Annotated in this window: 90 protein-coding genes and 1 tRNA gene; 31 read left to right on the forward strand and 60 right to left on the reverse strand. The window is 46.0% G+C overall.

Translation table 11 applies throughout. The features are described from left to right. Positions 1–207 precede the first annotated feature (207 nt). The 4 genes from Q7V32_RS05380 to Q7V32_RS05395 all read right to left on the reverse strand — a co-directional run bounded on the left by Q7V32_RS05380 (position 208) and on the right by Q7V32_RS05395 (position 4718). Complete coding sequence (locus Q7V32_RS05380; RefSeq protein WP_304895953.1) at positions 208–1395, reverse strand: primosomal protein N' (replication factor Y) - superfamily II helicase; 1188 nt, start codon at positions 1393–1395, stop codon at positions 208–210. Between the two features lie 9 nt (positions 1396–1404). Beyond that, positions 1405–2502: an SPFH domain-containing protein gene (locus Q7V32_RS05385; RefSeq protein WP_304895954.1), complete on the reverse strand. Its 1098-nt coding sequence runs from the start codon at positions 2500–2502 to the stop codon at positions 1405–1407. Between the two features lie 157 nt (positions 2503–2659). Then, positions 2660–3826: a toxic anion resistance protein gene (locus tag Q7V32_RS05390; RefSeq protein WP_304895955.1), complete on the reverse strand. Its 1167-nt coding sequence runs from the start codon at positions 3824–3826 to the stop codon at positions 2660–2662. A gap of 34 nt (positions 3827–3860) precedes the next feature. After that, complete coding sequence (locus Q7V32_RS05395; RefSeq protein ID WP_304895956.1) at positions 3861–4718, reverse strand: 5-bromo-4-chloroindolyl phosphate hydrolysis family protein; 858 nt, start codon at positions 4716–4718, stop codon at positions 3861–3863. Positions 4719–5450: 732 nt separating this feature from the next. On the opposite strand from Q7V32_RS05395, the gene Q7V32_RS05400 reads away from it, so the two are divergent. The 6 genes from Q7V32_RS05400 to fliW all read left to right on the forward strand — a co-directional run bounded on the left by Q7V32_RS05400 (position 5451) and on the right by fliW (position 10104). Further along, positions 5451–6593 carry an HD-GYP domain-containing protein gene (locus tag Q7V32_RS05400; protein WP_304895957.1) on the forward strand — a complete coding sequence of 381 codons (1143 nt, stop codon included), beginning with the start codon at positions 5451–5453 and terminating at the stop codon, positions 6591–6593. Positions 6594–6807: 214 nt separating this feature from the next. After that, the gene (locus tag Q7V32_RS05405; RefSeq protein ID WP_304895958.1) at positions 6808–7392 is read left to right on the forward strand and encodes an MxaK protein; all 585 of its coding nucleotides are present in this window, start codon (positions 6808–6810) and stop codon (positions 7390–7392) included. Continuing rightward, a complete protein-coding gene (locus Q7V32_RS05410) occupies positions 7389–8264 on the forward strand; it encodes a VWA domain-containing protein (RefSeq protein ID WP_304895959.1) in 876 nt (291 codons plus the stop codon). Before Q7V32_RS05405 ends, Q7V32_RS05410 begins: the two co-directional genes overlap by 4 nt. After that, a complete protein-coding gene (locus Q7V32_RS05415; RefSeq protein WP_304895960.1) occupies positions 8261–9169 on the forward strand; it encodes a bile acid:sodium symporter family protein in 909 nt (302 codons plus the stop codon). The genes Q7V32_RS05410 and Q7V32_RS05415 overlap by 4 nt, the downstream gene beginning before the upstream one ends. Positions 9170–9280: 111 nt before the next feature. Next, the gene (locus Q7V32_RS05420; RefSeq protein ID WP_304895961.1) at positions 9281–9547 is read left to right on the forward strand and encodes a hypothetical protein; all 267 of its coding nucleotides are present in this window, start codon (positions 9281–9283) and stop codon (positions 9545–9547) included. 95 nt (positions 9548–9642) lie between these two features. Next, positions 9643–10104 carry a flagellar assembly protein FliW gene (fliW, locus tag Q7V32_RS05425; RefSeq protein ID WP_304895962.1) on the forward strand — a complete coding sequence of 154 codons (462 nt, stop codon included), beginning with the start codon at positions 9643–9645 and terminating at the stop codon, positions 10102–10104. Between the two features lie 207 nt (positions 10105–10311). On the opposite strand, the gene panD is transcribed toward fliW, so the two are convergent. From panD to pcnB, 5 genes are all read right to left on the reverse strand, one after another. After that, positions 10312–10692, reverse strand: a complete 381-nt coding sequence (gene panD, locus Q7V32_RS05430) for an aspartate 1-decarboxylase (RefSeq protein WP_159653578.1) — start codon at positions 10690–10692, stop codon at positions 10312–10314. A 119-nt stretch (positions 10693–10811) separates the two neighbouring features. Continuing rightward, complete coding sequence (gene panC / locus Q7V32_RS05435; protein ID WP_304895963.1) at positions 10812–11666, reverse strand: pantoate--beta-alanine ligase; 855 nt, start codon at positions 11664–11666, stop codon at positions 10812–10814. Positions 11667–11672: 6 nt separating this feature from the next. After that, complete coding sequence (gene panB / locus Q7V32_RS05440; RefSeq protein ID WP_304895964.1) at positions 11673–12491, reverse strand: 3-methyl-2-oxobutanoate hydroxymethyltransferase; 819 nt, start codon at positions 12489–12491, stop codon at positions 11673–11675. Then, entirely contained in the window at positions 12488–12985 is a 498-nt protein-coding gene (folK, locus tag Q7V32_RS05445; RefSeq protein WP_304895965.1) for a 2-amino-4-hydroxy-6-hydroxymethyldihydropteridine diphosphokinase, read from the reverse strand. Before folK ends, panB begins: the two co-directional genes overlap by 4 nt. Before the next feature lie 13 nt (positions 12986–12998). Further along, on the reverse strand, positions 12999–14357 hold the full coding sequence (gene pcnB, locus Q7V32_RS05450) for a polynucleotide adenylyltransferase PcnB (protein WP_304895966.1): 1359 nt from the start codon (positions 14355–14357) through the stop codon (positions 12999–13001). Between the two features lie 448 nt (positions 14358–14805). Between pcnB and Q7V32_RS05460 the strand changes: the two genes are divergently transcribed. Next, positions 14806–15249 (forward strand): RDD family protein, encoded by a 444-nt coding sequence (locus tag Q7V32_RS05460; RefSeq protein ID WP_304895968.1) that lies wholly within the window; start codon positions 14806–14808, stop codon positions 15247–15249. 3 nt (positions 15250–15252) lie between these two features. Here Q7V32_RS05460 and lptG read toward each other — a convergent pair whose 3' ends face one another. Together lptG and lptF are read right to left on the reverse strand one after the other, a co-directional pair. Next, positions 15253–16320: an LPS export ABC transporter permease LptG gene (lptG, locus tag Q7V32_RS05465; protein WP_304895969.1), complete on the reverse strand. Its 1068-nt coding sequence runs from the start codon at positions 16318–16320 to the stop codon at positions 15253–15255. Then, entirely contained in the window at positions 16317–17453 is a 1137-nt protein-coding gene (lptF, locus tag Q7V32_RS05470; protein WP_370691421.1) for an LPS export ABC transporter permease LptF, read from the reverse strand. Before lptF ends, lptG begins: the two co-directional genes overlap by 4 nt. A gap of 229 nt (positions 17454–17682) precedes the next feature. On the opposite strand from lptF, the gene Q7V32_RS05475 reads away from it, so the two are divergent. Beyond that, positions 17683–19182 carry a leucyl aminopeptidase gene (locus tag Q7V32_RS05475; protein ID WP_304895970.1) on the forward strand — a complete coding sequence of 500 codons (1500 nt, stop codon included), beginning with the start codon at positions 17683–17685 and terminating at the stop codon, positions 19180–19182. Then, complete coding sequence (locus Q7V32_RS05480; protein ID WP_304895971.1) at positions 19183–19611, forward strand: DNA polymerase III subunit chi; 429 nt, start codon at positions 19183–19185, stop codon at positions 19609–19611. A gap of 89 nt (positions 19612–19700) precedes the next feature. Here Q7V32_RS05480 and Q7V32_RS05485 read toward each other — a convergent pair whose 3' ends face one another. The 4 genes from Q7V32_RS05485 to glyQ all read right to left on the reverse strand — a co-directional run bounded on the left by Q7V32_RS05485 (position 19701) and on the right by glyQ (position 24187). Continuing rightward, positions 19701–20195, reverse strand: coding sequence for a membrane lipoprotein lipid attachment site-containing protein (locus Q7V32_RS05485; protein WP_304895972.1), 495 nt, complete (start codon positions 20193–20195; stop codon positions 19701–19703). 187 nt (positions 20196–20382) lie between these two features. Further along, positions 20383–21156 (reverse strand): lysophospholipid acyltransferase family protein, encoded by a 774-nt coding sequence (locus tag Q7V32_RS05490; protein WP_370691422.1) that lies wholly within the window; start codon positions 21154–21156, stop codon positions 20383–20385. 38 nt (positions 21157–21194) lie between these two features. Then, on the reverse strand, positions 21195–23264 hold the full coding sequence (glyS, locus tag Q7V32_RS05495) for a glycine--tRNA ligase subunit beta (RefSeq protein ID WP_304895973.1): 2070 nt from the start codon (positions 23262–23264) through the stop codon (positions 21195–21197). After that, on the reverse strand, positions 23261–24187 hold the full coding sequence (gene glyQ, locus Q7V32_RS05500) for a glycine--tRNA ligase subunit alpha (RefSeq protein ID WP_304895974.1): 927 nt from the start codon (positions 24185–24187) through the stop codon (positions 23261–23263). The genes glyS and glyQ overlap by 4 nt, the downstream gene beginning before the upstream one ends. Before the next feature lie 496 nt (positions 24188–24683). Between glyQ and Q7V32_RS05505 the strand changes: the two genes are divergently transcribed. Then, positions 24684–25730 (forward strand): glyceraldehyde 3-phosphate dehydrogenase NAD-binding domain-containing protein, encoded by a 1047-nt coding sequence (locus tag Q7V32_RS05505; protein ID WP_304895975.1) that lies wholly within the window; start codon positions 24684–24686, stop codon positions 25728–25730. A 576-nt stretch (positions 25731–26306) separates the two neighbouring features. Here Q7V32_RS05505 and ald read toward each other — a convergent pair. From ald to Q7V32_RS05565, 12 genes are all read right to left on the reverse strand, one after another. Continuing rightward, a complete protein-coding gene (gene ald / locus Q7V32_RS05510) occupies positions 26307–27419 on the reverse strand; it encodes an alanine dehydrogenase (RefSeq protein ID WP_304895976.1) in 1113 nt (370 codons plus the stop codon). 175 nt (positions 27420–27594) lie between these two features. Beyond that, positions 27595–28044 (reverse strand): DUF411 domain-containing protein, encoded by a 450-nt coding sequence (locus Q7V32_RS05515; protein WP_370690804.1) that lies wholly within the window; start codon positions 28042–28044, stop codon positions 27595–27597. Positions 28045–28186: 142 nt separating this feature from the next. Then, entirely contained in the window at positions 28187–28609 is a 423-nt protein-coding gene (locus Q7V32_RS05520) for a secondary thiamine-phosphate synthase enzyme YjbQ (protein WP_304895978.1), read from the reverse strand. A gap of 30 nt (positions 28610–28639) precedes the next feature. Next, positions 28640–29713 (reverse strand): uroporphyrinogen decarboxylase, encoded by a 1074-nt coding sequence (hemE, locus tag Q7V32_RS05525; RefSeq protein WP_304895979.1) that lies wholly within the window; start codon positions 29711–29713, stop codon positions 28640–28642. A gap of 93 nt (positions 29714–29806) precedes the next feature. Further along, positions 29807–31276 (reverse strand): AAA family ATPase, encoded by a 1470-nt coding sequence (locus tag Q7V32_RS05530; protein ID WP_304895980.1) that lies wholly within the window; start codon positions 31274–31276, stop codon positions 29807–29809. Then, on the reverse strand, positions 31263–32345 hold the full coding sequence (gene aroB / locus Q7V32_RS05535) for a 3-dehydroquinate synthase (protein ID WP_304895981.1): 1083 nt from the start codon (positions 32343–32345) through the stop codon (positions 31263–31265). The genes Q7V32_RS05530 and aroB overlap by 14 nt, the downstream gene beginning before the upstream one ends. Then, complete coding sequence (gene aroK, locus Q7V32_RS05540; protein ID WP_304896038.1) at positions 32342–32863, reverse strand: shikimate kinase AroK; 522 nt, start codon at positions 32861–32863, stop codon at positions 32342–32344. The genes aroB and aroK overlap by 4 nt, the downstream gene beginning before the upstream one ends. 70 nt (positions 32864–32933) lie before the next feature. After that, complete coding sequence (gene pilQ / locus Q7V32_RS05545) at positions 32934–35222, reverse strand: type IV pilus secretin PilQ (RefSeq protein WP_304895982.1); 2289 nt, start codon at positions 35220–35222, stop codon at positions 32934–32936. 26 nt (positions 35223–35248) lie between these two features. Next, positions 35249–35797: a pilus assembly protein PilP gene (locus Q7V32_RS05550; protein WP_370691423.1), complete on the reverse strand. Its 549-nt coding sequence runs from the start codon at positions 35795–35797 to the stop codon at positions 35249–35251. Beyond that, complete coding sequence (locus Q7V32_RS05555) at positions 35794–36426, reverse strand: type 4a pilus biogenesis protein PilO (protein WP_304895983.1); 633 nt, start codon at positions 36424–36426, stop codon at positions 35794–35796. The genes Q7V32_RS05550 and Q7V32_RS05555 overlap by 4 nt, the downstream gene beginning before the upstream one ends. Then, positions 36426–36995: a PilN domain-containing protein gene (locus Q7V32_RS05560; protein WP_304895984.1), complete on the reverse strand. Its 570-nt coding sequence runs from the start codon at positions 36993–36995 to the stop codon at positions 36426–36428. Before Q7V32_RS05560 ends, Q7V32_RS05555 begins: the two co-directional genes overlap by 1 nt. Continuing rightward, the gene (locus Q7V32_RS05565) at positions 36995–38056 is read right to left on the reverse strand and encodes a pilus assembly protein PilM (RefSeq protein WP_304895985.1); all 1062 of its coding nucleotides are present in this window, start codon (positions 38054–38056) and stop codon (positions 36995–36997) included. Before Q7V32_RS05565 ends, Q7V32_RS05560 begins: the two co-directional genes overlap by 1 nt. Before the next feature lie 253 nt (positions 38057–38309). On the opposite strand from Q7V32_RS05565, the gene Q7V32_RS05570 reads away from it, so the two are divergent. Next, positions 38310–40688, forward strand: a complete 2379-nt coding sequence (locus Q7V32_RS05570; protein WP_304895986.1) for a penicillin-binding protein 1A — start codon at positions 38310–38312, stop codon at positions 40686–40688. 169 nt (positions 40689–40857) lie between these two features. On the opposite strand, the gene rpmE is transcribed toward Q7V32_RS05570, so the two are convergent. The 8 genes from rpmE to Q7V32_RS05610 all read right to left on the reverse strand — a co-directional run bounded on the left by rpmE (position 40858) and on the right by Q7V32_RS05610 (position 50154). After that, positions 40858–41058, reverse strand: coding sequence for a 50S ribosomal protein L31 (gene rpmE / locus Q7V32_RS05575; RefSeq protein WP_159652287.1), 201 nt, complete (start codon positions 41056–41058; stop codon positions 40858–40860). A gap of 309 nt (positions 41059–41367) precedes the next feature. Then, on the reverse strand, positions 41368–42714 hold the full coding sequence (locus Q7V32_RS05580) for an HlyD family efflux transporter periplasmic adaptor subunit (RefSeq protein WP_304895987.1): 1347 nt from the start codon (positions 42712–42714) through the stop codon (positions 41368–41370). A gap of 15 nt (positions 42715–42729) precedes the next feature. Then, positions 42730–44931, reverse strand: coding sequence for a peptidase domain-containing ABC transporter (locus Q7V32_RS05585; protein ID WP_304895988.1), 2202 nt, complete (start codon positions 44929–44931; stop codon positions 42730–42732). 85 nt (positions 44932–45016) lie between these two features. Beyond that, positions 45017–46102, reverse strand: a complete 1086-nt coding sequence (locus Q7V32_RS05590; RefSeq protein WP_304895989.1) for a radical SAM protein — start codon at positions 46100–46102, stop codon at positions 45017–45019. Positions 46103–46111: 9 nt separating this feature from the next. Beyond that, on the reverse strand, positions 46112–46345 hold the full coding sequence (locus Q7V32_RS05595) for a hypothetical protein (protein ID WP_304895990.1): 234 nt from the start codon (positions 46343–46345) through the stop codon (positions 46112–46114). A 449-nt stretch (positions 46346–46794) separates the two neighbouring features. Next, positions 46795–49266, reverse strand: a complete 2472-nt coding sequence (locus Q7V32_RS05600) for a cation-translocating P-type ATPase (RefSeq protein WP_304895991.1) — start codon at positions 49264–49266, stop codon at positions 46795–46797. A 103-nt stretch (positions 49267–49369) separates the two neighbouring features. Continuing rightward, positions 49370–49651: a hypothetical protein gene (locus Q7V32_RS05605; RefSeq protein ID WP_304895992.1), complete on the reverse strand. Its 282-nt coding sequence runs from the start codon at positions 49649–49651 to the stop codon at positions 49370–49372. A 203-nt stretch (positions 49652–49854) separates the two neighbouring features. After that, the gene (locus Q7V32_RS05610; protein ID WP_304895993.1) at positions 49855–50154 is read right to left on the reverse strand and encodes a hypothetical protein; all 300 of its coding nucleotides are present in this window, start codon (positions 50152–50154) and stop codon (positions 49855–49857) included. Between the two features lie 576 nt (positions 50155–50730). On the opposite strand from Q7V32_RS05610, the gene Q7V32_RS05615 reads away from it, so the two are divergent. From Q7V32_RS05615 to Q7V32_RS05665, 11 genes are all read left to right on the forward strand, one after another. Next, on the forward strand, positions 50731–51954 hold the full coding sequence (locus tag Q7V32_RS05615) for a sulfite exporter TauE/SafE family protein (protein WP_304895994.1): 1224 nt from the start codon (positions 50731–50733) through the stop codon (positions 51952–51954). Positions 51955–52381: 427 nt separating this feature from the next. Beyond that, a complete protein-coding gene (locus Q7V32_RS05620; RefSeq protein WP_304895995.1) occupies positions 52382–52675 on the forward strand; it encodes a hypothetical protein in 294 nt (97 codons plus the stop codon). After that, positions 52672–53922 (forward strand): ABC transporter permease, encoded by a 1251-nt coding sequence (locus Q7V32_RS05625; protein WP_304895996.1) that lies wholly within the window; start codon positions 52672–52674, stop codon positions 53920–53922. The genes Q7V32_RS05620 and Q7V32_RS05625 overlap by 4 nt, the downstream gene beginning before the upstream one ends. A 3-nt stretch (positions 53923–53925) precedes the next feature. Beyond that, positions 53926–54600: an ABC transporter ATP-binding protein gene (locus tag Q7V32_RS05630; protein WP_304895997.1), complete on the forward strand. Its 675-nt coding sequence runs from the start codon at positions 53926–53928 to the stop codon at positions 54598–54600. Positions 54601–54602: 2 nt separating this feature from the next. Then, positions 54603–55616, forward strand: coding sequence for a hypothetical protein (locus tag Q7V32_RS05635; RefSeq protein WP_304895998.1), 1014 nt, complete (start codon positions 54603–54605; stop codon positions 55614–55616). After that, positions 55600–56121, forward strand: a complete 522-nt coding sequence (locus Q7V32_RS05640; RefSeq protein WP_304895999.1) for a nitrous oxide reductase accessory protein NosL — start codon at positions 55600–55602, stop codon at positions 56119–56121. Before Q7V32_RS05635 ends, Q7V32_RS05640 begins: the two co-directional genes overlap by 17 nt. Further along, entirely contained in the window at positions 56118–56645 is a 528-nt protein-coding gene (locus tag Q7V32_RS05645) for a TlpA disulfide reductase family protein (RefSeq protein ID WP_304896000.1), read from the forward strand. The genes Q7V32_RS05640 and Q7V32_RS05645 overlap by 4 nt, the downstream gene beginning before the upstream one ends. Then, positions 56629–58086, forward strand: a complete 1458-nt coding sequence (locus Q7V32_RS05650; protein WP_304896001.1) for a nitrous oxide reductase accessory protein NosL — start codon at positions 56629–56631, stop codon at positions 58084–58086. Before Q7V32_RS05645 ends, Q7V32_RS05650 begins: the two co-directional genes overlap by 17 nt. A 134-nt stretch (positions 58087–58220) precedes the next feature. Next, a complete protein-coding gene (locus tag Q7V32_RS05655; protein ID WP_304896002.1) occupies positions 58221–58625 on the forward strand; it encodes a protein-disulfide reductase DsbD N-terminal domain-containing protein in 405 nt (134 codons plus the stop codon). A gap of 146 nt (positions 58626–58771) precedes the next feature. Next, entirely contained in the window at positions 58772–59695 is a 924-nt protein-coding gene (gene rdgC, locus Q7V32_RS05660) for a recombination-associated protein RdgC (RefSeq protein WP_304896003.1), read from the forward strand. Beyond that, a complete protein-coding gene (locus tag Q7V32_RS05665) occupies positions 59676–60650 on the forward strand; it encodes a L,D-transpeptidase family protein (protein ID WP_304896004.1) in 975 nt (324 codons plus the stop codon). Before rdgC ends, Q7V32_RS05665 begins: the two co-directional genes overlap by 20 nt. A 62-nt stretch (positions 60651–60712) precedes the next feature. On the opposite strand, the gene flgL is transcribed toward Q7V32_RS05665, so the two are convergent. The 13 genes from flgL to Q7V32_RS05730 all read right to left on the reverse strand — a co-directional run bounded on the left by flgL (position 60713) and on the right by Q7V32_RS05730 (position 73353). Beyond that, entirely contained in the window at positions 60713–62041 is a 1329-nt protein-coding gene (gene flgL, locus Q7V32_RS05670) for a flagellar hook-associated protein FlgL (protein ID WP_304896005.1), read from the reverse strand. Positions 62042–62051: 10 nt separating this feature from the next. Next, positions 62052–63818 (reverse strand): flagellar hook-associated protein FlgK, encoded by a 1767-nt coding sequence (gene flgK, locus Q7V32_RS05675; protein WP_304896006.1) that lies wholly within the window; start codon positions 63816–63818, stop codon positions 62052–62054. A gap of 215 nt (positions 63819–64033) precedes the next feature. Next, on the reverse strand, positions 64034–65035 hold the full coding sequence (flgJ, locus tag Q7V32_RS05680; protein WP_304896007.1) for a flagellar assembly peptidoglycan hydrolase FlgJ: 1002 nt from the start codon (positions 65033–65035) through the stop codon (positions 64034–64036). Positions 65036–65047: 12 nt separating this feature from the next. Further along, positions 65048–66106 carry a flagellar basal body P-ring protein FlgI gene (locus tag Q7V32_RS05685; protein WP_370690831.1) on the reverse strand — a complete coding sequence of 353 codons (1059 nt, stop codon included), beginning with the start codon at positions 66104–66106 and terminating at the stop codon, positions 65048–65050. A gap of 52 nt (positions 66107–66158) precedes the next feature. Next, positions 66159–66833: a flagellar basal body L-ring protein FlgH gene (gene flgH, locus Q7V32_RS05690; RefSeq protein WP_304896009.1), complete on the reverse strand. Its 675-nt coding sequence runs from the start codon at positions 66831–66833 to the stop codon at positions 66159–66161. A gap of 9 nt (positions 66834–66842) precedes the next feature. Continuing rightward, positions 66843–67631: a flagellar basal-body rod protein FlgG gene (gene flgG / locus Q7V32_RS05695; RefSeq protein ID WP_159659413.1), complete on the reverse strand. Its 789-nt coding sequence runs from the start codon at positions 67629–67631 to the stop codon at positions 66843–66845. 53 nt (positions 67632–67684) lie between these two features. Next, on the reverse strand, positions 67685–68425 hold the full coding sequence (locus Q7V32_RS05700; RefSeq protein ID WP_304896010.1) for a flagellar basal body rod protein FlgF: 741 nt from the start codon (positions 68423–68425) through the stop codon (positions 67685–67687). A 21-nt stretch (positions 68426–68446) separates the two neighbouring features. Next, positions 68447–69748, reverse strand: coding sequence for a flagellar hook protein FlgE (gene flgE, locus Q7V32_RS05705; RefSeq protein ID WP_304896011.1), 1302 nt, complete (start codon positions 69746–69748; stop codon positions 68447–68449). Between the two features lie 16 nt (positions 69749–69764). Further along, positions 69765–70436, reverse strand: a complete 672-nt coding sequence (locus tag Q7V32_RS05710; protein ID WP_304896012.1) for a flagellar hook assembly protein FlgD — start codon at positions 70434–70436, stop codon at positions 69765–69767. A 13-nt stretch (positions 70437–70449) separates the two neighbouring features. Further along, entirely contained in the window at positions 70450–70866 is a 417-nt protein-coding gene (gene flgC, locus Q7V32_RS05715) for a flagellar basal body rod protein FlgC (RefSeq protein ID WP_159659409.1), read from the reverse strand. Then, positions 70863–71261 (reverse strand): flagellar basal body rod protein FlgB, encoded by a 399-nt coding sequence (gene flgB, locus Q7V32_RS05720; protein ID WP_304896013.1) that lies wholly within the window; start codon positions 71259–71261, stop codon positions 70863–70865. The genes flgC and flgB overlap by 4 nt, the downstream gene beginning before the upstream one ends. Before the next feature lie 283 nt (positions 71262–71544). Beyond that, positions 71545–72363 (reverse strand): protein-glutamate O-methyltransferase CheR, encoded by an 819-nt coding sequence (locus Q7V32_RS05725; RefSeq protein WP_304896014.1) that lies wholly within the window; start codon positions 72361–72363, stop codon positions 71545–71547. Positions 72364–72423: 60 nt separating this feature from the next. Continuing rightward, positions 72424–73353, reverse strand: coding sequence for a chemotaxis protein CheV (locus Q7V32_RS05730; protein WP_304896015.1), 930 nt, complete (start codon positions 73351–73353; stop codon positions 72424–72426). Between the two features lie 283 nt (positions 73354–73636). On the opposite strand from Q7V32_RS05730, the gene flgA reads away from it, so the two are divergent. The 5 genes from flgA (at position 73637) to Q7V32_RS05755 (ending at position 76174) form a co-directional block, all read left to right on the forward strand. After that, complete coding sequence (gene flgA, locus Q7V32_RS05735; protein WP_304896016.1) at positions 73637–74341, forward strand: flagellar basal body P-ring formation chaperone FlgA; 705 nt, start codon at positions 73637–73639, stop codon at positions 74339–74341. A 153-nt stretch (positions 74342–74494) separates the two neighbouring features. Continuing rightward, a complete protein-coding gene (gene flgM, locus Q7V32_RS05740; protein ID WP_304896017.1) occupies positions 74495–74806 on the forward strand; it encodes a flagellar biosynthesis anti-sigma factor FlgM in 312 nt (103 codons plus the stop codon). A gap of 2 nt (positions 74807–74808) precedes the next feature. Next, complete coding sequence (locus Q7V32_RS05745) at positions 74809–75303, forward strand: flagella synthesis protein FlgN (protein WP_304896018.1); 495 nt, start codon at positions 74809–74811, stop codon at positions 75301–75303. Between the two features lie 54 nt (positions 75304–75357). Beyond that, complete coding sequence (locus tag Q7V32_RS05750; RefSeq protein ID WP_304896019.1) at positions 75358–76080, forward strand: flagellar brake protein; 723 nt, start codon at positions 75358–75360, stop codon at positions 76078–76080. A 17-nt stretch (positions 76081–76097) separates the two neighbouring features. Continuing rightward, positions 76098–76174: transfer RNA gene (locus Q7V32_RS05755), tRNA-Arg, on the forward strand. A 422-nt stretch (positions 76175–76596) separates the two neighbouring features. Here Q7V32_RS05755 and Q7V32_RS05760 read toward each other — a convergent pair. Further along, on the reverse strand, positions 76597–77355 hold the full coding sequence (locus tag Q7V32_RS05760) for a DUF1566 domain-containing protein (RefSeq protein ID WP_304896020.1): 759 nt from the start codon (positions 77353–77355) through the stop codon (positions 76597–76599). A gap of 578 nt (positions 77356–77933) precedes the next feature. On the opposite strand from Q7V32_RS05760, the gene Q7V32_RS05765 reads away from it, so the two are divergent. Continuing rightward, positions 77934–78056 carry a hypothetical protein gene (locus tag Q7V32_RS05765; protein WP_304896021.1) on the forward strand — a complete coding sequence of 41 codons (123 nt, stop codon included), beginning with the start codon at positions 77934–77936 and terminating at the stop codon, positions 78054–78056. Between the two features lie 483 nt (positions 78057–78539). Here Q7V32_RS05765 and Q7V32_RS05770 read toward each other — a convergent pair whose 3' ends face one another. The 11 genes from Q7V32_RS05770 to Q7V32_RS05820 form a co-directional block, all read right to left on the reverse strand. Continuing rightward, entirely contained in the window at positions 78540–79526 is a 987-nt protein-coding gene (locus tag Q7V32_RS05770; protein ID WP_304896022.1) for a hypothetical protein, read from the reverse strand. A gap of 96 nt (positions 79527–79622) precedes the next feature. Beyond that, positions 79623–80783, reverse strand: a complete 1161-nt coding sequence (locus Q7V32_RS05775; RefSeq protein ID WP_304896023.1) for an RES family NAD+ phosphorylase — start codon at positions 80781–80783, stop codon at positions 79623–79625. A 78-nt stretch (positions 80784–80861) separates the two neighbouring features. After that, positions 80862–81128, reverse strand: a complete 267-nt coding sequence (locus Q7V32_RS05780; RefSeq protein WP_304896024.1) for a hypothetical protein — start codon at positions 81126–81128, stop codon at positions 80862–80864. 437 nt (positions 81129–81565) lie between these two features. Beyond that, positions 81566–81745 carry a hypothetical protein gene (locus tag Q7V32_RS05785; protein ID WP_304896025.1) on the reverse strand — a complete coding sequence of 60 codons (180 nt, stop codon included), beginning with the start codon at positions 81743–81745 and terminating at the stop codon, positions 81566–81568. 18 nt (positions 81746–81763) lie between these two features. Beyond that, entirely contained in the window at positions 81764–82036 is a 273-nt protein-coding gene (locus tag Q7V32_RS05790; RefSeq protein WP_304896026.1) for a hypothetical protein, read from the reverse strand. Between the two features lie 150 nt (positions 82037–82186). Further along, positions 82187–82510, reverse strand: a complete 324-nt coding sequence (locus Q7V32_RS05795; protein WP_304896027.1) for a hypothetical protein — start codon at positions 82508–82510, stop codon at positions 82187–82189. A 269-nt stretch (positions 82511–82779) separates the two neighbouring features. Next, entirely contained in the window at positions 82780–84969 is a 2190-nt protein-coding gene (locus Q7V32_RS05800; RefSeq protein ID WP_304896028.1) for an AAA family ATPase, read from the reverse strand. A 194-nt stretch (positions 84970–85163) separates the two neighbouring features. Further along, positions 85164–85379, reverse strand: coding sequence for a hypothetical protein (locus tag Q7V32_RS05805; protein WP_304896029.1), 216 nt, complete (start codon positions 85377–85379; stop codon positions 85164–85166). A gap of 153 nt (positions 85380–85532) precedes the next feature. Beyond that, positions 85533–85799, reverse strand: coding sequence for a type II toxin-antitoxin system RelE/ParE family toxin (locus Q7V32_RS05810; protein WP_304896030.1), 267 nt, complete (start codon positions 85797–85799; stop codon positions 85533–85535). Beyond that, positions 85783–86007, reverse strand: coding sequence for a DUF6290 family protein (locus Q7V32_RS05815; protein WP_304896031.1), 225 nt, complete (start codon positions 86005–86007; stop codon positions 85783–85785). The genes Q7V32_RS05810 and Q7V32_RS05815 overlap by 17 nt, the downstream gene beginning before the upstream one ends. Positions 86008–86026: 19 nt before the next feature. Next, positions 86027–87109, reverse strand: coding sequence for a site-specific integrase (locus tag Q7V32_RS05820; RefSeq protein WP_304896032.1), 1083 nt, complete (start codon positions 87107–87109; stop codon positions 86027–86029). A 484-nt stretch (positions 87110–87593) separates the two neighbouring features. Here Q7V32_RS05820 and Q7V32_RS05825 point away from each other — a divergent pair, with 484 nt between their 5' ends. The 3 genes from Q7V32_RS05825 to Q7V32_RS05835 all read left to right on the forward strand — a co-directional run bounded on the left by Q7V32_RS05825 (position 87594) and on the right by Q7V32_RS05835 (position 90569). Then, positions 87594–87791 (forward strand): hypothetical protein, encoded by a 198-nt coding sequence (locus Q7V32_RS05825; protein WP_304896033.1) that lies wholly within the window; start codon positions 87594–87596, stop codon positions 87789–87791. Positions 87792–88024: 233 nt separating this feature from the next. Next, the gene (locus Q7V32_RS05830; protein ID WP_304896034.1) at positions 88025–89395 is read left to right on the forward strand and encodes an SEC-C metal-binding domain-containing protein; all 1371 of its coding nucleotides are present in this window, start codon (positions 88025–88027) and stop codon (positions 89393–89395) included. Positions 89396–89714: 319 nt separating this feature from the next. After that, positions 89715–90569 carry a cryptochrome/photolyase family protein gene (locus tag Q7V32_RS05835; protein WP_304896035.1) on the forward strand — a complete coding sequence of 285 codons (855 nt, stop codon included), beginning with the start codon at positions 89715–89717 and terminating at the stop codon, positions 90567–90569. Positions 90570–90690 lie beyond the last annotated feature (121 nt).

Below are 90690 nucleotides of genomic sequence, written 5' to 3' on the forward strand. Positions count from 1 at the left end.
GCGGACTTTTTTTGAACATCTTCGCGCTTTAATGCAGTATCTTCCATTCGATGACTGGGATCATTTGATGCGGTTTATGCTGAAAGGACTCAACGGCACAATTCCTGACTCCGGGTAGGGTTTTAAAATGAGAATTGCTGAGTTCTAACCGGTAACTCTCATTTTGAGAAGAAAAAGGCATTGAATTCAAGCCTGCTCAACTGTCTTTTAATAACGAATCGGCTGTTCAATAGAATACTGCTGAATGACCATTCCGTTTTCCTGCATTTTTTGCAAGGCGCCGGACTTATCAAGATAATAGTAAATGCCAGCTGCCAGCATCAACGAAGCCAGTACGGCAAAGGTGATCTTCCAGACACTGTAAGGGCGCTCACCCTGAACTTTACCGGACCGGCCATTAATGACAAAGCGGTAGGATTTATCCTTGTAACGAAACGCCGCCGACCAAACCGGCAGCAAACAATGCTTGTATGTCGTTCTGCTGTGCCGGGTTTCGACATGATGAATGCGCTGGTGATCGCCGCCGATATCGAAGCAAATGTCGCGGTAAATCTGGTCATCCATGATCTGCCGGGCATGATCAAAGCCCTCAGCCAATTCGACCTGATAATATTCACTGCGAAAGCCGCTCAGATAGTTCTCGTCATAAGGAATTAACGCATACAAATCCCAGGGTTGCAGGGCATCCAGGATTTTGCGGGGCAATGAACTGCTGGCACCGACCAGGACATCATCGAAAAAACGGCGGACCTGCCCGCTGACCGGTGTCCAGCGAATTTTGGGCACTTCCCTCATCTCAGTCACGACCCGATTATTTTTGACTACCTGCACAGGCTGCCTCACGTAATAAACATCACCCCGCTCTCCTGAGTAAGCCGTGACCGTATCGCTGTCGAACGTCCAGTACGGAAGATAGACACCGGTTAATTTGGTGTCACTTCGGGCATATTTTTTTACTGCGTTGGGAGCAAACCAGAGTCCGGCAATCCAGCGTTTAAATCGTTGCCGGGCAGCCGGTTCGTCAATACTGAACGGCAACAGCGATTTGGGCTGTATCGGTTTGATTTCTGTAGTCGCCGTGACTATGGGCGTCCCGCAAAAAGGGCATTCCCCCGCATGTATTTTGGCTTCGAACTGAAACCCTGCCCCGCATTCGTCACAATGGATTGTCGGCACGGCCGCTTCGGCACGGGTTTCTGTCACCCGTTTAAGCGCTTCTTTGAGATCGTACTCCTCGATAACACCCGTGCGTTGTTCTATTCGATTTTCGGTACCGCAGTACTGACAGATCAACAGGTCAGTGCCGGGTGCATACTTAATAACTGCGCCGCATTGTTTGCAAGGAAAACGCAGCGTCAATTGTTTGGCATCACGGGGCTTGATAACTGAAGACATTTTTGCCGATTACTTGGGGACAGGGGGAGGAACCTGCGCAAACACGGGGGCCAGCGCTGTGACTTTTTCTGCAGCAGTCCATTCGACCAAATCCTGGCTCCAAACCAAGGTTGCACGCGTCACCTCGCCTGTTTTGATTTTCTCCATTAACTCGGGCACAGAAAAAGGACCGCTTTGCTGACCGGCAACCGCGATAAAATACGTGGCAGCTCCGGGAATGGGGGGAGGAGAACCCGAAGCGGGCGGTTGCGATGCATTTAAGGTCTTCCCCAGATTTTGAGCCATCGCAAACCCCATTCCCATACCAATACCTTCCCCGGCACCACCGGACGGATTCTTTGCCGCTGCCGCCAGCGCTTCCGCCGCCTGAAACTGAGTATAACGACCAAGATCGCCGATTATGCCCATACTGGTTCGCTTATCCAAAGTTGCTTCCACTTCAGGCGGCAAGGAGATGTTTTCCACCATCAGTTGCATCACATCCAGACCGTAGGACTCAAATTCCGGCTTGATTTTTTGTGTGATGAATTCGCCCAACTCATTGTAATTTGCTGCCAAATCCAGCGCCGGAATACCCGACTCCCCCAGAATATCGGCAAAACGGGCGACAATCAGATTCCGCAGCTGTTCGGCAATGTCTCCGGTTTGAAAATGTCCGCTGGTACCGACAATTTCCTTGATCAAGGTCAGCGGCTCTTTGATCCTGAACGTATACGTACCAAAAGCCCGCAAGCGAATCGGGCCAAACTCCTTGTCACGCAACATGACCGGATTTTTGGTTCCCCATTTTAAATCGGCAAATCGGCGCATGTTAAAGAAATAGACTTCCGCTTTGAAAGGACTGGAAAATCCGTGCGGCCAACTTTCAAGCGTTGTCATGATAGGCATATTTCGAGTTTCCAGGCGATAAAGGCCGGGCTCAAAGAAATCCGCGATCCGGCCCTCATTAACCAACACCGCTGTTTGCGATTCTCTGACCGTCAGCATGGCGCCGTATTTGATTTCGTTGCCGTAGCGCTCAAACCGGTAAACCAGTGTGTCACTGGTTGAATCGGTCCATTCAATCACATCGACAAATTCGCCAAACAGTTTATTAAAAATACTCACAGGGTCTCCTCTGTTTCATGTCAGACACTTTTAAGCCAAGGGCCGATTCAAAAAAACCGGATCTTATCAGCCATTCCCAGTCTAAACTTTTAATGCTGCTTTGAGGATTGGCGTATGCCTCCCCGTTTTTATCGTCAAACTGGGAATTCCTGGGATTTTATACCTTGGTTGACGGACTGGCTTGAGCCGATGCCAATGTTTTTCTCAATTCAGCTTCGCACTGCTGCAACTGCACCACGGCTTCGCTTCGCATTTTTTTGCCCAAATCGGCGATTTGCAAACTTTCCTCGATGGTGGCTATTAAGGCCTGATTAGCCTGCTTGACGGTTTCTATGTCAAAAACGCCGCGTTCAAGCTGTTTACGCGTCTCGGCATTGGCCTGTTTGAGATTTTCGGCGTTGGCAGCCAACAGATCATTGGTCAAATCGGTTGCCGCCTTAACCGTTTCGGCCGCTTGCGATGATCTGAAAATGGTTACCGCAGTCGCAAGCTGTTGACGCCACAACGGTATGGTGTTGACTATCGTCGAATTGATTTTATTGACCAAGCCTTTATCATTTTCCTGCACCAGCCGGATACTGGGCAGGCTTTGCATCGATACCTGACGGGTTAAACGCAAATCATGAACACGCCGTTCCAGGTCATCCCTCATGGAGCGCAAATCGCGCAAATTTTGCGAGGCGATCACTTCCTGACTGCTTTCGGCCAATTTGGCCTGCTCCGGAATGATGAGGTTATCGAGCTCACGCAGTTTCTCTTCACCGGCAGCGATGTAGTCTTCCAGCGAATGAAAATAATCGAGATTAGCCTGATACAGTCTGTCCAATGAAGCTATATCGGTTAACAGACTGGTTTTATGCCTTTCCAGTTTGTCAGTAATACTGTCAATTTGTTTGCGTACGTCTTCATATTGCTGGACAAACTTAACCACCGGCTTGGCCTTGCCGATTAGCTTTGAGAAAAAGCCCTGTTTTTTATTCGGATCAAGGTCGTCTATTTCAAAGCCGCGAATTGTCGCGACCATTGCATTCAAATCTTCACCGGCCGGGCCGGTATCTTTGTTTTTAACGCCTTCCAGCATTCGGTCCGATACCGTGGTCAATTGTTCCTGGGCTTTACTGCCGAAAAATAATATCGAGTGTGTATCTTTAATATCGATCTCTTGTAACAGTTGGCTAATTTTTTGCTTTTTTTCACTAGGAGCCTCCTGAAAAGAAACGATGTCGGCCTGAACACCGGGAACGAGTTCCTGAGTCGGGGGCAGCTGCGTTTCGTCTATTTGCACAGGGGCGCTGGTTATTACCTGATCTTGTTGTTCACTCATAGCGGATGATTCTCCATCGATTTATTATGCAACATCACATGATGCCTTCGCGTTTCAGTTGTGCGGTCAGTACTTCAATTTTCACGTCCAGATCGAACATGTCTTCTTCCAAAAGCTTTTGTTGTTGTTCCTTAAAAGCAGACTCTATAGCTTCCAGCGCCTGCCTGAAGTTTTGTTCCAGTTCCTGAGAGGCGGATTGTCTATGGGTTTTTGCATAGCCTTCCGTCACTTGCTTGACACTGTCCAGGTAGACATTAAGAAATTTTCTAGCCCGGCGAATGCCGCGCGGATCGGCTTCCAGCTCCGAGATCACCCCTTCGGCAATTTCGCAAATACTGTCAATTCGTTGATTAAGTTCACTGTTGAGAATTTTACGATTGGCTTGTTCAATGGTCTTTATGGTGGCAAATGCACCCGTCAAAGTTTGCCTGATCTCATCACCGGAATAACCATGCGCCTCAGTTAACTGAAAAGGTTTAGGCCGGTCAAAGCCATAACTCAAATACATGCCCAATAAAGCGCCAACGCCGTAGATCAACGATACGGGCAGGCTTTGCTGCGCGCCTAGTACGGCCAGCAGACCTGTTGTTAAAGCAACCAGCAGCGCCGCAATTAATTTCAAGGGCCATTTGGTTGCATTCAACCATCTGTTCATCCGCGTAGAGGCTTCGGCCGCCAGACCTCTGCGTAGCAGCATTGCTGCCAGGCAATAAAGTGCAAACCCGGTTGCATTAACAATGATGGACATCACATGACCTTTTACAAGTCCGATGATCACCGCAGGAATAAGAGCCAGCGCTAAAAAATAAAGCAGCAGTCCTCGAGGCGAGTAATGGTGCAAAGTATCTTCGGTAAAACGCTTGGCGAATTTCAACGACGGCAGCCTGTCCATTATTTAATTCCCTGTATAAAAAATGAGTGATTTTCGGCAAACGTATCGGCGGACTCGGCCTTGACTATAGACTGACACGTTACCAAACCGACAGTGGCCACCAGCAAGATGAAACCAAGCAATTTTCTGAAAAATCCGGACATATCTTTCTAAACCTCTTTTTTATTCTGAATGATCATTAAGCGCTGTACTGCATTTACCAGTTAAACCTTTTAATGTGGTTTTGATGGCAGCCTACCCAGCAATTCTCAGTTTGATCTTGTCGGCGTCATTTTGGGCTGGGAAAAGCCTTTTGAGGAACACCGTAAACCCTCCATGGGGGCTTGACAGCAGCATCCCTGCTGCCGACATCCTCAAAAAGCTTCCCCCTGCCCTTTTTTTGTTCAAATTGAGAATTGCTGCAGCCTACCTAGAGCCGTCATCGCTTCAAATGTTAATGCCTACCCTTTTCATCATCAACTGGGGCATTGCGACGCTGCACATTTCCTGCTTGACCCTACAAATGTAAATAAATGCCGCTAAAATTAGCGTACCAGAATTCATTCCGTCCTATCTCACAATGACCGTTTTTTTTACTAAAAAATCCTTAATGTAGACTCTTCGGCCATTCGAGATAAGACTGACGACCCTTTAATGCCTTGACAAAAGCCTTGTTCAAGGGGGAAAGTGAATTATAAGCAGCACTGATGACTTTGAGACTTAGGTACGTGAATTTTTCGTTTGAATCAAGCTATGGAAAAAATAAAAATCATCGAAACTGATTTATTTATCGGCATTCCGCTGGAATGGGCCGTTTATGATGAAGAAGGGCAGTTACTGCTCGATAAAGGCTATATGCTCAATTCCGAAAAGCAAAAGCAAATACTTTTGACTCAGGGTATTTTTCGTCTCGATTTTACGGCTCAGACTATTGAAAAACCAAGACCTCCGACTGACGGTAAGTTTTTTAAAGGCACCACACATGATACGCTGAAATTATTAGGCAAAACACTCAGAGTGTTGTTCGACAAGATTCATGAAAACACGCCTGATGATTATTCAAATCACTTTCTGGATTTAGCAGCCGTCATCCAAAGACTCTGCCGCACTCAATGCGATGCGGTTCTGGGAACCATATTGCTTGATCAGAGTTTTAATTACTCACATATTCATCCGCTGCTTAGCGCCGTGTTGACGGAGCTACTGGGAAAACGAAAACAACTGAATGAAGACAATAGAAGAATTTTTATCGCCGCTGCACTCACCCAAAATATTGGGATGTTGGAACTCCAAAAAAAACTGGCCAATCAAGCCTCTCCCCTCTCGGACCAGCAACGGGACATAATCAAAGCTCATCCGGAACTGGGCCGAGCTTTGCTACAAAAAGCCGGCATTAACAATGCGGAATGGTTGAATGCCGTACATAATCACCACGAACGTATTGACGGCAATGGTTATCCGGACGGTTTATCAGGTGATGCAATCCCTGTCGCAGCGCGAATTTTGTCGCTTACCGATATTTACAGCGCAATGATATTACCTCGGGCCTACCGTGACGGCTTTTATGTAAAAAAAGCTTTGCGCGACATTTTTTTACAGCGGGGAAGCGCCGTAGATGAATCACTTGCCCATCTTTTGATCAAAGAAATTGGCATTTATCCACCCGGTACTTTCGTTTTATTAGCCAATGGCGAAACCGGTGTCGTATTAAAAAGAGCGCCTGTTGATACAGAATCGATCCATGTGCTCAGCCTTCTTAATCCTCAGGGTAAGCCTTTCGCAAATCCAAAACAAAGAGTCAGTGACGAAACCGTAGCTTTTAAAATTATAAAAGCCACTCAACGCCTCAAAAACGTCGCCATCCAACCGGACCGTTTTTGGCCATTATCCCATTAAGAAATCACTGCAAAGCACATTACGTGCCTTTTAAAATATTTATCATTTTCTCAGCAGAGACAAATACATAAATAATTGATTATTATAGACATAAATAAAATTTCCACGGTTTTTTGTAAAAGTTTGTCAATGCACAGATGAATCTGCTTGTACAGTTTTTATAATATGCTTTAATTGACATCAAATTTACCTATCATCTGCTTTTTTCGCATTAATGCCATCCCTGAACCCTCAAAAAAAGTTAACTCATTACACCTCTTTTCATCCTTTTATTGCCTGGCTGGTTTTTCTAATCTTGGCCGGTTTCGCGCTAAATGAACTTAACCAGATCAGAACAATATGGCGTTTGAACGATCTGATCGAAAATCCTGAAAAAATCAACTCTTCCGATACGGACCTGCCACCGGAAGTTCTGTTTGCCAAAGCACGTTATCTGAATGATCAAGGTGACTATCAGGAAGCTTTGCGCCTTTATTTACAAATTGAACATCAGGGAAATGAAAATTTCCGTTTGAAGGTTCAATACAATATGGGCGTGATCTATCTTCAACAGGCCAGTAAACTCTGGAAATCAAAAGGCGTTTGGGAATACAGCCAGATCAATACCCTTTTAGATTTAACCGAACAATACCTTAGACAGGTGCTTAACAAACAACCGGATCATTGGCAGGCACGATTTAATCTGGAATATGCTTTACGAATTCGCCCGCCGGCGAAGGAAGAGGAAAAATCTGACTGGCAAGGCCATAAAAGCAGCGTTCATGCAATCATGCCGGGAATTCCTGAGGGCGGGCCTTGATTTACCGGGATTTCAGACTTTGGTGCCCGGCCGTTGCCATCGCGCTGTTGATGTGGGCGGCATTGAATCCACAGATCAAAGTGCAGAAAGATACTTACAACTTGATGATCGTCATTGACATCACGCAAAGTATGAATGCGCAGGATTATCATGTCGATAACCAGCCTGCCGATCGTTTGTCTTTTGTTAAAGCGGCATTGAAAGAAGTCCTTGCCGAACTGCCCTGCGACTCTAAAATAGGCTTAGGACTATTTTCGACTAAAAATATATTTTTGCTGTTTGAGCCATTGGAACTTTGCGCTCATTATGCAGCAATCGATGAAAGTCTCGCAAAAATTGACTGGCGCATGGCCTGGGCTGCAGACAGCCATATCGCCCGGGGAATCTACACCAGTTTAAGCGACATTCAAAAACTGGAGTCAAAACCCGGTCTGGTATTTTTTACCGATGGTCAGCAAACGCCAAAATCCGCCAAAGAACCGTTTTTTCAAATGGAAGCAGGGAAAACTCCGGGCTTGATCGTTGGCACCGGTAATCTGGAGTCAGTCCCTGTGCCCAGACTGGATAATCAAAACCAACAGATTGGATTCTGGCAAATTTCAGAAGCAGAAGGCCGCCGACGCGCTAACACCGATATAACCGGAAATTATCTAACCGCGGTTCAGGAACCCTACTTACAGAGATTGGCGGTTATTACCGGATTGTCGTATCACCATCTGGAAGACGCGGATAAACTGCTCAGTGCTTTAAAAGCATCCAGCCTCTTACAAAAACAGCCGGTCAATTATCCGTTTGCATGGATGCTGGCAGCCGTGTCTCTCCTCTTGTTACTTACTCCCTTCGCAGTAAACCGGTTGGCCCAAAAGCCATGATTTCCCGTTTGGTTAATCTCTTCCCGTTATGGGCGGCCATTCTGGCTTGTGCCGCTTATTTTTATCCCGGCCTGTTCATTTCCGGCAAGCAGATGATTGTTCCTTTGCTGTCGTTGATTATGTTTACTATGGGGCTGACCCTGACCTGGAGTCACTTTCAGGACACGCTGAAATATCCCGGCATTATTTTGTTGACCATGGCTATCCAGTTTACCGTGATGCCGCTGCTGGCTTGGCTGCTGTCCGGATCATTCAGCCTGACGAATGATCAGTCAGCCGGCATGATTCTGGTGGGATGCAGTGCAGGAGGGACTGCATCCAACGTGATCTGCTATCTGGCCAGAGGTAATGTGGCCCTGTCCATTCTGATGACTTTGTCATCTACAGTGGCTGCTGTTTTTATCACACCACTACTGACACTGGTTTTAATGGACCAGTCAATCAGCCCACCTTTCTCTGATATGATGAAAAGTCTGATAGAGTTGATCATTATTCCCGTCATGCTGGGCACTATGCTCAATACATTCTTTCAAAACCGGATAAGCGCAATTCATCACTTTTTACCGCTGATGGCCAGTCTGGCCATCGTAGCCATCATTGCCGTAATCGTATCGCTCAATCAACAGCAGATCGAAGACATGGGATCGACTCTATTGGCTGCAGTCGCACTTCATAATTTGGGCGGTATGCTGGCAGGGTATGCGATTCCATGGCTGCTTCGCTATGACAAACAGACGTGCCGGACAGCCAGCATTGAGGTGGGCATGCAAAATTCAGGACTGAGTGTTGCATTGGCTATCACTTATTTTTCCAGCGCAGCTGCACTTCCCGGCGCCATCTTCAGTATCTGGCACAACCTGTCAGGTTCGTTTGCCGCCATGATATGGCGAAAATATGACGTTTGATAGTAACCACCTGCCTCACTAGCACCTTAATTTCTATAACTATCAAGACACTAGATTAATTGGCCTTTTTATTGCTGGAAAAAATGAGTACCTAAAAAAAAAGGGGCTTGTATGCGAATTTATCGTACGGTGATTATCCTGCTACTGAGTTGCACAACTCTGTCTTGCGCAACACAAAATCAAAACATAAACGATCAGGCCGCTTCTTCTGAAGCACTGACCTCCCGGGAAGAAGCGGTAGGATTTTTCAGCTCGATTTACAGTTTTATGCGAGATACCGAACGAGGTGCTTACGGCTTGATGTACGATATTCGTGATGGAACGGACAGCTTTATCTATGATGTCCAAAAAGACTATTACGAAGATTATCAAAAATAAGCTGACAACAAGCCGATTGGTTAAGCTCGGAGTAGCGGTTACCCAATCAACGACTATAATCTGATTACGATATTATTAACAAATGGCGTCATACTATGGAAATTAAATCAAGTTTTCTCGGCGAACAACAGGTAGACCCAACTACTCTCATCACTTTCCCCAAAGGCATCCCCGGTTTCGAAAACCAGACAAAGTTTAAACTATTTCATCAGGAACAAAACCCTATCATTTACTGGTTACAATCCATTGATGACGAAAATTTGACTTTCTCTGTCGCAAACCCGGCAAATTTCAATATTAACTACAGCTTCGTTATTAGCGACGAAGAGCAAGCGTTGCTCAAACTGGAAAACATGGACGATTTAATTATCCTGATTCTATTGCATGCCGGAGCGGATGCCCAAGAAGCTGGAAAACCGGCAATAAAAGGGGCCATAAAATCGCCTTTGTTGATCAACAGCGCCGAAAGAGTCGCCATTCAAAAAAACTTGTCAGAAATTGAACAGTCCATCACCGTGTTTGAAAAAAATGAAATGGTAGACACGGCCGAGATATAAGTACAACCGCATACAAAATAGGCTCCACCGTGTTTCCAATCCCCTGAAGTCAGGTGGAAACACGCGGAGAATATAAGCTTTGATCAGCCGGTCAAACTTTCGCTTTCAGAGACTTAGAAAGCCTATGACATTAAAGTTTGAGGTTAATTGGGGTTGAAATTTAAATGGATAATTTAAAAACCTGAGAACCGCTCAAATTGACACGCATCAGGCCGCTTGAACGGGAATCGCGTTTCCGGTTCGAATGATTTCATTTTTATCATTGAAATAAACCAGTGTTGGCTTGAATGCAGCCAACTCCTGCTGATCCAAAATCGCGTACGCACACACAATGATCAAGTCGCCTGGACAAGCCAGACGGGCAGCAGCACCATTCACAGAGAAAATGCCGGAACCTGCCTCAGCGCGAATAGCATATGTCGTAAAGCGCTGGCCATTATTGATATTGTAAATTTGAATTTGTTCGTATTCTCTGATACCCGCATAATCCAAAATTTTACTGTCTATAGCACAGGAACCTTCATAACCCAGTTCCGAAAAAGTAACTGTAGCCCTGTGCAATTTGGCTTTTAGCATTGTTGTTTGCATAATCGAACAAATAAATTTTAAAGAAACCGTAAATTATTCCCGAATAAGTGATCGCCTTCAACAAAAAACTCTTATCGGCTTATCACTCTTGACAGACAACATCACAAACCCGCTCTCAATTAATGAGGAGCATACCTTGAAAATCTCAAATTATCAATCAACCTGGTTTTACCCAGTTTTGCCGCGGCCAGCAATACCAATTCACTATCCTGCTCAGATGCCGGCTCAAGATCATGGCTTCGGCAAAAACTGACATACTCCGGTTCAAATCCCAAGGACGCTAATATAGCCATGGCTTCCCTCTGTATTTCAGCCAATTGACTTTCGGGTTGTTGCGCTTTATCTCGGGCATTACACAATAACTTATATAATTCCGAAGCACATTTTCTTTGTTCTACAGAAAGATAATTGTTTCGTGAACTCATAGCCAGACCATCTGGCTCTCTAACAGTCGCGACACTTTTAATCTCGATATCAAAATTAAGATCCCGAACAAGCCGCCGGATAATGGTTAATTGCTGGAAATCTTTTTCCCCGAAAAAGGCGATATCCGACTGAACTATATTAAACAGCTTCGCAACTACGGTAGCAACACCGTCAAAATGTCCCGGCCTTGAACGTCCACAATGCAAAGTGGACAGATTTTCTATTGTAATAGAAGTAGCATGGTCCTTGGCATACATCGCCTCAGGTCTGGGCAAAAACAGCACATCGACCGAACAAGAAGCCAAGGCTTTTGCATCATCGGCTTCGGTACGCGGATAACTGGCAAAATCTTCGCCCGGACCAAACTGAGATGGATTGACAAAAATACTGACTATGACTCTTTCAGCAGCTTTACTCGCCTCTTCTACCAGTTTTAAATGTCCTGCATGAAGATTGCCCATAGTGGGCACAAAAGCAATACGCTGACCTTCAAGCCGCCATTTTTTTACCAGAGGTCTAAGTTCAGCTATCGATGAAACGGTCAGCATAACACCCTAATAACTGTGTTCAATGGTTGGAAACCGGGCTTCTTTAACCGCAATATGATAATTACGAATTGCGTCTTCAATAGAAGCAGCCCCTTGCATAAAATCTTTGGAGAATTTTGGCCTTCTACCGGCACCGATATTCAAAATATCGTAAAGCACCAAAACCTGACCATCACAGTCAATGCCTGCGCCTATTCCGATCACTGGAATGGTTAATTGCTGACTGATGGTTTGTGCAAGACTGGCCGGCACGCACTCCAGTATCAACAGACCGGCTCCGGCTTGTTCCAATGAAACTGCATCCGAGATAATACGCTCCGCATCAGACAACTCGCGTCCCTGAACTTTATACCCGCCCAAGCAATTAATAAATTGCGGCAACAAACCCAGATGCCCACACACAGGCACGCCATTACCCACGAGAAAACTGACCACATCAGGCCGGGCGCCTTCCAGCTTGATCATATTCGCGCCGCCGCTTTGAATCAGTCGGGCGGCATTTTCAGCGGCCGCGAGGAGACTGGTATAACTCATAAAAGGCAAATCGGCTACCACCAAAGCCCTGTTACAGCCCCTGGAGACGCATGCAGTGTGATAAAGCATGTCATCCATCGTCACCGGTAATGTTGTCGTGTGCCCTTGAAAAACCATGCCCAAGGAATCGCCGACAAGAATCACTTCTATGCCTGCTTTATCCAAAACGGCACTAAAACTGGCATCATACGCAGTCAAACAACTGATTTTTTCATCGCGGTTTTTCATAGCCTGCAAATCATTGACAGACAATCGCTTCTTTTCGGACACTCGGGAAGTATAGGGTTTCATGAATAAAGCTGTTGCAGACCGACTTGAGGGCAATGCTCAAGCAATGTCGTTAATGGACCATAACCGGGAACAAGCAAATCCGGAGCGATTTCATGCAAAGGATAAAGTACAAAAGCCCTGTCCGCGAGGCCACTATGAGGCAAGGTCAACACCGGGTCAGCCAATTGCATTTGATCATAGATCAAAAGATCGAGATCCAGTGTTCTGGCCCCCCATCGCAACCCGGTCCGGACCCGACCCTGTTCATGCTCAATAGCTTGAAGACAGCGTAGCAGTTCAAAGGGCTCCAAGTCTGTTGATACCGACATCACCGCATTGACATAGTCAGGCTGATCCTGAGGCCCCATAGGTAAGCTGCGATAAAGGCTGGAAAAGGCAACTTCGCTGATCTTATCTATCGCAGCAATCGCAGCACGGGCAGATTTAATTTGCTGCACGGGATCATCAAGATTACTGCCCAAGCCGATATACGCGATAACCGTAGCTACCGTCACAAGGCGCCTCCTGTCATACGCTATCTTGCGGATGTCTGTTTACCGCTTTAGCTTTGTTTGTCCGTCGGCGTTTGGTCTGTTTCCGCTGAGGATTACGGGATAACGAAGCAATCATTTTTTTCTGTTCAAGCTCGGGTACTTCCTGAAACTCCGTCCACCAATCCCCTAGAGCAGGATCTTCGCCTTCAGCTTGAATACGCAACAACAGGAAATCATAAGCCGCTCTGAATCGGGGATGACTCAACAAACGGAATGCCCGGTTACCTTCCCGTCGCGAAAACCGGGGTTGCAAGGTCCATACTTCTCGCATGGCCAGCGTAATTCTTTTGGGAAAAGCCGTCGATTTTAACTGACGATTGATAATTTCACTCGATGCATTCTGGTAGGCAATCGTTTCGTTAACGCCCTGTTGAATTTGTCTTTTCGCTTCAGTCTTAACCGGATTCCAAAGAAATGCAGCAAACAAAAAATAGGCCGTGACTGTTTTACCGTCGGTTATTCGGGCATCGGAGTTTTCAAGTGCCTTGATCAAAAATAATTTGGGGAAACCTTCCTCTTCCTCGGCCAAAGAATCTTCGACTAAGGGAAAAAGCTCTCGAAACAAATCATAATGACGCAACATTTCAAAGGTTTGCAAAGCATACCCGGATAAAAATAATTTGAGCGTTTCGTCAAATAAGCGAGCAGGAGGAATGTTATTAAGTAGGTCAGCCAAGCCGGCAATGGGTTTCTCGCTGTCGGGATGCAGATTAAAACCCAGTTTGACAGCAAACCTGACGGCCCTCAGCATCCGGACCGGATCCTCCCGGAAGCGGGTTTCAGGATCACCAATTAACCGCAAAGTACCGGAAAGATGGTCTTCCATGCCGCCCACATAATCAATAACACTGAAGTCCTTGATATTGTAATAAAGGGAATTCACGGTAAAGTCCCTTCTCCACACGTCTTCTTCAATGTTACCGTACTGGTTATCCCTGAGCAGCCGACCTTCTTCATTCAGAAAACGGTGCTCACTATTTTCTTCTACCGATCCTCGAAAGGTAGCGACTTCTATGATATCCCTGCCGAATTGCACATGAGCCAAACGAAATCTGCGGCCAACCAAGCGGCAATTACGAAACACTTTTTTGATCTGATCCGGACGCGCATCAGTAACCACATCAAAATCTTTAGGCTCTCGGCCTAACAAAAGATCACGAACACAGCCACCTACCAGATAGGCTTCAAATCCGGCTTTTTTTAGTCTATAAAGGACCTTTAAAGCGTTTTCGCTAACTTGAGAACGCGATATTGAATGTTCTGATCTAGCATAGACTCTAGGCCCCGGCTTAATTTGCACCCTCTCTTCCGTAATCTGAGAAGACGGTTTCATGGAGGAGCTAATGATTTTCTTGAAGAAACTTAAAATAGCCTTTTTCCTTGCTTTATTTTTATAATGAATTAATCATACCACCTGCCGCGTTAGCAACTCAATCAACACGATTCTTTTTAGATACCAGTTTTTATAGTAGAATCTAGTAATATTTAACAAGCGAGACGTTCTCCGCCTTATCAACCGATCGGCACATTGACTTCCCGTTTAGCGCTTTATTCACCCAAAACATACCGGAGTTAAATCATGTTCAAAAAGATAATCATAGCTTTAATTGATAAGCCTTTATTAACAAGCCTTTTTGTAACGGATTTGGGGATTTTACTATTTCACAGACCGCCCTTCCTTTTCTCAGTGGTCATGTTTGGGGCGTTGCTGGCAATGAGCATGTATTTCGGACAAAAACTGTCTCTGTTCAAAAATTGAATTTGACAGGGGTTATTCTTCGTTGGTAACTCATAAGTCACTCAAACCAAGCCAAAAGCATCCCGGCTTTTGGCGGAGAATGGCGGCACAAGCATACGACCTTTTTCTGTTGCTGGCGGTATTATTTGTTGCCACTGCCATCATTCTCCCCCTCAATGATGGCGAAGCATTTGCACCCACTCAGTTTTTTTATCCCGCCTACCTGCTTCTCATCAGCTTCATTTTTTACGGCTGGTTTTGGACCCATGGCGGCCAAACACTGGGACTGAGAGCTTGGAAATTAGCAGTGTTGACAGTCGATCAAAAACCGCTTGGCTGGAAGCAGGCCGCGATGCGTTTTTGCACGGCGTTGTTATCGTGGCTTCCTTTAGGTCTTGGTTTCCTGTGGGTCCTTGTAGATAAAGATAAGAACAGCTGGCACGACCGGCTGTCAAAAACTTATCTGTTCTATACATCACCGAAATAATTTCTACTGAACCCGACGAAGCGCATATAAAGCCACAGTAAAAACCGTCAAACTGGGTACAAATGCCATAATCGCCGGATTAAGATCATAGATCAAACTCATATGACCTATGATTTTATCTCCGATATTAAATCCTAGACCGATCACCACGCCAATCAACATCCGCGCACCGGCACTCACTCCTCTTTTAACACCAATAACAAACGGTGTTGCAATCATCAGCATCACAAAAGTCACGAAAGGATTGACTACCCGCCCCCAGAATGCAAATTCGTAGGTTTGCGACTTTTGTTTGTTGTCTTTCAAAAACCGAATGTACGTATTAAGGTCGTAAAGCGACAGATTATCAGGGCTCACCACTACAACGTTCACCAATTTGGGATCGATTGATGACTTCCATGGCAGACTTTTCAATTTGGCTACTTTGACTTGTTCAGTTGAAATATCACTTTGCTGGATATTTTCCATTTCCCACTGATTCGCTCCCTTGAATAACGCTTTTTGAGAATGCATCGCCTTGGATAAGCGGTTATTTTCATCCAGCTCATAGGTGTAGATATTTTCCAAATCACCGTTCTCTTCAATTTTCTTGACGTTAATGAAGGTCTGCCCCTCTCTTAACCACAAACCATAAAGGCTTTTGATCATGATTTGATCTGCGCGGGACTTGGATTTCAGTGTTTGTGCCATTTGCTCTGTATTTGGCGCAATCCATTCACCAACAGTGATGGCGACAGCCACAAGAATGGCACCGGCCAGCATAACCGACTTAATGATCGACAACACTGAAACACCGGAGGCCCTCATAGCAACCAGTTCACGGTGGTTGCCCATGCCGCCCAGCACAAACAAACTGCCTAATAGAGCGGAAGCCGGCACCAATTCATAAAAAACCCGGGGCGAGGTGAGCGCCACGTAATAAACAATTTCTTTAAGGTTATAACTGCCTTTTCCCAGACTTTTTAACTCATCGCTGAACGTAAAAAGGCTAAACAAGGTTAATAAAAACAAGGCTGCTAACGACGATCCTTTCAGCACCTCTTTTACAATATAGCGTGTCAGTACATTCACAGTCCCAGTTTCCCCCTCAGGCTTTCTTTTAAGTAACGCCATCCAAACAGCCGCATCAAAAGAATGAGCGCCAAAATCATTAACAGCACATGAACCCATACGGCGCCAAACCAAACAGGAATCTGGCCCTTAATCACCCAACTATGGCTCACTCTGATGAAATTTCCGTAAGCAAAATAAATTAAAAATGCCACCAGCACATTGCCGTAAACCCCCCCTCTGGGCGCTGTTTGAGCCAAAGGAACGGCCAGCAAACTCAAAACAAAAACACCCGCGGGAATCGAAAAACGCCGCTGCAACTCAGCAATATCCCTGACTTCAGTAGACTCCAAGAGTTTACCAGTAGCAATCGACTCATGGTCGTAATTCAGGACTGTTTCCTTTTCTTCCAGTCGAACGGCATATTCAACAAATTCTTCGATAATATAATCCGCTTGACCGGGAGTACCTTGAGTCCTTCTGCCATTATCAAGAACCAGATAAAGGCCTCCGGGTCGGTTTTCCAAATTGCCTGATTCGGCATTGAATATACTGACTTTGTTACCCTGCCTGTGTTGGACAAACACCTGGTGCATTATTCCATCCTTGGTAAGATCCTCCACGTAAAAGACAAGATCACCGTGCTGATATTCGCTAAATCGGCCTGCAGCGATACCTCGGATATCTGCTGATTTTTCATCTTCATGCATCAACTCCTTGACCGTCGCTTCGGCCCAGGGTCCCGTATAAAATGACAGCGCAAATGAAATCAGCATCAAAGGTAAAACCAGCACATAAAGAGACCGATAAATTATCCCTGAGCTGCCTCCGGCCGAAAATACAGCCGCCATTTCCTGATCACGATACATGCGCCCAACTACCATTAATACGGCCATAAACAGAGCTGCAGGAAGAAATGCAATAGCCGCGCTTATCATCTTAAGCCCTAAAACATGTATCAAGGTCTCACTCGAAACCGCGCCCTCAATAGCTTTTTCCAGTATTTTGATAAACCGTTTACTAACGATAATTACGACGATCACCGACAAAACCGAGACTAACGTTCCTGCCAAATCGAGCACGATCATTTTGTCCAACACACTGATCAGCGGAGACCTTCTTTTTCGCCCACGTTCGGACCATAATTCGCTCAATTTCTTCCCCTCATAACACACCTACACATTTGAGTTTCATCTATAAAGTGATACGTTAATTATTCAAACCAGGTTGACTGTGCATTTTTCCAGACAATACAGGTGGTTGCCCAACTTTTACGCTTCGTAAAAAATGACTTGCTGTATAATAAAAAACATGACTATACGCTGATTTTGGCGCATCCCTTAGACACGAAACTCATCTGACTCAACTTACATCAAAAAAAGTATGGACTATTCTATAGAAAGCACGCCATTAGAAAAACTGCAATGTGACTGTCTCATTGTCGGGATTTATGAAAATCTTCAGCTTAGCCCCTCCGGCGCGCTATTGGATCAGCTTTTGAAAGGGGCGATCAGTCAATTAGCCGCGCGTGGTGATACCAAAGGAAAGTTGAACGAAGCCTTGCTTATCAATTGGTTACCGGACATGACGATTAACCGGGTCGTGCTCGTCGGACTGGGCAAACAGGACAGCCTGACCGGTAAGCAATATAGAACGGCTTTAGCCGCAGCCATAAAAACAATCAGAGATGCTCAAATCAAATCCGCCGTCTGCACTTTGGCAGAACTGCCTGTAGCTCAATACGACTGGCGCTGGAAAACCAGACAGATTATCGAAGTTTTCGGTGACGCGCTTTATCAATTCAAACAGTGCAAGTCTGTCGTGGAAAATGAATTCAAAACTGAACAGATCACTGTCCTGGTCCCAGAAGACCAGCTGACTGGCGCACAAAAAGGATTAGCTGAGGGTCTGGCTATTGCCGATGGCGTATCTCTAGCCAAATATCTGGGCGATTTACCCGGCAATATCTGCACCCCTTCATTTCTCGCAGAACAAGCGCAAAGCATTGGAAAAAAACTCTCCAAGCTGGCCGTCGATGTCTTGGAAGAAGAAGACATGCAAGCACTGGGCATGGGTTCTTTCTTATCCGTTTCACGAGGCAGCCGCCAGCCCGCCAAACTGATTATCATGAACTACCAGGGCGGAGAAAAGAACAGCAAACCGATTGTATTGATCGGCAAAGGCCTGACTTTTGATGCGGGCGGCATCTCGTTAAAACAGAGTCTGGGCATGGATGAAATGAAGTACGACATGTGTGGCGGCGCGAGCGTCATCGCGGCATTACAAGCCGCAGCCAGCCTTCAGTTACCCTTAAATATCGTCGGTCTGGTGGCTTCCTCTGAAAATATGCCGGATGGCGATGCGAATAAACCCGGCGACATTTTGACCAGCATGTCCGGAAAGACCATCGAAGTCCTCAATACTGATGCAGAAGGCCGGCTGATTCTCTGCGACACGCTCACCTACGCCCAACGCTTCGAGCCTGAAGTCGTAATCGATATGGCGACGTTGACCGGCGCCTGCCTGGTTGCCTTAGGAAGAGTACCGAGCGGCTTGCTGGGTAATGATGACGCTCTTTGTAATGACTTGCTGGCCGCCAGCGAAACTTCTTGCGACAGCCTATGGCGTCTCCCGTTATGGGAAGAATATCAGGAACTGCTTAAATCCAATTTTGCCGATATGGCTAACATAGGCGGAAAAGACGCGGGAACCATTACTGCCGCTTGTTTTCTAGCCAAATTTGCTGAAAACTTCCGCTGGGCTCATCTCGACATCGCAGGAACAGCTTGGCGCACGGGTCCCAACAAAGGTGCTACAGGCCGACCCGTGCCTTTATTGATGCAATATTTATTGAATAGAAGCTCGACTCTCACCGCCCGCTAAATGACCGGAGTCAGTTTTTATATCCTGGAGAAAGACTCTGCGCAGGGAAAATATATTTTTGCCTGCAAGTTGATCGAAAAAGCTTACCGGCAGGGTCAATTCAGTTTTGTACTGACTAAAGATGATCGTCAGAGCCAAATCATGGATGATTTGCTCTGGAGTTTTCGGCCCGGCAGTTTCATTCCTCATGACAAAATGCCCTGCACACCTAATACTAATTCATCCAGAGTATTGATAGGGAAAGCGCTACCCTCAGATGACCATCAAACCTTGCTGATCAATCTCTCTGAAAACTGCCCGGATTTGGACCATCAAAATGCCCGTATCATTGAAATTATCGAAAATGATGAAACGGCAAAAGCAGCAGGCCGGGCACGCTACAAACAATACCAATCAGCGGGTTTTTCTATAGAAACTCACCGTCTCTGAGTCAGCGCTGAAGAAAATCAGCGCTGCCAGTAAACACGATGGTCATTTTGTTAATCTACTAACGAATTCAATGACCCCAGGATGCGGCTTTATTTTTCAGCAACCGGTACTGAAGGGGCAGGAGCTACTTGAGCAGCGGGAGCGCTTGTTTGATCATCAGCCGGCTTTTGTTCGGGTTGTTCAGACTCGCTGACTTCTTCCTCACTGCTCATAATCAGCGAGGCAAAGCAATTCATCGTGCTTTCCGTATAGTTTCTATGCGCTTCAGCTAAACCTTTAGGCGAGCCGAATTCTGTCCGCAACTCTTCCATCACTTGCTGAGGATTTTTTGCATCCTTCAAGGTCAGCATTCTTGCATAACTACGAAAGGCCTCAAGACGTCTTGGATCGTAATTGAAAATACCGCCCATGTTGGCAGAACTTAAGTCAACAATGCATCGTGTTACGACTTCAGGATCAAGCTTATAATCCTTTACATCTTGCTCATTTTTAATCTGTTCCATGACGGCTTTTTCATAAGCCGTTCTTTCCTGACATCCGGACAACAACAAGACAGCGCCACATAGGAATAATAATTTTTTCATAGTCTGATTTTGGATAGGTCTATTGAGCAGGGAATCTGCGCCAAGGTGATATAAAACTTATGAACAAACACGAAATAACCCAAAATTTACAGGCTCTTATTCCCAATAAAAAGTGGCTTAAATAAACCATTTTCCGGAAAGTTAGAGAGTATTTTTTAGTTTGATCCTCGTGTTCGCTCGTTAAAATTCAATCAGGTATAGGTACCGAACTGATTTGCTTCATGGTATTGTGAATCCACGCTTCAGCTTCGGCATTAATGTCCTGAGCCTTGCGATTGCCACTCTCGATTGGCGGCCCAATGACAACCTTAATACAACCGGGATATTTCAAAAAACTGTAGCGCGGCCAAAATTCGCCCGCATTGTGCGCAATCGGAATAATCGGAACGCCTGTCTTTTGAGCCAGCATGGCACCACCGGCATTAAACTTTATTTTTTCACCCGGCGCTGTTCGCGTACCTTCGGGAAAAATAACGACCCAACTACCCTGTTTTAGATAAAGGGTGCCTTTTTCGATCAATGTTCTGAGCGCACCAACTGCATTTTTACGATCGATTGCAATCGGTTTTAACATACCCAAAGCCCAGCCCCAGACAGGAAACCACAACAACGATCGTTTTAACAATGTTGCCTGTTCCGGTAATAGCCAACGCATCGCCAATGTTTCCCATGCTGATTGATGCTTACACAAGGCAATAGCAACAGGGCATTCTTTAATATGCTCCAGCCCTTGTATATCATAGGTAAGTCCGCAAAAAAACCTAGCCATCCAGATGACCAACGCGCACCAATATTTGGCGAACTGATAGCCTAACCAATAACTGAAAGGTGTCGACAACAAAATAAGGAAGCCAACCATTGTCGCGGTAACAAAAATACAGACAAATAACACTGAAGACCCGATATAGAGCCGGCATTTATCGAATAGCGTAAATTGATGGATATCAGTCATCGCACTCATTACAGTTGTTAATCGTTAATTTAGTCATCCAATCGTGCTTACGATTGCAACTTGGAAATATCGGCACAGGTTAAAAACTGTCCGGACACCAATTCCAGCAAAGCCAAACGGTTGTTACGCAAGATCAAATCATCCGTCATAACCATGACATGATCAAAGAAGGCATCAACCCCGTCTTTTAGACTTGCCAGCCTGCTGAGCACTGCTTGGTAATCGCGCTTCTCCAGTAGAGGCTGAATGGCCTCGGCCGATTCCTTCGCCGCTGCCAGTAAAGTCAATTCCTGGATCTCCACCAAGCCTGTAACCTCAAGGGCCGCTTCGCCGCCGGATTTTTTCAGAATATTACGTATCCGTTTGTTGGCGCCAGCCAAACTTTCCGCCTCGGGCAGTTGCCTGAATAACTTGACGGCCTGAAGCCTTTGCATGAAATCCAGGGGTTCGCGCGGCATAATCGTATAAACGGCATCAAACTCATCGGGTTTGTAGCCTTTATCCAGGCAGTAGCCCCGTAATCTTTCGTAAATAAAATCGATAACGCGGTCCTGCGTCTCTGTTTTGTTAAAATCATGAACGAATTGTTCTAATGCGAATTCGACAACAGCGACCAAATCCAGCGCAAGCTCGCGTTCAATGATGATTCTTAACACACCCAATGCCGCCCGTCTGAGCGCATAGGGATCCTTATCACCTGTGGGAATCAGGCCGGCACTGAAAATGCCTGTCAATGTGTCGATTTTTTCAGCGATGGACAGAATTTGACCGGTAACACTGGATGGCGTAAGGCCTCCGGATTGCTTGGGGAAATATTGCTCCTCCAGAGCCAGTGCCACTTCTTCAGGTTCATTATCAGCCAAGGCATAATAACGGCCCATGGTACCTTGCAGGTTGGCAAACTCTCCAACCATATCCGTCATCAGATCGGTTTTAGCCAGCATTGCTGCCCGCTTTGCCAATTCGCTGTCCGCGTCCAATTGCGCCGCAATGTAATCGGCCAGTTGTTTGACCCGATGCGTTTTATCGGCCAATGTACCCAGTGTTTTCTGGAATACTATTGAATTCAGACTTTCTATCCGGTCTTCCAGACTCTTTTTTCTATCCTGCTTCCAGAAAAACTCGGCATCCGACAAGCGCGGCGTAATAACCCGCTCATTGCCCGTCTGTATTGATGCCGGACGCTTGCTCTCGATATTACTGAACGTGATAAAGTGGGCCAGCAAACTGCCGTCAGCGCGTTTGACCGGAAAATATTTCTGATTGGTCTGCATGGTGGTGATCAGCACCTCGGCAGGCAGCTCCAGAAAACGCTGATCGAAATGCCCTACAACAGGAACCGGCCATTCATTCAATGCGGCGATTTCCTCTAATAAATCGTCTTCGATATGAGCAATGCCACCCATATCGGAAGCGGCTTGATGAGCGGCCTGACGGATGATGTCTTTACGCGTTTCAAAATCAGCGATCACATGGCCTTGCTGATATAAAACATCACTGTAAGTTTCAGGCCGTTCCAATAGAATGGACTGCGGCGCATGAAAACGGTGACCTCGTGTATGAGCACCCGCTTTCAAACCTAATATTTCAGCCTCGATTATCTGCTCACCAAACAGTAACACGACCCAATGAACCGGCCGGACAAATTCAGTAGCGAAGCTGCCCCAGCGCATTCTTTTGGCAATCGGCAGATCGGCGATACTTTTGCTGATGATTCCCGGAATCAAATTTTCTGTTGCCTGGCCTTTGATGGCTTGATGATAAGCCAGCCACTCACCTTTATCAGTAACTAAACGCTCCAATTGATCAAACGAGGCGCCGCAACTGACTGCAAAGCCCTGTGCCGCCTTACTGGGTGTTCCATCAGGCATAAATGCCGCCTGTATGGCCGGCCCCCGCTTCTCTACCGTTTTGTCCGGTTGAGCCGTGACCAGATCGCTGACAAAAACCGCCAACCGTCTTGGCGTCGCATAAGCTTTAACATCCTTATAACTTAATCCGGCGTCAGTAAGGCCTTGAACCATATTGTTTTGCAATGCCCGGCTCAAAGTGAGCAAGGTTTTAGGCGGCAATTCTTCCGTGCCCAACTCAAATAAAAGGTGTTTATACTGGCTCATGCCGGGACTCCTTGTTCTTGTTGCTGCAATAGGGGGAATCCTAAAGCCTCTCTGCGGTTATAGAAGCATTCGGCAACCGCTTTGGATAAATTTCTTACCCTGAGAATATACCGCTGCCGTTCCGTTACCGAAATGGCATGACGGGCATCGAGCAAATTAAAGGTATGCGAGGCTTTTAAAACCATCTCGTAAGCAGGCAAGGGCAAATCGCGCTCCAGTAATGACTGGCATTCCTGTTCAAAGGTCTCAAAACAATTGAACATAAACTCGACATTGGCATGCTCAAAATTGTAAGCCGACATCTCAACTTCATTTTGATGAAACACATCGCCGTAAGTCACTTTACCGAAAGGGCCATCCGTCCATACCAGATCGAATACGCTTTCCACACCTTGAAGATACATGGCCAGCCTTTCCATGCCATAGGTGATTTCACCGGTCACCGGTTTACATTCCAATCCGCCGACTTGCTGAAAATAGGTAAACTGGGTCACTTCCATGCCATTAAGCCAGACTTCCCAGCCCAAACCCCAGGCTCCCAGCGTCGGTGACTCCCAATTATCTTCCACAAACCGGATATCGTGTTCCAGCAGGTCAAAGCCCAGGTACCGCAAAGACCCCAGATACAACTCCTGGATATTGTCAGGCGACGGCTTTAGAACGACCTGATACTGGTAATAATGCTGCAGGCGGTTGGGATTTTCGCCGTACCGGCCATCGGTAGGACGGCGCGAAGGCTGAACATAAGCGGCATTCCAGGGTTCCGGACCAATAGCTCTCAAAAATGTAGCCGGATGAAAAGTTCCTGCTCCAACCTCTTGATCCAAAGGTTGTAATAATACACATCCCTGCTTTGCCCAATAAGCCTGCAAAGCGAGAATTAAACCCTGAAACGTTGATAAATCGTAGTTTGTTGAAGACACGACGGTTCTGTGATTCCGTAATAAAGGGCGAAAATTATAACTTAATTTACCCTCAAATACACAAGCATACGGACACAGCGGAAAATAAACCGGATGGATAGAAGGTTTTTAACTTGTTTTATCACACGCCAGCCTGCTTTAAATGGCAAGGATCATCGATCAACAATTCCCGGCTTGATGATAACGGAAGCTTTGCTGGGATGTTGGCAGCAGGATGCTGCCGTCAAGCCCCTATCGATGGGTTTACGACGTTCCTGGCAAGGCTTAAGCCACCTCTTAAAACCACATTAAAAGTTCAAACTGGAAATTGCTGATCATTCATGGATTACAGGGTCATGGCTGATTAATTGTTCAGGCAGACAGTAACGCACTTCAAACCCTTGAAATTTGACCTAGTATTAACAGGCCATTTGACGAAAGCACGGCAAGCTCTTTATAAAAAAAGCTTTACGCCTCCTCGGCGTAGATACCCATTCCCTTGAACGAGAATAGACATATGACTTTACGAGCAGGCATTATCGGACTTGGCAGGATTGGCCGTGGCGTGTTGAGAGCCAACTACGCTCAATTTTCGGAGGGCCGGTTTGATATCAAAGTGATCTGTGATGTGATGACCGTCGAACAGGTTGCCTACCTGCTGGCTCACGACAGCACCTATGGCGCCCCGCCATTCTCTGTAGAATGCGATGAAACTCATCTGATTGTGGGCGGCAGATCAATCGCCTACCGACAGGTAGACAGGCGCCGCTCGCTGCCTGCAGAGGACAGCTTTGGACATTTGCGGAAATTTGAGCTGGATGTACTGCTCGATGCAACCGGTACAGCATCAATTGATAATTTACGCTCACTGGTCACCCACAAAACAGCCAAAAAGGTGGTTTGCACCATCAATCTGCCGGGCTGTGATTTAAGCATGGTCTATGGCGTGAACCACAAAACGTATAACCCGGATAGCCATCATGTTGTCTCCGCAAGCACATGCACAGGCAATGCGGTAACACCGGTATTAGCTATTCTTGAAAAACACATCGGAATTGAGAGTGCACGCCTGATTACTATCCATCCTCTGTTATCCGATCAACGCGTCCTGGACGGTTATCATTCCACTTCACAATTAGGCCGGGCATGCGCAACATCCATACTGCCTACCCGCACGCAAGTGGCCAATTCCGCAGAACTAGTGCTGCCGTCACTGGCCGGCAAGCTCGATTCCATTTCGTATCGCATTCCCACCGCCATCGTGTCAGCATTAGATGTGACCGCCTATTTATCCCGAACAACGACACGAGAGGAATGCATTGAATTGTTTAATCAGTATGCTCAATCTGAGGAAATGCAAGGCATTATCAACTGCGATTCAGGCGCGTGGGGCCACGAAAAAGCAAGTATTGATTTCCTGGGCACTCCCTATTCCGTCATCATATTAATGAATCACCTGACCTTGACTCACGGCCGGCAACTGGGGCTGGCACTCATGCATGACAACGAATTCGCTTACTCTATGCGGGTACTGGATGTTTTCGGTGTATTGGCTAAAACCTGAACCATTCTCCTGAAAAACACTGTGCGTTAGCAAGTCGCCTGGCACACTTTATTTGATGATCTGCATTCTGCGGGTATCACGTGAATATTTTCGTGCTTTAAGTGTTTTACGTGCCGCAAATGAATATTCGACCATAAATTAGGCTATGTTCGAGTTAGTAATTGAAAGGACATCCACGCCGCCATTACGGCATGGATTGCCGGAGTCGTTAGACCGCGTAAGCGAATCCAGGTCACAAGGATGTAAAAGCCCAACGTCATCCTTAGCTTCTAAAGCCCTGCAATACGTGCCGGGGCAACATCAACTTTTAACATAAACATTGCCATTAACAAAAAGAAAGAGGATCAGGCACTGGAATCCGTGGCATCGACGGAATCTTTGAGACTCCAGGCGACTTTGAAGCTGTAACGTTCCAGTTGAGAGAAGGTTAGTTTTTTTCACTCATTAAAGAGGGATGGATTGGGTTAGCCGGGAGAGCGTCATCCAATAAGTGAAGTATTGACCGGCCAAAAGCCAACCATACCCAACACGGTGCATCACCTTCGTTTTATTGTCCCGCTATAAACTACCCAAAACCTAAATCAGCTGGCTCAGGTTTTTAAAGCGGCTCTGCAAACCCAAGTCATTGGCTACTTGTTCGCTGGTCAGATGTCCTTGATAAACCAATATGGCTTTTGAAAAGCCTGCGTCATTCCGGATTAAATTTTGCAGTCCGGTTTCTGCCAGATTGTAGATATAAGGCAAACTCGCATCAACTAAAGCCAGTGTCGACGTGACGGGGTAAGCGCCGGGCATATTCGTTACGCAATAATGTATGACGCCATGTTTGACAAACACCGGCTCAGAATGAGTTGTAGGCTGGGATGTTTCCATACAACCGCCTTGATCTATGCTCACATCAACAATCACGGAACCCTTAGACATATTTTTTACCATGGCTTCGGTAATAATTTTTGGCGCTTTTGCACCGCGGCAGAGTACGGCGCCCACTACCAGATCGGATTGAGCCGCTTGTTTTTCTAGGTTTTCATGAGTAGAAACCATAAAGTCTACTTCCGGCAACATAGAAACTTTTAGCCATTGCATCCAGGCCGTATCGATGCCCGCTATGGTTACTTTAGCACCGAGACGGCAAGCTGCCTGCGCGGCATGCTGTCCGACTATACCGTCACCTACGACCAGGACAGAACCGTGTTGTTTACCAAGTACCGTTCCAAGCTGAACCCCTTTACCCAGATTAGGCTTGGCCAGATAATAAGCCCCCATCAAAGTAGCCATATTGCCGGCTATTGCACTCATAGGCGCGAGTATGGGTAGCCTTCCCTCCTCGTTTTCCAGCGTTTCATAAGCTATCGCCGTTACTTTAGAATTTAATAAAGCTTCGGTTAGTGCCAGATCGACTCCGGACAAATGAAAAAAGGTAAACAACATTTGCTTATCAAAGTACTGATATTCCGATTGCATCGGTTCTTTAACCTTGACAACCAGATCAACGTTCCATGCATCTTGAACAGCAACTAATTTAACGCCGTTAGATTGGTAATCTTCATTACTGAAGCCGGAATCCACGCCGGCATCAAGCTCAACGAAAACCTCATGACCTTTATCAATCAACTGCTTTGCAGCTTCAGGTGTCATTGCGACACGGCCTTCTTGAACTTTGATTTCTTTTGGCACACCGATTTTCATTTCATTACCCTCAGTTGCTGATCATTCAACTCAAATTTTGGATCTTTACATTTCGACTTAAAAAAGGTTGGAATTCATGATACAGGAATTGTGAAAATCGACCGGGACAGAATCGCCGAATGCCTTTACTGAACCTTATTTTCTCTATCATCACCTTCTTTTAAAACCGGAAGGCTTATTCATTTTCATAACTGTTATAGATTTGCTGATTATTGTCTTTGTCAAAAGAAATGACCTGATAGGGATCTTTCCGCCCGCCCATTTCCATACCCGGGGTGCCCATAGGCATACCCGGCACACTGATACCGGCTATTTTCGGCTTATCCTTCAACATTTTTTCGATATCAGCGGCAGGCACATGCCCTTCAACCACATAGCCGTCGATTACTGCCGTGTGACACGATGCCAGCTGCTTTGGCACGCCCAATTTTGCTTTCACCTCATCCATATCTTCAGTGACAATATCTTTGACGTCGAAGTTATTCTGTTTTAAATGCTCCAGCCATTTGCCGCAACAACTGCAAGTTGGGCTACGATAAACCAAAATTTCTTTAGTCGTTTCTGCGATGGCGGATTGAAAAATAATGCTAAGCGGCATTACCAACGCTAAGAGTTTTTTATTCATTTTCATGATTAACCTTGTGCGGTAGAGATTGTTGATGACTTTCGGTAGGATTCTTTTAAATATCCAAGGTTCACTGGTAGAGGTATAAAAATCTCCCCGCTCTCATTAAAGCGAATTCATCCCAAACGCTGAATAACCCGATTTACGCTTGTCCATGCAAAGTGATAATAACTGTTCTGGCGCCGCCATGGTCTCTATGCTCGTTGAGATAAACCCCTTGCCAAGTACCCAATTGAAGCCTGCCGCTGCCGATAGGGAGTGTCAATTGGCAACCGATAAGAACCGTTTTAAGATGAGCCGGCATATCGTCCGACCCTTCAAGCGTATGCAGAAAATAAGGTTCGTCCTCCGGCGCAAGCTTGGAAAAATAAGCTTCCATGTCCCGCCGGACATCAGCATCGGCATTTTCATTAATGGCCAATGAAGCGGACGTATGCTGAATAAACACATGCAACAAACCGATGCTGATATTGCCAATTTCCGGAACAGCCGAAACAATATCCGAAGTGATCAGATGAAATCCTCGTTTTTTAGGCGGAAGTCTCAGCGTTTTTTGTAACCACATCAGTCAATCATTTCCTTGCACGTTAAGTGTCTAAACGACTGGCACATGAAAAGCAGGGCTGAATTCATGCACCGCATCAACCATGGCTTTTACATGGTCCGGTGGAACATCGGGCAAAATGCCGTGCCCCAGATTAAACACATGACCGGAACCGGTTCCATAACCCGCCAGGATGGCTTTCACTTTTTCTCGTATCACTTCGGGAGAAGCATACAAAGAGATGGGGTCCATATTTCCTTGCAGTGCAACCTGATTTCCGACGCGGGCACGGGCCGCATGAATATCGGTTTGCCAATCCAAACCCAACGCGTCGTAACCGGTTTCTGCCATCTCTTCAAGCCATAAGCCGCCACCTTTGGTAAACAAAATAGTAGGGATTTTTTGACCCGCCACATCCGTATTTAAATGGGCTAAAACCTGTTTTGCGTAGTACAGCGAAAATTCTAAGTAATCTTCGGTGGTCAGCATGCCGCCCCAGGTATCGAACAGCATGACGGCTTGAGCACCGGCAGCGATTTGGGCATTGAGGTACAGCGCCACCGACTTCGCCAGCTTATCCAGCAATTTATGAACAGTTGCCGGCTGTTCATACATAAACGTCTTAATTTTTTGAAAGCTCTTGCTGCTTCTGCCTTCGACCATGTAGGTTGCCAAAGTCCAAGGACTGCCTGAAAAACCGATCAGCGGCACACGGCCTTGCAGCGTCGTTCTGATCAAGCGCACCGCATCAATTACATAGCGCAGTTCCTGCTCAGGATCGGGTATCGGCAACTGGTCAACGTCGGCAGCCGTCTTGATAGGACGTTCAAAAATGGGCCCCTCGCCTTCACTAAAATACAATCCCAAACCCATGGCATCCGGGACCGTCAATATATCGGAGAAAAGTATGGCTGCATCGAATTTGAAACGATCCAGAGGCTGAAGCGTCACTTCACAAGCCAACTCGGGATTGGTACACAATCCCATGAAGCTGCCTGCGCGGTCTCTGACTTGCCGGTATTCAGGCAAGTAACGCCCGGCTTGACGCATCATCCATACCGGCGTTCTGTCAACAGGTTGTCTTAATAAGGCGCGTATAAATATATCGTTTTGTAATAAAGTCATTTAAGTAGCTATTGGCATAATAAAATCTTTATAACCTTTCAGATCAGGAGCAAGGTCTTTTGCGCTCCAGGCTGACTCGTTACAGCTTTTTGATCAGGGCTCTTTTCGGGTTTCCGATTGCAAGCCGTTAAAACTGCGTACCCAGGATTGCTGAAGTTCTTTAGGTAACGTTTGAATAGCCTTTTGCGCGGCAGCGGCGTTAGAAAATGCTCCGTAAACCACAATGAACTTTTCCTTACCGCCTATCGTTGTCCGGATATAACGTAAAGGCTGAGGTAATTGGTTATATTTCTTTACCAAGTCTTGAGCCGCCTGAAGGCTGGACAACACCATCACTTGCACGGTATGGCCGCTGGCTTGTTGTGCTTGCAACCAAGACTTGTGATCATTGACGGGTCCGCTTTTTTGATCTGCAGGAGCCACCAGTTTATAAGGCAAAGGTTCTTTTTTCTGTTCTGCTTGGGTTTCTTTTAACACAATAGGTTTGGGCTGTTCTGCCTGGACCCCTTCTTTATTTTCTGGCTTAAGTTCGGTTGTTTTATCCTGAAGGAAAGCCGGCTCCTCCTCAATGACAGCCCGGTCTTGCTCTAAGTACCTGCGGGAGATATCCGCCTCTGCAAATTCCTGCTCATCCTGGCTATACAACGGCTCGGGCGTGGCTGTTGTTTCGCTGGGGACTGCGGCTTGATCAAGCTTTAAGGTATCCTCCGCTTGCTCCGTAAAAGGTAGCGAGATTGTGCTTTGGTCTTCTAATTCTGTCTCTTGCCAGACAAAATAGATCACAGCGGCAGCGATTAACAAAGCAGCAAAAAGAAAGCTGGATCGTCTGGATTTTACCCTTCTTTTTTTGTAATTTGACACATGAGGCCATTCAGCGACAATCAAGCCGGGAATGCCGTGTGTTTCCCGATAAAGATCCGCCACCATCGTTTCGGTAATCGCCTGAAAAGGTAGAGCCGCACCGGGCTTTCCTGATAAATTCTGCAAAAACTCCATGCACTGTTTTTCAGAAAGTGGCGGTAATTCAATAAAATGACAATCCTCTACCGCATTATCCGTAGTATTTTTGACATAGAGCTCATCTTGGGTCAACGCAAAAACGATTCTTAACGCCGGATTGTCTTCAGCATAATGCGCTAAGCGGTTGATCAAACCCGGCTCTAAGCCACCTGCTTCGTCTAATATCAAAACCAGCTTTTGATGTTGTTTTTCCAAGCGATGAAGTAAAGCAGGCAAACTGAGTGATTCAGTTTTAACCGCGTTCTGACTAAGAAACTGACTTACTTGATTCTGTATAAATTCAAAAGTGAGGTGGTTGGCGCTTTTGACATAACAGCATAAACAATCGGCTGTTATTTTTTCTACCAGGCGATTCAGCAACGTTGTTTTACCGATGCCATGTGGTCCACAGACAATGATAGGCTGCACCAGATTACTGATCAGATGGATCAGTAAATCCAGTTTTTGTGAACGCTCAGTCGTTATCAGTGATTGGGTCGCTTGTTTCGATGACGCAGTCACTGATTGACCCGCTTTCGCAGTCAATACCTCATTCTCTTCCATAGGATTTAAGTGTCATTTCTAATAATTCTTTTTCAACACTAACGGGCAATGTCGCCTCGCCGATTTTTTTCAGCAAAATTAATCGCACCTTACCATCCAGATTTTTTTTATCTACGGCCATCAGTTCGATAAACCGGTCTGAATCCATAGACTCTGGAGGAAGTACCGGAAGATTCGCCTTTTTAAACAACGCGATAATGCGGGCAAATTCGCTTTCTGTTAACCAGCCTAGTCTTTTTGATAAATCAGCAGCTTGACAGGTACCGATAGCAACGGCTTCTCCATGTAAATAATGACCGTAACCTGACCCTGTTTCTATCGCGTGGCCAAATGTGTGACCCAAATTTAATGTTGCTCTTACATCCGCTTCAAGTTCATCGGCAACAACCACTTCCGCCTTGTTCCGGCAGGAACGCTCAATGGCAAAGGACAATGCCGGCTTATCCCTGGCCAGCAGCTTGTCAATGTTGTCTTCCAGCCACTCAAAAAAATCGGGATCTCTAATCAGCCCGTATTTAATAACTTCGGCCAACCCGGCAGAAAGCTCTCTGTCCGGCAAGGTATCCAGTACATCGGTATCGATAATGACAGACTGCGGCTGATAAAAAGCCCCAATCATGTTTTTGCCCAAAGGATGATTGACTCCGGTTTTCCCCCCCACGGAAGAATCGACCTGCGCCAATAACGTGGTCGGAATCTGAATAAAAACGATGCCCCGTTGATAACACGCGGCGGCAAAACCGCCCATGTCACCGATTACTCCGCCACCCAGCGCGATCAACGTAGCATTACGGCTGAATTTTTTAGTCAGCAGCTGATCAAAAATCCGGTTGAGATAGTCCAGCGTTTTATATTGCTCGCCATCAGGAAGAACTACCGTCTCGACCGAGTAGCCCCCCAGATGATTTATTAGTGTCGCAAGATAAAGCGGCGCCACGGTTTCATTGGTAAGAACCAGCACTTGTTGAGCCCGGATATGTTTGCGAACCAAATCAGCTTGATTTAACAAACCTGCTTCGATATAAATGGGGTAGCTCCGGTCACCCAAGTCAACCTGTAATGTATTCATTTCAATGATTCGTATTTATCGAGGATATGCTTGACTACGGTTTTACTGGACATTATACCGGTATTCACCTGAGTGTCAGCACAGCTGAGATACAACGGCTCTCGCAGTTCATATAATTTTTCCAAACGTTCTCTGGGATTTTCGGTTTGCAAAAGCGGGCGGTGATTATCGCGACGGGTTCGCTCCAGGATTCTTTCTATCGAGCACTGTAAATAAACAACAAAGCCGTTCGACTGCAGACGTTTACGATTTTCCTCACGTAAAATAGCGCCCCCTCCCGTCGCCAGAACAATTCCCTTAAGATCGGTTAACTGATGGATCATCTTTTCTTCACGATCCCGGAAACCTTCCTCGCCCTCAAATTCAAATATTGTCGGAATATCAACACCTGTCGCCTCTTCAATCGCTTTGTCGCTATCGTAGAAAGGAAACTTTAACGCTCTGGCTAACTGCCTGCCAATTGTCGTTTTACCCGCTCCCATTAGGCCGATTAAATATATATTTTCTGATTTCGCCATGAAGTGAGTCGATTTTTTCGGCATTAAAAAAGGGGGCATTATGCCCCCTTTTGGCTATTAGTAGAAGCAATCAGTTATTAGCGGTATTGGTCTGTACAATTTTAGGCGTTACAAATATCAACAACTCGGATTTGTCATCCTGTGTGACTGTTTTCTTGAACAAAAAACCGATGCCGGGCAAATCTGCGAAGAAAGGTATTTTATTGACATTATTTCTTTGCGTACCTTCAAAAACACCCCCTAATACGACTGTTTCGCCATCCATCACATTAACATTGGTTTCAATTCCACGTTTAATGATGGGCGGTTGACCTTCTGTGCCGATTGCTCTGGCAAAATTGGGTTCGTCTTTGGTAATGGTCAACGCCATCAGAATGCTTCCATTTGGCGTAATTTGCGGCATCACAGCCAATTCCAACAGGGCTTCTTTAAAGCTGATGTTTGCCCCCTGGTTCGCACTGGACGCCTGGAAAGGTACTTCTTGGCCTAAACTGATCTTAGCTTCGCAGCGATCCGATGTCATGACTCTGGGGTTGGATAGAATCTCACCACGCCCCTCATCCTGCAAAGCGGACAATTCCAGATTGAGCACATAATCAGCCCCTCTCGCCAACGTCATGCCCAAAGCCCCGTAAGGATTGGTCGCACTCAAATCTACCAGCATTTCACTGATTTGTTGGGCGCCACTGATATCTGACTGGGTATTCCTACCACCAACACCATAGTCCGAACCACCTATTGAACCTTGCTTAGCCACGCCAAACCTAACACCCAGATCACGCGCAAAGGTATTATCGGCAATCACAATACGTGATTCGATCATGACTTGTTTGACCGGCACGTCCAGTTCGCGAATGAGTTTTTTAATTTCAATTATCCGGGCCGCCGTCTCCCGGACAATCAACGTATTCGTTCTGCCATCAACGACGACTGTACCTCTAGGCGACATCAAGGAAAATTTATCATCCTGAGCACCGGCTCGCCCCTGATTGCCTTGTCCTCCTTGCCCACCTTGAGCAGATAGTCCACCCTGCATTTGATTTCCTGCTTGCCCTTGCCCGCCACCTTGCTGACCCATCGTCGTGGAAGCACTGGTCACTCCGCAAACACCCAATGAACCGGCATTGCGTCCATAGAGTAAGTTGCTCAGATTTTCAGCTCGCGCATAGTTGATTTTAATGTACTCCGTTTGCAAGGGCTCCAGTTGCTCAACCACTCGCTCGGTTTCGCGTTGTTTTTCCTTGTAATCCTTGATTTTACCCACTGGCGCGATCAGCGTTACATTGCCGGATTGGTATTTTTCCAGGCCCTTGGTCATCATGATAAAGGCCAAGGCTTCATCCCAGGGCACATCATCCAGTTTTAACGTTACCATACCGACCACATCATCACCCGCCACCACATTCTGACCGGTAAATTCGGCCAGCAAGGTAATCACACTGCGAATATCGATATCCTGAAAGTTCAATGACAAACGATCGCCGACAAAGCGGTCTTTTTGACTGTCCTTGACATCTTTTTCGGCCTGAGTCAACGGTCTGAATTCGACCGTCAGCAAACCCTCGGATTGAAATAATGAGTACTCGTAAAGTGGATTTTGTAATTCCACCGTCATGGTGGTTTCCTGAGGCGAGTAAACCGTGTCTATGTATTTGACCGGCGTAGCAAACTCGGATACATCCAAACGCCTGGACAAATTAGACGGCAACGTGGTATTGACAAAACTTAACACGACCTTACCCCCTATTTCCTTGGTGTTCACCATCGTATTGGGCTTGTTTAAAGACACGAGTATCCGGCCCTCGCCTCTGTCCCCGCGCCTGAAATCAACGCCTTTGATATCCTGTTCCGGCATTAACTCGGCCACAATTGATTTACGATCTGTGCCCGTCACTGCTGGAAGAAATGAAGTCTGCGGCATGACAGGAGCTGATACTTCTGCAGCCTGATTTAACGTGAGAAAAAAAAGATTTCCTTCGACCCTTGTTTCATAAGGGACTGAAGACAACAGGTTGACAATAACGCGAACTCTACCCCCCGATTCGGCGACATAGACACTGTCCGCTGCGCCCTGATTGATGGGAAATTTCTTTTGTGTCAGCGCACTTTTTACACCGCTAAAGTCGAGGGCAATACGCGCAGGGTTTTCGGTATGAAAAACACGAGGCTCAATGACCGGACCATCCATTTCAAGCTGCAACTGCAAGGCGCCCCCCGCACTTTTGGTAAAGTCCAGCGATTTGATTTGACGCGGTTCGGCCAAACTGCCGGCAGAATACCCAAGTATCAATAGTGTACTTAATAAAAGTGTGCTCCATGAGAGCTGAGAAAATATTTTCACTGTAATACCGTTATTCATAGTAGTCATTGTGTTATTCCCCAACATCATTCCGCTAAAGCCAGTGAAGTTTGCTGCTCTCGCCATGTGCCGGGCTTGTCAGCCACTATCTCCATCAATTCGATTTTATCTTCGACGATTCGGATAATTTTCCCGTGATTTTTTCCCAAGTAATTACCTACCTGCACTCTATGGACTGTCTTATCCACAGCCTTGATCAGCGCCCAAATACCGTCCTTTTTGACGGTACCCACCATACGCAAGGAGTCCAGCGGGTAAGCTTCCAGCTCTTCTTTACGCCTTGTATTATCAGGCTTTACGCCTAATCCCACAGAGGCTCCGGCAGCTTCGGCCAGATCAATTTTTTCATTGGGTTTAAAAGGATCCCTTAGACCATTGGGTTTAAACAAAAAAGGCTCAACCAATTTTATTTCGGGCAAGGGCTCAATTTGTGTTTTGGGACGCGCCTTAATCTCGGCCACAAAACCTCTAAGGTCGGATGGATCTTTATCCGCACACCCAATTAATCCGCTTGATCCTAGCATGATCAACACGATGGACAGATAATTTGGTTTTTTTCTCGGCAACGGCTTCATTTTTTGATCCTTTTAGCAGCTGCCTTCTGTCCGGTACCAGGAGCACCAGAATCATTTTCGCTACCCTCATTATAGGTTTTAACCGTTGTGTTCATGACCATATTATCGCTCTTGGCCATAGGCGAAATCTTGACGTTGTGGACAGTAACGATACGAGGTAATGAAGATAAGCCGCTCACGAACAAACCCAGTTCTTCATATTTCCCGACAACCTGAATATCTATGGGCAATTCATAATAAAAATCCCTTTTAATAGGCTGACTTGGCTTGAACAAGCGGAATTCCAAGCCACTGGCCAATCCGGTTTGCGAAATATCGACTAACAAACTGGCCACCTCAGCCTTGGTGGGCATTTGTCTGATCATTTCTTCGAGTAGGGACTCAATCTGTTGAAGCTGGTCTTTATAATCCTGCAAGTTAACCGCTTTTTTTTGCTTTATTTCAAAGTTACTTTTCAACTCAATTTCACTTTTTTCCAAAGCCGCCAATTGATCCATTTGATCTACCGTATCGTAGTAGTAGCCAGCTGCTGCTGCCGATATACACACGATCAGGATGGCGATAACTTTAACAGGTAAAGGCCAAACTCCGGCCTCGTTGATATCCCAATTAACTTCCGATAAATTCATCATTTATTACCATTGGGTTGGACGGGCTTAGCGCCTAGCTTGGCAACCAAAACAAAATCACTCAGTTGTTCAACTTTGGTTTTATCTTTAGCCTGGATAATTTGTAGATTGGGACTATGCATCCAGCTTGACGCATCAATTGAACGCATAAATGCGGAGACCCTGGCATTTGATTCCGCTTTGCCGTTAAAAGTAAGCCTGTCATCGGTCTGGGTAAAACTGGTCAGATACACGCCGTCTGGTGCTGTTTTAGCCAGTTCATCAAATAGCCTGACAATTAATGGGCGGCTGCCCTGTAATTTTTGTATGACATCAATCTTGGTCAACAACTGCTTCTTTTTCTCTTCGATAACCTTGATCTCTTGAATCTTCTTTTCAACAATCGCTATTTCGCTTTTTAAATATTGGTTCCTGCTTTCCTGGTAGGCTTTGGCGTCTTCATAGTACATATGAATCGCGAGCTGGATCAGGACCGTTATAAATAGCGCAATCAATCCTGCGATAAAAAAATCTTTCTGCTTTTGTTTTTTCTGCTCTGCGCGCCAAGGTAGTAAATTAATACGAGCCATCAGTCAAAACTCCTCATTGCCAGACCGCAGGCTATCATCATGGCCGGAGCATCATTACTCAAACTTTGCGGCCTTACCTTATTGGATAGCGCCATGTTGATAAAAGGATTTGCCACATGGGTCGGAGCACCTAAACTTTGCTCGACCAGTTTTGCGATACCGGGAATAGATCCGCAACCACCCGCCAGTACGATGTTATCAATGGTGCGATTTGCACTTGAAGACACGAAGAACTGCAGTGACCGTGCAATTTGTTGAACCATGGCTTTTTTGAAGGGATCCAGAACATCCATTGCGTAATTGTCCGGCAATCCGCCATGCCGTTTAGCTAAACCCGCCTCTTCGTAAGACAAACCGTAGCGGCGCTGAATTTCGTCGGTCAATTGTCTGCCGCCGAACGCCTGTTCCCGTGTGTAGATGGTTTTTCCTTGATGAATTACGTTTAACGTAGCCATCGTCGCTCCAATGTCGGCTATGGCAACCGTGGTAGCTCCGCCTTTATCGTTGAACTGTCCGGAAAGTAGCGTAAATGCATTTTCCATAGCAAAGGCTTCCACATCGACAATCTTGGCTTTTATCCCTGCTTTGCTTAAAGCCTCCACCCGGTCTTCAACATTATCTCTTCGGGAAGCAGCGAGCAAAACATCGACCATGTCCGGATTTTTCGCATTCTTGCCTTGAACTTCGAAATCGATATTCACCTCATCCAGCGCATAAGGCACATACTGATCCGCCTCGACCATGATTTGTTCAATCATGTCATCTTCGGTTAAACCGGCAGACATGCTAATGGTTTTAGTCATTACAGCAGAGCCCGCAACGGCTACACAGGCATGCTTCAATTTTGTTCCTGATATTTTAACCGCCTGGCGAATGGCGTCAGATATGACGTCGACATTGGCAATATTTTTATCAACCACGGCATCCTGAGGTAAAGGCGCAACCGCATAACTCTCTACCTTGTAACGCACACCCGTCAGACTCAATTCCAGTAATTTGACTGCTGCCGTGCTGATATCCAAACCTAAAACAGGCACTTGTTTTCTGCTAAACCAGCGCATAACTGAACCCGTGCAAACCTAAATTGTTAGAAAGATTGTTAAAAGACACCGCATTGCCTTCTTGGTTAAGTAGATCGCAGAAATAAATAATGCCCAAAGTATAGTAGCCTTTTAAAATTCATCATAAAAAAACTAATAAATTTCAGTAAAATGTTGCTCTTAAGTAGAATCAAGTTTATTTTGAGCAACATGTTTTTGTTCCGGTTAGTTTTTTAGGAATAAAAATCCAAACCGCGAGCAACCTGGACTTTTTGTGGCAAAAAAATTGCTATTTAAACTATTGAAATGGCTGGCTTTTTCCTTAGCACTGCTTGCCGTAACCGGCATGATTGGCAGCTATTTGGTTTATAACAAAATTCTGGAAGAGCTTCCTGATGTCAATCAGCTAAAGGAAGTTCATTATCAGATACCCTTACAGATATTCAGCAAGGACGGCGCCCTGATTGCAGAATTCGGGGAAAAGAAACGGACGCCCATTACTATCGACAAGGTTCCCAAAAACCTCATTCATGCTTTTATCTCGGCTGAAGACGACAGCTTCGAAACACACCCGGGCGTCGATTATAAAGGTATTATCCGCGCAGCCATACAACTTGCTCTTACCGGCAAGAAATCTCAAGGTGGAAGCACCATTACAATGCAGGTTACCCGCAATTTCCTGCTTACCAGCGAAAAAACCTTTACCCGCAAAATCAAGGAAATCATCCTGGCATTACAAATTGAGCAAACGTTCAGCAAAGATAAAATTCTTGAACTTTACCTCAACAAAATATATCTCGGCCACCGTTCTTATGGCGTAGTTGCTGCTGCTCAGACTTACTTTGGAAAGTCACTGGATGATTTAACCATAGCCGAGAGTGCGATTATTGCTGGTCTTCCTAAAGCGCCTTCTTTATTTAATCCATTCACTAACGAGGCCAGAGCGCTTGAACGACGAAACTATGTCTTACGTCGCATGCATGAATTAAAGCACATTAATGCAGATGAATTTGAAACCGCATTAAAACAACCGAACACGGCTAAACCTCAAGCAAGCAACGTTACACTATCAGCCCCTTTTGTCGCTGAAATGGTACGTAAGAAAATCGTCGAACAATACGGGGAGGAAGCCTACAACTCGGGCATGCGGGTTTACACCACGATAACCCAACCGCTTCAAACAACAGCCAATCGCGCATTGAGAAATACCCTGCACGCTTATGATGAAAGGCACGGCTACAGATACACATCACACACTGCGCTCAATAAAAAGAAAAACCTCTTTCCTGAACTGCCAACTGTGGGGGACTGTTTACCCGCGATAGTTACTCAACTAAGCCCCGATGCGGCTATCGCCCAATTACAAAACGGCACAGCGATCGTCATTTCCTGGGAAAACATGAAATGGGCCAAAAGATATATTTCCCGAGACGCACGAGGTGCGGCGCCTGAATACGTCAGTCAAATCTTGAAAAATGGTGACCTTATTTATGTCCGCCAAGTTGAAAACCAATCCTGGCGTCTTGCGCAGATCCCTGAGGCCGAAGGCGCTTTTGTTGCGATTAATCCCTATAACGGCGCTGTACTCGCACTGGCTGGCGGTTATGACTTTTATAACAACAAATTTAACCGCGCCGTGCAATCTATTCGCCAACCAGGTTCCGGATTCAAACCGGTTATTTATACCGCAGCACTTGAAAATGGTTATACCGCTGCCACTCTGGTCAATGATGCGCCTATCGTCATCGCCGACCCCAGCCAGACCAATGGTTGGCGGCCTGAAAACTATAATAGAAAATTTCGTGGCCCTACACCATTAAGAACCGCTCTAAAAAAATCCATCAACCTGATTTCAGTGCGCATTCTTCAGCAGATCGGCGTCAACAAGGCCTTAGAAACGGCATTAAGATTCGGATTTACTGAAGACCAACTACCAAAAACAATGAGCCTGGCTTTGGGAGCCGGCAAAGCAACGCCGATGCAGATGGCCAGACTTTATGCTGTTTTCGCTAATGGCGGATTTTTGATTGAGCCCTTTTTTATTGAGCGCATCGAATCAAGTGAAGGCCAACTTTTATTCCAGACCAGACCCGTTCACTCCTGTAGCACTTGCGCTGCAGATGACCCGTTTCCGCAACCCGGCACCGCACCCAGATCGATTTCACCACAAATTAATTTTATTATGAATTCAATGTTACGAGATGTGATTCAAAGCGGGACCGCGACGCGCGCGAAAGTTTTGGGACGCCAGGATCTGGCTGGAAAAACCGGTACAACAAACGATCAAAGAGATGCCTGGTTTAATGGATATAGCAATAACGTATCGGCTACCGCATGGATAGGCTTTGATAATACAAGCCCATTGGGCTCAAAGGAAACGGGCGGCGCAGCAGCACTACCTATGTGGATTGATTTTATGCGTTACGCGCTGGAAGGAATTCCAGAAACACCATTGACACCGCCCGATGGAATTATCAAACGGTTTATCGGTTCAACTAATGCGTCATTAACGACAGAGACCTCACCATCAGGAACATGGGAGTATTTTGATGCCACCCGCCCAGAGATCATCCCAAGCGAGGGTTCTCCTAAAACATCAAAGCCAACTTCTAACTCAAATGAGGATAAAAGCTCGGTCGAGGCATTATTTTAATCTTTTAATTTTTTATAATTACCGGTTTCGGGCTATTTGATCTGATGATAACAACGAAGCTTGATGCTCCTTTAAGATTATTATCACCAACGACCCGAAACCAGTTAATTCCATACACGGCCCTTTCCTTAGGCTTTGAACGCACCTCATCCCTGCAGCAAAGAAATACTTATTTGCCGTATTTTTTGCGGAATTTATCGACACGGCCAGCGGTATCTAAAACTCTTTGCTTGCCGGTATAAAAGGGATGACAGGCGGAACATACTTCTATATGAAGATCGCGACCGATAACTGAAGCGGTTTCAAATGTATTACCGCAACCACATGTTACAGTGATTTGTTTGTATTCTGGATGAATGTCTGGTTTCATTGTTTTGCTTCCACAGGACCTTAAACGGGTTACATACTTATTTGAGAACTGCGTATAATACTGATTCACTTGTTAAATCGCAACCAGCAATATTTAATGACAGCAATTCTCAATTTGAAGAGAAAAAAGGGCTGGGGGAAGCTTTTTGAGGATGTCGGCAGCAGGGATGCAGCTGTCAAGCCCCCATGGAAGGGTTTACGACGTTCCTCAAAAGGCTTTCCCCAGCCCAAAATGAAGCCGAAAAGATCAAACTGAGAATTGCTGGGGTTTTGGCCATAGCTGGCGATTTAAAAAGCTGCGTCAGCGCGTTCAAACCAGATTACTTCTGTCCAGCAACAGCCTTCGGATTTGATAAAACACCCGTTCCAGTAGCCGCATATCTTCCGTCACAATCTCGGCTCTGCCCTGCATTTCCTGTTCGAACGGCAACGTTTTATTGGCACTGGTTTTAAGCGGATAAGCCAGCTTTGCCTGAACGCTGTAATGATCTTTATCGGGCAGCAATGAAATCATATCAACCTGACTTTCTATCAAACCGAATTCTTGAAACGGATAACCGGCCAGTTTAATCAGAATTTTCTGGCCTTGTTTGACTTTGCCTGAGTTGGCCAACGGCATGTTAATTTTTGCAATAATACCCTGCTCTTGTTCAGGAACCACAGTCACAACCTCTTCCCCGGCTTTTACAAATTGCTTGTCACTCCAGAATTTGAACTTGACCAGACGCCCCGTAATGGGCGCGGTGAGCAGATAGTTTTTTTCCCAGCTGTCGACCGAGGAAAGTAACTTTTGATAATTTTCCTCAAGACGTAACCTATAGTCTTTTTGCTGCTGCTGGTTTGCCAGATCAAGGCTGATCAACTCACCTGCCAAACGCGTGATTTCCAATTGTGTTCGGGCCTGCTCAATTGATAATTGCTCTTGTTGATGGGCATTACGCAATACATCCAGGCGTTTATCATCGACGGCCTGCTCTGCAACAAAATGTTTTTCTATCAACTTTTGATACCGCGTCACATGGCCTTCCAATAATTTTTTTTGCTCCTTTAATACGGCTTGTTCAGATTCATGCTGTTTCAACATCTGTTGCAATTGCCCTTGTTTGACTCTGGCATTTTCCCGCTTCTGCACAAAGGGCTGTTGTTGCAGAAAAAACCTGAACTCATCCAGGCTCTTGTAAAAAGCTGCATAGGCCTCATTCAGCTCGCCCAAGGCCAAATTTTCGGGCGGCATGTCCAGCGCTGAGATATTTCCGTTGAACAGCTCTTTGCGGTTGTTAGTAAACCACTGCCTCAAGGCACCGACCGCGTCGATATCAGCCGGATTATCGATCCAGGCCAGCGTTTCGCCTTGACCGACCCGGTCACGCTCGCCTTTTCTCAGCCAGCGTATTTGCCCGTCACGCTGACTGACAATGCGTATCGGCGGCTGAGGCGTGGTGATTGTAACGGAAGCGGAAATGACATCAGGATATTTAACTTGCCACGATGCTGCGAGTAGCGCAGCCAGACAACCCAAAACCACGAATCCACCCCAGCGGAGCAGCCAACCCGGCGGTTTGCCCAATAGCTCCTGGGTATAGAGACTGTAATCCTGAACGACTGTTATGGGGGTAGCCGTGCTGAAGGAATTAGGTAAAATATTAGTCTCGCTCATAGCATTTCTCGTTGATTAATTACCCAGCTCAAGCTGATTTTTGACCAGATTGAAATAAACCCCACGCGCTGCAGTCAGTTGCTGATGATTGCCGCTCTCAACCACACACCCTTTATCGAGCACCAGAATTTGATCCGCGTTTTTCACAGTGCTTAAGCGGTGAGCAATGACAATGACGGTTCGGCCCTGGTAAAACTGCTCCATTTTTTCGAGGATAATGCGTTCATTTTTAGCATCCAAGGCACTGGTGGCCTCATCGAAAAATAAAAAGGCTGGATCTTTATAAACCGCTCTGGCAATCAATATCCGCTGATTTTGACCACCGCTCAGACTCAAGCCATCGGGACCGATTTTAGTATTCAAGCCATTCGGTAATCCGCTGATCAATTCATCCAGATTTGCAATATCGATCGCACGTTGCAGCCGGTTTTGGTCGATCAATCCGTCTGATTCGGATTCGGTAATGTTGCGCAACACCGTGTCATTAAAAATAAAGCCGTTTTGCATCACCACGCCGCAGCTTTGCCGCCATGCCGTTGTCGATAAAGACTGAAGATCAATTCCGCCAACTCTTACGGCACCTTGATTCGGCTCGTAGAATTTCAGTAAGATTTTTAATAATGTCGTTTTACCGCTGCCGCTGGCCCCAACAATTGCGGTGACTTTGCCTTTGGGAAACACCGCATTGATATTGTTAAGCACTAACGGCGAAGCTTCTCTTCCATAACGAAAACACAGGTTATCCTGCAACATAATGGTATTGTCCGCACCGGATAGCTGAATAAAATGCTGTGACTTGTTTTCATCGGCTTTATCGTGGACTTCGGCGAGACGGTTAAGGCTGATTTTTGCATCCTGAAACGACTGAACAAAACTGACGAAATTTGAAATCGGAACATTTAACTGACCAATGATGTATTGAGTTGACAGCATCATCCCCACGGTCATATGCCCTTCTATGACCGCTTTGGCACATAAGAAAGTGATCAGAATATTTTTCAGCTCATTGATAAAATTCGCGCCGGTCATTTGGTACTGATAAAGCGCCAGACTGTCCACTGACACTTTAAACAAACGCACCTGAATTTTTTCCCACTCCCAGCGACGGCGTCTTTCCGAATTATTGAGCTTGATTTCCTGCATGCCGCTAATAATCTGAACCATACTGCTCTGGGTTTGTGCGGCTTGTTCAAAGCGCTTGTAATCGAGCACCGCGCGCCGGCTCATGAACATCAGCACCCACCCGGCATAAAGTGCAGTGCCGATAGCAAACACGGCCAGAATCTGCAGGCTGTACCAGGCTAAAACACAGCTGAATAACACTAGGTTCAATGCCGAAAACAAGGTCGTCAGCGTGGCCGAAGATAAAAATTCCTCAACCCGATGATGATCCTGCACCCGCTGCAGAAAATCGCCGATCATCTTGCTGTCGAAGAAAGCCACGGGCAGTTTCATCAGCTTCAACAAAAAATCGGAAATGATCGCAATGTTGATGCGTGAACCGATATGCAACAATATCCAGCTACGGATCAATTCCACCGAAGTCTGCGACAAAAACAGCATCAGCTGGGCGGCCAGCAACACATAAACAAAATTCAGATTATTGTGGTTGACGCCGTAATCGACCAGCGCTTGAGTCATGAACGGAAAGGCCAGCAGAATCAAACTACCCGCGAATAAACCAATAAATAACTGACCTATTAACCGGTAATACGGCCGGAAATATGGCCATAAAAATCCGATACCGCACCCGCGTGCGTCAGGACATTCGTCGTCCCTATAAAATTCCGGTGTCGTATCCAGCAACAATAAAATGCCTTCTTCATCGGAATCGGCATTGACAACATCGAGCCAGCCCGACAGAAACTCCTGAACACTGTATTTCATAAGACCAAACGCAGGGTCAGCGACATAGACATGACCTCCTTTAATGGCATAAACAACAATAAAATGCTGCTGACGCCAATGCGCGATACAGGGCAAGATGACATCGTCCTGCAAGGTCCTTAAATTTGCCTTAATCGCAACCGTCTTGAACGCATAAAGCTCGGCCGCCTCGGCAATACCGCCCAGCGTGACGCCTCCGCGGGTGATGGCGCATTTTTCGCGCACGTCATCCAAAGGCAAAATACGACCATAAAATCGCGCAATCATGTGCAGACAGGTCGGCCCGCAATCCATGGCATCCATTTGTCTTTGAAAAGGAAATTTTTGCATAGTCAGATCCTTGTTATTCGAAACAGGAATTGCTGCCAAGAGCCGGTTGATTCATCTGGAAAAAAAAATCAGCGCTGACGTGATCTCATATTGAATAATTGAGTGATCCAGAGCTTTGTTGAGGCCGCAGCGTATTCCAATTCCTTTTTAACGGTTGATGCGAAGCCGCCGTGATCATTTCATTCCAATTAAATACAAAGGGCTGAGATTTATCGGTAACAGTTTTATGAAGCTCATGACACAATCCATAAAATGGGACCATATGGTTTTTACGCCAGTCATCGGCCAGTTGTCTGAAACTATTTTGATGAAGATTACCAATTGCATAATCCCTGGAAAAGCCGTATTGGACCGGCACGATCATGCCATCCGGTTCTATCGCTAACGAAGCAATACAATCGGCAAGCGAGGTATCAAATTCAGGGAGCTCACCGGCGGCATAAACTGACTCGGGATGCTGGAGAACAGCGACCCGTGTGGCAAAATCCATCTGAACTCTTAACTTGCCTTCCAAATTCTGCTGCAGCGTTTCCGATAATAAATAGGCATAGGCCGATTCTGTGCGATCCGGCGAATCCCCCATCAAATGAGCCGAAGCAAATCCGGCATTTTCCAGAGGATGGATTTGCAGCAATTGAGCGCCCTCCTGCAAAGCAAAATTGACTACCCAGTCCAATTCATTCAGGTTGTATTGCGTCAGCGTAAAAATAAAACCGAAAGGAATTTCAGCGGCTTGCACTATTTTTAAATTGGCGGCCATTTTTTTAAATGCCTGCGTCGAATTGCGCATGCGATTATGAGATTCGGGCACACCGTCCAGACTGACGGCGACCAGATCGGTGACATTCTTGAGTTGAGCCACACGTTTTTTATCCAAAAACATGCCGTTGGTAGCAATAGCTGTGGCAAAACCTTTGAACTTGGCTTGTTCCAGCAATAACTCCAGAGAGGGATAAAGCAAGGGTTCTCCACCGGAAATACTGACATAGTTGTAGCCTTCCTCGGCGGCATCCGCCAAGGCCCGGATAAGCAGCGCGACATCAATTGCGCCGCGCTGCTTTGGCGATGAAGAAGAATAGCAATGCAGGCAACTCAGGTTACACAACCGGGTTGGATGTATTTGTATAGCTCGCGTTGTTCCGTTGGAACCTACTTTGTATTCTTTCTTCATAAACTTCTCCTACCTTCTTAGCTGAGTAGAACTCAATTGGCTTTGATTTAACTGAGGATTGACCAGGTTTTGATTGATGGTTTTAAAAAAGGCCGGCTGCCCATAAATCCACCAACCGCTCACAGAAATTCCGCCCCTGGCTTCTAACGCTTCTTCTACGTTGGTGAATTCTGCCAGACTCCGTTTGCCGTTTTTTGTGCAGGTGAAATCTAATTTTTCAGAGCCTCTGATTTTATTGCTCATGACTGTTCTCCTAATTGCTATTGAATGAAGACCTTACAAGGTCTCAAGAATGAATAAGAAGAGCTTAACAACCCGTTTTTCCATTAGCAGCATCTGTGCTGCAACTCTTCTCACTCGGCAATCAGTCTACAAATCTGTAACGGAAGTATCTGTGAAGAATTATCTGGACAGGGTGTGAAAAATTACCCTGCATAAACCTCGGAAAAGCATTTGTTCTACGAAAAAGACGATCATATTCAACAATAAATCAAATTTTGAACCGTCATCTTGGGTGAATGACAGAGCACTGCAACAGGCTGATGTTTTATGACTTTTGTGCTTTTTGAGGGGCTGGAGGAAGGATTTAGGGGATGTTGCAAAGAGCTACAACGACGAATTCACGTGTCTTTTGAAATCAAGCATCATCCCGTCAATTAAAAGTGGGCGAGTCATTATTACCAAATACTGACTTATTTTTTCTGCAAGCGCAGTGAATTCAATACCACTGAAATAGAACTGAAGGCCATTGCGGCGGAGGCGATCATAGGATTCAGCTTACCCACAGCCGCGACAGGAATTGCGACGGTATTGTAGCCTAGCGCCCAAAACAGGTTTTGTTTGATGATACGCAAAGTGGCTCCGCTCAATTCCATGACATCGGCCACTTTACTGATATCGCCGTTAACCAGCGTCAGATCGGCGGTTTCAATAGCGACATCGGTGCCAGTGCCTATCGCAAAACTCACATCAGCTGCCGCTATGGCCGGCGCATCATTGATACCATCGCCTATCATGCCGACTTTTTCACCCCGGCCTTGTAATTCTCTGACGATAGCCAGTTTTCGTTCCGGCACGGCATGAGCAATCACATCGACAATTCCGACCTGCTCCGCCACATATCTAGCCGTTTGCTCAGTATCGCCGGTTACCATGACAGGCTTGACACCCAGCTTGAGTAAGCGAGCAATCGCCTTTTCAGCATTGGCCCTCGGCTTATCAGCAATACCGAACAAAGCCACCACCTTGCCATCGACGCTCATACAAACAGGGGTCTTGCCTTGATGGGCTAAACTTGAAACCTGTTTTGCCAAGCTCTTTGAGTCAATACCGGATTCTTTAAACCAGGCAAGAGTCCCCATCAGTACCCGATGACCGTCTACCCGGCTGTTAATGCCGTGACCCGGAATATTTTCAAATTCATCGGCATTGCTGGAACTGACATTGCGGTCTTTTGCGTAAGCGACAATAGCTTTGCCCAAAAAATGTTCAGAGCCAAATTCTGCAGCCGCCGCCAGTGTCAGCAGGTCATCTTCGTTATCTTTAGAAAGCACTATAAAATCGGTGACTTGAGGCTTACCTTCAGTAATGGTTCCGGTTTTATCAAAGACAATGGTGGTCATTTTCGAGGCCATTTCCAGGCTTTCACCATTACGGATGAAAACGCCCCGGCGCGCCGATTGACCTGTGCCCACCATAATCGCCATCGGCGTGGCCAATCCCAGCGAACAAGGACAGGCGATCAGCAATACGGCAATGGCATTGCTGAATGCTCGGCCAAATCCGGCACCGACTGCCATCCATGCCAGGAATGTGAAGGTTGATGCGGCAATCACGGAAGGCACGAAAACAGAGGAAATACGATCCACTGTTTTTTGAATCGGCAATTTGGACGACTGGGCCTGATCGACCATATGGATAATATTGGCTAACACCGTGTCTTTGCCGACAGCGGTGACTCGCATTTTCATAACACCATTTGCGTTAATGCAACCACCCACCAGACGATGGCCCGGCTCTTTGACAACCGGCAGGCTTTCACCGGTAATCATTGACTCGTCCACCGTCGAGAGTCCTTCAATCAGAACGCCATCGGCCGGAATTTTCTCGCCGGGCCGTATCAGCAGAATATCGCCAATAACTACCTGATCAACCAGAATAAGGACTTCTTTATCGCCTTTCAGCAGCGTTGCGTTTTGAGGCTGCAAATCAACCAAGGAACGTATCGATTCATGGGCCTTGCCTTTGGCTTTTTCTTCCAAGTAGCGGCCAATCAATACAAAAGTAATAATCCCGGTCGCAGAATCAAAATACAATCCCCGCTTGCCGGCCAGCAGCGATACCAGGCTATAACCGTAAGAGGCACCGACCCCCATCGCTATCAGGCTGTCCATGTTGGTTCTTCGCAATTTGGCAAGCTTGTACGCTTTGACAAAGAATGGATTCCCCGCCCATAGAACAATCGGCATGGCTAAAAGATGTTGAGCCCAATGCCAAAATCTGGACGATGGCGAAGCCATGCCTATTACCATAACAGGCAAGCTTAATGCGCCAGCGATAATCGCCCGTAGCCGGGCATCGTTCAGTCGTTGTTTTTCTCGTTCAATCAGAAATTTACGCTGCGTCAGCGTATCAAAAGCATGGGCCTGATAGCCCATTTTATCAATCAACGAAAACAACTGCTGTTGACTGATTCTGCCCGTCACCGTTGCCGTTTCAGTCGCAAAATTGACGTTGGCGGAAACGATACGCTTATCTTTTTTTAACAGCATTTCTATCAACAACGCGCAGGATACGCAGGTCATGCCATTGATAGAAATACTGAAAGATTGAACGGGCAGATTATTATCGCAATCGGCTGAGATAGAAGCAGACTGTTTGCCTCCGACAGTCGATGTCTTGGATCCAAGATTGCCGAGTAGAGCGTCCAGAATTTTGAGCAAATTTTCCTTGGGCAGTATCCGCGGATCAAAATGAACCGCTATTGATGCGATGTCCGGAACCGACCGCACCTGGATAATCCCCTGCCTTTTTTTCAACATGATTTCCAGAATACAGGATCGCTCAGGATCCTTGAGCAATACCGGCGAGATCAGCCGAACCCTGTGCTTGACTTCATGAACCACTATGCCGTGACTTAGGGTTCCGGTTTGGGTTGCATCCATTTTGCTTTCCTTCATTTGGCTATGTCGTCAAAACTTTTTTTCGGAAAAGTCGCATCTCACAAAATTACTAAAAAATGTTTCCTGCCGCTTTCCTTTCTAACGCTTACTCTTGTTCAGAAACCGCAATGATATCTTTACGGTATTTATAGACCAGATACCCTAATGCAAAACCAAGGCCGATCAGCGTCACGGGATGTGTCAGGACTTTTTTCAGCGTACTTTTTCCTGCAGCAGCAGAACCGGCGGCAATGGTCTTACTGACACCGTGCGCCATAGGCTGTTTGGCCGCCATACCCATTTTGCCCATGTCCGCCATGGATGAAGACATCATTTTGGCAGCCTCAGCAGTCCCCTGGGTGATTTTTGCACCATGTACGTGAGCCATAGGTTATTTCTCCTTAATATTATAATAAGTTAAAGTAGTAGTAATACTCATATTGAGCTATTTATCAATAGATTCAGCTAATTTTGATGTCTGATTCTGCTTTATGTATGACCCCCAAGCCTAAACCGGCTAGGGCATTTTTTGGATTTTGTCCGACCGTTTGATTAAAACAATCATCCCTTGCAGGAGATTCTTATCACTGCTTACTTTGATTCGTCCGGCTCGCCTGCGTTTTCTCGGCTTTCCTCAACCAAGTCGATCAGATTTTCTTTTTGGTGCAATAAAAAACTTTTGCTCTTATCGACAGAACGCTCCGCCATCGCGATAATTTCTTTACGGTATTTGCCGATAAAATAACCGGCGGCAATGCCAAAACCGAAGACGATAAGCGGATGCCTGGCAATGATGCTGACCACACTACGTCCAGCATGATTGATGGTTGAAACAGCGACGCCAGTCGTTATCCCTTTAGCTAACACATCACCTTTGAAAGGATGAACCATTGTTTTGGCTTCATCCTCTTTTATCGCATGATGGTTAATAGATTCATTGTAAACTCGATTCGTTTGCTGTTGAGATGCCGGATTTATTGAATCATTAATTGTATCTGCTCACCCCCTCCAATTTTAGTGGGTGTAGGTGGTTGATTGAAAAGGCTTCTGCAACAGGGATGTTGCAGAGAGCTACAGGGACGTATTGATGCGTCCTTTGAAATAAAGCACCTACGCCCTTAATTCAAAGCGGGCGAGTAGTTACCATTAGTTTTTGTAGGGGCATATATAATTCATTTAATATTTTGCTGTCAATCAACTTCATTTGAGACAAAGCGGACTCCAGACGATTTGCTGGATAAATGTAAATCTGATAAATGCTTGACCATTACCCTTGTTTTCAATAGCCTAACGCAATTTACGCAAGGCATTAAACTGTCCCGAACTCATTAGCATGTCGTCTCAAAAATTGAGCGGACATAGCCTAAAACCCTCATTTCAATCGACTTAAGCCACGCCAATATGAATGTCGAAAACCAAGACTTAGCCACTAGCCACCCTGTGCGATTGTTCTTTAAAAGAACCTTTATGATTACACTCGCACTGTCGGGCATAGCTTTCATTCTTTGGCTGGACAGTTGGTTTATGGATCACGCAAGCATGCCTGATCTCGGTCGTGACATTGGCTACGGACTGTTAATCCTGATCGGCTTTTTGACCAGTTTTCATTGTGTCGGCATGTGCGGACCTTTGATCTTGGGCTATACCGCAAGAGAGGCCGCTACCGGTTACAAGTCCTATACCACACATTTTCTCTACGGTATTGGCAAAACCCTTTCCTATACGCTCATCGGTGCGCTCTTCGGCGCGTTCGGCGCTATCGTTGCTTTTACCCCGTACACTCAAGGCGCAGTAGGGATTGCCGCAGGATTTTTTTTGATTCTATTCGGTTTACATATGCTCGAGGTGTTTCCGGCGCTTAACCATTTCCAGTTTAAAACGCCTGGATTTGTCATGCGTTTTGTCGGTAAAGAGTATCGAAAACACAGCAATCCGTTTTATATCGGTCTGCTGAACGGTCTGATGATTATTTGTGGGCCATTACAAGCCATGTATGTGATGGCAGCCGGAACCGGCAGTTGGTCTGAAGGCGCCAGAATTTTGTTTTTTTTCGGCATCGGCACACTGCCTTTGCTCTTGGGTTTTGGTTTTTTGACCAGTCTGCTCTCCAAAAATCTGACACCCAAATTATTGAAAGCTTCCGGTGTCATCGTCATGATTTTAGGAACGGTCATGATGAATCGAGGGCTCGCCGTCACGGGTACCGGCGTCGACTTTAATACCTTGATTGCCCGGGCCTCACAATATTTATCACCGGCTATTGCCGAATCACCCAACTGGGAAACTGAACAGACGATTCACATGGATGTCATTAAGTCCGGTTTTTCTCCTAACAAATTTACCCTGCGTAAAGGTGTCCCGGTCAAATGGATCATTAACGGTAAAGAATTAAATTCCTGCAATAACGCCATTGTGGTGCCTAAATACGGACTCGAATTCAAGCTGCATGAGGGAGAACAAACCATCGAATTCACACCTCCCGAAAGCGGTGTCATTCCCTGGAGTTGCTGGATGGGTATGATTCCCGGAACATTTATTGTCGTTGAAGACGAACCGAAACCTACTGAAGACGGCACACTCACCGTGCTTGACGGTACTGTAGAAAAGACAGATCAGCGCAGTTGGGTTCTGAGAATCAAAGAGTACTGGCTTAAATGGTTAGCGGATTATCAAGATAAATTGAGTCAATGAGCTTATAACTTGAGTGAGCACTCATTGCCCATTTTTTAAATTATTTTCAGATAACGAACCGCTGTCAGCATAGGCATTACGTTAGCCATTTTTTAAAATATTACGCCACTTAACCCGATTTTATGCTCCATATAACATAGTTTAATTTGTCTATTTTCCAGAAAACTATATATATCAATATATTATAATATATGGTTTAAATTATGCTTAAAGGTACTGATGATTCAATTCGACAGATAAGCCACATAGCGCGTTAAAAGAATTACCTTGCAAAGCCTAAGCTTAAATGTTGAAAATACAGATTAAATACAAACCGCAAAACTTAACTGACAAGTAAATCACCCCCTGACTTCAGTGCTTAACGGGCGAAGCAACCCCGCAATGCCTTGCAACGCGTTTGTATGAAACCATTTTGGGGAAATCGTTTATGAGAAAGTCTTCATTATTTTTTTTAGGCCTGACCGCCGAAGTCATCGTGTTTAGCTTTTTGCTGGTCCATGCATCGCTGAGTGAAAGCTTTCAACAAGACGTTCTTGCGCAAAAATCAGCTCTGGTAAAAACACTACGCTTGACTGATCTGTGCCTTTTTACCGAAGCGCGCTACACCCGGCATCTGTCGCAAGCTGATTTAAATACCGCCTTTCAGGATCACCCCCTGTCCCTGGAGCATTTTCCTTCCGGGTCATTCACCCAGCCCTACGTTAAAAACGAAACCCCATGACCCCCTGGATAGAAAAACAACGCTATATTATTGATTTTACTATTTCTTCGTTATTGCGTAGAAAAGTCAAAAACATCGGCCTTTTGACTTTGTACACACTGATCGTTTTCATCCTGGCTTCAACGATGTTTTTTACCCATTCCATCAAAAAAGAGGCTGCGATTATTCTGCAGGGTTCTCCGGAAATTGTTGTACAAAAAATTATTGCCGGACGACACGATCTGTTTCCGATCAGTTATATAGACTCCATCAAGTCTATACGCGGCATAGCCAATGTAGAAACCCGCTTGTGGGGGTATTACTATGACAGCCTGGTGGGTGCCAATTACACACTGCTATCTCCGCCCGACAATTCCGGGACAACCCAACTTTCGGGCAAAACCACGGCAGTTGAGACAGATCCTGACGATGCGGAAGCGTTAGCCGCTACCAAGCCATTGTTTGAATACAACGGCGCTTTACTGGAACCCGGCACTTTAATCATCGGTAACGGCGTTTCCAGAATGCGTAATATCAGCAAAGGCGATTACATGCCTTTCATGGCCGCTGACGGGCAAATCATGAATTTGAAAGTCTCCGGCACGCTGTCCTCATCATCGGAACTGGTGTCTTCAGATTTGATATTGATCACCGATGAAGATTTCAGAAAATTGTTCGGCATTGCCCCCCAGTTTGTGACCGATGCCATCGTGACCGTCAAAAACCCCAATGAAGTCAGCATGGTGGCTGGAAAAATCAAAAAACGCCTGCTCGACTCCCGGCCAATCATTCGTGATGAAATTCTCAGAACCTACGATTCGATATTCAACTGGCGCGGCGGCATGATGATTGTCATTTTCTCGGCAGCCGTTTTGGCGTTTGTCATTTTCGCCTGGGATAAAGCCTCCGGATTGAGCGCTGGCGAACGCCGGGAAATCGGCATTTTAAAAGCAGTGGGCTGGGAAACCTCGGACGTCATCCAGATGAAATTTTGGGAAGGCGCGATGATTTCGTTAACCGCCTTTTTTACCGGCGTCATTCTGGCTTACATCCATGTGTTCTTCGCAGGATCACCGGTTTTCGAACCGGCTCTTAAAGGCTGGTCCAGCCTTTACCCTAATTTTGCATTGACCCCGTTTATCAATGCCGAACAGATTACCACGCTGTTTTTTCTGACTGTCGTGCCTTACACCGTCGCGACTATCGTTCCAACCTGGAGAGCCGCTACGATTGATCCCGATTCGGCCATGCGACAAACCGGAGAATAAGTCATGATTGAATTAGTTAATGTAAAAAAAGTATTTAATGCCGGCAATCCCAGTGAATTTTCAGCGCTGAACAGTGTGAATCTGGAAATTGCCCAAAACAAGGTAACGGTCCTCAAAGGCCCCAGCGGTTCAGGCAAAACGACGCTCTTGTCAATCGTCGGCTGTATGAGCAGGCCTTCTGCCGGTCGCGTCAAGTTAAACGGCCGTGAAATTACCAGCCTCCCGGAACGTTTTTTAACGGATATACGCCGCACAACCTTTGGTTTCATTTTTCAGCAGCCCAATCTGATCAAAGGCATTTCGGTACTTGAGAATGTGATGCTGCCGGCCTATCCGCTGGGTGAAAAACGCGCTCATTTAAAAATGAAAGCGCTTAATGGCCTGGCCGGGCTCAATTTATCCAGCAAAGCATCATCACAAGTAGAGTGGTTGTCAGGAGGAGAAGCGCAACGCGTATCGATAGTCCGTGCACTAATCAACGATCCTTCGATCATTATTGCTGATGAACCTACTGCCCATCTTGATACCAAATTATCGTACCGCTTTATGGAAATCGTCGAAAAATTCAAGGCTGAAGGCAAAACCGTGATCATCACCAGTCACGATCCTTTAGTTTACGATTCAGCCATGGTCGATCACGTTGTCAATTTACGCGACGGTAAAATCGAGGACGAATAAGCGTGATTCTGCATCCTACCGTTATTGCCAATCTGCTTGCAGCCTATATCTCCAGTTTCATGGTGGCCTATGCGACTTATTACGGCGCACAAATACTCAAACACTGGAATATAGAAAGCGGAGACGAAATACAACTGACACTTGAGCGCAAAACCTATCTGATTTCGACCTTACTCAGCTATGTCTTCGGCCTGCAATTACTTTCGCTTTTTCTCTATATTTTCACCGCGGACGCCATGGGCCCGTTATTCGTCGGCGCAATGTGCGCTGCCGGAACGCTGAATGTCAACGGCTTCGGCTATCCGACGCTGGTTTTCAAAATTCTTAACTTTATCCTGGCCGGATTATGGCTGGTGTTAAATCATGCCGATAACCAGGGTTACGATTATCCGCTGATCAAAAAGAAATATGTGTTGCTGGCGCTTATCGCGCCTTTTATCGTGCTGGAAGCCCTACTGGAGAGCGCCTATTTTCTTGGGATGGAGGCGAATGTCATTACTTCCTGCTGCGGCAGTATGTTCAGCGAAGAAAAAGTCACCGGCCTGGGCTCTGAAATCGCTTCGTTGCCCGCCCGGCCCATGATGTGGATTTTTTATGGTGGAATGGTATTTACGCTGGCAAACGGCCTTTATTTCTATTTAAAAAATAAGGGGGGCTATCTTTACGCAGGTCTCAGCCTGGTGATGTTTGTCATTTCACTGGTTTCAATCGTATCGTTTATCTCGCTTTACATCTACGAGCTGCCTACGCATCACTGTCCGTTCTGCATCATCATGGAGGATTATCACTATATCGGCTACCTGCTTTATATCCTGCTTTTTGGCGCGGTAGTATCGGGGATCGGCATCGGCGCGCTGATGCCTTTCCGAGGCATACCCAGTCTTGAGAGCCTGTTAAACAGCTTTATTCGCAAACTCGCGCTGACCTCTGTGCTTTTATACGCCGTGTTTACCGCCTTTGTAACTTATGAAATTATCTTTTCAAGCCTGGTTATCAACTATGAAGTCGTCTATTAAACCTCAATTTACAACACCAAAACCCGGAGTTGCACTTTGGTCAGTATTATTGATTTGTTTGTTCAACCTGACTGCCAGCTACGCTGCCGAACCTGAGATTACCATCAAAAAGTCTGACCGCTGCCCGGTTTGCGGCATGTTCGTTTACAAATACCCGAAATGGGTGGCCCAGATCATTTTCCAGGACGGCACGTCTTATTTTTATGACGGCGCGAAAGATATGTTCAAGCATATTTTCGATACGGCGAAATATACGCCTGGAAAATCGGTGGATACGATCAAGGACATCTATGTGACCGACTACTACGAAGTTGAACTCATCGAAGCGAAGCCGGCTTATTATGTGATTGGCTCCGACGTACTGGGTCCCATGGGCCATGAATTGCTGCCGTTCAAGGACCAGGAATCCGCACAGGAATTTCTGGAAGATCACAAAGGCAAGACCATCCTGCGCTATGAGGAAGTCACTCCGTCCATCATTGAGTCGCTGGACAAACGCTCATGACCCTTCGCCGTATAACGCTGCTGTGCTTGACGGCCCTATTAACCCTCACTGCTTGCCACAAAAAACCAGGATTGCAGATCGGTGATCCGATTCCTAGCGTCACTTTGAAAGGTTATGACGGCCATCCTGTAAAACTGCCGGATGACTTTAAAGGCAAAGTCGTACTGGTCCGGTTCTGGTCTCTTGAATGCGGGTTTTGCGATAAAGCGATGCTGGCTTCGCTTGATCGCCTTTATCAGAAATACAAAGACCAGGGATTTATTCCTGTGGCCATTAACGAGAGCCGTATCAGAGAAGGTGACGAACGGCTTAAGCCATTCGAGCAGCTGACTTATCCGATGCTGGCCGATGAATATAACTCAGCCGCCAGACAATTTGGCGTCATTGGCCTGCCCACCACATTCATCTTCGATGAGCAAGGCATTCTGCGCGAAAAGCTCAGCGGTGAAGCGAAATCGGAAGAATTTGAAAAACTATTTACAACAGTCCTTAATAAAGGAGGCTTTTATGAAAACGCTCATTAAGATAGCGTTTGTAATGATAGGGTGTCAGCTGTTACTCATGTCAACTCAGCTGAATGCTGAAGATAAACATGAACGCGAGAGCTGCCGCGTCTGCGGTATGTGGATAGACGAGTACATCAAGAGCGCCGCGGAACTAACCTATAAAGACGGACACAAGCAATATACTTGCGGCGTAGCCTGTATGTTACGTGAAATTGATGATGCAGGCGGGCTGTCCGCATTCGAATCGGCTAAAGTTCATGACTGGGTTTCGGGAGATCTGGTTGATGCTGAAGACGCCACCTACGTGCTTGGCAGTAAAGTCATTCCCGATATGGTGCCCAACTACATCGCGTTTGCCAACCGTGATGAAGCTGAAGCATTTGCCGCCAAAGAAGGCGGCGATGTCATCGATTTTCATATCGCCTATGAAGATGTCTCGCCGGTGGGAACGACCGCGCCGTTTCGCTTACGCACAGCCGTCACACCGGGCAAAGGCAATTTCAGTGTCGGCATGGTCTACGGCTACACCCAAAAAGATCGGGTTAAAATTGGCTCGGGCAGCAGCCAGGAGCCCTACGATTTCATCAAGGGCAACCGGGCACAACCTCGTGCGCCAAGCCAGCTCGAAGCCCATCAACAGGCTTTGACAGCCAACTATTCACCTACCGATGATCTCGCGCTGTTTATCAATGTGCCCTGGCTGGAAAGAAGAACCAAAACACTCGATCAAGCACAAACACCGGCAGGAGGCATTACCGAATCAGTGGGCGAAGAAAACGGCATCGGTGACATCACGCTTGAAGGCCGTTATAACTTCTGGCGCAGCACCCGTTGGGACAAGTTTGCCACTGTCTTGCTGGGTACGACATTACCAACCGGCCAATTTAGTGCGGATCGTCAGCAGGCGCAAAAAACACCGCCAGCTCAGTTTATTGCCAGGCAAACAGGGGATAATCTTATTTCGACCAGTCCCGCGCTGCAATTAGGCAAGGACACGGCGACGTTTACCGGCGGCCTACTCTATTCGCAACGCTGGAAAGCACTATGGCTGCATACTACCGCGCTGTACACGGTCAACCCAGAAAATGACGAAAATTTTGCGTTTGGCGATGTGGCTAATATTGGTCTGGGATTGCACTACACACCCAATTATGACTTGATGCTGGGTGTGGAGATAGATGCCAGCTATATTGAGAAAAATGAAGATCGAGGGTATAAAATCGGCAACAGCGGCGGTACCGTGACGAATTTGGCCTTTGTCAGTGACTGGCGGTTTATGAACGCTTTCGGCGGTAATTTCAAATTGCGCGGTTCGGTCGGTTTACCGATCTACGAAGATTTGAATTCCAGAGATATCAATCGTATAAACGGACAAACCTTTACCCAGGTTCAACTGGGCGATGGCTTCTTCGGCAATCTGGCTCTCGTCTGGACATTTCGCGCCGCACCTGATTATTGATTTTTTTTGCCCGGCAGCTGGGGTGTTTGTTACCTCTCCGGCTGCCTGTAAAACACCGCACCATTCCCTGAAAGTAGCCAATGAATAGCCCCACCCCTAAGCGTTCAGTCTTATTATTCCTTTACTGCCTGCTAATGTGGCTTGCAGGTTCTGCTTATGCTGCTGATTCCGAGGATCTTTTGCCCCCCGATGAAGCTTTTGAATTTAAAGCCGAATTAAAAAATCAGGACCTGCTTATCCTGTCCTGGGCCATTGCCGATGGCCACTATCTTTATCGTCATAAATTAAAATTCGTCTCGCTCACACCGGGTTTGAAAGCGGGCGAACCTTTATTCCCTTCCGGAATAACACATCATGACGAATTTTCCGGCACCATGGAAATTTACCGGGATCGTCTGCAACTCAGACTTCCTCTGCTTCATGATGCCGTCAAAGTCGACGATCCGGTTGTGGAAATCACGTTCCAAGGCTGCGCTGATAAAGGTGTCTGCTATATGCCTATCCTTAAAACCATTAGTTTCGGATTAAATCCTCTTTAACCTGTCGATCAAGCTACGTTGAACCACTCAACCGGTAAAATTTCTGCGGCTTGTTTTTAAGTTTAATGGTCCTTATCAACAGATAGTTTTTTATGTATGGGTAAATTTGCGATAATGCCCGGTTTTATCTGGAGAGAACAACGCGTATGTGGTTTAAAAATATTGCACTCTATCGCCTCACGGAAGATTTCGGCTTATCGTCCGATGAATTTGAAGAAAAGTTACAACAAATGCCATTTCGGCCTTGCTCTGCCCAGCAAGAGATGAGTTTCGGCTGGACGCCGCCCTTAGGACGGCACGCCGAACAATTGGTCCATTCCGCCAATGGCTTTATGATTTTTTGTGCAAAAATTGAAGAAAAAGTCCTGCCTGCTGCCGTCATCAATGAACTGGTTGCCGAAAAAATAATGGAAGCCGAAGACGAACAAGGCCGTAAGTTATCAAAAAAGGAACGCACCGCCATCAAAGATGAAATTTGTTTTGAGCTGTTACCCAAAGCATTTTCATTTTCTCGCAGAATTTACGCCTACATCGATCCTAAAAATCGCTGGTTGATTGTCGACAGTGCGTCCACAAAAAAAGCCGAAGATGTCTTAAGTCAATTGCGCAAATGCCTGGGTTCGTTACCTGCTGTACCCCCACTTACGCAGCAAAAGCCGACCGCGGTCATGACCGAATGGTTAACGTCCAATGACTTGCCTGGCGACATTGTGATTGAAGATGAATGCGAATTACGGTCACCTAAAGAAGAAGGCGGCACCATCCGCTGCAAACGCCATGACCTGACCCTGCCCGAGATTAAGAACCATCTGGAAACAGGCAAACAAGTCATAAAATTAGCGGTGAGTTGGGAAGATCGTTTGTCCTTTGTCGTGGATGAAAATCTGTCGATCAAGCGTTTACGGTATCTGGATTTAATTCAGGATCAACTGTCCGAAACGGATGCGCAGACAGATGCCGAGCATTTTGATGCCAGTTTTTCAATCATGTCTTTGGAACTTGCGCGCTTTATCCCCCGTCTCATGGAATTATTCGGTGGAGAACTTCAAAATGGCCAGCAAGCGAATTAATTTCTTTTTAATCGTTTTATCGTTGATTGCCCCGCAGGCGATAGTCGCGGCGGATTTTCGCTTACCTGAAAATCCGGGCGATAGCTTAATTGGCGACAAGATGAGCAGCGGACAAAGTCACCCGGACGAGCATTTCTATACGACTGCAAAAGAAGAGGACACCCTGCTGGATATCGCCCGTCAGTTTAATCTGGGTCAAACCGAGATCATACTGGCTAATCCGACGGTGGACCGGTGGTTACCTAAAGAAGGTACCCGGGTCAGAATACCGAATGCCCGACTTTTACCCAACGCGCCCCGCAAGGGCGTGGTGATTAACCTGCCGGAATATCGGATGTATTATTATTCCGGTGACGGCAGTAATACGGTAACGACGCATCCTATTAGTATCGGCCGTCTGGATTGGAAAACCCCGTTAGGCAAAACGAGGATTGCAACTAAAACGCGCAACCCGACCTGGACGCCACCCGAGTCCATCAAACGGGAACATGCTGAACGCGGAGATTTCCTGCCTAATGTCGTGCCGGCAGGACCCGACAATCCTCTGGGTCTCTATGCCATGCGACTGGGTGTTCCGGGTTATCTGATACACAGTACCAATAAACCGTTTGGCGTCGGGATGAGCGTGACACATGGCTGTATCCGCATGTATCCGGAAGATATTGAAAAACTGTTTCCCCGGGTTTCAGTCGGGACTGATGTTTATATTGTCAACCAGCCCATCAAGGTGGGTTGGTATAAAAACACGCTCTATGTTGAAATCCATCAGACGCTGACAGACGAACCGGCACCTTACAAAACCAAGCTTGAGCAGGCGCTCGATTTGATTATTAAAGCCAATAATCAGGAACTGCCGGTTATTAACGGCGCGGCGTTGAAAGGTGCACTTGAGAGAAGGGACGGCAGACCGGTTGCAATCTACACCCGACTCCAAGATCTAACAGCCTCACAATAAACGGCAATTGATCAAAATACGGTTAGGGATCGGTTAAATTGACGTTTGTTTTGAACGACTGATTAAAGATAATTGAACAACGATAATCGCTGCACCTGGGAAAATGCTTGTTGAGCTGCTTGCAGCGACATTTGCTGCAAGTTAAACCGACTGATGGCTTCTGCGTAATCCAAATCTTGTGTGGCTGATAACGTGGACCTTGTATCAATAATAAATTTATCGTTTTGAGATTCCTGATCATCCAGTGCCCGCAGCCTTGCGCCTACGCTGGTTCTGGCTTGTAACAAACTGTCTAAAGCCGAATCAAGGTCAGTCAATACATTACCCAGATTGGCGTTATAGACTTCTTCGGTGCTGAATCTCCTGATTTCCGGTTTATTAAGGCGCAAATCATCTTCATTAAGGAAAACATTATCGGCGGCATTGCTTTGCCCTTCTTCAAAACCGGCATTATCGAGGAAAAAAACGTTAGCATTTTGGATTTTTATTGTTGAGTTAATTCCGGTTGTCAACGAAACAAATTCAACCTTGTTTCCGTTGGTCCTAGCCTGCATACTATTTTTCATCCCTTGAGTTTCGATTTGACTGTTTATTTCAGTGACCAACGCATCCAAATTAGTAAATTCAGCAGTCAGAGCGATTGAGGCTGTACCGCCATCACTGACCAGATCAAACGAAGAACCTCCTGCCAAACCATAACGCAAAAACCGGTCACCGGTAATCGTCGCCTGTTGCGGTTTGAAGTCACCCGCCAAACTATCGGATAGAGCCTGTAAGGTATTAAAAATACTGCGTTTCCCATCTTCATTTTTATAGCGACTGACAGACGCAATATTTTCAAATACATTGGAGCCTAAATCGCCGTCGGCGACTTGTCTTTCCGGACCAATAGGTAATGCACGCTGATGAACGCCACCCTGATAGACGTATTTTCCGGTATCAGGATCCATTACATAAGTCGGTTCATTGGATAAATCACCGGAAAAAATAAATTCGCCATTGGCGTTTTTGGTATTGGCCAATCCGGCCAGTTCCTGGATCAGCTGATCCACTTCCTGCTTAATGGCAAGCCGGTCACTGGCATTCAACGTACCGTTCAAAGCCTGAACAGTGAGTTCCTTGACACGAATGATCACATTTTCGGAAGATTCCAGTGCCGACTCTTCAATATTCAAGCGACCTCGGGTAGCAAAAATATTGGCCTGATATTGACTGGTTTTTTCTATCGACTTTTCCAGATCCAACACCCTGGCCGCCGCCGAGGGATCGTCCGACGGAGACAACTGTTTAAGCCCGCTGGACAATTGCATCTGGGTTTTTGACATTTTGGCCTGTTGCGCCTGCATCGCGTTAACGCCAAGCTGTTGCGCCCATGCGGTTGATATTCTCATAATTCCCTCCTTATCTTAAAGCGCCGATTAACGTATCAAACATACTATTCGCCGTTGAAATCACTTGTGCAGCAGCCTGATAAGACTGCTGAAAAATAACCAAATTAGCCGCTTCTTCATCCAGATTGACACCTGTCAGATTTTCTTTTGCTTCTTGCGCGCGGGTCAGTAAGGTTTTCTGAGCGGTTGCACTTAACTCACCTGACCGTGTCAACGAACCCACACCCGCAACCAACTGGCTGTAAGCATTATGAAAAGAGGCTTTACCTCCCAACAGCCCCATCTTGCTTTCCAATTGCGCCATGAGCAAGGCATTACGGTTATCACCCGGCATGGGGCCTTTTATGATGATGGCATTGCCTGAACTATCGAATACCGGCTTGCCGGTAACCGGATCGACCTCAACATTGGTAGCCGCTGCTATTTGGCGCGGATCACCAATGTTCACTCCAATCTTCTTGGCGGCTTGGTAGGTAGGACGCGTCAAAAATCGGTCACCTGCAACAGCGCTGCCTGCGCTGGTGTCAATACTGATCTCAAAACCGGCGAAGGTCAGATTTGAAACATTAGGATCAATACTGGAAACAACAGCTGTTAAAGAAAATACCTGATTATCACGAAGCCGCGTCAAGGTATAATCGGAACCGCCGACAAATTCCAGCCTGAAGTCACTGAAATCAAGATGTTGAGCCGCATCCGGTGTAACATTGAGATCCTGAAATCGCGCAGTAACCACTGCATTACCGGTATTGGCCAGATTTGCCGTCACCGGCACTTCATCTCCTTTAAAACTGAATAAGGCTTCGCCTTGTCTACCGTCAAGATCAAATCCGCTTTTTTGCAGGGCATTCATTTCCATTGCCAATCCGGCCGCAATCTGGCCCAGTTTTTGTTGTGCGGGATCGAGAATTTCATCCCGAAAACGTAAGCTTCCGGCTAATTTTCCACCGGAAATTTGATTACTGATATCCGATGTTCCCGATGCAGATTCGTAACCGATTCTCAAGAAAGTAGGATCGTATTCATCATTGATGGTAGTTAGCTTTGATGAGACACCATCCAACACCAACGGCATTCCTTTCCCGATAAAGATGCTGGTCATACCGTTTTCTTGCGGGACGACCGCCACACTGATCAGCTCGGCCAGTTTGGTCAATAAGCGCTCTCGCTCATCCAATAAATCATTGGGGAGTTGTTTCCCGGAAGCGCGTCCTACGTCGGCGGCGATGCGGTTATTCAAATCGGCCAAAGCGGTTCCCAACGCATTAATCTCGTTGAGATGAACTTTGATATCGGTATTGACTTGTGAGCCCAGTTCTTCGAACCGTGCGCTCATGGTATTAAAACGCTGCCTCAGCAAGTCAGCTTCAGACAACATTACCTGGCGCGCCGGAATGGAGGACGGATCATCCGCCACTTCATTCACCGTGTTAAAAAAACTCTTGATCGCAGGAGCGATACCCACACTGTTGTCGGCTAACAGGCCGTCAACTTGAACAGATAGCCGGTAAAACTGTTCCGCTTCCCCTGAAGCGGTAGAGCTGGTTCTAAGTTGGCTGCTGATAAACTGGTCATAACTGCGAGTGATATTACTGACCTTGACGCCTTGCCCCAGATAACCACTTCCCTCGAAAATTGCCGGTTTTGTCGACAACTCTGTCCGTTGGCGGCTGTATCCTTCTGTATTGACATTGGCAATATTGTGACTGGTAGTTTCCAGCGAGCGCTGAAAGGCCAAGAGCCCCGAAGTTGCAATACCTAAAATTCCGCCCGCCATAATTTTGTCCTGTTAAGCTTTCTATAACGAATAAAGCAAATCAAGTGCCAAAAAAACAGAAACCCAAGGAAAAATAACTGCAGCAAACGAGGTGAGATTTTTTGTCCCTTCTGCAGGCGCGCAAACCAGCACACAGTGAGCTATGTAACTGTTTACGGCAAGGTGAAAATGGTCAGCTAGATCTGTCAGTCTTGGAGGTTATAAAATTTGCGTTCTCAATTCATGGCCAGTTTCTGGCCGGAGCCAACCCCGGACAGACTGTCGCCATGGTAGATTCTCATGACTTTATCAGCGTAATGAGGGTCAGTTGCATATCCGGCTTTTTGCAGCTCCAGCATATAGCGCTGAGGATTTTCTGCATGTTTGAGTGCTTGAGCATAACGCGGATTGTTTTTAAGCAACCGCACATAATCATCGAAACTATCCTGATAGGACTCATAGGCTCGAAATCCTGACATTTTCTTTTGAGGTATGCCGTTTTCGAACTCCAGTGAGGAAACATTTGTCCGTTTTCCTTGCCACTGGCTGCCTGCCTTGATATTGAATAAGTTATGACTACTGGAGCCGTCCTTGCTCTTGATTACTGATCGTCCCCAACCGGTCTCCAAAGCGGCCTGTGCCAGCAGTACTTTTGGCTCTATACCCAATTCTTCAGCTGCTTTTTGAGCATAAGCGTGCAACTGACTGACAAATTGTTTCGATGAAGTTAGCGGCATATTTTTGCCGGGTTTAAGCGATGAGTTTTCCCACATTTTTTCCACTTCCTTACCGGAAAAAAGTTCACTATCCGGTAGCGGTTCGCTTTTTGTAGTGCCTAAGGCGTGTTTGACCCTGTTAACAGGAATACTGCGAACCGGATTATTCAGATAATCATCCAGCTCTGTCTTTTCATTTTCTTTACTCTCCTCCCCTTGCCCTTGCTGTTTACTCAATTGCTTGGAGATGACATCAGCTAAACCGACGCCCTGCTCCCCTGACAAATGTACGGACAGTTGCTGGTCATACATATCCTGAAAAAACTTGCCTTGATCACTGTCAAAAATGCCATCGGCCAGTTTCGCCTCACGCATACTCTTGATAACCATATTAACGAACAGCGATTCAAACTGTTTGGCGGTTTCCTTTATCGCTTCCGGTGTTTCTTTCCGTGCTTCATTTTTTAATTGGGCTAGACCGTTAAAATCGGTATAGGCCGGACTTTGGGTTGCATTTAACACGATAACCTCCGATTAAATGACGATTAACTCTGCACGAAGAGCGCCTGCTGACTTAAGTGCTTCAAGAATAGCGACCAAATCACTGGGTGCCGCGCCAACATCATTAACGGCCTTGACGATTTCATCCAATGACACACCGGGATTAAATACGAACATCCGGTTATTTTCCTGTTCGACACTGATATCCGATTGAGGCGTAACAACGGTTTGACCTTCAGAAAAAGGCTCCGGCTGACTGACTTGCGGATTTTCACTGATGGTAACGGTCAGGCTACCGTGAGAAACTGCCGCAGGTTGAACCGTGACTTTGCTGTTGATGACTACGGTACCACTACGAGAGTTAATAATAACCCGCGCGGGCGCATCATCAGGTGAAACCATCATGTTCTCAATCATCGACGCAAAGGTAACGCGTTGAGAGGTATCCGATGGCGCACTGACTTGGACTGATGAACCATCCAAAGCCTTGGCTGCGTTCGGTCCCAAGGTACGATTTATGGCCTCTGCCATACGATTAGCCGTCGTAAAATCAGCGTTGTGCAGATTAAATATCAAGTCGTTTCCTTCAGCAAAAGGAGAAGCCACTGCACGCTCAACTGTCGCCCCGTTTGGAATGCGGCCGACACTGGGATTATTGATGGTGATATTGGAACCATCCTGTCCGGAAGCGCTTAAACCGCCAACGACCAGACTCCCTTGGGCAACGGCATACACTTGTCCGTCCGCCCCTTTTAATGGGCTCATTAGCAGCGAGCCACCGCGCAAACTTTTAGCATCACCTATCGATGATACGGTCACATCTATCGTTTGACCGGGTTTGGAAAAAGCCGGCAATTCAGCATGGATTGCAACGGCGGCAACATTCTTTGCCCTGGGATCGACGCCAGGCGGCAAAGTCATGCCTAACCGAGCCAGCATGCTACGAAGCCCTTGCCCGGTAAACAAGGTTTTATCGCCGGATTTATCCAAGCCAACGACCAGACCATAACCCACTAGCTGGTTACTGCGAACCCCGGCTATCGAAGCTATATCCTTGATACGCTCAGCTCTTGCCGGCATCAAAACACTCATTGCCAGCAAAATAGCGATTATGGGTTTTATTAAATTTTTCATGTCCCTCTCCTTAAAACGGGAACCAGGGGCTCATAAAGATGCGCGCCAACCAGCCCATTTTAGACGCATCGGCAACCGCACCATCTCCGGTATACATCAGCGTGGCATCGGCAACTTTTGTAGAAGGAATCATATTAGCTGCGTCAATATCTACCGGTCTGACGATACCGGAAAGACGGACATATTCACTACCCTGGTTGAGCGCCATCCGCTTTTCACCCCGAACCCGTAAATTGCCGTTCGGTAAAACTTCAACTACGGTAACTGATATATTGCCGATCAAACTGTTGCTTTGATTCGCTTCACCTTCTCCCGTAAATTGACTGGATGACAGCAATTCAGTTTGCACATCCTGCCCTAAAATGGTTCCCGGAGATACGCCCATCAACATGGGGGCTGAGACTTTAACCGACGTCGATTTATTGGCATCCATATCGGCTTGTTTTTTAGCCTGCATTCTTTCTGCAAGGGTAATCGTCAAGACATCACCCACCCGTTTGGCGGTATGGTCTTCAAACAACCGCATATCATAATTAGCCACATAGATAGAGCCGCTGGTTTGAGCAGGAGGTCTTAAATCTGCCGGTTGAACCGGGGCAAAAGCAGGATCCCTGTTTGGCAAAGGCGTACAGCCAATCAACAAGACGGGCAAAATAGCAATCAGGCGGAATTTAAACTTTTTCATATCAGATCACTAGAGTTGCTGGGTGACAAATGAGAGCATTTGATCTGTTGTAGAGATGGCTTTTGAGTTCATCTCATAAGCTCTCTGGGTTTCAATCATATTAACCAGCTCTTCAACCACATTGACATTGGACGTTTCCAGCGAACCTTGATAAAGGGCGCCCAATTCATTTTCGCCGGGAATACCCAGAACCGGCGGCCCGCTGGCTGTGGATTCGCGAAACAAGTTTTCGCCAATGGGTTCCAAACCTGCCGTATTGATAAAGTCAGCCGTTTGAATTTGGCCGATTTGCACTGCCGCAGGATTTCCCGGCTGAACCACAGTGACGGTGCCGTCACGGCCAATCGTTAGACTCATCGAATCATTTGGCACGGTAATAGCCGGTTCCAGCAGCATACCTTCGGATGTCACGACCTGACCTGTATCGTCCAGTTTAAAAGAGCCGTCACGGGTATAATTGATATCGCCGTTGGGGCTAAGGATTTGAAAAAAGCCTTTACCGCTTATAGCCACATCCAGAGAATTTTCAGTTTGTTGAATGTTCCCTTGCGTATGAAGTTTCTCAGTTGCAACCGTTCTAACACCAGTACCTAGTTGCAATCCCGTCGGCAGCCTTGTACCTTGAGTACTTTGCGCCCCGACTTGGCGGATATTCTGATAAATCAAATCCTCGAACAATGGGCGTGATTTTTTGAACCCGGTGGTATTAACGTTAGCCAGGTTGTTGGCGATGATTGCCATCCGTGTTTGCTGCGCATCCAGTCCGGACTTGGCCACCCATAATGCTCGTTCTGTCATGATGATCTCCTAAAGTGACATTAATTTGTCATTTACATAGCTGTCAGCAGGGTTTATGCCATTTGCATTAACTTAGCGCTGATACCCGAATTTTCATCCGCTTGTTTCATGACTTTGGTCTGTAATTCGAAATTTTTTGCCAACTCAATCATTTCCACCATGGCGCCCACGGTGCTGACATTGCTGCCTTCCAGTGCGCCTTGAATCAAGCGGACCGATGCATCTTCAGGACTGACCCCGCCGTCTTTCAGATACAGCAGACCATCATTCTGTTTTTCCAACTGATCCAGATCGGGCTTTACTAATTTGATCCGGTCCAATACCGCCAATGCTGTGGCATTGGCGCCTTGAGGAATAATACTGATGGTGCCGTCAGAGCCAATGGTCAGTTTTTCGGCCGGAGGAATGGCAATCGGCCCATTGTTTCCAATCACCGCCAAACCCGTCCCTGTTTGCAGCAGCCCTTCGGTTGTCAGCCTCAAATCGCCAGCACGAGTATAAGCTTCCTTGCCATCAGCGCCCTCAATCACTAACCAGCCCTCTCCATTGATAGCGACATCCAGATCCCTCCCTGTCATGGCCAGAGGGCCTGACGTTAAATCAGTCCCAGGACTCTCGGTCATCGCATAAACACGCGTAGGATAACCCGGTCCGAATACCGGCATACTGCGGGACTGCTCCAGATCAGCTTTAAATCCGGTAGTTTGACTATTGGCCAGATTATTTGCATTAGTGGTTTGCGCCATCAGAGTTTGTTTAGCGCCGTTCATTGCAATATAGAGACTGCGGTCCATGACATTATTCCCGAAGCGTGATTACCTGATATTTAAAATAGTCTGCATAATCGAATTTTCAGTCGAGATTGTCTGCGCATTGGCTTGATAAGCCTGCTGAGCCACGATCAGATTGACTAACTGCGCGGATAAATCGACGTTTGAAGCTTCAATAGCGCCGGCCTGAATCAGACCGAAATTATTCGAGCCTGGCGCTCCTGATATCGATTCACCTGAACTGGCGCTTTGCCCCCAGGAAGTATCGCCCAGTTTGGACAAACCTTGGGGATTGGCAAAGCGCACCAAAGCTACCTGTCCAATTGGCTCGGAACCGCCATTACTGAAACGCGCAAAGATAATTCCCTCGTCATCGGTATCGATGCCGCTTAACTGACCGGCAGGCAATCCGTTTTGCTTTAAATCATTGACACTGAATCGCTGATTGAATTGCGTGGAATTCGCATAACTCATTCTGCCTATGGCAATGTCATTGGCTCCTGTTGCCGGAGTAACCGGATGAGCCGCCAAGGTAAATAAACCATCCACTACCCCGTCTGCATTCACCGGGGCGCTCAAGTTACCGGAGGGGTTAAACTTTAGCTCACCGAAATCACTTTGAGTGCCTCCAGAGCCAACCACAGGAACTAAAGTGTCATCGAGATAATGATAGACATTCCAGGTTGGCTGACTATCAACTCCAACCCCTGTATTGACAAAATAAGTCGTTAAAATATGAGAGCTGCCAAATGAATCATAGATAGTCGCCGAAGTCTGACTGCTAAAGGTATTGGGGTCTGTTTTATCAAAAGGGAGAGCAACAATATCTTCACTGGCATCCAAATTGACTGTAAATTTGACTTGCTCTGTCGCTTGAGGTTTACCAGCGATAGTATTTATCTGGATTGGCTGCATAACGCCAGTGCTGAAACCATCAGCAACCGTTGCTCCATTCGGTCTAAACGCTAACAACGCCTGACCTTGATTATTAACAACGAATCCTTCTTGATTAAGCTTAAATTCCCCTGAACGGGTGTAGGCTCTATCATTAATCTCCGTGGGTGACTTAGCTAAAACAAAGAATCCTTCACCGCTTATACCCATATCCAGGTTATTGTCCGTAAACTGCATATTGCCCTGGATAAATTGCTGCGCGACATTAGCCACCCTGACGCCTGCTCCCGGAGTCGTTTTACTGACGCCAGCCAGACTAGAGGCATAAACATCGACAAATTCAGACCGGGATTTTTTAAATCCGGTGGTATTCGCATTGGCAATATTGTTGCCGGTTACTGCCAAATTATTGGCTGCGGCATTTAAGCCGCTGAGTGCTGTTGAAAAAGCCATAAGAACGCCTCTGTTGTTAAATAATTTTGGTTAGCCGACTGAAGGAAACCGGACCTGTACCGGCTAAATTAACTTCAAGCCCCCGTTGACCGTTGCCCATCACGACACTCTCGACACGCGATTTCATATACGGTTGTAAGGACACATTCTGCCCGCCCATAGAGGCTTCTACCTGAACTTTATAGACTCCAGGATTTGCAAATGTGCCGTCAATGCCAATGCCATTCCAACTGAAAGGCAAAGTACCTGACGCCTGAGGACCTAATTCCAGTGTCTTAACCGGAGCTCCGGTCGATGCATTAGTGACTCTTACCGTCACGTTACTGGCAGAGCTGGGTAAGTTAACTTCACCACTGACATCTCCACCTGCGGCTAACAAGCCATAATTTACCGGCGCAACAACATTTCTTCCGACTAATCCGGCCGCTTGCAAAGCCTGATCCGAAGATAACGAGCTGGCAAAATCCTTGAATGACTTCTGCAAATCCTGAATTCCTGAAACGGTAGAGAACTGCGCCATCTGTCCCATAAAATCGGCATTTTCCATTGGCTTCAATGGATTTTGGCTTTGTAACTGTGTGGTCATGATTTTTAAGAAAGCCTCCTGGCCTAATTCCTGTTTTTTAACAGCGGCCTTCTCAAAGGTTGCCAGTCCTAATTCTTTGAATGTATCCAAACCTATTGCCATGATCTTGCTCCTGTTATTGTCCGATTCTTAACGTTTGCAATGCCAGTTCCTTGGCGGTATTTAAAACCTCTACATTGTTCTGATAGGAGCGGGATGCCGACATCATGTTGGCCATCTCTTCAATCGTATTGACATTTGGCTTATAGATATAGCCCTCTTCATCGGCTAAAGGATGGTTGGGGGAATATTCTTTTAATGGCGGCACTTGGCTTTCCACCACACCCAAGACATTAACTTTGCTTGAGGCATTTTGCTTGTCCAGGATATTTTTCAATTCCGCAGCAAAAACCGGCTGCCTGGACTTATAGGTTTGATCAATACTGCTGCTCACCGTATTGGCATTGGAAATATTACTGGCTACTAAATTAAGCCTGAGGGACTGGGCATTCATACCGCTGCCGGAAATATCGAATACTTTGAAAGAGCTCATGCGGATTCTCCTTTAATGGCAGTCATCAAGCCGGAAAACTTGCCGTTGATAAATCGCAAGCTGGCCTGATATTGCACCGCGTTTTCTGAAAATTTGGCTTGTTCTATATGGGATTCAACCGTATTGCCATCTAGTGACGCCTGATGCGGATTGCGGAACATGAGATTGGCGCCTAACAATAGATCGGAAGGTGCTGCATGCCCGCTACGAGTTCTCTCGATGGGCAACTCATCGGGCATTGCACCTTGCAAAACCGATTGAAAATTGAGGTCTCTGGCCTTGAAGCCGGGGGTGTCTGCGTTGGCAAGATTGGAAGCCAGTACTTCGCCGCGTCTCTCACGCAAGGTCAAGGCCTGCGGATGCACGCCCAACGCCTTGTCAAAATTAATAGCCATGATTATTGCCTCATAGGATCGCTTTTTATAAAGAATCTAGCAAATCATATGCCGCAATAAAATAACATCGTTAATTCATTAAGTTAATACGCGTTACAGTAAGAGATAAAGGCAATTGACTGGATCAGGAAAAGACAGGAAGACACTGTTAAGTGCGGCAAAAATCGGCTTTGAGGCGGCAATTGATGGCCGTTTTTAATGAAGTAAGGCGGCAAGTGGCAATTAAAAAGTAATTTGGGACCAAGCAGCTGGATTGATCCCAAGCGTCAATTTATTGCCGCAGCTATGATGAGTTTTTTTTATAATACCGGCTACGCTGGTCCCTAACCGTAACAAATCCGTTGACACCTACCGGCATTTGTTCAGTGCTGCTCAAATACAAAAGGCCATCAGGCTCTAAGAGAGCCAACATGCGGGTCAAAATATCGTGCTTAACCTCATCGGAAAAGTAAATAAGCACGTTTCTGCAAAAAATGATGTCGAAACGGCCCATTGAATTAAAAGACCTCAGCAAATTCAAACACTGGAAATCAACCCTGGAGCCTATTTGTGACTTAAGCTTGTATCCACCCTCAACCGCATTGAAGTAACGTTGTTTCCTCTCCGAGTCGATACCGCGCAACAATGCCGATTCCGTGTAAACTGCATTTTTTGCTTGGGCAAGCACCGTATCGGAAATATCAGTACCAACGATTCTGGCATTTAGACTTTTGCCGGTTCTATTGACATAGTCATCAATGCACATGCTGATAGAGTAAGGCTCCTGACCCGTCGAACAAGCTGCCGACCAGATTCTGAGTGACGAACGCTTTTGAGCTAGCAAAGGTAATAAAGTATCGGATAAATCTTTAAATTGATTTTCATCTCTAAACCAATAGGTTTCATTGGTCGTCATGGCATCAATAACCGCAACCGCTACTTTTGAGCCTGGATTTTGCTTGAGTAATAAAATAAGATCTTGGTAACTGCTGAGGTTAAACGAGGCCAAAAGACTCGATAATCTGTTTTTAACCAGATAATGCTTAGTATCGCTGAGAATGATGCCGCAGTTTTGCGAGAGGAAGTGCTGGAAGAATTTAAATTCCTGACTATTCATTTCCATTATTTTTTTCTCAAAGAACGCTCAGCAGTTCCTGAATAGTTACGACCGGAAATGCCCGTTTTATTGATGAGCATGATAAATCTTCAACCTGTTTTGTATGGTCTTTATCAATTCATCGGGTTCAAACTTGGCTAGAAACTCATTCGCACCGACTTTTTGAACCATTGACGTATTGAACACGCCGCTTAATGAGGTGTGCAAAACAATGTAAACACCCTTCATTCGAGTGTCTTTTTTGATTTGGGATGCCAGTGTATAGCCGTCCATTCTGGGCATCTCCACATCAGAAATGATCAAAGCATAGTGCTTTTCAAGCTCAACATTATCATCAACTAACTGATTGAGATGCTCCCACGCTTCCAAACCATCTTTAAGCACATGACATTCCAAACCCAATTGATCGCAGACTCTTTTCACCTGGTTTCTCGCCACGGTCGAGTCATCAACAATCAACACACGATCTCCGGCCCCGGAAACAGTGCTGTCAATGGCTTCTTCAGAAGCTTGATCGCGCAAGCCAATGACTTCTTTCATGACTTTTTCAACGTCAATCACTTCCACCAGTTCATTATCGACTTCAGTCACTGCCGTCAGATACCCTTCCCGACCCAGACCTGTCGGGGGGGCTTTAACTGAGCTCCAACCAATATTGATGATTCTGTCGACCGAACCCACTAAAAAGCCTTGAACCGTTCGGTTATATTCCGTCACAATGACATAGCAACCGCTATCCCTGGGAAGCGGCCGTAAGCCGATAGCCATCGATAGATCCAAAACCGGTATTGTCTTGCCCCGCAAATGAGCAACACCACAAATGACTGAATGGGAATTGGGAATTTGGGTTAAAGACGGACACTGAATCACTTCCTGTACTTTGAATACATTAATGCCAAAACGTTGCCGACCACCCAATCTGAAAAGCAATAATTCGAAACGGTTATGCCCTGCTAACTGCGTTCTTTGATCTACGCCTTCCAAAATTCCGGCCATGACACCACCTTATTGATTTATGATTCTGCTGTGATTTTGCTAAAAATGTTGGCTTGCCGCCGCTTATTGAGCGACTCATAAACAACATTTAACCGACAATCGCTCTTAACTTCCCACTAAAACCTAATCACTAATCAGGTCCATTGCTTATATCCATAGCCGGAAACGGCTCAAAATGAAGCAAGCAAGGCAATTATAGTTTGTTTCTAATGAATTGCTGCGATGGTGTTTGGCATCAAAAATGCTGAGATTGAAGGTAACGTCATTTAACCGGCACATTCTGATGTTCCTTAAAACTTTGCGCTTACTTCCCTTATTACTGACCTTCGCATCAGGAAGCTATGCGGAGCCAAGCTATCAAGCGCATAGCAGTCTTTATCAAGTTGTCAGTGATTTTGTCCAAAACAATATTGATCCGGCGTCAAATTACGAACTGACAATAGCACCTTTGGATACGCGCCTCCGGCTGGCCAAATGCAGCCAACCCATTGAAGCCTTTACCTCCCAACCTCAAGGATTGAGTCCGGACAGAAATACAGTTGGGATTCGTTGCAACGGAGTTCAATCCTGGTCTGTTTATACCTCGGTCATCGTTCGTATTTTTGACCAGGTCATGGTGCTAAGCCAACCCGTTCAACGAGGAGAATTATTGACGCCAAACCACGTAAGATTAGAGAAAAAGGATATTTCAAAAGTGAAAACCGGTTACTTTATCAGTCAGGAGCAAGTATTTAACAAGCAAGCCAACCGCTATTTAGCAGCTGGCACCGTCTTGCATAACGGCCTGATCATGGAACCGGTATTGATCAAAAGAGGTGAAAAAATTGTCATTCGCTCAGGGAATCCTGCCTTTGATATTCGCATGCTAGGCGTCGCCATGATGGACGGCGTTAAAGGGCAATCAATCAGTGTCAAAAATGCATCGTCAGGACGCATCATTGCCGCTAAAGTTGAGCAGACCGGCTTTGTCAGCATTCATCAACGCTGAGTCAATCAATAATAAACGATACAATCTCATAACTTAATATCAATAATTCAATAAGAACTACTGACAAAAAGTTATTACGCTATAATTTTTTCTAAATCTTTTTTGAATGCTGCCGATACAGGTTATAGCAGAACATTATTGGAGGACACTACCATGGCTATTGACCCACTCACAGGCAGACAACTTGTCACCGTTCAGTCCAAAGCAACACCAAAGGGCACGGTCGAAAATAAATCAGACAAACCAAAAGTTGAGACAGGTAGCAGCGACAGCGTAAGCATCAGAGCGAATTCGGTTGGCCTTACTGCCAGTGAAGCGCTGAACAACAAAACCCCACCGGTCGATGAAAATAAAGTAAACATGATCAAACAGTCGATAGCCGATGGCAGTTACCGTGTTGATGCCGAGAAACTGGCTCAAAAAATCATTCAATTTGAGGCTGCATTTGGCCAGGACAGCACCTAATCATGATTAATAAAACATTTCCTATTGCTGAAAAATTGATCAGTAATGGCTTGTCTTTAAGCCGCACCCTTTTTCAAGCTCTTCAGGACGAGTCTCAATTACTGATCAATCAGGATAAAGATAAAAAACTGGATGCGATCACACAGCACAAACAGCATCTAATCAGTGAGATTTCGCAATTTACTCAACAAATCGGTCAGGTTCTGCAAACCGAGCAGTTGAATGCGGATAAAAACGGCTTGACGACCTATTTTGAAAGAGCCAAAGCAGTCAGTATGGATACTCAAAAAGCCGAACATGATTGGCAAGAACTCATCACACTCTCAGAAAAAGCACGCGATTTAAACAATCAGAATGGTGCCGGCATCGAGCTTTTGTTGCGTCATACCCGCCTGTCACTCAACATCCTGAAAGGCAAGCCGCAATCAGTTCATACCTATGGCCGCGACGGCTCCACCCAGGCCGACGCAGGCTCAAAAACACTCTATACAGCTTAGACAACTTCAACTCCCTACCACGCATGAGCAAAATCGACCGTTAAGAATCATGCCGTGTCAAATTTTAATGAAAACCCAAAATTCGTAACCCATCCGGATAAAATAACCAGCATCCTGTGCGCCATCCAAATTCAGAACTGCCTGTGCACGTTATCCCAGCTGGGTCAAAAGAAAGGACTATTAACCTCAATCATTGAAGTCAATATTGAACAAAACCTTCTAATTCTGGATGAAATCAATTCTGCAGACATCAGCACCTTTCTTCAATCCGCACATAAAATCAAGCTTTCAACTTATTTAAACGGCGTTCACTTGGCCTTTCTCCTGACGTTGACCGAAATCAAAAAACTTGGTACTGATAGTCTTTATTACTCATCACCCCTTCCTGATCGTATCTATTACCCGCAACGCAGAAGTTCACCCAGACTCGTCACAGATACATTAACCATCACATGGCCCGCGGCGAAAAACAAATTTTTAGTTCATGGCGAGGTAATCGATATTTCCAGAGGCGGCATGTCATTCCGCCTGGCCGCAGAAGAGAATAGTGTTCAAGCAGGCGACACCTTAAGAAACTGCCACTTAAACTTGCCGATTGGCTATGAGATGGTCTTTACTTTAGTTATTCGTTCAGTCAAAACCGAGCGAAACACTGTTTATATAGGTGGCTATTTTGTAAACCTCTCGCCTCAAGGCAAAAACAAGCTGGACTTCTACATAGCAGCGCTGGAGCGCGAAATCATAAGAAAACGAAAGAATCCCGATTTAAACCTGTGATACAATCGCCGCACATTGCCCCGGTAGCTCAGCTGGATAGAGCATCCCCCTCCTAAGGGGAAGGTCGGACGTTCAAATCGTCTCCGGGGCACCAATAAAAACAAGGGCTTAGGCGATTAACCAAGCTCTTTTTTATTGCCTGAAATAAATTTTTCCCAATTTTGTCCCATTTTCAAAAAAACAACCGCAACACTTGCCGAAAAACAGCCATAAAAAAAGGCCGGTTATCCATATCGGCCTTTAAGCCATTTTCCAGCAAATCAGCCTTGTTGCCCGGCAACACTATCAAAGTGATGTGCTTTATTTTGGAAGCAATCAATCCCTCAGCTAGATTTCATGCCAACTCTTTGCAAGATAAGAATATCAAGGCTTACAGCCCGGCATGACATTTGCAATGGTCATTGTTTATAAAATGAAGCAGGCCACTTTTTTCGTTTGTATTGAATAACTGAATTTCAGACATAAAAAAACCGGCACTATGACCGGTTTGATTGCTTTGCTTTAACAGCGTCGAAACTAACTTTTTTGTTTTTTCATGCGAGTGAATGATAACAAGCCCAGTAAGCCACTACCCAGCAACCACATAGCGCCAGGGACCGGCACGGCGGCCACTTGTCCGGGGCTGACTGGCCATGCGTAGAACTGACGGTCCTTACTGATGGCGAGCTGGAGGCCACCGTCGGTATAGAAGAGCCACGCGTAACGGGGATCATACGCATCCTCCGTAGCCAACCAGTACGCAGAGGTTTGTGCGTTGGTAAATGGCCCGGCATTGCCAGAAGTTCCGAAACTGCCGTCGCCCAGGATGCCAAAATCGCTACCATTAGTTTCATGATGGCCCAAGGCATTGAGCTCGTTATAGTACAGTTGGCCTAAGAGGCCACTGGTTTGGTTGTAGTCTGCCGAGGGCAAGGCCCATTGACTGCTGCCGCCGTAGTTGATGCTGTTCAGGTAGTTGGTGAAAGCAAGACCGCCCCACCAGGTCAATTGGCCATTGCCGGTATTGAAATCATCGGCGCCGATGGTTTGTAAACCAAAAAATGGATCGTTATAGCTGGGTCTAACACTGGCAATCTGGCTGATAAGACTATTGTCGGCATCGTACATCGTTTTGAACAGGTTGGCGTCTTGCGTCCAGGTGACGTTGCTGACGCTGCTGTAGACCACAGCACTCCCGTCAACGGCGATGTAAGGCGTTAAAACAGCCTCGGCATTGAGGGTGGTCAAGCTCAGTAGTAGGCCTGCGGTAGTAATTAGCCTTTTATTGAATGACATTTTGTTAATTCCTGGTTTAATGTGTTTTATTGTCCAATAAGGTTCAATACTGCTGGCTTTTGTCGTTAGTGTCAATTGAATGATGGTATTAGCCTGATTCCGCAAGCATCGAAATAACCAGGAGGCAATTCAAATGAAATCATCAATGAGCAAAGAGCGGATAATAGAACTAAGCGCGATAGCACTGAGACGGGCCTTAGTTCGTATTCAGAAGAGGAAATTAGACAGCGAGACAGAGGCGAAGCCGAGCGACAAAAAGGATAAGGAAGCAAATGATCAAATTAGGACTTATGAAGGAGGGATTAATATTAGTTTAGACTAGGTATTTCCGGATGTTTTGTATATAAATCAGAGACCTTATTAAAAAGGATTTTAATCATTTCAAATTCTACGGTAACACCCTAAATTCTCGATCTAAGCGCCGATAAAGAGAAGGCTATGAATGCGCTGGCTTAACTGGAATTGACGGGCTGAATATCGCTGTTTTCGATGCTTGAATCGAAGCCGCGATATGGTTTATCTGGAATCGTGGTAATTAATAAATGAAACCTGTTTACACACTTGCACAGGATAAGACAATGACTACAGTCAAATTACAGATAATGGAAAGAGCACTACTCGCCACGATTAACCGTAAGTTGAAAAAAGACGATGAAGCATTGAAAAATGTACTGATAAATCAAAATATTACAGCACATTAGGCGATTATTACATTATTGATGCAAACAACACCATAAGCGCCCAGCACGTTAAAATTGATACACTCGGTAAAGAGTTGGGCGTTTTAGCAGAATATGAGGAGTTGAAATGTGCGGAGATTTGAGTTTTGTTCAAGGTTTTTTGTTATTTATTTTAACGCCCGTTGTTATTTTTTTTATGGCTATATAGATGCATTAAAAAACACTTATGGACGTTTGTGAAAGTGATTGGCGTATTAGTATTGCAATTGCCTTGCATAGATTAAATTTCAGGCAATAAAAAAGCCGACCATTTTTTAGGTGGCCGGCTTGTGTTAACGCCATTTCGTTGCATCGAAAATGTTAACGATTGCGATTGTATTATAAACAAAAATGCCCGGCAGTTTTGACGCTGCCAGGCTTATCAGTCACGTTGTCGCACTTGGTTACTGATGCGCTGACTCTAGCATAACTGCGGTATCGCGGAGGACCGGGTTGAATGTCGGGTTATGTTTTATTTATATTAAATGCGTCATAAACTTTACTTCGCATTAAACCTGTACATATTTGATGTGTATCAATTAATTGAATTATTCTATCTACTTGTTGTTGTGATCTAAACGGAAAAGAATAAATGTCTTCTAATTGTTCATCCGTTAGATATTTATCCAGATGTTGGTAAGGGTCAATCTTTTGTTGGGGTAGCACTTGTTGAAGTAAAAGATTCCAATTACTTTCCAAACTAAAACCTTCAATTATCTTCAAATAATTAAGGTGTTGAGTTATCTTTTCTCCGTAACCATTAAACAATGCAGCCCATAACCAATTATGGAATTTTTTTACTTGATTTGAGTATTCATTGAATAAACTTTCAACATCGACCCCATCTTCTTGACTCTGAATATATGATTTAGCTAAAGAACTCCAATCATTGAATTGCATAAGATCATCTTTAGATAATATAAAAACAACATTCCTGATATTAGTTTCAGAATGGAAAATATTCCAATTTGCTTTTGTAAACTTGATATGTGACAAAAACCTTCTAAGCCCATGGACAAACTTATGAACTTCATTTGCTTGAAAGTTTTTTCTTATTTGGTCTTCATAACCATTTACTGGATATTTTTTATTAAATTCTCGTGAATGATCTACCAAGGCCATAGCACACATTGATGATGAAATAATTCCACGTTGAATTGTTACTTCAATTTTGTCAGTGAATGGCTTATTAGCAATGGTCCAAAAATCGGTATGTGCAGAATCATATTTAAATTTATTAATTGAAGAAATAAGGTCATCTACTGCATCAAGAAAAATTTTGAGAGATAACCTCAATGACTTCAGTTCACTATATATAATTCCACCGGGCAGTTCATTTATTACTGAATGTGTATTTTGAAAATCACGAAAATAAACTATTCGTAGATTTTCTGAACCCCAAGGATGCTCATCTAAAATTTCTAAAATTTCTTTTTTTGTAAGATCAGACATTAGTTCTCATTTTGAAAAACACAACGTTGGAGGTAAGAGGTGCGGATCCGGCTTGCCGGCGGAGCGTCCCTCTTGACCAAGTGGTTAGCCATTTGTCTATTTCTTGTGTTCATCGAAGACCCTATCGTATTTGGAAGCGGCATCGAAGAGCGCTTTCGGAGAGTGTCGGTATGAGACACGATTGATCTCAACAACTCTGCTTGATCCCTCAAGCCATACGGCAGCCGTAGGCTCAAAGAGTACGAGGTTAGCTCCGACACCCACTGTGCTTCTGAAAGCAATGCCGTCGAAGTTCATTGTTCGAAAGATGTCAGCCAGGAACTGTGTCAGGCTGTATAGCTGTCTGTTACTGGGGGGCGCGGCTGTGGCTAATGCGTTCTCAACAGCGATGACGATTTCCAAAAGTTCCAGCTCACGATCTGAGTTGAAAAATCTTAGAAGGTCATGCTGAGTAAGGTCGGCAATCCTCTGTTCTTTGGTGATGGTGAATTCGGCTACGGAGACAAAATCACCAGGATGGGGTCGAATTTCGGCAATGGCGGTGTCAGCGTCGGCGGCTAAATAGAGAAATGAAACACCAGGGCGATTAAGACGACCAGAACTTGCAAGTGCTATTGGCGGTGCCGAGATTGCAGCACCAACATGTGGCTCAAAGTAGTACTGTGTTTCACCGGGTGGAAAGGGGTATTTGGCGGCACGCCTCGTTGCGCCAACTCGCGCACGGTACCAGCCGCCACCCGCAGGAAATGTGCGCGTGATGTATTTCGGTAGGTCATGGAAGTCTTTGGCATGTTCAGACTCAACGACAAAATAGTTCCTCTCCGTGAGACTCCGCTGAATTAACTGGATGGCGGCTGCTTCTCCTCTGGAGATAGGCGTAAATGGGGCGTAGTTGTAGATGTCTCGCCCGTAGGCAGTTATCACGCTTACTTGTTCATCTGAATCAAGATTCTCAAGGAACGAGAGTAGGAATTCTTCATACTCGATTCCGTCAAGCTTGGGATTGACTCTAATGATGCGGTTCTCAGTCGAAAGCAGCGCCTCAAAGCTTTCACCGCCGAGCTTACTGTGGTATTCCCATTCGGAGTAGTAGTAACGAATGAGGGCTTTGATTGCCCTAATAAACTGTATGTTGTCTGTCGGAATGACCGAGGTGTAAGTGGCGCCACACACGCTGCATGCTCCATCAACCTTTGCTGCGGAAATCAGGTCTTTGAGCAACTTCGAGTTGGCGCAATCAGTGCAGAGTGCATGCATACCGTATTGGAATGGTTAACGTTCTAGCTAAGCTGCCCGCGTAGGCAGGTGTTGTAGCGGGTCAGCTTGAGCGAGGGGTTAGGGTGTGCCATTGGACAAGGCAGACTCTTTACCCGTAAATAGCCCGCCAGCAAAACCAATAACAGCAAAGAAGATGTTTGCTAGGACTTGGACATCAAGTTTGTCTGCTGCGAATAGAAGCGAAGAAACGATAACAATCAGAAGCAATAAAAATGAGCTAGTTGCAAACCTACCAAAACCTTTGGTTTTAGTAACAAAAAAACCAACCATGGCAACAATACCCACCACGAAAATTGAAAGCAAAAGCCATGTAGTTATTTCCATTTGTTTCCCCAGATTGGTTTAAGAACCCTAACAAGTGATTAAATAGTTTCCGTATATCATCCCTTATCAACGATTTCTAAGCAACAAAGTTACCTAATTCTATCAGGGGGCTAAATGTCTATCTTTCCTTCTCAGATATTGGTTGATCAATAAAATCGGGCTTTGCTTGCATTATTTTGCTTTGGCTATTATCAATAAATCCTTCAATCTTCAAGTTCATCGGCAACAAGTTGTCATTGATTTTAAGTGAATGTAATTCACACCCTTTTTAATCATACGGTTACGGACATTGGACTAACAAAAACCCAGTATTGATTGCCGGTAATTGATTATTGCGAACTGTCGACTCTAAGAGGCAAAAAAAACCCGGTAAGCAATTCGTTAGCATCGCTTCCGGGTTTTTCAATCCCTAATAGGCTTTAGTTTTTGATCCAGCTCTATTTGCCTTGAATAGTTAGCATTTTGTGAGCATTGATTAACAGCGTCCCAGCCTCAGCCAGTAATGATAAGGCTTGCTGCCTTCTCTTACACTTGGGTGTTTCAGTCTCAAGCCACACCATCAATACATACTCCGCTAAGTCACTGAGCGCCTTTAAATCTGCTTCAACGTCTAGCATAACCAAGCCTATTGGTGGTTACCTGAAATCGGTGATTGTTGGTTGCTGACCAAATGCCGTTTTCGTTTCGACTAGATTGATCTCGCCCCAACAATTAATAGGCCAGTCCATGTGATATGCTGACGATAACCCATTGTCCAAGCCAAAACGGCGTAGCTTCGTCGTAACCGGCCCCCAGTCCCTTTGATTGGTTGAGCAGGAAAAAGCTATATGCCTTCCACTTACATCAAAAATAATGGTTACTGATTTCTCCAATTTGTCTACAGACACTAATTTTGCTGGTAAAAACATTGTTTGGACTCCTGAAAAATTGATAAGTTAGTTTAGCTTTGCTCATGTGGCAGGATTGCTTTCAGTCGAAATTGGACTATGAAAAGATACTGGTTTGATAAAAAGCAACCCTGAGGTATCTCTTTTTTGATTTCGTGCCGCTAAGGTGCCTTAATCTTCGTTCTGAACATCATCTAATGCGCTTGGATCAAACCAACTGCCCGGTGGCATTACTCGCAAAAAATTAATTGTGGCTTCGCGCATCCTCTTGGTTTCGCGCTTCCTCTTAGCTTCACGCTTCCTCTTGAAGATAAAACTTGGCTTGCCTGGATCAAGGCTAAGCCCCTTAGTGATATCTGCATTCAACTCACCAGCAATCGCCAGCATTTCATTTACAAGGTCCATTGATTTTTGCTTGTCTGTCCTTTGGGCTAATCGATCATAGGTCTCGCGATCAATCGAAGCGGTTTTTCCATCATCCGAAAACTTAAACATAACTTGACCTTTTGTTTGTAGCCGAACTTCCGGCCTGGGTTTTATTAAATAACCGCTCTTTATAGCTGCGATTACGTGTATAACGCTGCTCAACACACCTAGTCCTCAGGTAAATCAAGGCTTCCGGCTACCTCGTCCTTGATTGGTTTGTCGCGGACAAGGTGCCGGACAACCGGACACTTCTATAGAAGTGTGTCCGTGTCCGTCCGGCGGACACCTCCGGACAAATGTCCGGTTTTGTCCGGTTTTGTCCGGTGTCCGAATCGCAATTATTCATAAATACGCCAAACATAGCTGCCATGTTCAACGATATACTTTTGATCGAATAACTTGTCTCTGCACCGCTTGAACGCTTTACGCCTTGCATCATCGGTATTAACATCAACCACAATCGCCTTATAAGCCACCTCCCGCCAATGCTCGATATTGACTATCTTTTGATGCTTGCCACTTAGGGAATCAAATCCACCGTACATTAGCTTGATCTCCGCTGTTGGCTCTACGCCATGAGCTACGATTGCATCATTAAGACTGTTTAGAATGGAATCATCCCGCGCCGATAATCGCCGTTTTTTAGCCCGCGCGCTCGGACTAACTTCACCCGCACAATCCAGGTAAACGCTTGTGAGCGGCTCTCCATCATCATCAAGCCAATCCAGATCAATCTGCTTAAGGCTGAACTGTAAAGGCTTTAAGGCTTCAAAGTCTTTGGCCTTCTGGCAGCTTAGGATAATTGCATCACCGTCCTTATTTGCTGCGAACTCACCATCCATTGCAGCACGAATCGAACTACTACCCCGGCTACGGTCTTGTGCGCCGTGCCCACTGTGGTGGACGATCAGAACGGCTGACCCCATAGGCTTGAAGAAGAAATCTACATTGGAGATAAAACGACCGATATCTTGACTACTGTTCTCATCTCCCGTCATGTTGCGGTGCATCGTGTCAATAATTATGAGGCCGGGCTTTGGGCAGATTGCCCCAACGACTTCAGCAACCATTGCAACACTATCGTCGCTAATCATATTTGCAGGCTGTTCGCTAATGAATAATCGAGCTGGTGCTTTCATCTGATATTTAAGCTCTAACGCCTTTAATCGCCTTCCAAGTCCTGCAAAGCCTTCTCCCGCAATAATGACTACATCAACTGGTTCCGTGCTGTAGCCGTGCCAAGCAATACCCGCCGCCATACAAAAGGCCCAATCTAAAGCGAAGAGCGACTTACCCGCGCCCGGTGCGCCAAACAATAAATTGAGGCTTCCACGTTCAATGATGTTGTCGATCAACCACTCCTGTCGAACGGGATTAAGGGTTAGTTCGCTGGCGGAAACAAGTGTGAAGGGGCGGCGATACTCCTGTTTTCCGCTTTTAGGGATCTGTGCGGTAGCTATCTTTTGTGCGACGCTCGATAACCCCTTGTATTGATGTAGGTCGTTGAAATCCGTTCTACGCTTGCCGTTTTGATCAAACTCTTCACCCATGAAATCCGGCCAAACACACAGGCCATTAATTAAGCTTGCTGCCTTCATGCCATCCCTAATGCCTGGATTATCCTGCGGCAATCTTTTTGTTATATTTTCATTAAAGCAATCGTTGTCAGCACAAATGGTAATCTTGCTGCCCTCATAATGACGCCGTGCAGCTTGTGCAATTAAATCCAAGTTGTCACAAGTAAAGGCAACAAAAACACTTGCGCCTGTTGCTTCGTGAATGCTGCATCCAGTCGCGTAGCCTTCGCACACTGCAATTTCATCAAGCTTACCTTGAATAAAAAAGTATGCTCCTTTGCGTTTTCCTCCATATGTGAATTTCTTTTTGCCGTCGGCATCAATATCTTGAAGGCTGACGACCTCCCCTGTCTGGCTATCGTGCATTGGAATAATGAGTTTGCCGCCGTTTATGCGGACATCGCCATAGGCCTTGATGCCCTTGGCTACAATATAAGGATGGGTATCGCCGGGGTTAATTGGAGGCAGAACGGAAAGCTTAGCGCTAGCCTTTTTTGCGGCCTCATCATGACGCAGCTTTACTTCTACCTTAAACTGTTCCTGACTCTCCTTGTAAATCCTTTGGTGTTCGGCTCTTTCCGCTTCGGTCATCAGGTGGGAGTGCTTGTCCCATGATGACCAGTTTTGTCTTGGGATTTTATTGGTCCATGAGCCGAAATACATGTGCACATGGCCTTTGGATCCTACGGTTGCCTTGTAGAATCCTTTTTTTTTGCGTGGCTTGTCATCCCTATGGTTTAAGTTATGAAAATTGCCATCAGCTTCAATGAGGCCTGAGATCAATAACCCGTTATCCTCAAGAATGCGCGTTGCTTCTCTTAAGGCTTCGCTTGATGATATAGGCTGATCATCGTTACTTGCATATTTGCTTGCATCAAAGCCGCCAGGGCCGAATATGGCCTCAAGGTTTCCAATTTTATTTTGTTCGATATTTGAACTCGAATGGTTCATAATAGTACTTCCTTTGTTAACTCCATGCCCACTCCTGCGGCGCTTGGATTAGAATACTCGGTCTGGCAACTCGAGCCGTGACCGGATCTGCCTCATATCTTTTTGTGATAAAGACATGAGGCTTTTTTTTGTTGATTGTTTTTAGTAAGTGATTGTTTTCATCTAGCGGCCATTCTTGCAATGGAACCCGCAATTCAAGCGCCTTGGTTCTGTCTTTCGATACAAGCAAGAAATTCGCGCTCATCAATCAGCACGCGTCGTCCTACTCGCTTAAACGCTGATTTAAAACCATTTGTTTTTTCATGGAAGATTAAGTGTCGGAGTCCGCCTTGTGGGGGCCATGCGTGGTGCTTATTCCACTCTGGAACGGGAATAAAACGTGTTGAGGGTTGCGCTGCTATTGTTGTCATAAATCACCTTTTGATTTCAATTGATATGAATCGCCGCCAAGTTTGGTGCTTGCGGCTTGGGGCAATTATGACGTTAAACTTTTTCCTATCAAGCGCATGACCCAAAAAAAAGATGTAAGGTCAACCATTTCGGACACTCAAATATTTTGGCGTTCATCGGTAAACCTCTTTTCTGTGGCCGATTTCAATCACTAAAATCAGCAATTCATCATCCTCAATCCGGCATAACAGCCGATAGTCACCCACGCGGTAACGCCATAACCCAGATAAACTACCCTGTAAGGCTTTACCACTGGCACGGGGATTATCTACGGGTTGTATTCGCTCCTGCAGAAAGGCCGCGATTCTCTTTTGAACGGGCTTATCCAGTTTCGACAAGTCCCGCATGGCATCATTGGAAAACTTAACTGTCCAGGCCAAAGGCTTTCACCACGTCATCAAGGCTGTGTGAGGCTTTCCCGCTGTCCAGGTAACGCTGATAGGCAGCTTCAGCGCTTTTGGCGTCTTGGCAATCTTCCAGGTATTGAAGCAAGGCGGTTTTAACCAGTTGCGCGGGGCTTAGGTGTTGTTGTGCGGCAAGCTGGTTCAATACGCCGGTAGTTTCGTCGTCAAGCTCTAAAGTCATCATGGGCGGTTCTCGGTAAGTATTATTGATTGGTAACAAATAGCCGATTGTTCATGCTCTCAACTACCCCGGCTATGTGGCTGTCTGAAAGGTGGGCGTAGCGTTTCACCATGTCTAGCGTTCGGTGTCCCAATACTGCGGCAATATCGACCATAGACGCGCCATTCATGGCTAAATAAGACGCGGTGCAATGTCTTAGGTCATGCCAATGAAAATCGGTTATCTCAGCGCGTTTTAAGGTTGTTTCCCAGGGCGATCTTAAATCCATAGGCTTATCGGGTGAAACCTTGCCGGGAAAGAGTAGTTGACTTTCAAGCCTTCTGACTTTGGCATGTTGGCGCAATAAATCCAATGCAAGACCGGTTAAAGGAACGCGCCGCCGATCACCATTTTTGGTGTTATGCAGAACGATAACGCCGCGCTTCAAGTCAACATCAGGCCATTTAAGCCCCATCAATTCGCCCTGTCTCATTCCTGTAGATAAGGCCAGAATGACGCACAGATAAAGCTGTTTATTGTTGGATTCTTGGCAAGCTTTCAATAAGCGGGCGCGTTCGTCATCATCCAGGAAGCGCACCCGCCCGCGTGGCAATGCTGGCATTTCTAACCGGTTATCCCTTAGTGGTGATTCTTCAATCCAATGCCATTCGTTAACGCAGCGTTTTAAAATGCTTTCGATGGTTAAAAAGTATTTTCTAATGCTGTCGGGGGAAAGATTGCCGCCTTTTCTGCTGGGTGTTTTTTGCAAGGTGTCCCGGCAATCAGCGAATACCGCTGTAGTCAAATCGGCCATAACATGAAAACCGATTTCATCACGCCAAAACTGCAAATGCTTTTTACGGTTTAGTTGCTCTTTTGGGGTGAACTTAACCGGTAAAATATCGCGTTCATATCGGTCGATTGCATCGGCCAAGGTATGTTTTTTTGCTTCGCTAGTTTTGAAATGTCGACCTTCGCGAATAGCTGATTCGGTATTTTGTATCCACTTTTTTGCATCGGTCAACCGGGTGAATGTAGCTGTTTGCGGTGGAAAGCCTTTTAGTCTAACTTCTGCCGTGTATTTGATAATGCCGTTTTTATCGGTGCGTTCTTTGATGCGTGCCATGGTTACCTCGATAGGATGGCAACCGGCTTTTTGATATGATGTATCCAGCCATTGCTTAACCCAGAATTAAGTTATTGGTAAGGCCTTGTTTGGTGGTGGTACACCTGCAAGGCCGCTTTGTTTCTGGCCTACAGTATAAATACTTTTCCCATTTTTGTCCCATTTGCTAGTAAAAAAGGGCAATATTCAGCAAAACATTACAACAATGAAAATTAATAAGCCATTGATTTATTTATTATTGTTTATTGTGTTTTGTTGTGGGTTTTAGCCTGTCTCTCCCTCCTAAGGGGAAGGTCGGACGTTCAAATCGTCTCCGGGGCACCAATAAAAACAATGAGTTGAACGATTTATTGTGTATCAAAAAATCTTCACGTTGCACTCACGACACACTTCTAAAAAAACACCCGCAACACTTGCCGAAAAACAAGCACAAAAAAACGGCATATAACCGGCTTAATCCCAAGGTTTAATTACGTAAAGCCGCATGAATTCTATAATTGCACTGATCTTGAATCCACGAGCTATTGCGTTGGATGGCGAATCGTTGGAACTGGATTTCTTGTTGGCAACATTGCTTGGCTTGGAAGCCAACTTCCCGAAAGCACGTGAAAAGCTAGAGATAATCAATCGCAAGTCTCCGAGTAAACTGCTGGTTTTGATCCGACTAATTCAAGTTTGCTAGCAAATGTGCGATTATTCTGCTTCTGTCGGTTACTTAAGACATGCTCTGCGTGTGACTAGAGAATCAACAGAGCTGGAAACCAAGCGGCAGCGTTATCAGGATCTTGGGCTTTGGGTTAGGATCAAATGAAATTAAGAGTGTATATAGCGCAAGGGGCATTAAATGGAATTGGACTCAATTCTGTTTGCCATTGAAAGATGGGCAAAAATAGCCTTTATGAACGGATTAAATGTATGAAAAAGCTCGGGCGTAACGATCCCTGTCACTGTGGCAGCGGCAAAAAATATAAGCAGTGCTGCTTAAAGGCTGAGGAGACCCAGATGGCAAGCGATCGCTCGGAAGCGGTACCAAAAGCAATAAATTGGTTCTTCACAAAGTATGGCCAAACTGCGCGTGAAGCGCTTGATGAAGGGTTTTTCGGCGGACTGGAGGACGATGAATATGCATTGCTCCAGGACCTGCCTGGCGATTCCTATCAAGGTATCATGATCAATGCCATGGAATGGCTGCTGGCGGATGGCGTTATTACCATCAAAGGACAGGTGCATCGTGTTGCGGAATTATTATTCGGCCGGGGCGGCCCGCTCTTCTCAGCCGAACAACGGCAATGGCTAGAACAGCTAACGACTATGCCGCTCAGGCTTTACGAAATCGTCGATGTGCGACAGGGAGAATGTATGACATTGAGGGACGTTATGCTGCCCGAACGCCAACCTGTCCTCGTCCTGGAAAAATCGGGCTCTCAGCACGCGAACCGATACGACCTCATCGCGGCACGCATCCTGCCGGTTAAAGATCATTTCGAACTGTCCGGCGCCGTGTATTCTTTTCCCCGCCATCGTAGCTTAGACTTATTAAAAGAACTCAAAAGCGAACTGGAAGACGTCGAGCCTGATTCGCTTCTCGCCAAGGAAATCACCAGCGTCATCATCCCATATCACTGGCTCGAGTTATTTCTAGAGGCCTTTGAAATGCCGCAACTGGTCGATCATGTGACGGGCGAACCGCTCCTGTTTGTGACCGATCATTACCGAGTTCAGGACTGGGACGCACTGGACCAGGCCTTGTCCGCTGAAGCGGATATCGAGGGTAACCGTGATGAGGGCTGGAGCCTTATTTTTGAAGGGGATGATGGTCTTACACGCAGAAATCTCAGCATTGAGGTGGGCAAACGCCAGGATCGGCTCAAAGTGTTTTATCGCACCCAAAAATATGCGGACGAAGGGCGGTCTTGGTTCGAAGCATTGGCAGGCTCGGCCATTGTCTTTGTCAGTCGGGAAATCTCCGACCCGAAGGGGATGCTCGCTAATTTGCCGCCCAATGAGATCAAGAATACATCGGAACCAGCACCACTGCCGCCCGAAGTCATGACTGAGCTCATCGAGAAGAGAATTCAACAGCTTTATGCTAACTGGGCTGACGAGCCGTTACCGGTATTGGACGACAGAACGCCGCGAGAGGCTATCCAAACGCAGGAAGGACTGGAGCAGGTAAAATTCTTGCTGCATACCTACGAACATGGCGAAGCACAGCAGGCCAAAGCTCAACACCGCACACCGGTTTCCTATGAATTTCTCTGGCAGTCGTTAGGGATAACGCCGTAGGGGAAACATTTGCTTTGATGATATCGATACAGGCGGCATTGATCAGAATGTGAATGGAAGGAATGCTGGAAATGGTGTTCTTTCAGGTCGTTCACAGAACCGACTTGAGAGCAATCCATAGCAAAGCAGCATCGATCCGGTGAAACATGACAAGAGGCCAGCAATTCTCAGTTTGATTTTTTCAGCGTTATTTTAGGCTGGGAAAAGCCTTTCGAGGAACGCCGTAAACCCATGGGGGCTTGAAAACAGCATCCCTGTTGCCGACATCCTCGAAAAGCTTCTCCAAACCCTTTTTTCCTTCAAATTGAGAATTGCTGGCATGACTGCTGTGACATTGATTTTTCCTCACCAACTTTTTTCCAACCATCCCAGCATACTAAGAGGCCAGGATGTTTATCTCATTGAAGAATGCCTGTTTTTCAAGCACTACCGTTTTCATCAGCAGAAACTGGTATTACACCGGGCCAGCATGAAAAAATATGCCCAATTGTTAGACCGACTCAATGTCAAGGTGAACTATATTGACAGCCAAAATGATTTAAGCGATGTCAGAAAGTTGATCCATCACTTGGCTCAACAAAACATTACCGGGATTCAGTTTGCCGATGTTGCCGACAACTGGTTAAAGACCCGAATCAAAAGCTGTTGCAACAAACACAACATCAAAATTACTGAAACGGTATCACCCAACTTTTTAAATACGCTTGATGGCGTAAAACCCTTTTTCGATAAAAAGAAAACCTATTTTCAAACAGCCTTTTATATTGACCAGCGCAAGCAACGGGAAATTTTAGTGGATGCAGGAGGCCATCCACTTGGCGGTCAATGGACTTTTGATGCAGACAACCGCTTGAAGTATCCAAAAAATGACAAGCCGCCGGCAGTAACTGTTGCAAAAGACGATAGCTGTGTAAGGGAAGCCAAGGCATATGTAGCGCGTTATTTTCCCAACAACTATGCCAGCGCGGAAAATTTTATTTATCCAACCGATCATGCCGGCGCTTCCATCTGGCTGGATGAGTTTTTGGAAACGCGGTTTGAAAAATTTGGCCGTTATGAAGATGCGATGGTGGCCAACGAACATTATTTACATCACTCCGTATTAACGCCAATGCTCAATATCGGCTTGCTTTCGCCACAACAAATTATCGATAAACCTAAAAAGAGCGGTTGAATCCACTAAGCAGGCGCTGACAGGCATTCCGGCGACTGCAATTGACGCCCCTTGAGATACTTAACCAGCGCTAAACTCAAGATTCGGTACCAGCGCTGGATCGCTGTCAACTGCTCCGCAG

This window comes from Methylicorpusculum sp. (assembly GCF_030651835.1).
In the GTDB taxonomy this organism is placed as follows: Bacteria; Pseudomonadota; Gammaproteobacteria; order Methylococcales; family Methylomonadaceae; genus Methylicorpusculum.

Excerpts from the sequence above, each read along its gene's own strand:
- Q7V32_RS05380 (WP_304895953.1), bottom strand. The coding sequence starts at position 1,395 with ATGTCTTCAGTTATCAAGCCCCGTGATGCCAAACAATTGACGCTGCGT.
- Q7V32_RS05390 (WP_304895955.1), bottom strand. The coding sequence starts at position 3,826 with ATGAGTGAACAACAAGATCAGGTAATAACCAGCGCCCCTGTGCAAATA.
- Q7V32_RS05395 (WP_304895956.1), bottom strand. The coding sequence starts at position 4,718 with ATGGACAGGCTGCCGTCGTTGAAATTCGCCAAGCGTTTTACCGAAGAT.
- Q7V32_RS05400 (WP_304895957.1), top strand. The coding sequence starts at position 5,451 with ATGGAAAAAATAAAAATCATCGAAACTGATTTATTTATCGGCATTCCG.
- Q7V32_RS05405 (WP_304895958.1), top strand. The coding sequence starts at position 6,808 with ATGCCATCCCTGAACCCTCAAAAAAAGTTAACTCATTACACCTCTTTT.
- Q7V32_RS05415 (WP_304895960.1), top strand. The coding sequence starts at position 8,261 with ATGATTTCCCGTTTGGTTAATCTCTTCCCGTTATGGGCGGCCATTCTG.
- Q7V32_RS05420 (WP_304895961.1), top strand. The coding sequence starts at position 9,281 with ATGCGAATTTATCGTACGGTGATTATCCTGCTACTGAGTTGCACAACT.
- fliW (WP_304895962.1), top strand. The coding sequence starts at position 9,643 with ATGGAAATTAAATCAAGTTTTCTCGGCGAACAACAGGTAGACCCAACT.
- panD (WP_159653578.1), bottom strand. The coding sequence starts at position 10,692 with ATGCAAACAACAATGCTAAAAGCCAAATTGCACAGGGCTACAGTTACT.
- panC (WP_304895963.1), bottom strand. The coding sequence starts at position 11,666 with ATGCTGACCGTTTCATCGATAGCTGAACTTAGACCTCTGGTAAAAAAA.
- panB (WP_304895964.1), bottom strand. The coding sequence starts at position 12,491 with ATGAAACCCTATACTTCCCGAGTGTCCGAAAAGAAGCGATTGTCTGTC.
- pcnB (WP_304895966.1), bottom strand. The coding sequence starts at position 14,357 with ATGAAACCGTCTTCTCAGATTACGGAAGAGAGGGTGCAAATTAAGCCG.
- Q7V32_RS05475 (WP_304895970.1), top strand. The coding sequence starts at position 17,683 with ATGGACTATTCTATAGAAAGCACGCCATTAGAAAAACTGCAATGTGAC.
- Q7V32_RS05480 (WP_304895971.1), top strand. The coding sequence starts at position 19,183 with ATGACCGGAGTCAGTTTTTATATCCTGGAGAAAGACTCTGCGCAGGGA.
- Q7V32_RS05485 (WP_304895972.1), bottom strand. The coding sequence starts at position 20,195 with ATGAAAAAATTATTATTCCTATGTGGCGCTGTCTTGTTGTTGTCCGGA.
- Q7V32_RS05490 (WP_370691422.1), bottom strand. The coding sequence starts at position 21,156 with ATGAGTGCGATGACTGATATCCATCAATTTACGCTATTCGATAAATGC.
- glyS (WP_304895973.1), bottom strand. The coding sequence starts at position 23,264 with ATGAGCCAGTATAAACACCTTTTATTTGAGTTGGGCACGGAAGAATTG.
- Q7V32_RS05505 (WP_304895975.1), top strand. The coding sequence starts at position 24,684 with ATGACTTTACGAGCAGGCATTATCGGACTTGGCAGGATTGGCCGTGGC.
- ald (WP_304895976.1), bottom strand. The coding sequence starts at position 27,419 with ATGAAAATCGGTGTGCCAAAAGAAATCAAAGTTCAAGAAGGCCGTGTC.
- Q7V32_RS05515 (WP_370690804.1), bottom strand. The coding sequence starts at position 28,044 with ATGAATAAAAAACTCTTAGCGTTGGTAATGCCGCTTAGCATTATTTTT.
- Q7V32_RS05520 (WP_304895978.1), bottom strand. The coding sequence starts at position 28,609 with ATGTGGTTACAAAAAACGCTGAGACTTCCGCCTAAAAAACGAGGATTT.
- hemE (WP_304895979.1), bottom strand. The coding sequence starts at position 29,713 with ATGACTTTATTACAAAACGATATATTTATACGCGCCTTATTAAGACAA.
- Q7V32_RS05530 (WP_304895980.1), bottom strand. The coding sequence starts at position 31,276 with ATGGAAGAGAATGAGGTATTGACTGCGAAAGCGGGTCAATCAGTGACT.
- aroB (WP_304895981.1), bottom strand. The coding sequence starts at position 32,345 with ATGAATACATTACAGGTTGACTTGGGTGACCGGAGCTACCCCATTTAT.
- aroK (WP_304896038.1), bottom strand. The coding sequence starts at position 32,863 with ATGGCGAAATCAGAAAATATATATTTAATCGGCCTAATGGGAGCGGGT.
- pilQ (WP_304895982.1), bottom strand. The coding sequence starts at position 35,222 with ATGAATAACGGTATTACAGTGAAAATATTTTCTCAGCTCTCATGGAGC.
- Q7V32_RS05550 (WP_370691423.1), bottom strand. The coding sequence starts at position 35,797 with ATGAAGCCGTTGCCGAGAAAAAAACCAAATTATCTGTCCATCGTGTTG.
- Q7V32_RS05555 (WP_304895983.1), bottom strand. The coding sequence starts at position 36,426 with ATGAATTTATCGGAAGTTAATTGGGATATCAACGAGGCCGGAGTTTGG.
- Q7V32_RS05560 (WP_304895984.1), bottom strand. The coding sequence starts at position 36,995 with ATGGCTCGTATTAATTTACTACCTTGGCGCGCAGAGCAGAAAAAACAA.
- Q7V32_RS05565 (WP_304895985.1), bottom strand. The coding sequence starts at position 38,056 with ATGCGCTGGTTTAGCAGAAAACAAGTGCCTGTTTTAGGTTTGGATATC.
- rpmE (WP_159652287.1), bottom strand. The coding sequence starts at position 41,058 with ATGAAACCAGACATTCATCCAGAATACAAACAAATCACTGTAACATGT.
- Q7V32_RS05580 (WP_304895987.1), bottom strand. The coding sequence starts at position 42,714 with ATGAGCGAGACTAATATTTTACCTAATTCCTTCAGCACGGCTACCCCC.
- Q7V32_RS05585 (WP_304895988.1), bottom strand. The coding sequence starts at position 44,931 with ATGCAAAAATTTCCTTTTCAAAGACAAATGGATGCCATGGATTGCGGG.
- Q7V32_RS05590 (WP_304895989.1), bottom strand. The coding sequence starts at position 46,102 with ATGAAGAAAGAATACAAAGTAGGTTCCAACGGAACAACGCGAGCTATA.
- Q7V32_RS05595 (WP_304895990.1), bottom strand. The coding sequence starts at position 46,345 with ATGAGCAATAAAATCAGAGGCTCTGAAAAATTAGATTTCACCTGCACA.
- Q7V32_RS05600 (WP_304895991.1), bottom strand. The coding sequence starts at position 49,266 with ATGGATGCAACCCAAACCGGAACCCTAAGTCACGGCATAGTGGTTCAT.
- Q7V32_RS05605 (WP_304895992.1), bottom strand. The coding sequence starts at position 49,651 with ATGGCTCACGTACATGGTGCAAAAATCACCCAGGGGACTGCTGAGGCT.
- Q7V32_RS05610 (WP_304895993.1), bottom strand. The coding sequence starts at position 50,154 with ATGGTTCATCCTTTCAAAGGTGATGTGTTAGCTAAAGGGATAACGACT.
- Q7V32_RS05615 (WP_304895994.1), top strand. The coding sequence starts at position 50,731 with ATGATTACACTCGCACTGTCGGGCATAGCTTTCATTCTTTGGCTGGAC.
- Q7V32_RS05620 (WP_304895995.1), top strand. The coding sequence starts at position 52,382 with ATGAGAAAGTCTTCATTATTTTTTTTAGGCCTGACCGCCGAAGTCATC.
- Q7V32_RS05625 (WP_304895996.1), top strand. The coding sequence starts at position 52,672 with ATGACCCCCTGGATAGAAAAACAACGCTATATTATTGATTTTACTATT.
- Q7V32_RS05630 (WP_304895997.1), top strand. The coding sequence starts at position 53,926 with ATGATTGAATTAGTTAATGTAAAAAAAGTATTTAATGCCGGCAATCCC.
- Q7V32_RS05640 (WP_304895999.1), top strand. The coding sequence starts at position 55,600 with ATGAAGTCGTCTATTAAACCTCAATTTACAACACCAAAACCCGGAGTT.
- Q7V32_RS05645 (WP_304896000.1), top strand. The coding sequence starts at position 56,118 with ATGACCCTTCGCCGTATAACGCTGCTGTGCTTGACGGCCCTATTAACC.
- Q7V32_RS05650 (WP_304896001.1), top strand. The coding sequence starts at position 56,629 with ATGAAAACGCTCATTAAGATAGCGTTTGTAATGATAGGGTGTCAGCTG.
- Q7V32_RS05655 (WP_304896002.1), top strand. The coding sequence starts at position 58,221 with ATGTGGCTTGCAGGTTCTGCTTATGCTGCTGATTCCGAGGATCTTTTG.
- rdgC (WP_304896003.1), top strand. The coding sequence starts at position 58,772 with ATGTGGTTTAAAAATATTGCACTCTATCGCCTCACGGAAGATTTCGGC.
- Q7V32_RS05665 (WP_304896004.1), top strand. The coding sequence starts at position 59,676 with ATGGCCAGCAAGCGAATTAATTTCTTTTTAATCGTTTTATCGTTGATT.
- flgL (WP_304896005.1), bottom strand. The coding sequence starts at position 62,041 with ATGAGAATATCAACCGCATGGGCGCAACAGCTTGGCGTTAACGCGATG.
- flgK (WP_304896006.1), bottom strand. The coding sequence starts at position 63,818 with ATGGCGGGCGGAATTTTAGGTATTGCAACTTCGGGGCTCTTGGCCTTT.
- Q7V32_RS05685 (WP_370690831.1), bottom strand. The coding sequence starts at position 66,106 with ATGAGTGTTTTGATGCCGGCAAGAGCTGAGCGTATCAAGGATATAGCT.
- flgH (WP_304896009.1), bottom strand. The coding sequence starts at position 66,833 with ATGAAAAAGTTTAAATTCCGCCTGATTGCTATTTTGCCCGTCTTGTTG.
- flgG (WP_159659413.1), bottom strand. The coding sequence starts at position 67,631 with ATGACAGAACGAGCATTATGGGTGGCCAAGTCCGGACTGGATGCGCAG.
- Q7V32_RS05700 (WP_304896010.1), bottom strand. The coding sequence starts at position 68,425 with ATGGACCGCAGTCTCTATATTGCAATGAACGGCGCTAAACAAACTCTG.
- flgE (WP_304896011.1), bottom strand. The coding sequence starts at position 69,748 with ATGGCTTTTTCAACAGCACTCAGCGGCTTAAATGCCGCAGCCAATAAT.
- Q7V32_RS05710 (WP_304896012.1), bottom strand. The coding sequence starts at position 70,436 with ATGGCAATAGGTTTGGATACATTCAAAGAATTAGGACTGGCAACCTTT.
- flgC (WP_159659409.1), bottom strand. The coding sequence starts at position 70,866 with ATGAGCTCTTTCAAAGTATTCGATATTTCCGGCAGCGGTATGAATGCC.
- flgB (WP_304896013.1), bottom strand. The coding sequence starts at position 71,261 with ATGGCTATTAATTTTGACAAGGCGTTGGGCGTGCATCCGCAGGCCTTG.
- Q7V32_RS05725 (WP_304896014.1), bottom strand. The coding sequence starts at position 72,363 with ATGGAAATGAATAGTCAGGAATTTAAATTCTTCCAGCACTTCCTCTCG.
- Q7V32_RS05730 (WP_304896015.1), bottom strand. The coding sequence starts at position 73,353 with ATGGCCGGAATTTTGGAAGGCGTAGATCAAAGAACGCAGTTAGCAGGG.
- flgA (WP_304896016.1), top strand. The coding sequence starts at position 73,637 with ATGTTCCTTAAAACTTTGCGCTTACTTCCCTTATTACTGACCTTCGCA.
- flgM (WP_304896017.1), top strand. The coding sequence starts at position 74,495 with ATGGCTATTGACCCACTCACAGGCAGACAACTTGTCACCGTTCAGTCC.
- Q7V32_RS05745 (WP_304896018.1), top strand. The coding sequence starts at position 74,809 with ATGATTAATAAAACATTTCCTATTGCTGAAAAATTGATCAGTAATGGC.
- Q7V32_RS05760 (WP_304896020.1), bottom strand. The coding sequence starts at position 77,355 with ATGTCATTCAATAAAAGGCTAATTACTACCGCAGGCCTACTACTGAGC.
- Q7V32_RS05765 (WP_304896021.1), top strand. The coding sequence starts at position 77,934 with ATGACTACAGTCAAATTACAGATAATGGAAAGAGCACTACTCGCCACG.
- Q7V32_RS05770 (WP_304896022.1), bottom strand. The coding sequence starts at position 79,526 with ATGTCTGATCTTACAAAAAAAGAAATTTTAGAAATTTTAGATGAGCAT.
- Q7V32_RS05775 (WP_304896023.1), bottom strand. The coding sequence starts at position 80,783 with ATGCATGCACTCTGCACTGATTGCGCCAACTCGAAGTTGCTCAAAGAC.
- Q7V32_RS05780 (WP_304896024.1), bottom strand. The coding sequence starts at position 81,128 with ATGGAAATAACTACATGGCTTTTGCTTTCAATTTTCGTGGTGGGTATT.
- Q7V32_RS05785 (WP_304896025.1), bottom strand. The coding sequence starts at position 81,745 with ATGCTAGACGTTGAAGCAGATTTAAAGGCGCTCAGTGACTTAGCGGAG.
- Q7V32_RS05790 (WP_304896026.1), bottom strand. The coding sequence starts at position 82,036 with ATGTTTTTACCAGCAAAATTAGTGTCTGTAGACAAATTGGAGAAATCA.
- Q7V32_RS05795 (WP_304896027.1), bottom strand. The coding sequence starts at position 82,510 with ATGTTTAAGTTTTCGGATGATGGAAAAACCGCTTCGATTGATCGCGAG.
- Q7V32_RS05800 (WP_304896028.1), bottom strand. The coding sequence starts at position 84,969 with ATGAACCATTCGAGTTCAAATATCGAACAAAATAAAATTGGAAACCTT.
- Q7V32_RS05805 (WP_304896029.1), bottom strand. The coding sequence starts at position 85,379 with ATGACAACAATAGCAGCGCAACCCTCAACACGTTTTATTCCCGTTCCA.
- Q7V32_RS05815 (WP_304896031.1), bottom strand. The coding sequence starts at position 86,007 with ATGATGACTTTAGAGCTTGACGACGAAACTACCGGCGTATTGAACCAG.
- Q7V32_RS05820 (WP_304896032.1), bottom strand. The coding sequence starts at position 87,109 with ATGGCACGCATCAAAGAACGCACCGATAAAAACGGCATTATCAAATAC.
- Q7V32_RS05825 (WP_304896033.1), top strand. The coding sequence starts at position 87,594 with ATGAATTCTATAATTGCACTGATCTTGAATCCACGAGCTATTGCGTTG.
- Q7V32_RS05830 (WP_304896034.1), top strand. The coding sequence starts at position 88,025 with ATGAAAAAGCTCGGGCGTAACGATCCCTGTCACTGTGGCAGCGGCAAA.
- Q7V32_RS05835 (WP_304896035.1), top strand. The coding sequence starts at position 89,715 with ATGACTGCTGTGACATTGATTTTTCCTCACCAACTTTTTTCCAACCAT.